This is a genomic window from Cellulosimicrobium sp. AB352, assembly GCF_049538415.1.
Lineage (GTDB): Bacteria > Actinomycetota > Actinomycetes > Actinomycetales > Cellulomonadaceae > Cellulosimicrobium > Cellulosimicrobium funkei.
Genome location: NZ_JBMVFX010000013.1, coordinates 1 through 114574 on the forward strand (window position 1 = coordinate 1; position 114574 = coordinate 114574).

Consider the following 114574-nt stretch of genomic DNA (forward strand, 5'->3'; position numbering starts at 1 on the left):
CCACCCCACACGGGGTGGGCCTTCGGCATTTCCGCACCCAGCACGCCGACTCGCTGGTGCCGCAGCACGCCGTGCAGAGCGCGTGCGAGAGCCGCCGACCGGACCGGACGCCACCGCGCATCCACTGCCCTGAGGGACGCCGGGTTGCCGCATCGTGAGCGGGTCGCCGGTGGCACGGCAGGAGCCTCGTCGTCCCGTCGTGGGAGGATGGCCTGCGCAAACTTCAGAACGAGAGGGAACCCCGGTGAACGACACCCCCCGTGAGCCCGAGCCGGATCGTCCGTCCGCGGGCGACGACCGCGGCGGTCGCCGCGACCGTGACGGCCGGCAGGATCCTCCCCGTGAGGGACGTGGCCGGCAGGGCGGCGCGCCGTCGGGCGACCGCCGTGGCGGGCCCGCCCGGGGAGCGGGCCGAGGCGCCGGGGACCAGCGGGGCCGCCGCGAGGGCGGATACCGTGGTCGGCGCGACGACGATCGGGGCCGCCCGGGCGGTGACCGGCCCGCACGGGACGGCGCGAGCCGCGGTACCGGCGGACGCCCGGACCGCGACCGGCGCGACGGGGCTCGCGGCACCGGTGACGCCCGGAGCGGCGACCGCTCCGAGCGTCGGGGTGCGTGGGGCGAGCGTGGCGACGCGTCGCGTGGTCCGCGGCGGGAGTACGGCGCAGCCCGTGACGACCGGTCGCGTCCTCGGGACGGTGACAGCGGGTCGCGTCCGTGGCGTGACGGTGCGGACCGGCCGGCACGGGGCGGCGACGCGGGTCGGGGTCGCTTTGACCGCGACTCCGCGGGCGGGCGCCGGGGACCGGGCGGACCGCGCGACGATCGCCGCGGTGGTGACCGTCCCGGTGGCGAGCGCCGGGGTCACGCCCCGCGCGCCGGGGCGGGGCGCGACCGCGAGGGCTTCGACCGCCGTCCCGAGCCCCGGCACCCTGCCGGCCCGGACCTGCCCGAGGACGTGCAGATCTCCCAGCTCGACCGCGCGGCGCGCGGCAGGCTGCGGACGCTGAGCAAGGACACCGCCGAGGTCGTCGGGCGCCACCTCGTCATGGCCGGCCGTCTCATCGACACCGACCCGGAGCTCGCGTACGAGCACGCCCAGGCGGCGGTGCGTCGGGCGGGTCGCGTCGACGTGGCGCGCGAGGCCGCGGGCCTGACGGCCTACCGGACCGGACGGTACGCCGAGGCCCTGCGCGAGCTGCGCACGGTGCGCCGTCTCAACGGGTCGTCGGAGCACCTGCCGATCATGGCCGACTGCGAGCGCGGCCTGGGGCGGCCGGAGCGCGCGCTCGCCCTCGCGTCGTCGGACGAGGCCGCGACCTTGGACGACGTCGGCCGGACCGAGCTGGCGATCGTCGTGAGCGGCGCGCGCGTCGATCTCGGCGAGCTCGACGCCGCGCTCGCGGCGCTCGACAACGTGCCGCCGGTCGGCCGCGGCGGCGAGCTCGGCGCCCGCGTGCTCCAGGCGCGCGCGTCCGTCCTGGAGCTCGCCGGCCGCACGGAGGAGGCCGCCGAGATCCTCGCCGGCATCGACGCGCGCCTGCTGGCGGCCGCGCTCGGAGAGGAGGACGAGGACGTCGTCGTCTACGACCTGAGCGAGGAGCTCGAGGGGGCGGACGAGGATGCGGACGGCTCGGAAGAGCCCGACGCCACGACCGACGAGCCCGGTGGTGCTCCTGACGCGGACGAGGCCGGGCCGGCGTCGTCCGGCTCGGACGAGGGCGAGACGGACGAGGGCGAGACGGACGAGGGCGAGACGGACGGGGGCGACCGGTGAGCGCGGGCCTGCTCGCGAGCGACGTCGCCCTCGCGGACCGCTACGACCTCGCGCTGGTCGACCTCGACGGGGTCGCGTACCGCGGGCACGAGCCGATCGAGCACGCGTCCGAGGGCCTCACGGCCGCGCGGGGGCGCGGGATGCGGCTCGTCTTCGTGACGAACAACGCGTCCCGCGAGCCCGAGTCGGTCGCGGAGCAGCTCACCGGTCTCGACATCCCGACCACGCCGGACGAGGTGATGACCGCGGCGCAGGCCGCAGCGGCCCTCCTGCGGACCCGGCTCGAGCCGGGTGCGCGCGTCCTCGTCGTCGGTGGCGCGGGTCTGCTGACGGCGGTGCGCGAGGCGGGCTTCGTCGTCGTGGCGAGCGCGGACGACGAGCCGGACGCCGTCGCGCAGGGGTTCGCGCCCGAGCTCGGCTGGACCCAGCTCGCCGAGGCCGCCTACGCCGTCCAGCGCGGTGCCTGGCACGTGGCGAGCAACCTCGACCTGTCCCTCCCGACGGCCCGCGGGTTCGCACCGGGCAACGGGTCGCTCGTCGGGGCGGTGCGGGCCGCCACGGGCGTGACGCCCGACAGCGCCGGCAAGCCGTCGCCCACGATGTACGGCCTCGCGATCGACCGGGCGGGCGCGCGGGCGCCGCTGGTCGTCGGCGACCGCCTGGACACCGACCTCGCCGGAGCGCGTGCCGGGGGCTACCCCGGTCTGCACGTGCTCACGGGCGTGAGCACCGCGCGGGACGCGATCCTCGCGGAGCCCGGGCTGCGGCCGCACTACCTGGGCGCGGACCTGCGCAGCCTCCTGGAGCCGCACCCCGCGCCCGAGCGCGGCGCCGAGGGCTGGTGGACGTGCGGTGACACCGCGGCGCGCGTCGACGACGGCGTGCTCCGGCTGGACGTGCGTGGCGCGGCGACGATCGACACGGTGCGGGCCGCGGCGTCGGCCGCCTGGGCGGCGGTCGACGAGGGCCTGCCCGTCGACCCGGCGAGCGTCCCCGACCTCCCGGTGGGGACGCACTGACGGCACGCGGGGCGGACCACGGCGGCGACGCGCGGCGCGCGGCGCGCTTCCGGCACCGCGCACGGTCGTCCGTGGGACGCTACCGGTAGCGTGGTCCGCGGTCCCGGGGCGACCCCGGGCGACGAGCGACCAGACAGGAGGCAGGACATGACGGACGGTCCGCAGCGACCCGTGCCCGGTCCGCCTCCGGGCCGTGCGACCGACCCGGGCGCCGGCGACGCGGAGGGCGCCCTCGAGCCAGTGCTCGCTCGCCTCGCCGATCTGGACGGCCTCGCGACCACCGACCACGTGGGGGTGCTGGAGGCCGTGCACGACGCGCTGGTCGCCGAGCTGGCCCGCGCGGAGGACTGAGCGTGGGGGAGCGGGACGACGCCCGGCTGGACGGCGAGCTCGTCCGGCGCGGGCTCGCACGGTCGCGTCGGCACGCGGCGGAGCTCGTCGCGGCGGGCCGCGTGACGCGTGCCGGGACGGTGCTCACCAAGCCGTCGACCGGTGTCCGCCCGGAGGACGTCGTCGAGGTGGCCCCCGACCCGGACGACCCGGGCTACGCGTCCCGGGCCGCGTTCAAGCTCGCGGGCGTCCTCGACGCGCTCGACGCGATCGCGGGCGAGAGCTCGGCGGAGTCGGGGGCGTTGCCCCGCGGCCCGGTGGTCGACGGCGCGCGGTGCCTCGACCTCGGTGCGTCGACCGGGGGTTTCACCGACGTGCTGCTGCGGCGCGGCGCGCGCGAGGTCGTCGCGGTCGACGTGGGTCACGACCAGCTCGTGCCTGCGCTGCGCGCCGACCCGCGCGTCGTCGTGCACGAAGGGCTCAACGTGCGCGACCTGTCGCCCGCGCACGTGGGGGTCGTGCCCGACGTCGTGGTCGGCGACCTCTCGTTCATCTCGCTGGCGATGGTCCTGCCCGCGGTGGCCGGCGTCGTCGGGCCCGGGACGGACCTCCTGCTGCTCGTGAAGCCCCAGTTCGAGGTCGGCCGCGAGCGGCTCGGCAGCGGCGGGGTCGTGCGCGACCCGGCGCTGCACGTCGAGGTCATCGCCGCGGTCGCGCGGCACGCCGCGCTGGTCGGCCTGCGGCCGCTCGCCGTCGTGCCGAGCCCGCTCCCCGGTCCGAGCGGCAACCGCGAGTACTTCTGGTGGCTGCGCGCGGGCGACCCGGGCCGGGCCGACGGCGCGGCGTTCGAGGACGAGGCGCTCGAGGCCGCCGCGGCGCAGGCCGTCGCGTGGCAGCCGGGGCCCGACGGCGGCCCGCCCCCGGTCGTCGCGGCCGCCCGCGCCGCGGCTGCGTCCGCCGAGCTGTCCGTCGAACCGCCCGCCGAACCGCCCGCCGAGACGTCCGCCCGACCTTCCGCCGGGGCCGTCCCGCCATCGGCACCGCACGCCGCACCGGGTGCGACCGAGACCACCGACCGACCCCTGACCGGAGGAGCAGCGTGACGCGACGCGTCCTGATCGTCACCCACGGCGGCCGCCCCGAGGCGGTCGTCGCGCTGCACGAGGCGGTGAGCGAGCTCGAGCGCGCCGGGTTCGAGGTGACGCTGCACGACGACGACCTCGCGGAGTCGTTCGGCGACCACATGGCGCGCACGCGGGCGCGCGAGGGCGTCGCGGAGTCCGAGGTCGTCATCGTGCTCGGCGGTGACGGCACGATCCTGCGGGCCGCGGAGCTCACCCACGGCACGGGCGTGCCGCTGCTGGGCGTGAACCTGGGCCACGTCGGGTTCCTGGCGGAGAGCGAGCGCGAGGACCTGCGCGCGGCGGTCGGCCGCCTCGCGGCGTTCGACTACACGGTCGAGGAGCGCACGATCGTCGAGGTCCGTGCCTACCTGCCGGGAGAGCCGGAGCCGCTCGTCGGCTGGGCCCTCAACGAGGCGACGGTGGAGAAGGCGCAGCGCGAGCGCATGATCGAGGTCGTGCTCGGCGTCGACGGCCGCCCGCTCTCGTCGTTCGGGTGCGACGGCGTCATCACGGCGACCGCGACGGGGTCGACGGCGCACGCGTTCTCGGCCGGCGGGCCCGTGATGTGGCCCGAGGTCGACGCGGTGCTCGTCGTGCCGCTCGCGGCGCACGCGCTGTTCGCGCGCCCGCTCGTCGTCGGTCCCCGCTCGACGATCACGGTCGACGTGCTGCCGGACTCGGCGTCGTCGGGCGTCCTCACGTGCGACGGCCGCCGCCGCATCGACCTGCCGAACGGCTCGCGCGTCGAGGTGCGGCGCTCGGACACGCCGCTGCGTCTCGCGCGCCTGAGCACGGCGCCGTTCACGGACCGGCTGGTGTCGAAGTTCTCGCTGCCGGTGGTCGGGTGGCGCGAGCGCGCGGCAAGCGTCGCCGCGACGGCGGGCACCACCGCGGAGCGCGCCGCCGCCGCTCCGGGCGGCGCGGGCGAGACGGCCAGGCTCCCGGGCGACGGGGGCACCACGGACGAGGAGGAGTGAGCGTGCTCGAGGAGATCGCGATCGAGAACCTCGGGGTCATCCGGTCGGCGCGCGTCCCGGTCGGCGCCGGGCTGACGGTGATCACGGGCGAGACGGGTGCCGGCAAGACGATGGTCCTCACCGGCCTCGGCCTGCTCATGGGCGGCAAGGCGGACCCGGCGACGGTGCGACCGGGCGCGGCGAGCGCCGTCGTGGAGGGCCGGGTGCGCGTCGCGGACCGCCCGGCGGTCGCGCAGCGCGTCGACGACGCGGGCGGGCAGGTCGACGACGACGGCTCGGTCGTCATCCTGCGCACGGTCGCCGCGGAGGGCCGCTCGCGCGCGCACCTCGGCGGGCGCAGCGTCCCGCAGGGCGTCCTCGCCGAGATCGCCGACGACCTCGTCACGGTGCACGGCCAGTCGGACCAGCTCCGGCTGCGCACCGCGAGCCGACAGCGCACAGCGCTCGACGCGTTCGCCGGGCCGCAGCACGCCGAGCTCCTCGGGCAGTACCGCGAGGCGTGGGCCGAGCGGGCGGCGCTGCAGGCGCAGATCGACGACATCGAGACGCGCGCCGGCGAGCGCGCCCGTGAGGCGGAGCTGCTGCGCCTCGGGCTCGCCGAGGTCGAGCGGGTCGCGCCCCAGCCGGGCGAGGACGTCGAGCTCACCGCGCTCGTCGCGCGGCTCGGGAACGTCGAGGAGCTCCGGGTCGCCGCGCAGCTCGCGCACGACGCCGTCGCGGGAGACGAGGCCGCGGAGCCGCAGGAGAACGCCGTCGTGTCGGTCGACCGCGCGCGCCGCGCGCTCGAGTCGGTGGCCGGGACGGACCCCGCGCTCGCCCGCCTCGCCGAGCGGCTCGCCGAGGTGGGGTACGTGCTGGCCGACGTGGCCACGGAGATCTCGGGCTACGTCGAGGACCTAGCCGCGGACCCGGCGGGTCTCGAGTCCGCGCACGCGCGCCTCGCCGAGCTGGGGACGCTCACGCGCAGCTACGGGGAGACGGTCGACGACGTCCTCGCCTGGGCGAGCGATGCGGGGCTGCGGCTCCTGGACCTGGACGACGGCGGCGAGCGGCTCCAGGCCGCGACGGCGCGCCGCGACGAGCTCGACGCGGAGCTGGACCGGCTCGGCACGGCGATCACGGCCTCGCGCGAGCGGGCCGCCGCCGAGCTCGCCGCGGCCGTGACCGACGAGCTGCGCGGGCTCGCGATGGGCGGGGCGAGCCTCGTCGTGGACGTCGAGCGGGCAGAGGAGCCCGGCCCGTGGGGCGTCGACGCGGTGACGTTCTCGCTCGTCGCGCACGCGGGCGCTCCCGCCCGCCCGCTGGGCAAGGGGGCGTCGGGCGGCGAGCTGTCGCGCGTCATGCTCGCGATCGAGGTCGCGCTCGCGACGGCCGCCGTCGACGGCACCGGCCAGGTGCTGCCCACGTTCGTGTTCGACGAGGTCGACGCCGGGGTCGGGGGCAAGGCGGCCGTGGAGGTGGGGCGCCGGCTCGCGTCGCTCGCGCGGCGCACCCAGGTCGTCGTCGTCACCCACCTCGCGCAGGTCGCGGCGTTCGCGGACGTGCAGCTCGTCGTCACGAAGGCGTCGGGCGAGGGCGACCCGTCGACCGCGGTCACGGTCACCGGTGTGCGCGAGGTCACGGGGGAGGAGCGCGTCCGCGAGCTCGCGCGGATGCTCTCGGGCCAGGAGGACTCCGACGCGGCCCGCCGCCACGCGGTGGAGCTTCTGGAGTCGTCGGTCGTGGGACGATAGGGCACGATGAGACTCACTCTGCGCAAAGCCTCCCTGCCGGAGGCCGGGTCCGGCACGCTCGGCCCGGCCAAGGTCGACGCGCGCACGAAGGCGCTCACGAAGCGGCTCAACCCGGGCGACGTCGCGGTGATCGACCACGTCGACATCGACCGGGTCGCCGCCGACGCGCTCGTCGCCGCGAAGCCGTCCGCCGTGCTCAACGCGGCCAAGTCGGTCTCGGGCCGTTACCCGAACCTCGGCCCCGACGTCCTCGTCGAGGCCGGCATCGTGCTCGTCGACGACCTCGGCCCCGCGATCATGGCGATCCCCGAGGGCCGCGTGGTGCGGCTCGACGGCGGCAAGGTCTACCTGGGCGACGACCTCGTCGCCGAGGGCGTGCTGCAGAGCGAGGAGACGGTCGCGCGCAGCCTCGAGGAGGCGCGCGCCAACCTCTCGGTCGAGATCGAGTCGTTCGCCGAGAACACGATGAACTACCTGCGCCGCGAGCGGGACCTCCTGCTCGACGGCGTCGGCGTCCCGGACATCCGTACGTCCATCGAGGGGCGTCAGGTCCTCATCGTCGTGCGCGGCTACCACTACCGCGAGGACCTCGCGACGCTGCGCCCCTACATCACCGAGTACCGCCCGGTGCTCATCGGCGTGGACGGCGGCGCGGACGCGATCCTCGACGCGGGGTGGAAGCCCGACATGATCGTCGGCGACATGGACTCGGTCTCCGACCGCGCGCTGAGCAGCGGCGCGGAGATCGTCGTGCACGCCTACCGCGACGGCAAGGCGCCCGGCCTCGAGCGCGTGCAGGAGCTCGGCGTCGAGCCCGTCGTCTTCCCGGCGACCGGCACGAGCGAGGACATCGCGATGCTCCTCGCCGACGACAAGGGCGCCGAGGTGATCGTGGCCGTCGGCACGCACGCGACGCTCGTCGAGTTCCTCGACAAGGGTCGTGCGGGCATGGCGAGCACGTTCCTCACCCGGCTCCGGGTCGGCGGCAAGCTCGTCGACGCCAAGGGCGTGTCGCGCCTGTACCGGCACCGGATCTCCAACCTCCAGCTCTGGCTCCTGTCGATCGCCGGGCTCCTCGCCGTCGTCGCGGCGCTGTGGTCGACGGCGGCGGGCCAGACGTTCTTCGGGATCGTGGGCGCCCGGTTCGACGACCTCTGGTCGTGGATCGGGACGCTCTTCTCGGGCGGCGGCTGATCCCGCCGGGCCGTCGTGGTCGACGGCCCGCGCACGTGCCTGCGGCCCGTGCCCTCCGGCGGCCAGCGCCGACCCTGACCCTTGCCAGCACGCAGCAGCTCGAACCGAAGGACACCACCGCACAGTGATCGACTTCAGGTACCACATCGTCTCGTTGATCTCGGTCTTCCTGGCGCTCGCCGTGGGGATCATCCTCGGCGCGGGCCCGCTCCAGGGCGCGATCGGCGACCAGCTCACCGGGCAGGTGGAGCAGCTGCGCACCGAGCGCAACGAGCTGCGCGACCAGCTCGACCAGGCGAACGTGACGCTCGGCGACGACGCACGGTACATCGAGGCCGCGGGCCCGCAGCTCGTCGCGGGCTCCCTCCAGGACCGTCGCGTGGCCGTCGTCGACCTGGACGGGGCGGACGACGAGCGCGACGACGCGGTGACCGCGCAGCTCGAGACGGCGGGTGCGTCCGTCGTCGGGCACGTGCGCCTCACGGACTCGTGGACGAGCCAGGACGAGGAGAGCGCGCGGCAGACGGTGGCCGAGGGTCTCGGCGACAAGCTGGGCGACGTCCCGCAGGACGCGACCCCCGAGCAGCGGCTGTCGCGCGCGCTCGCGCTGTCGCTCACGGGGGCGGCGCCGTCGAGCACGGAGGAGCGCAGCCCCGAGGCGCTCGAGCTCGAGGCGCTGCTCGAGCGCTTCGCGCTCGTCGACGTGGTCTCCGAGCAGACGCTGCCCGCGGACGTGGTCCTGCTGCTCGGGGGCTCCGCGCCCTCGCCGGCCACCCCCGCCGCGGAGGGTGAGGAGCCGCCCGCACCCGACACCTACGCGGTCGACATCGAGGTCCAGGTGGCCGTCGCCGCGCAGGAGGTCGCCGGAGCCGCGCTGGTCGCCGGCCCGACGGCGGTCTCGGGCGACGTCGTCTCGACGATCCGCGCGAACGAGGACCTTTCCTCGACCGTCTCGACCGTCAGCGGCATCGAGGCCGAGCCGGGCCGGATCAACGTCCCGCTCGCGCTCGCCGCGCGGCTCGCGGACCAGGTGGGGCAGTTCGGGTTCGAGGAGAGCGCGACGGCCGTCCTCCCGCCCGCGGTCGAGCTCCCGCCGGTGACGCGCACGACGGCGTCCCCCGCCGGCGCGCAGGACGCCGCGGCGGGCGACACCACGGGCGAACCGGCCGGTGACGGGGCCGACGTCGAGCAGGCCGGCGACGGCGCGGGGGAGGGCTGACGTGGGGCGCGCGCTGCGCACGCTCGCGGCCGCCGGCGTCGCCGCGACGGTGACGGCCGCGGCACGCCGCACGGCCGGGTCGCGTGCGCCCGGGGGCGCGGAGCGATGGACCCGGACCAACCACCGGGGCGAGCCGATCAGCCTGCTCGAGGGTCCGGCCGTGGCCGCCGGCCTCGTCGCCGGCACGCTCGCGGCGGGAGGCGACGCCCGCACGCGCGCGGCGGTCGCCCTCGCGACGGCGAGCGCGGGCACGTTCGGCCTCGTCGACGACCTCGCGGAGGACACGACGAGCCGCACCAAGGGTCTGCGCGGCCACCTCGGCGCGCTCGCGCAGGGTCGGGTCACGACGGGTGCGCTGAAGATCCTCGGGATCAGCGGCGTCTCGCTCGTCGCGGCGGCGATCGGCACGCGACGCACGGGCGGTGCCTTCGGGCACCTCGTGGACGTGGGCGTGAACGGCGCGCTCATGGCCGGCACCGCGAACCTGCTCAACCTCCTCGACCTGCGGCCGGGGCGCGCCCTCAAGGCCGCCGGCGCGGCGTCGCTCCCGTACCTCGGCACCGCCGCCGCGCCGACGACGGGGGCCGTCCTGGGTGCCGCCGTCGCCGCGGCCCCGGGGGACCTCGGCGAGCGCGACATGCTCGGCGACTGCGGCGCGAACGCGCTCGGTGCCGCGCTGGGCTCCCAGGTCGCGTTCACCGCGCCTCGCCCGGTGCGCTGGCTCGCTCTGGCGGGCGTCGTGGGGCTCACCCTCGCGAGCGAGAAGGTGAGCTTCTCGAAGGTCATCGAGGGCAACGACGCGCTGCGGCGCGTGGACGCGTGGGGCCGGCGCCCGGCGTGAGCGCGGGGGCGGGGCGGCTGCGCGCCGCCACGGGCACCCTGGCGGGCGCCGCCGCGATGATCACGCTCGTGACGATCGCGAGCCGCCTCGTCGGGTTCGCACGGTCGCTCGTGCAGTCCTTCGCCGTCGGCACCGAGGGCGTCGGGTCGGCGTTCACGGCGGCGAACCTCCTGCCGAACGTGCTGTTCGAGGTCGCCGCGGGCGGTGCGCTCGCCGGTTCGGTGGTCCCGCTCCTCGCCGGGCCCATCGCCCGGCGCGCGGGCACCGAGGTCTCGCGCATCGCCTCGGCGCTGCTCGGGTGGACGCTCGTCGTGCTCGTCCCGCTCGGGGCGCTGCTCGCGCTCCTCGCGGAGCCGATCGCGTCCCTCCTCATGCTGCCGAAGCATCCCGAGCTCGTCGACGTCACGGCGACCTTCGTGCGTGTGTTCGCCCTCCAGGTGCCGCTCTACGGGCTCGCGGTCGTGCTCGGGAGCATCCTCCAGGCGCACAAGCGGTTCTTCTGGCAGGCGTTCTCGCCGCTCCTGTCGAGCCTCGCGGTCATCGTCGTCTTCCTCGTGTTCGCGGGTCTGGCGGGGGGCGACCAGAAGGACGTCGCCGCGTTGTCGGGCCAGGCCATCGCGTGGCTCGGCTGGGGCACGACGGCGGGCGTCGCCGTCCTCGCGCTGCCCCTCGTGCTCCCCGTGCACCGGCTGGGCGTCCGCCTGCGGCCCACGCTGCGCTTCCCGGGCGGCGAGGCGGTCCGGGCGCGCAACCTCGCGTTCGCGGGCGTGGGGGCGCTCGTCGCGCAGCAGCTCTCGGTGCTCGCGATCATGGGCGCCGCCTACCGGTTCGGACCGGAGCAGACCTTCCCAACGTACTGGTACGCCCAGCAGGTCTACCTGCTCCCGTACGCGGTGCTGGCGTTCCCGCTCGCGACGAGCACGTTCCCGCGCCTCGCGGAGCACGTCGCGCACGCCCGGCACGACGCCTACCGGCGCCTGCTCGCGACCACGACGCGCACGCTGCTCGTCGTGGCGGGGCTCGGCGTCGCGGCCCTGATCGCCGCGTCGGCGGCCGTCGAGGCGGTCTTCGCCCGCATCGCGACGGGCTCGGTCGACGGGCTCGGTGGAGCGGTCGCCGCGATGGCGGTGGGCATCGTCGGGTTCTCGCTGATCCTGCACCTGTCGCGCGCGCTGTACACGATCGACCGCCAGCGGATCGCGGTCGTCGTGACCGCCGCGGGCTGGCTCGTCGTCGCGGCGGCCGCCTACGTGCTCCCCGCCCTCACGGGCGCCCGCGACCAGGCCGGGGTGCTCCTGCAGCTCGGCCTCGCGACCGCGGTCGGGATGTCGGTCGCGGGCGCGGGGCTGCTCCTCGCGACGCGGCGCCACGCCGGCCCGGACGCGACGCGCGGCGTCCCGCGCACGCTCGTCGTCGTCGCGGTCGGCGTGGCGCTGGGCGCGCTCGCGGGCTCGGCGCTGTCGAGCGTCCTGCTGCCCGACGACGCGGGCTGGCTGCCCGCCGTCGGCGTCGGCGCCCTCGCGGCCCTGGTCGCGGGCGTGGTCGTGGTCGGCGTCTCGCTCGTCGGCGACCGCGCGGCCCTCCTGGGCGTCCTGCGGCGCGGGACGCCGAGCACCGGCGACCCGGCCGCTCCCGGGGCGGGCGACGCCGTCGGGCCCACGACGGACGCGCCTGCGGGGGACGAACCCACGACGGAGGTACCCGGCGACACGTCGCCGAGGTGACGCGCCCGTGACGCGCGCCCGGACGCGCGCCGGGTCGCGCGTCGAGGCGAGGGAGACCTCGCCGTGCCGCCCGGTGTGAGCGGGCCGACCCTCGGGTCCGCGTGCCGTCGTCGGGCACGCTGTTAGGATGGAGTTCCGTGGCAGATCACCTGAACCGGCCCTCCTCCCGCCTCAACGCCTCGGGCGCTCGTACCGAGCACCGCACCGCGCACGTCTTCGTCACCGGCGGCGTCGCCTCCTCGCTCGGCAAGGGCCTCACGGCGTCCAGCCTCGGTCGTCTGCTCCGCTCGCGCGGCCTGCGCGTCACCATGCAGAAGCTCGACCCGTACCTCAACGTCGATCCCGGGACGATGAACCCGTTCCAGCACGGCGAGGTGTTCGTCACCGAGGACGGCGCCGAGACGGACCTCGACATCGGCCACTACGAGCGCTTCCTCGACGTCGACCTCGAGGCGTCCGCGAACGTCACGACCGGTCAGGTCTACTCCCAGGTCATCGCGCGCGAGCGGCGCGGCGAGTACCTGGGCGACACGGTCCAGGTCATCCCGCACATCACCGACGAGATCAAGACGCGCATGCGTGCCCAGGCCGGTGAGGACGTCGACGTCATCATCACCGAGATCGGCGGCACCGTCGGCGACATCGAGTCGCAGCCCTTCCTCGAGGCGGCCCGCCAGGTGCGCCACGAGCTGGGCCGGGACGACGTCTTCTTCCTCCACGTGTCGCTCGTGCCGTACATCGGTCCGTCGGGCGAGCTCAAGACGAAGCCCACGCAGCACTCGGTCGCGGCGCTGCGGTCCATCGGCATCCAGCCCGACGCGATCGTGCTGCGCGCGGACCGCGTGGTGCCCGAGCCGGTGAAGCGCAAGATCGCCCTCATGTGCGACGTCGACAACGAGGCGGTCGTCAACGCGATCGACGCGCCGAGCATCTACGACATCCCGCGCGTGCTGCACGCGGAGGGCCTCGACGCCTACGTCGTGCGCCGCCTCGGCCTGCCGTTCCACGACGTCGACTGGGACGGCTGGAGCCAGCTCCTCGAGCGCGTGCACCAGCCCGCCCACCGCGTCGAGGTCGCGCTCGTCGGCAAGTACATCGACCTCCCGGACGCCTACCTCTCCGTCACGGAGGCGCTGCGCGCCGGCGGGTTCGCGAACGACGCCAAGGTCACGATCCGCTGGGTCGCGTCCGACGAGTGCCAGACGCCCGAGGGCGCGGACGACGCGCTGCACGGCGTGGACGCCGTCCTCGTGCCCGGCGGGTTCGGCGTGCGGGGCATCGAGGGCAAGCTCGGCGCCCTGCGCTGGGCGCGTGAGAACAGGGTGCCGACCCTCGGCATCTGCCTCGGCCTGCAGTCGATGGTCATCGAGTACGCGCGCAACGTGCTCGGCATCGACGACGCGTCCTCGACCGAGTTCGACCCGGGCACGTCCCACCCCGTCATCGCGACCATGGAGGAGCAGCTCGCGATCGTCGGCGGCGACGGCGACCTCGGCGGCACGATGCGCCTCGGCTCCTACGAGGCCGCGCTCGCCCCGGGCTCGGTCGTCGCGAAGACCTACGGCGCGGAGCGCGTCACGGAGCGCCACCGTCACCGCTACGAGGTGAACAACACCTACCGCAAGCAGCTCGAGGAGGCGGGGCTCGTCATCAGCGGGACGTCGCCCGACTCGTCGCTCGTCGAGTTCGTCGAGCTCCCCGCGGACGTCCACCCGTACTACGTGAGCACGCAGGCGCACCCGGAGTTCAAGTCGCGCCCCACGCGTTCGCACCCGCTGTTCAGCGGCCTCGTCCGCGCCGCGCTCGAGAACCAGGCGGACTGAGTGGCCGGCGAGCACCCGGTCGTGGACGCGCTCGCGCCCCGACCGGTCGTCGAGACGACGGTCGTGCACGAGGGTCGCGTGTTCGACCTGCGGTCCGACGTCGTCGACCTCGGCGACGGCGGCCGCGTCACGCGCGAGTACCTCGACCACCCCGGTGCGGTCGCGATCGTCGCCCTCGACGCGGACGAGCGCGTCCTGCTGCTGCGCCAGTACCGCCACCCGGTGCGGCGCGAGCTGTGGGAGGTGCCCGCGGGGCTGCTCGACGTCGTGGGCGAGGACGGGCGCGTCGCCGCGGCCCGCGAGCTCGCCGAGGAGGCGGACCTGCGGGCGGCCCGGTGGGACGTGCTCGTGGACTACTTCACGACGCCCGGCGGGTCCAACGAGGCGCTGCGGGTGTTCCTGGCGCGCGACCTGTCGCCCGTGCCGGACGACGAGCGGTTCGCGCGCGAGGCGGAGGAGCTCGACATGGAGCTGCGCTGGGTCCCGCTCGACGAGGCGGTGCCCGCCGTCCTCGGGGGCGCGCTGCACAACCCGTCGGCGGTCGTCGGGATCCTCGCGGCCGCCACGTCGCGCGCGGGCGGCTGGGCCTCCCTGCGCCCTGCCGACGCGCCGTGGCCCGAGCGCCGCGGGGGCTGACGGCGACGGGGGCCGGTCCGCGGTCCGTGACGGTCCGACCGCGGGCGGCGTCGTGGGCCACGCCGCGGGCTTCTCGTCCCCGGCGTGGCCCGACGCCGGCGGCCGGCCACAGCCGCGGTCCCTTGCCGTCCCGCCCCGGGCCCGCCGAGGCGGGCGTGCTAGCGTCGAGTCGGTCGTGCACCGAGCCGAGGAGGTGAGCCCCGTGAACGCTGTGTCCGTACCGGGCGCTCCCTCGCTGCCCACGATCGCGCGACGGCCGTAGCCGTCCCGGGAGCGCTCGCCGCACCATCGCGAGAGGCGACTCCCATGAGCACCACCACACCTTCCTCTGCACCGGGCTCCTCAGCAGGCGCCGCGGTCCCCGGCCCGGCGGCAGCGTCCGTCCCGGTCCCGGTCCCGGTCCCGGTCCCGGTTCAGACCCCGACCCCGACGACGGGCGAGCGCGCCCTCGTGCTCGGGGGCGGCGGGTCCACCGGCAACGCGTGGCTGATCGGCGTCGTCGCCGGTCTCGCCGACGCCGGGGTCGACGTCACGACGGCCGACCTCACCGTGGGGACGTCGGCCGGCGCCACCACCGCCGCCCAGCTCGCCGGCGCGACGCCCGCCGAGCTCTACGCCGCCGTCGTCGCCGGAGCCCCGCCGCGGCGCGCACCGGATCCCGGGCGGGACGACCGCCGCGAGCGCACGCGCCAGGCGGCGGACCAGATGGCCCGCACGGCCGCGCTCATCGCCGCGTCGCGCGACGCTGCGGACATGCGGCGCCGGCTCGGCGCCGCGGCGCTCGACCTCCCGGCGGCCTCGGACACGTCCGCGCAGGCGCGCTGGCGGGCGACGGTCGCGGCACGCCTGCCGAGCACGTCGTGGCCGCGCCGCGCGCTGCTCCTCACCGCGGTCGACGTGCGGACCGGCGCGCCGGTCGTCCTCGGCGCGCACAGCGGGGTCGGCCTGGTGGACGCGGTCGCGGCGAGCTGCGCGGGCGGGTTCGCGTACGGCGTCGGGCCGGACCGGTTCATCGACGGCGGGTACCGCCGCAACGAGAACGCCGATCTCGCGGCGGGCTGCCGCCGCGTGCTCGTGCTGTCGCCGCTGGGCGGCAGGACGCGCACGCCGCGGGAGTGGGGCATGCAGCTCGACGTGCAGGTCGCGGAGCTGCGCGCGCAGGGCAGCGCGGTCGAGACGCTCGTCCCCGACGGGTCCGCCGAGGGGCTCGTGGGACCGCGGGCGATGGACCTGACGCTGCGCCCGTCCGCCGCCCGCGCGGGCCACGCCCAGGGCGTGGAGACCGCCGACCGCGTCGCGCGCCTCTGGCGCTGAGCGCGGGCCCGGTCCGGCGCGTCGTCCGTCGACGCGCCGGACCCCGGTGTCAGGCGCGCGTGCGGGTCGTGAGGACGACGCGCGTGGACCCGGCGACGAGCAGCGCCGAGCCGAGCATGTGCAGGCCCACGAGCAGCGCGGGCAGGCCCGTGAAGTACTGGACGTAGCCGATCGCGCCCTGGGCGAGCGTGATGGCGAGCAGGATCCACCCGGCGCGACGCACCTCCTGCGGCCCGCGGCGGACGCTCACGAGGTAGGCGACGAGGACGGCGACGAAGACCCACACGGCCCACGCGTGGACCTTGCTCATGAGCGCCGGGTCGACGGCGAACCGGTACCCGACCTCCTCGTCACCGCTGTGGGGGCCCGCGCCCGTGACGATCACGCCGAGGACCACGACGACCGCGGTGAGCCCGTACAGCGCCCACGCGAGCGCGCGCGAGCGCGGCGCGACCGTCGGGACGGGCGGGCCGTCGCCCTCCCCGGAGCGGTGCAGCAGCAGCAGCGAGACGGACACGAGCGCCGCCGAGACCACGAAGTGGAGCGACACCCAGCCCGGGTGCAGGTGCAGCAGCACGATGACGCCGCCGATGATCGCCTGCGCGGCGACGCCGAGGAGCGGCACGGCGCCCAGGAGCCGGTAGGACAGGACGCGCGAGCGGTCGGTCCACACGAGCACGAGGGCCGCGATCGCGATGACGCTCAGCACCCCGGTGAGCGTGCGGTTCCCGTACTCGACGAACTGGTGGTACGTCGTCTCCGGGTGGAAGCGCGCCGCGAACTGCCCGGGCTCGCACTGCGGCCACGTGGAGCACCCGAGGCCCGAGCCGGTCAGCCGGACGGCGCCGCCGGTGACGATGATGCCGATCTGCGCCACGAGGTTCGCGACGAGCACCGGCCGGGTCCAGCGGCGCAGCGGCGCGAGCCGGTCCGGACGGGCGACGCCGTCGCCGGCGGGGCGGGCGGTCGTGCCGGGGTCGAGCGCGGGGGGCGGGGTGCTCACGGTCCCACGGTATCGGGACGCGCGGGCAGCCCCGGAATCCTGCGGGTGTGAGATGTGCCCGGGGCGGGTCAGGTCCAGCGGAAGAGCTTGCCCGCGCCCCAACCGAGCGCGGCGGTCCAGCCCAGCAGCACGACGACCGAGAACGGCGGGACCGAGCCGTCGAGCAGGGCGCCGCGCATCGCCTCGCCGAGCGCGCCCGACGGCAGCAGCAGGGCGACGGGCGCGAGCGGTCCGGGCAGCTGGTCCGCCGGGACGAGCACGCCGCCGCCGACCGTGAGGAGCACGAGCACGAGGTTCGCGACCGCGAGCACGCCCTCGGCGCGCAGCGTGCCGGCGAGCAGCATCGCGAGCGACGTGAACGCCGCCGTGCCGAGCAGGACCGCGAGGAGCGCGGCCGGGATCCCCGCGACGTCGGGCTGCCAGCCGAGCGCGAGCGCGACGGCGGTGATGACGGCGACCTGCACGACCTCGACCGCGAGCACGCCCAGCACCTTGCCCGCGAGCAGGCCGCCCCGGCCGAGGGGGGTCGTCGACATGAGGCGCAGCACGCCGTTGCGGCGGTCGAACGCGGTCGCGATGGCCTGCGAGGTGAACGCCGTCGACATCACGGCGAGCGCGAGCACGCCCGGCGTCACGAAGTCGACGCGCGACGCACCGCCCGTGTCGAGGTCGACGAAGGACGTGAGCACGAGGCCGAGCAGGAGCATGACGGGCAGGATGATCGTCACGAGCAGCTGCTCGCCGTTGCGCAGGATCATCCGGGTCTCGAACGCCGTCTGGGCGGCGACGCGGCGCCACGCGGGCGCGGCGAGCTCGGTCCCGGCCGGCCCTCGGGCCGCGGGGGTGGCCGACGGCGTCTCGTTCGCGGTCATCGCAGGTGCCGTCCCGTGAGGTCGAGGAACACGTCCTCGAGCGTGCGGCGGCCCACCGTGACGCGCGACGCGAGGACGCCGCGTGCGGCGAGCCACGTCGTCAGCGCGACGAGCGTCGCCGGGTCGGCGGGGCCGGTGAGGGTGTACGAGCCGGGCTGCGGCTCGGCGACGGTCCACGACCCGGGGCCGGGGGCGCCGTCGGGCGCGGCGAGCGCGTCGCGCAGGCCGCCGAGGTCCAGGCCGGCCGTCGCCTCGACGCGGACCGTGCGGTCGGTCTCCCCGTCGTCCCCGGACTCGAGAAGCTCGCGCGTCGCGCCCGCCGCGATGACCTTCCCGTGGTCGACGACGCACACCTGGTCCGCGAGGTCCTCCGCCTCGTCCATGAGGTGCGTCGTGAGGACGATCCCCACGCCCTCGGCGCGCAGCTCGCGCACGAGCTCCCACACCGCGTGGCGGCTCTGCGGGTCCATGCCCGCGCTCGGCTCGTCGAGGAAGACGACCTCGGGCCGCCCGACGATCGCCGCGGCGAGCGCGAGGCGCTGCCGCTGGCCGCCGGACAGGCGCCGGACGGTGGTGCGGGCGAAGCTCTCCAGCCCGAGGCGCTCGGTGAGCTCGCCGACGTCGCGCGGCCGGGCGTACATCGACGCGACGTGCCGCAGCATCTCCAGCGCGCGCACGCCCGTCGGCAGCCCGCCGTCCTGGAGCATGACGCCCACGCGGGGACGCAGCTCGCGCGCGTCGGTCAGCGGGTGCAGCCCGAGCACCTCGACGCGCCCGGCGTCGGGGGAGCGCAGGCCCTCGCAGCACTCGACGGTCGTCGTCTTGCCGGCGCCGTTGGGGCCGAGCACCGCGGTGATCGCGCCGCGCTCGGCGGTGAGGGACACGCCGTCGACGACGGCACGACCGTCGTAGCGCTTGACGAGGTCGTGCACGAGCACGGCGGGGGCGGGCACCCGGCCGATTCTAGGCGGAGCGCGCGCGCCCGCCGACCCGCGCCCGCCCAGGTCGCGCGGGGTGTCGCGTACGCCACATCCGCCGCGTCAGGGCCCCGTCTGAGGGTCGCCTTGCTTGCGCCGGAACAATTAGGGAACAACCATGTTGTCTATATCGAGGGCGCTGCGCGCGCAGGCGTGCCCCCGACCGACCACGGAGGTGAGCATGGGAGCAGGAGCGGTCCGACCGGACGCGCTGCGTACCGTCGCCCCCTCCGGCGCGCCCGCTGCCGACGTCGACCGGCGCACGCGCGAGCGCGTGCTCGAGCTCGTCGCGAGCGCGGGCCCCGTCAGCGCGGCCGACCTCGCCGCGACGCTGGGCCTCACGCCCGCCGCGGTGCGCCGCCACCTCGCCCTCCTCGAGGAGGACGACCTCGTCGCCGTGCACGACGCCGGGCACCCCACCGGGATGCGCGGCCGCCCCGCGCGGCGGTACGTGACGACGTCGGCCGGCCAGGGCGAGCTCAGCGGCACCTACGCCGACCTCGCCGCGCAGGCGCTGCGCTACCTGCGCGACGTCGCGGGACCGGGCGCCGTCGAGCGCTTCGCCCAGGACCGGCTGTCCGAGCTCGCAGACCGCTACGCGGACCGGCTCGACGCGCCGGACGTCGAGGGCCGCGCGGCCCAGCTCGCCGCCGCGCTGGCGGACGACGGCTACGCCGCGAGCGTGCGCCCCGTGCCGGGCACCTCCGCCGTCCAGCTGTGCCAGGGGCACTGCCCGGTGCAGCACGTCGCCGAGGAGTTCCCGCAGCTGTGCGAGGCGGAGGCCCAGGTCTTCGCCAAGCTCCTCGGCTCGCACGTGCAGCGCCTCGCGACCCTCGCCACGGGCGCGCACGCGTGCACCACGAACGTGCCGGTCGGGATCTCCGTCCCGGCCCCCGCACCGCGGGTGGCGCGAGCCGCCCTGGCCCACGACGTCCGGGCGCGGGGGCGCCCGTCGTCGGGCGAGACCTGACCCCGAGGGGCGCCCCGCCCCGCCCGCACGACCTCCCCCGAAGAACCTGTACCGACTGCCCCCGCCCGCAACGACGGACAGTGGAAGGACGACCATGAGCGCTCCCACCCAGGACGCCGCCGGCACGGCCCTGCCGACCGGTGAGAAGCAGACCGACGACGAGATCATCGCCTCGATCGGCGCCTACGAGTACGGCTGGCACGACTCCGACGAGGCGGGCCAGATCGCGCAGCGTGGCCTCAACGAGGACGTCGTGCGCAACATCTCCCGGCTCAAGAACGAGCCCGAGTGGATGCTGAACCAGCGCCTCAAGGCGCTGCGCCTGTTCGGCAAGAAGCCCATGCCGAGCTGGGGCTCCGACCTCACCGGCATCGACTTCGACAACATCAAGTACTTCGTGCGGTCCACGGAGAAGCAGGCCGCCACGTGGGACGACCTCCCCGAGGACATCAAGGAGACGTACGACAAGCTCGGCATCCCCGAGGCGGAGAAGCAGCGCCTCGTCGCGGGCGTCGCCGCGCAGTACGAGTCCGAGGTGGTCTACCACCAGATCAACGAGGAGCTCGAGCGCCAGGGCGTCATCTTCCTCGACACGGACACCGCGCTGCGCGAGCACCCGGAGATCTTCCAGGAGTACTTCGGCACCGTCATCCCGTCGGGCGACAACAAGTTCGCCGCGCTCAACTCCGCCGTGTGGTCGGGCGGGTCGTTCGTCTACGTGCCGCCGGGCGTGCACGTCGAGATCCCGCTGCAGGCCTACTTCCGCATCAACACGGAGAACATGGGTCAGTTCGAGCGGACGCTGATCATCGCGGACGAGGGCTCGTACGTGCACTACGTCGAGGGCTGCACCGCGCCGATCTACTCGTCGGACTCGCTGCACTCCGCGGTCGTCGAGATCGTCGTGAAGAAGAACGCCCGCGTGCGCTACACGACGATCCAGAACTGGTCGAACAACGTCTACAACCTCGTGACCAAGCGGGCGACCGCGGCCGAGGGCGCGACGATGGAGTGGGTCGACGGCAACATCGGCTCCAAGGTCACCATGAAGTACCCGGCGATCTACCTGCTCGGCGAGCACGCGCGCGGCGAGACGCTGTCGATCGCGTTCGCGGGCGAGGGCCAGCACCAGGACGCCGGGGCCAAGATGGTCCACGCGGCGCCCCACACGTCGTCGTCGATCGTCTCGAAGTCGGTCGCGCGCGGCGGTGGCCGCACGTCCTACCGCGGTCTGGTCCAGGTGCTCGAGGGCGCCTCGCACTCGGCCTCGACCGTGCTGTGCGACGCGCTGCTCGTCGACCAGATCTCCCGGTCCGACACCTACCCGTACGTCGACGTCCGCGAGGACGACGTGTCCATGGGGCACGAGGCGACGGTCTCGCGGGTGAGCGAGGACCAGCTGTTCTACCTCATGTCCCGAGGCATGGAGGAGACCGAGGCGATGGCCATGATCGTGCGCGGGTTCGTCGAGCCCATCGCGCGCGAGCTGCCCATGGAGTACGCGCTCGAGCTCAACCGCCTCATCGAGCTGCAGATGGAAGGGTCCGTCGGCTGATATGACCACCACCACCGTTCCCGAAGAGGCCGGTCTGACCACCGACCACTCGCGCGCGCAGGCCGACGGGGCGCACTCCCACGGCGTCGTCGTGCCCCAGGGCTCGCGCGCCGAGCGGCTCACGTCGTTCGACCTCGCCGACATCCCCGTGCCCTCCGGGCGCGAGGAGGAGTGGCGCTTCTCGCCCGTGGCGCGCCTCGCGCCCCTGTTCGACGACACGATCGTCGGGCAGAGCGGCGGCGGCGACGTGCGCGTCACGGTCGTCGAGGCGCCCGAGGTCGAGGTCACGATCGTCGGCCGCGACGACGAGCGTCTCGGCACCGCCGGCAAGCCCGGCGACCGCACGGCCGTGACGGCGTGGAACGCCTTCGAGCAGGCCACCGTCGTCACGGTGCCGAAGGAGGCCGTCGCCTCCGACGTCACCTCGGTCCGCATCGAGGGCCACGGCTCCACGCCGACGGCGAGCCACGTCCTCGTGCGCGCCGAGCGGCACTCCGAGGCCGTCGTCGTGCTCGACCACGTGGGCGCCGCGACGCTCAACGAGACGGTCGAGATCGTCGTCGAGGACGGCGCGCACCTCACCGTCGTGTCCGTCCAGGACTGGGCCGACGGCGCCGTGCACGCGTCGTCGCACCGCGCGCGGATCGGGCGCGACGCGCGCCTCAAGCACGTGGTCGTCACGCTCGGCGGCGACGTCGTGCGCGTCACCCCGGACGCGGAGTTCACCGCCGAGGGCGGCGAGGTCGAGATGGTGGGCCTCTACTTCGCGGACGCGGACCAGCACCAGGAGCACCGCCTGTTCGTCGACCACGCCGTCCCGCGCTGCAAGTCCCGTGTGACGTACAAGGGCGCGCTGCAGGGCGAGGGCGCGCACGCCGTGTGGGTCGGGGACGTGCTCATCCGGGCCGAGGCCGAGGGCACGGACACGTACGAGCTCAACCGCAACCTCGTCCTCACGGACGGCGCGCGCGCGGACTCGGTGCCGAACCTCGAGATCGAGACGGGCGAGATCGAGGGCGCGGGGCACGCGTCCGCGACCGGCCGCTTCGACGACGAGCAGCTCTTCTACCTGCAGGCTCGCGGCATCCCGGAGGTCGAGGCGCGCCGCCTCGTCGTCCGCGGCTTCTTCGCCGAGCTCATCCAGGAGATCGGCGTCGCGTCGGTCGAGGAGCGCCTGCTCGAGGCGATCGAGCGCGAGCTGAGCAAGTCCATGTCGATCATCGACGGGAGCGCCGAGCCCGCCGAGGCGACGGCGTGACCGCACAGCCCGCCTGCACGACGTCCGACCTCGGCCCGGAGGAGGCGCTGCGCGTCGAGCTCCCGGCCGAGGACGGGCGCGTCGTCGAGGTCGCGGTCGTGCGCGACGGCGACGGCGGGTGGCACGCGATCTCCGACATCTGCTCGCACGGGGCCGTGTCCCTGTCCGACGGGGAGGTCGAGGGCTGCTTCGTCGAGTGCTGGCTGCACGGCTCGCAGTTCGACCTGCGGACCGGCATGCCGACCGCGCTGCCCGCGATGCGGCCCGTGCCGGTCTACCCGGTGACGGTCGACGGCGAGCAGGTGCTCGTCGACGTCGACCGCGTCGTCGCTCCCACCTGACCCGACCTTCTCTGACCCGGCGCGCCGCGCGCGCCCCCAGCTCAAGAACCTCTTGGAGAACCACTGATGTCCACTCTCGAGATCCGCGACCTGCACGTCAGCGTCGAGACCAAGGAAGGGCCGAAGCCGATCCTGCGCGGCGTCGACCTGACGATCGCCAGCGGCGAGGTCCACGCCATCATGGGCCCGAACGGCTCGGGCAAGTCCACGCTCGCCTACTCGATCGCCGGCCACCCCAAGTACCAGGTCACCGGCGGCACCGTGACGCTCGACGGCGAGGACGTCCTCGCCATGAGCGTCGACGAGCGCGCCCGCGCGGGCCTGTTCCTCGCCATGCAGTACCCGGTCGAGGTCCCCGGCGTCTCCGTGTCCAACTTCCTGCGCACCGCGAAGACCGCGATCGACGGCGAGGCCCCCGCGCTGCGCCACTGGGTCAAGGACGTCAAGGGCGCCATGGAGCGCCTGCGCATGGACGACTCCTTCGCCGAGCGCTCGGTCAACGAGGGCTTCTCCGGCGGTGAGAAGAAGCGCCACGAGATCCTCCAGATGGAGCTCCTGCAGCCGAAGTTCGCCGTCCTCGACGAGACCGACTCGGGCCTCGACGTCGACGCGCTGCGCATCGTCTCCGAGGGCGTGAACCGCGTCCACGAGGCGACCCAGGCGGGCGTCCTGCTCATCACGCACTACACGCGCATCCTGCGCTACATCAAGCCGGACTTCGTCCACGTCTTCGTCGACGGCAAGGTCGCGGAGGAGGGCGGCCCGGAGCTCGCCGAGCGTCTGGAGGAGGAGGGCTACGACCGCTACCTCGGTGGCGCCGTCGAGTCCGCCTCGGCCGCCTCGGCCTGAGCGCTCGCACCACCTGAGGAGACGACCATGACGACCACCGCGCACCCCGCAGGGCAGCACGCCGGTCCGGCGCGCCTGACCGACGTGGAGCTCGCCGCCGTGCGGGCGGACTTCCCGCTGCTCGAGCGCACCGTGCGCGGTGGTCGTCCGCTCGTCTACCTCGACTCCGCGGCCACCGCGCAGAAGCCGCAGGTCGTCCTCGACACCGAGGTCGACTTCTACGAGGAGCGCAACGCGGCGGTGCACCGCGGCGCGCACCAGCTCGCCGAGGAGGCGACCGAGGCGTTCGAGGACGCCCGGGCCGACGTCGCGGCGTTCGTCGGCGCGCGCCCGGGCGAGATCGTCTGGACGTCGGGCGCGACGGCCGCGATCAACCTTGTCGCGTACGGGATCTCGAACGCGACGCTCGGTCGCGGGGGAGAGGCGGCCCGCCGCTTCGCGCTCGCGCCGGGCGACGAGATCGTCATCACGGAGGCGGAGCACCACGCGAACATCGTGCCGTGGCAGGAGCTCGCGGCCCGCACCGGGGCCGTCCTGCGCTGGTTCGAGGCGGACGACGACGGTCGCGTGCGCGTCGAGGACGCGGCGACCGTCATCACCGAGCGCACGCGCGTCGTAGCCTTCACGCACGTGTCGAACGTGACGGGTGCGGTCACGCCGGTCGAGCCGATCGTGGCCCGGGCGCGCGAGGTCGGGGCGCTCACGGTGCTCGACGCGTGCCAGTCCGTGCCGCACCTGCCGGTGGACCTGCCCGCGCTCGGCGTCGACTTCGCCGCGTTCTCGGCGCACAAGATGCTCGGGCCCACGGGCGTGGGCGTGCTGTACGGGCGGCGCGAGCTGCTCGAGGCGCTGCCGCCCGTGACGACCGGCGGGTCGATGATCGAGGTCGTCACGATGACCGAGTCGTCGTACATGGCGCCGCCGCAGCGGTTCGAGGCGGGCACCCAGCCCGTCGCGCAGGTCGTCGGGTTCGGCGCCGCCGCGAAGTACCTGCACGAGCTCGGGATGGACGGCGTCGCCGCGCACGAGCTCGAGCTCGCCGCGGAGCTGCTGCGCATCGGGGAGATCCCCGGCGTGCGCATCATCGGCCCGCGCGAGCCCGAGGACCGGCTCGCCGTCGTGTCGTTCGTCGTGGACGGCGTGCACGCGCACGACGTCGGCCAGGTGCTCGACGACGCGGGCATCGCCGTGCGCGTCGGTCACCACTGCGCCCAGCCCCTGCACCGCCGCTTCGGGGTCGCCGCGACCGCGCGCGCGTCCGCGTCGGTGTACACCACGCGCGAGGACGTCGACGCGTTCCGGGAAGCATTGGCCGGTGTGCGCGCGTTCTTCTCGGTGGACTGAGAGAGGACCCGATGAGTTCGATCGAGCAGATGTACCAGCAGGTCATCCTGGACCACGCGAAGACCCCGCACGGCCGGGGCCTGGTCGAGGTGGCCGACGGCGCGGCCAGCGGCCAGTCGCACCAGGTGAACCCCACGTGCGGCGACGAGGTGACGCTGCGCGTCGAGCTCGCCGGCGACACGATCGACCGCGTGAGCTGGGAGGGGCAGGGGTGCAGCATCTCGCAGGCGTCCCTGTCCGTCCTCACCGACCTCGTGACGGGGCGGCCGGCCGCCGAGGCCGAGCACCTCGGCGACGTGTTCCGCGAGCTCATGGGCTCGCGCGGCAAGGGCCTCGACGAGGCCGCGCAGGACGAGCTCGGTGACGCCACGGTATTCACGGGCGTCTCGCGCTACCCGGCACGGATCAAGTGCGCCCTGCTCGGCTGGGCCGCGCTGCGCGACTCGCTCGTCACCTCGGGCGCCCTGAGCACGCTGGGCGACGCATCAACCGCAATGGCTTCCGACGCGGCGCTCGCCGCGCGGGGAACGACGGAGGAGAACCGATGACCACCGAGACCGGCGCGCCCGCCGAGGGCGCCACGCCGAGCCCGCCGAACGTCGCGGACGTCGAGGAGGCGATGCGCGACGTCATCGACCCGGAGCTCGGCATCAACGTCGTCGACCTCGGCCTCGTCTACGGCATCCAGATCGACCAGAACAACCACGCCGTCATCGACATGACGCTCACGTCCGCGGCGTGCCCGCTGACCGACGTCATCGAGGACCAGTCCGCGCAGGCGCTCGAGGGCCTCGTCGACGGCTTCCGCGTGAACTGGGTCTGGATGCCGCCGTGGGGTCCGGAGAAGATCACCGACGACGGCAAGGAGCAGCTCCGCGCGCTCGGCTTCAACGTCTGAGGTCACCGCTCCGACCGACGCCGCGTCCCTGTCCGGGGGCGCGGCGTCGTGCCGTTCCGGGCAGGTCGTGCGGTGTCGTCCGGGCCCGGTCGCGGTTCGCCCCTTCCGGTACGTTGACGCGGATCGTCCTGAGTGTTGGGATATGTGCGCCCACACCACTTTTCGGAGGACGACGTGACACAGCAGGACCAGACCGACGCGGGCGGTTCCCCGCGGCAGGTGCGCTATCGCGGCCGGCACCTCCCGATGGTGGCGGTGGTCATCGCGGCGACGATCGCCACCGCCCTGGCGTACAGCGGCATGGTCCTGTTCGGTCTCGAGGTGGCGCACATGTCGCCGCTCGAGGCGTACGGGCTCGCGGGCTTCCTCGAGATCAGCCTCGTCGCCGTGGCGCTCATGGCGCGCAACGCGGCGCTGGAGGGGCGGCCCTACGGCGTGCTCCTCGCGCTCACGTGGGTGCTCTCGGGCACGTCGGGCCTGTTCGCCGCTCTCCACGAGATCGCCGTCCCGACGGCGAGCACCCCGTACATGGTGGTGTTCCGGTTCGTGCCGCCGCTGGTCGCCGCGCTCATGTGGCACCTCGCCCTCGTGGGGGAGCGGCACATGGTCACGGGGCACACGCTCGAGGAGCGTCGTCGTGAGCTGCGCGTCCACGGGTACGTCTCCGCGCTGGAGCAGTGGCGCGACGCGCGCGCCGACAGCGCTGGCTCGCCCGCGGACCTGCGCAAGGTCCGCGCCGCGCACGAGCGGCAGCGCGCCGCCCGCGACGCCGCGCTCAAGCTGCTGACGGTCGAGGACTTCGAGCGCCGCATGCAGGTCTGGGTCGACCGCCTCGAGGCCGCCGAGCGGCACGGCAACCGGCTCGACCTCATCGGGGCGAGCTCCGCGAAGCGCGGCACCGCGCGCGGCAAGGCGGGGGCTGCGGTGTCCGAGGCTCCCGCGCCCGCCGAGGCGCCCGTGGCCGTGGCGGCCGTGTCCGCCGGGGCGAGCGGCCCGGCGCTGCTCGCGGCGGAGCCCGCGCGCCACGACGACACCGACGCGGTCGAGACTTCCCCGACTCCCGAACCGGTCGACGTCGTGACGACCGACGTCGTGACGACCGACGTCGTGACGACCGACGTCGTGACGACCGACGTCGTGACGACCGACGCCGCGCTGCTCGACGAGGTCCCGACGGACGGTGCGCCGTCGGCCGACCTCCCGGTGCGCGAGGTGACCCGCGACCTGCCCGCCGCCGAGGCGACGGCCGAGGCGACCGACGCGGAGACCGCGGAGGGCGCGCCCGCTGCCGAGCCCGCGTTCGAGGCCCTGCCGGACCTCGAGGCACGGGTGAAGGAGATCTTCGGTCGCACCCGGCCGCTCCCGTGGGAGCAGCCCGTCCCCGAGGAGGCGGAGACGCCGTCGGCCCCCGAGCCGCCGGCCGTGACGGGGCACACGCGCCGCGTCGAGGTCTTCGACCTCCCGCGTCCCCAGGACGTGGAGGCGACGCCGGCGGACGACGCCGGAACGACGCTCGGCGAGGACCCGATGGTCGAGCGCGACCGCCGCATCGTCGAGCTCGCACGCGAGGGCCTCAACCAGCGCGAGATCGCCCAGCGGGTCTCGGCGTCGCGGTCGACCGTGAGCCGCGTCGTGCGTCGCTACGAGGACCAGCTGGCCGACGAGGCCCGCGAGCTCGCGAACGCCTGACGCGCCGCCGAGCGCTCGGCACGACGCCGCGCCCCGGAGGGGACGCGGCGTCGTGCCGTCGCCACCGCACGCATGGCCGGGCGGGTGGCTTTCGCCGTGGGTACCGAGGACCTTGGTCCCGGGGGCGGCTGTGGTCGGACCGCGTCGCCTAGGGTCGGGGCAGGCACCGGTCGCACCCGGGTCGGGGCCTCGACACAGCCTCCGCCTCTCGAAAGTGCTCCCTGTGCCCTCCCCCTCTCAGCCCCCGTCCCCCGACGGCCCCCTGGACGGCGACCGGATCGTCGTCGTCGGCGCCGGCATGACGGCCCACCGCCTCGTCGCGGGCCTGCGCACGCGCGACCCCGAGGGCACCTGGTCCGTCACCGTGATCGGCGACGAGCCGCACGAGCCGTACGACCGCGTGCACCTGTCCGAGTGGTTCGACGCCCGCGACGTGGACGCCCTCACCCTGGACCGCGCGGTGTGGGACGACCCGCGCGTCACGCTCGTCACCGGGGACGCGGTCGCGTCGCTCGACCGCACGGCGAGCGTCGTGACGACACGGTCGGGGCGACAGGTCCACTACGACCGCGCGGTGCTCGCGACCGGCTCGTGGGCGTGGACGCCGCGCGCGGAGGGCACGGACCTGCCGGGACTGTTCACCTACCGCACGCTGGACGACGTCGAGCGGCTCGCCGAGTGGGTGCGCCTGCGCGAGCGGGCGCTGGGGCGGGCGGTGCGCGGCGTCGTCGTGGGCGGTGGCGTGCTGGGCCTCGAGGCGGCGGCGGCGCTCCAGCGGCTGGGCGCGGAGGCCACGGTCGTGGAGTTCGCCGACCGGCTCATGAGCGTCCAGCTCGACCAGGGTGGCGGCGAGATGCTGCGCCTGCTCATCGAGGACCTCGGCGTCACGGTCCGCACGGGTGCGGGCGCGCACCGGTTCCTGCCTGCGGGCGACGGGTCCGTGGGCTCGGTCGAGCTCACGGACGGCTCTGAGCTGGCGACGGACGTCGTCGTCTTCTCCGTGGGCATCCGTCCGCGCGACAGGGTGGCGCGCGAGGCGGGCCTGGCGATCGGCGAACGCGGCGGCGTCGTCGTCGGCGAGGCGTGCCAGACCTCCGACCCGGGCGTGTGGGCGATCGGCGAGTGCGCGTCGGTCGACGGCGCGTGCGCGGGCCTGGTCGCGCCCGGGAACGACATGGCCGACGTCGTCGTCGACCGCTTCCTCGGCGGCGAGCGCGTGCACCGGCGCACCGACGACGGCACCAAGCTCAAGGGCGTGGGCGTCGAGGCGGCGTCGTTCGGCGACGTCAACGCGGTGAGCGCGGGCGCGCTCGAGGTCTCGTTCGTCGACCCGATCCACCGCCGGTACCGCAAGCTCGTGCTCTCGGACGACGCGACGACGCTGCTGGGCGGCGTGTTCGTCGGCGACATCGAGCTCTACTCGGCGCTGCGTCCGCTCCTGGGCCGCCCGCTCGGCGCCGACCCCGCGGCCGTGATCGCGCCCGACGGCGAGGGCCTGGCCGAGACCGAGCTGCCCGACGAGGCCGTCGTGTGCTCGTGCAACAACGTCGACGCGGGGACGGTCCGGGCCGCGGTGACCGAGCACGGCTGCCGGACGATCGGGCAGGTCAAGGACTGCACGACGGCGGGCACGGTGTGCGGGTCGTGCGTCCCGGCGCTCACCAAGCTGCTGAACGGCGAGCTGTCCCGGGCAGGGGTCACCGTCTCGGACGCGCTGTGCGAGCACTTCGCGATGTCCCGGGCGACCCTGTACCGGATCGTGCGGGAGGAAGGGCTGCGCACGTTCTCCGAGATCGTCGCGGCGCACGGGACGGGCCGCGGCTGCGCGGTCTGCCGCCCGACCGTCGCGTCGATCCTCTCGACGCTGCGCCGCGGGCACGTCCTCGAGGGCGAGCAGGCCGCGCTCCAGGACACCAACGACCACGTCATGGCGAACCTGCAGAAGAACGGCACCTACTCGGTGATCCCGCGGATGCCCGGGGGCGAGGTGCGTGCGGACCAGCTCCTGGAGTTCGCGAAGGTCGCCGACGACTTCGGGCTCTACGTGCGTGTCACCGGCGGCCAGCGGCTCGCGATGTTCGGCGCGCGCCTCGACCAGCTCCCGGAGATCTGGCGGCGCCTGACGGCCGTGGGTTTCGAGTCCGGGCACGCGTACGGGAAGTCGCTGCGCACCGTGAAGACGTGCGTCGGGCGTACGTGGTGCCGGTTCGGCGTGCAGGACTCGTCGGCCATGGCGGTGCGGCTCGAGCTGCGCTACCGCGGCCTGCGCTCGCCGCACAAGATCAAGTTCGGCGTCTCCGGGTGCGCGCGCGAGTGCGCCGAGGCTCGTGGCAAGGACGTCGGCATCATCGCGACCCACAAGGGGTGGAACCTCTACGTCGGCGGGAACGGCGGAGCCCAGCCGGCCCACGCCCAGCTCCTCGCCGAGGACCTCGACGACGAGACCCTGGTCCGCTACGTCGACCGGTTCCTCATGCTCTACGTCCAGGAGGCCGACCGTCTCCAGCGCACGGCGCCCTGGGTCGCGGAGCGCGCGGGCGGGCTCGAGGAGCTGCGCCGCGTCGTCGTCGAGGACTCGCTGGGGATCGCCGACGAGCTCGAGGCCGCGATGGCCGAGCACGTGCGCGACTACGAGGACGAGTGGAGCGCGACGCTCGCGGACCCGGCCAAGCTGCGCAAGTTCACGCCGTTCGTCAACGCGCCGGAGGCCGTCGACGGCGACCTCGCGTTCGTCCCCGAGCGCGGGCAGGTCCGTCCCGCCGACGAGACCGACGCCGTCGCCTACCCGGACCCCCGCGCGGCGCGCGACGTCGCGCTCGTTGCTGCCCGCGCCGAGCTGGAGGACATCCGATGAGCACGTTCGTCGACATCTGCGCGCTCGACGACCTCGAGCCCGAGCGCGGGGTCGGGGCCCTCCTGGGCGGGATCCAGATCGCCGTCTTCCGGCTCGCCGACGGCACCGTGCGCGCTGTCCAGCAGCGGGACCCCTACTCCGGCGCCAACGTCATGTCGCGCGGCCTCGTCGGCACGCACCGCGTCACGCTCGACGACGGCACGGAGCGCGACGTCGACACCGTGACCACCCCGATGCTCAAGCAGGTCTGGGACGTCGACACCGGCGACGTGCTCGACGCCGGGGGCAAGGACCGCAGACCCCTGGCGGTCTTCGCGGCCGAGGTGCGCGACGGGCGCGTCCTCGTCGCGGACGCCGCGACCTCGACACCGGGGACGGCGGGACGCGCGACGACGTGAGCGGCAGGGCCGTCGTCGGCTGAGGCCCTACTGACCGGTCCTGCCGTCGATCCGCTCGCGCAGGAGGTCGGCGTGCCCGCAGTGCCGGGCGTACTCCTCGATCCGGTGGACCAGGACCTCGCGGACCGCGACCCGGTCCGCGCCGAGCCGCTCCCCGAGGTCCGGGTGCCGGGCCAGCACCGCGTCGGTCGCGGCCTGCTCGCGCGCCAGGTTCGCGTACGCCTCGTCGACCACGCGCTGGTCGGCGACCGCGCCGTCGAAGTCCGCGTCGTGCCCCCCGTACAGCGCCGGCTCGCCGTCGTCGTCGGAGACCCACCCGCGCCACTCCCGCTCGACCTCCGCGAGATGGCGGACAAGGCCGAGCAACGACATCGTCGACGGCGGCACGGAGCGCCGTGCGAGCTGCTCGGGGTCGAGTCCCTCGCACTTCATGAGCAGCGTCGTCCGGTAGCTCGCCGTGTAGTCGAGCAGCGTCGCGAGCTCGCCGTCCGGGCTCACGCCGTCGGTGTTGCGCGGGTCCTCGTCCGGGTCCACCCACATGTCCGGGTAGACGGCTGCGCGGGTCCACCGCACGGGCTCGGTCATCACCCCATGCTCGCGCGCACCGGGGTGCCCCACAAGGTCATTCGCCCCGGTCCCAGGCGCTAGGATCGGCCACCGCCGGCAAGGAAGCCGGTGCACGACCGAAGGAGTCTCCTCGCCCATGATCGTCGCGTGGGGCGTGCTCGCCCTGCTCACCCTCGTCCACCTCGCCGCCCACCTCCTCGGTGCCGAGACCCTCGCCGACACGTCGCAGTGGTTCCTCATGCCGGTCCTGGCGGGCTGCCTCTGGCTCGCCACGCGGCGCCACGCCGCCCACGGCCCGGGCCGGCGCTCGCGGCTCGTCCGGCTCACGCTCGTCGCGCTGGGCTTCTCGTGGCTCGGCGACACCGCGCCCGACCTCGCCGACGGCGACACCGCCTTCCTGGTCATGGTCGGGTTCTTCCTCTGTGCCCAGATCACGTACACGATCGCGTTCTGGCCCTACCGCGCGGGCTCCGTCCTGCGCCGCCCGCTCGCGCTCGTGCCGTACGGCCTCGCGTTGCTCGCCCTCGTCGTCGCGTGCGCGCCGGACGCCGGGTCGCTGCTCGTCCCCGTCGTCGTCTACGGCGTGTGCCTCGTGACGATGGCCGTGGTCGCGACGGGCGTCGACCGGCTCGCCGCGGTCGGTGGTGCGGTCTTCCTCCTGTCCGACGCGCTCATCGCGCTGAACGCCTTCGCCCCGTGGTACGACCTGCCCGGGCACGGCTTCTGGGTCATGCTCACCTACGTCGTCGGCCAGGTGCTGCTCGTGCTCGGTGTGCTCCGTCGAGAGCGTGCGGCGGTGTTCCCCGTCGCGGAGAAGGGAGGAGCCGCATGGGCGTCGACGTGACGCTCGCGAGGGTCGTTCAGCAGGGGACGAGTCCCCGGCGTCGTTCCACGACGTCTGTCGACGTGGTGCCCGACGACGGTGACGTGCTGGCCCGGCTGCTCCCGGCGAGCGGCTTGCCGATGCTCGCGCGGGTCGATCCGTACGGTGACGTCGTGCTCAGCGGCTCCGAGATGGAACAGCTCCTCGACGAGCTGCACATCCTCATGGACCGCTCGTCCCCTCCTGACGCCGTCGTCCTGGGCGCGGTCGTCGTGCTCGCCGAACGGTGTCGTCGGGAGCTCGGGTCAGAGCTGCGGTTCGAGGGCGACTGAGGCCTCAGGCGTCGAGCGAGCGGACGACGCGAGCGGGTGAGCCGACGACGACCGTGCGCGGCGGCACGTCCCGGGTGACGACGGAACCGGCCCCCACGACGGCGTCGTCCCCGATCGTCACGCCCGGGAGGACGGTCACGTTCGTCCCGAGCCAGACGTTGCGGCCGAGGACGACGCGCGCCGGGTGCATGTCGGCGCGGCGGGCCGGGTCGAGGTCGTGGTTGAGGGTCGTGAGGACGGCGTTGTGCCCGATGAGGCACCCGTCCCCGACGACGATGCCGCCCTGGTCCTGGAGCCGGCAGCCGGAGTTGACGAACACGTCACGCCCCAGGGTGATGTTCTTGCCGAAGTCGGCGGTGAAGGGCGGGAAGAGGTTCACGGACTCGTGCACGGGCTTGCCCGTCAGCTCCGCGAGGAGCTCGCGGACCCGTTCGGGCGAGCGGTATGCGCCGTTGAGCTCACCGGCGATGCGCAGCGCCTCCTGGCTCGTGCGGTGCATGACGGCGTGCAGCGGCGAGCCGCCAGGGATCGTCCGCCCGGCGTCGAGCTCGGCCAGCAGGTCGTCCAGGTCCATGGGTTCCTCTCAGTCGGTGAAGGTCGCGGTGGTCGAGGCCGCGGTGGCCGCCCATGACGCGAGCAGGCGCAGCGACTCCTCCGTCGGGGAGCCCGGCGTCGCGGTGTACACGGTCATGCCGAGCCCGGGGTCGCCGTGGAGCTCGAGCGTCTGGTAGTGCAGCTCGAGGTCCCCCACGACGGGGTGCCGGAACGTCTTCTGCCCGGCGTAGTGCCGCCGCACGTCGTGGGACGCCCACAACTCGCGGAACCGCTCGCTGCGCGTCGACAGCTCGCCGACGAGGGCCTGGAGCCGCTTGTCGTGCGGGCTGCGGCCCGCCTCGCGGCGCAGGATCGTGACGTTCGTCCAGGCCGCCCGGTCCCAGTCGGGGTAGAAGTCGTGGGACGCGGGGTCGAGGAAGATGTGGCGCGAGAAGTTCGCCGGTCCCGCGGAGCCCGCGATCATGGGCGCGTACATCGCGGACCCGAGCGCGTTGGCGGCGACGAGGTCCATGCGGTTGTTCTGGATGAACGCCGGCGCGGTGGTGATCGCGTCGAGCAGGTACTGCAGCTCCGGGCGCACCGGCGTGTCGCCGTGGCCGCGCGGCGGGCGCGCGCCGACGGGGTTGGCGGTGCGCGCGAGGTCGAGCAGGTGCTCCCGCTCGGCCGCGTCGAGGAGGAGCGCCCGCGCGACGGACTCGAGCACGGCGTCGGACACGCCCCGCAGGTTCCCGCGCTCGAGTCGCGTGTGGTAGTCGACGCTCACCCCGGCGAGACGGGCGACCTCGTCGCGGCGCAGCCCGTCGACGCGTCGACGGCCGCCGTACGTCTCGATGCCCGCCTGCTCGGGCGTCACCCGCGCTCGACGGCTCATGAGGAACTCCCGCACCTCGGAACGGTTGTCCATGGCCTCCACGTCCTTCACGGGAGTGCGGGACGACGGCGCGCGGCGCGGGCGGGCGGCACCCCCACGCCGCGCCCGCCCGGTCCGAGCGTCCCGCCGGTCAGAACGTGACGATCGTCTTGAGGGACTCGCGGCGGTCCATCGCGGCGTAGCCGTCGGCGATGTCGTCGAGCGCGACGGCCTTGTCGAAAACGCGGCCGGGGTCGATCGCGCCGCTCAGCACCTGCGGGATCGCGTCCTCAAGGTAGGCGCGGACGGGGGCAGGCCCGCCGGTGAGCGTGATGTTGCGGCCGAACAGCGAGGCGAAGCCGACAGGGGCGTCGTCGTACTGCGGGACGCCCACGCGGCTGATCACGCCTCCGGCGCGCACGACGCCGTAGGACTGCTCGTAGGCGGGCAGGTGCCCGACGGCCTCCACGACGACGTGGCTGCCCAGGCCGTCCGTGAGGTCGAGGACCCGCTGCACGTCCTCGGCGCCGCGCTCGGCGACGACGTCGGTCGCGCCCCACTCGCGCCCCAGGTCGGTCCGGGCCTCGTGACGGCCCATGAGGATGATGCGCTCGGCGCCCATCTGGCGTGCGGCGAGCACGGCGGACAGCCCGACCGCGCCGTCGCCGACGACCGCCACGGTCTGGCCCGGGGACACGCGCGCCATGTGCGCGGTGTGGTACCCCGTGAGGTACAGGTCCGAGAGCGTGAGCAGTGAGGGCAGGAGCGGGCTCGCCTCGTCGACGTCGGGCACGGCGACGAGGCTGCCGTCCGCGAGCGGGATGCGCGCGAGCTCGGCCTGCTGGCCGCCGACGTCGCCGGGGTTGCCGTAGAAGCCCCCGTGGGGGCACGCGGTCTGGAACCCGTCGCGGCACACGTCGCACGTGTTGTCCGACCAGGCGAACGGCGCGATCACGAGGTCGCCGGGGCGGACCGTCGTGACGGCAGACCCGGCCTCCTCGACGACGCCGAGGAGCTCGTGGCCGATCGGGACGCCCTCGTCGGTGCGACCCATCGACCGGTACGGGTGCAGGTCCGAGCTGCAGACGCACGCGCGCACCGCGCGGACGATCGCGTCGGTCGGCTCGAGGATCGTCGGGTCGGGACGGGTCTCGACGCAGACGTCGCCCGCGCCGTAGATGACGGTGGCCTTCATGGAGCTCTCCTCGCTGTGGGGTACGCGCACCATTCGACACCTGCCCCGGGGCCGCGTGGGAGTCCCGCTCCAGCAGGGTTCTGGCAGTACCTGGCTAGGCGCCCGCGGCCGTGCCCTCGCCGTCGACGTGCACCATGACGAGAGCGACGTCGTCCTGGGAGCCGAGCGGCACGAGCTCCGCGAGGAGCGCGTCGAGCAGCTGGTCCGGCGCGACGTCGCCGAGCGCCTCGACGCGGCCCGGCAGCTCGTCGAGCACGTCCCGCAGGGACCGGTCCCGGCGCTCGACGAGCCCGTCGGTGTAGAGCAGGAGCGTGTCACCCGGGCCGAGTGACATCGCGTGCTCGGCGCGCGGGCCCCCGAGCCCGACGCCGAGCATCGGTGACGGGCGTGCCGTGAGCAGGTGGGCGGTCCCGTCCGCGCGACGCACGACGGGCGGCACGTGCCCGGCGCTCGCCCAGCACACCGCGCGCCTCCCTGCCGGGCCGGGGATGCCGACGCGCGCGACGGCGACGGTCGACAGCGCCTGCAGCCCGAGACCCTCCGCGGTGCGCTCGGCGGCGTCGAGCGCCTCGGCAGGACCGGCGTCCGTCGCGAACGCGACCGAGCGCAGCACCCCGCGCAGGTGCCCCATGTGAGCCGCGGCGGCGACGTCGTGCCCGGTGACGTCGCCGACCACGACCGTCGTCTCGCCGTCGGGGTGCACGAACGCGTCGTACCAGTCCCCGCCGACGTGGACCTCCGGCACCGCCGGGCGGTACCGCACGTCGATCGTCAGACCGGGGATGCGCGGGGGAGGCGTGAGCACGGAGTCCTGGAGAGCGAGCGACGCGCTGCGCTCGCGCGTGATGACGTCCGCGTACCGGTCGACGGACGACCCGAGCAGCAGAGCCTGGTCGACGACCGAGAGCGCGGTGGCGTCGGCGGGGCCGGTGGTGCGCCCCACGTCCGGGATAGCGACCCCGCCGGCCAGCACGACCGACGTCACGTCCTCCGCGCGGTGCACGACGGCCGTGACCCGGCCCGCGGCGTCGAGCACCGGGAGGTTCGTCGTGAGCCACCAGCGTTCGACCCACCCGCCGGCAGTCCCGCGCAGGTCGTACCGGTGGGGGCCGATCATCTCGATCTGCCCCGTGCGCGCGACCCGCTCGAGCGACAGCACGACCCGGTCGACGGCGCCCTGGTCCGGTCCCTGGGCCGGGAAGACGTCGAGGTAGTGGCGCCCGACGACGGCGCTCGCGGGCACGTCGATCGTCCGCAGGAGCGACTCGTTCGCGTCGAGGATCGTGAGGTCCGGCGCGAGGACCGCCTTGGGGGCCGTGAGGACCGAGAAGACGGCGTGGTAGTCGACGGGGCCGGCGGTCCCGTCCGGCTCCGGCGGCGTGCGGACGGCACCCCCCTGGTTTCCTGCCACACTCCGAGAATGACCCAATCCCGGGGGCTCGCAGGTCGAGCGAAGGTCCCGAAGTCTCCCGACGGACGGCCGGAGGTGCCGGCGCGGCCGCGCTAGCCGACGGCGGTGACCGGCGACGCGAGCGGCGTGCCCGACCCGTCGCGGCGCTGGTCGACCGGGGGCAGGTCGACCGACTGCCCGCCCGACCCGGTCGCCCGCGCCGGACCCTGCCCGACCCACGCGAGGATGAGCGCGTCCTCGCCCTTGAGGAACCGGTGCGCGCGGACGCCGCCGGTCCCGCGGCCCTTGCCGGGGTAGAGCTCGTACGGGGTCACCTTGCCGGCGCCGGTCTGGGTCCCGGGGAGCGCGTCGGACGACCCGGCCACGGTGACGACGACGCCGAGGTCGCGCACGTCGGCCGGGACGACGCCGAAGAACGCGACCCGCTGGCCGTCGGCGAGCCGGATGCCGGCCATGCCGCCCGCCGGGCGGCCCTGGGGCCGCACCGCGGACGCGTCGAAGTGCAGCAGGGACGCGTCGCTGGAGACGAAGACGAGCTCGTCGGCGTCCGTCGCGGGCGCCGCGCCCACGACGGTGTCGCCGTCCTTGAGCCCGATGACCTCCCACTCGTCGCGGTTGCCCGGCACGTCGCCCGGCGTGACGCGCTTGACGACGCCCTGCGCGGTGCCGAGCGCGAGCGGGGGAGCGTCGGGGTCGAGCGACGCGATGGTCACTGCCTCCTCGCCCGGCTCGAGCGCGACGACCTCGCTGAGCGGGACGCCGCCGGACAGGCTCGGCGCGTTGTCCGTCGGCGGGAGGGCGGGCAGGTCGAGCACGGAGACGCGCAGCATGCGGCCCCGGCTCGTGACGAGGCCGACCTCGCCGCGCGCGGTCGTGCGGACGGCGGCGCGCAGCACGTCGTGCGCGGCGCGCGGCCCCGAGCGCGCGGGCTCCGTCTCGTCGCTCGTGCGGGCGAGCAGCCCGGTCGCGGAGAACAGCGCCCAGCACGTGGTGTCGGCGACCTCGAGCGGGACGGCCGCGGTCGTCGTCGGTGCGGCGCCCGCGGACTCCAGCAGGATCGTGCGGCGCGGGGTGCCGTACGTCTTGGCGACGTCCGCCATCTCGCCCGACACCACGGCGCGCAGCCGTGCGTCGCTGCCGAGGATCTCCTGGAGCTCCTCGATCTCGCGGCGCAGCGTCTCCTGCTCCTTCTCGAGCTCGATGCGCGAGAACTTGGTGAGGCGGCGCAGCTGGAGCTCGAGGATGTACTCCGCCTGCGGCTCCGACAGGTCGAACACCGTCTGCAGGCGGCCGCGGGCGGTCGCCGTGTCGTCGGACGACCGGATCACCTGGATGACCTCGTCGATGTCGACGATCGCGACGAGCAGGCCGTCCACGAGGTGCAGCCGCTCGGAGCGCTTGCGCAGCCGGTACGCGGAACGACGGCGCACCACGTCGATGCGGTGGTCGACCCACACCGACAGCATCTCCCGCAGGCCGAGCGTGCGCGGCTGGCCGTCGACGAGCGCGACGTTGTTCATGCCGAACGAGTCCTCGAGCGGCGTGAACTTGTAGAGCTGCTCGAGCACCGCCTCGGGGTTGAAGCCCGTCTTCACCTCGACGACGATGCGCAGCCCGTGCTCGCGGTCCGTGAGGTCGGTCGCGGCCGTGATCCCCTGGATCTTCTTCGTCTTGACGCCCTCGGCGATCTTCTCGATCACCTTCTCCGGCCCGACGAGGTAGGGCAGCTCGGTGATGACGATGCCCTTGCGGCGCGGCGTGAGGCTCTCGACGCGTGCGGTCGCGCGCGTGCGGAACGTCCCGCGGCCCGTGCGGTAGGCGTCCCGGACGCCGTCGAGGCCGACGATCTTGCCGCCCGTCGGCAGGTCCGGGCCGGGCACGAACCGCATGAGCGCCTCGAGGTCGGCGTCCGGGTGCGCGACGAGGTGGCGTGCCGCGGCGACGACCTCGACGAGGTTGTGCGGCGCCATGTTGGTCGCCATGCCGACCGCGATGCCCGACGCGCCGTTGACCAGCAGGTTGGGGATCGCGGCGGGCAGGACCTCGGGCTGCTGGAGCTTGTTGTCGTAGTTCGGCACGAAGTCGACGACGTCCTCGTCGAGCCCCGCCGTCATCGCGAGCGACGGCGGCGCGAGACGGGCCTCGGTGTACCGGGAGGCCGCGGGGCCGTCGTCGAGCGTTCCGAAGTTGCCGTGCCCGTCGACCAGCGGCAGCCGGAGCGAGAAGTCCTGGGAGAGGCGCACCAGTGCGTCGTAGATCGCGGCGTCGCCGTGCGGGTGCAGCTTGCCCATGACCTCGCCGACGACGCGCGCCGACTTCACGTGGGCGCGGTCGGGGCGCAGCCCCATGTCGGCCATCATGTAGAGGATGCGGCGCTGGACGGGCTTGAGGCCGTCCCGCGCGTCGGGCAGGGCGCGCGAGTAGATGACGGAGTAGGCGTACTCGAGGAACGACGTCTCCATCTCCGCCTGGACGTCGACGTCGACGATCTTCTCGTTCACCTCGGCCGGGTCGATCGAGGGGGTCGAGGACTTGCGCGCCATGGGCCTGCGGGCTCCTGCCGTTCGGTGCGCCGCGGTGGCGCGGGGTCTGTGCCGTCGTGGCCGGTGCTGGGCCGGCCGGGGTGCTGCGGTTGCGTGCCGCACGCGAGGGTACGCCACGCGTCCGACACGCCGTGCCACGGCGCCTGCCGTGGCACGTGCCGGGACTGCCTGCCGGGACCATTGTCCTCCCGGCGCGGGCCGGGGTGGCGCAGGCGCACCGCGCGCGCGACCGCATAGCCTGGGGTCGTGGACGACGGCGCGCCGGGGCGGGACCCGGACCGGTACCCGGTGGAGTGGGAGGCCGACGTCGTGCTGCGCGACGGGACCACCACGCACGTGCGGCCCATCCGCCCCGAGGACGCCGACGCGCTCCAGCGCTTTCACGTCGGCCAGTCCGAGCGCTCCACCTACCTGCGGTTCTTCGCGCCCATGGAACGGCTGTCCGAGCGCGACCTCGAGCGCTTCACGCGCGTCGACCACGTGGACCGCGTCGCGCTCGTCGCGGTGCGCCCGCGCGACGGCGCCCCCGGGGACGGCGGCGAGGACATCATCGGCGTCGCACGGTTCGACCGCACCGGCCCCTCCGAGGCGGAGGTCGCCTTCAACATCGCGGACTCCGCGCAGGGCCGGGGCCTGGGCTCCGTGCTGCTGGAGCACGTCGCCGCGGCGGCGCGCGAGCGCGGTGTGCGCCGCTTCACGGCCGAGGTGCTGCCCCAGAACGGCAAGATGCTCGCGGTGTTCCGCGAGGCGGGGTACGACGTGCGCCAGCAGATGGACGACGGCTTCGTCCAGGTCAGCGTCGACCTCGACCCCACGGAGCGGTCGCGGGCCGTCATGGCCGACCGCGAGCACCGCGCGGAGGCCCGGAGCATGCAGGGGCTGCTGGGCGCCACGAGCGTCGTGCTCGTGGGCCCCGACGCCCCGGCCGACGCGCGCGCGGAGCACGACGGCGAGGCCCTCGACCGCCTGCTCGCGCAGCGCGCGCTCGCCGCGCTCGAGCGCAGCGACGTGACGGTCCACGTCGTGGGGGCCGCGCGCGGCCCGGGGGAGGAGCGGTGGTCCGCGACCCTCGCCGACGTACCCGGTCCCGTCGACCTCGCCGTCGTCGCGCTGCCCCCGCCCGCGGCGATCGACGCCGTCCGCCGGCTCGCGCGCCTCGAGGTGCGCGGCGTCGTCGTGCTGTCGGCCGGCTTCGCCGAGACGGGTCCGGACGGGCTCGCGCTGCAGCGCGAGCTCCTGCGCGTCGCGCACACGGCGGGGCTGCGCGTCGTCGGGCCCGCGAGCTACGGGCTGCTGCGCACGGGCGACGCGCCCGACCGCCCCGCCCTCGCCGCGACCCTCGCCCACGACCTGCCGGCCCCCGGCGTGGTGGGCCTGTTCAGCCAGTCCGCGCCCATGGCCGTGACGCTCCTCGCGACGACGGCGCGGCGCGGCCTGGGCGTGTCGTCGTTCCTGTCCGCCGGGCACCGCGCCGACGTCTCGGGCAACGACCTCATGCAGTACTGGCAGGACGACGCCGCGACGCAGGTCGTGTGCCTCTACCTCGAGTCCATCGGCAACCCGCGCAAGTTCTCGCGCATCGCGCGCCGCCTCGCGTCGGTCAAGCCCGTGGTCGTGGTGACGGCGGGGCGCTCGGGGCACGTCGTGCCGCCGGGGCACGCGGTCCGCTCGACGCGCGCGCCGCGGCGGACGCTCGAGGAGATGCTGCGGCAGTCCGGCGTCATCCGGGCCGAGAACACGCACCACATGATCGACATCGCCCAGCTGCTCGCGCACCAGCCGCTCCCGGCCGGGCGCCGCGTCGGCATCCTCGCGAGCTCCGCGTCGCTCGCCGCGCTCGTCGCCGAGGCGTCGTCCTCGGCGGGCCTCGTCGTCGCGCGCTCGGACTTCCTGCCCGAGGACGCGTCCGCCGACGAGCTCGCCGCCACGGTCGGCGCGCTCTACGCGCCCGACGCGTGCGACGTCGTCGTCGTGGTGCAGGTCCCGGTCGTCGGGCCCCGGCGCGCGGACGTCTCGCGCGCCGTCGCGGACGCGGCCGCCCGCACGGGCCGCACGACCGTGGCGAGCATGCTCGGCCTGCACGGCCTCACCGACGAGCTCTCGGCCCAAGCCCCGGGGGCGGAGAGCGGGGCGGCCCCCGTGCGCGTCCCCGCCTACTCGACGCCGGAGGACGCCGTCGCCGCGCTCGGTGCGGTCGTGCGCTACGCGCGCTGGCGCGAGGCCGACCACGGCACGCCCGTGCGCCCGGCCGGCGTCGACCCGGTGCGGGCGCGCGCGCTCGTCGAGGAGGCGCTCGCCGGTCAGGACGCCGTCGACCTCGACCCGACGACGACGGCGGAGCTGCTCGCGTGCTACGGCGTGCGGGTCTGGCCCGCGCGCCGGGTGCGGACCGCCGACGAGGCGGTCGAGGCGGCGCGCGAGGTCGGCTGGCCCGTGGTGCTCAAGAGCACCGCGGCAGGCCTGCGGCACCGGGCCGACCTCGGGGGCGTGCGGCTGGACATCGCGGACGAGACCGAGCTGCGCACGGACTTCGCGCAGATGCGCGAGGCGCTCGCGGCCGTGCTGCCGGGCGCCGCGGACGAGCCGTTCGAGGTCCAGGCGATGGCCGACGCCGGGGTCGCGTGCGTGGTCCGCTCGACCGAGGACCAGCTCTTCGGCCCCGTCGTCTCGTTCGGGCTCGCGGGCGACGCCGTCGACCTCCTCGGCGACGTCGCGTACGGCGTGCCGCCCCTGACCGACGTCGACGTCGCGGCGATGGTCCGCTCGGTGCGGGCCGCGCCGCGCCTGTTCGGCTACATGGGCACGCACGTGGTGGCCACGGCCGCGCTCGAGGACGTCCTGGCGCGCGTGTCCGTGCTCGCGGACGACCTGCCCGAGGTCCGCAGCCTCGAGCTGTACCCCGTCGTCGTCTCGGAGCACGGGGCCGCGGTCCTCAGCGCGCGCGTCACGCTCGCCGACGCGCAGCGGGCCGACGCGCTCCGGCGGGCCCTGCCGGGCTGACGGGCCGACCGCGCCGGGGACCCCGACGGCGGGTGGCCCCGGCCCGGCGCCGGATGGGACAATGCGCGGGTGCCCTCTGCTACCTCCAACGCCTGGACCGACCTGACGACCCAGCTCCACCGCGCCGGCTACTACCCGGAGCTCGTCGCGGACGTCCTCGACCTCGCGGTCGCGGGGGAGGAGATCGTCTCGCACCTCGTGCTCCCGGAGACGACGTTCGACGCGACCGAGGTGCGCCGCCACCTCACGGTGCTCGTCCTCACGCCCACGCGTCTCGTCACGGCGCACGTCGACGACCACCCGGCGGACAGCGAGAACCCGTCGGCCTCCGCCGCCGCGACGACCGAGGCCGTGCCCCTGTCCGAGGTGCGGTCCGTCTCGCTCACGCACGTCGTGGCGGAGCCGCACGAGCACCGTGCGGGTGCCGCGCCGCTCGAGGTCACGCTCGCGCTCGGCTGGGGCGCGGTCTCGCGCGTCGACCTCGAGCCCGCCGGCTGCCCCGACCCCGCGTGCGACGCCGACCACGGGCTCACCGGCCAGATCACGCCCGACGACGTCGTCGTCCGCGTGAGCGCCGAGGCGGAGGGCCGCGACGCCGTCCGGGCCGCGGTGGATTTCGCGCGGGCGCTGTCGCGCTCGACCACCCGGCACAGCGCCCGGTGAGCGAGGCACCCGCGGACGCGCCGGCCCCGGTCGCCGACCCGGCGCTCCCTCCGGGCCTCGTCGCGCCGGAGCACGGGACGCGCGGCCTCGCGGCCGTCCTGCCCGCCGCCGCGGGCGCGCTCGGCGTCGGCCTGACGACCGCCACGAGGCTCGTGAGCGAGACGGCGCGCGGCGCGCTCGACCTGCCGCGCGCCGAGCGCGTGTGCGTCGTGCTGGTCGACGGCCTCGGCCACCTCAACCTCGCCGAGCGCGCGGGGCACGCCCCGTTCCTGCGCTCGCTCCTGCCCGACGCGCGGCCCCTCACCTCGACGTTCCCCAGCACGACCGCCGCCGCGATCGGCGCCTTCGGCACGGGCACCGCGCCGGGCCGCACGGGCATGCTCGGGTACACGCAGCGCAACCCGGTGACGCGCGGCCTCGCCAACATGGTGTCGTGGGAGGGCGCGCCCGCGCCCGCCGAGCTCCAGCGCGAGGAGCCGGTGCTCGCGCGCCTGGCCGGGGCGGGCGTCGCGGTGACCTCCACCGGCCCCGCCCGGTTCGCCGGGTCGGGCATGACGGTCGCCGCGCTGCGGGGCGGCACGTACGCGTCCGCCGAGCCGCTGGCGGGGCGCGTCGACGCGGCCGTCCGCGCGCTGTCCCGGCCCGGTCTCGTCTACCTCTACTGGGGCGAGGTGGACAAGGCGGGCCACCACCACGGCAGCGCGTCGTGGCAGTGGGGCGACGAGCTCGAGGCGCTCGACCGCGAGCTCGCGCGCCTCGTGCGGTCGGTGCCGCGCGGCACGCTCGTGCTCGTCACCGCGGACCACGGCATGGTCGACGTCGACCCGGCGCTGCGCCGCGACGTCGCGACCGACCCCGCGCTCGCCCGCGGCGTCGAGCTCGTCGGCGGCGAGCCGCGCGCCGTCCACGTGTATACCGAGCCCGGCCAGACGGCGGCCGTCGCCGCGCGCTGGCGCGACGTCCTCGGCGACGACGCGCTCGTGCTGGAGCGGGACGAGGTGCTGGCCCGCGGCTTCCTCGGGCCCGACCCCCGGCCCGAGGCCGTCGCCTCCGCCGGCGATGTGATGGTCGCGCTGCGGGGGCGGGCGACCGTCGTCGACTCGCGCACCCAGACGCCCGCGTCGCTCACGCTCGTGGGCGTGCACGGCTCGCTCACCGAGCGCGAGATGCGCGTGCCGCTGCTCGTCGCGGCCACCTGACCCGACCGCGCCCCGTCGCGCCGGAGCCACCCGGCGCGGACGCACCGACCGACCTCGCGGAGGACCGCCGATGGCAGAGCTCGTCTTCTTCTCCGGGACCATGGACTGCGGAAAGTCCACCCTGGCGCTCCAGCTCGACCACAACCACGCCGCACGCGGCCGCCGCGGGCTGATCTTCTCGCGCGACGACCGCGCCGGGTCCGACCGCCTCTCCTCGCGCCTCGGGCTCGAGGTCGTCGCGCGCGAGGTCCACGACGACACCGACTTCTGGACGCTCGTCACCGCCGAGCCGGTGCCCGTGGACTACCTGGTGTGCGACGAGGCGCAGTTCTACTCCCCGACGCAGGTCGAGCAGCTCGCACGCCTCGTCGACGAGACGGAGATCGACGTCTTCGCGTTCGGCATCACCGCCGACTTCCGCACGCGCCTGTTCCCGGGCTCCGCACGCCTCATCGAGCTCGCGGACCGGGTCGAGGTCCTCCAGGTCGAGTCGCTGTGCTGGTGCGGACGCCGCGCCACGCACAACGCGCGCACGGTGGACGGGCGCATGGTCGTCGAGGGCGACCAGGTCGTCGTCGGGGACGTCCGGGCCGGCTCGGGGGAGATCGGCTACGAGGTGCTGTGCCGGCGCCACCACATGCGGCGCATGACGACGGCGGTCGCGCGCCGGCACGCGACGGAGGACGGGCTGCCGCTCGACCTGCCGCGCTGACGCGCCGCGGCCGTCACTCGGGGCGGGCCCCGAACACGATCTCGTCCCAGCTCGGGACCTTCGCGCGCGACCGGTTCTTGCCCTTGCGGACCTCGCGCGCGGCCGGGGGCCGCACCGTGCTCGAGGCGCCGTCGACGTCGGAGGCCGACGGGGCGTCGCCCTCCGTGCCAGCCTCCCCGGACGGATCGGTCTCCGGGCGCCCGGGCTCGTCGGGGCCGTCCTCGGACGCGTCGGCGGCGACCGGGCCCTGCGGGGGCCGGATCGTCGGCAGGTGCACCACGGTCGCGCCCGCGGGCAGGCCGCCGGAGAACCCGCCCTCGTCCTCGTTCTGCTCACGGTTCCCCGGGGCGAGCGGGCCGAAGCCCTCGAACGGCTCCTGCCCGACGGTGTCGCCCGCGGGCGCCGGGTCCTTGCGCGGGCGCACGCCGCGCCGCTGGCTCAGGTCGTCGAGCAGCTCGGCCGTCCCGTCGTCGGCGGGCGGTGCGGCCCGCAGGCCGCGGGCGCCGCGCGCGGTCGCGTCCACGTCGAACACCGCCACGGCCCCCGGTGCCGGGTCGCGCGGGGCGTCCGTCCCGGAGAGCCAGCGGGCCTCGTCGTCCAGCGCCTGCAGCGCGCGCGTCGCCGGGTCGTAGGTCCAGCGGGCCGTCCGCTCGCCGGTCCCGGCCTCGAACGTCGCCGTCACGACCCACGGGGAGCCGTGCGCGCGCGCCGCGCTCCACGCGACCGCTGCGGCGTCGACGTCGCGCGCGGCGAGCCGCTGCGCGACGAGCTCGCCCACCGTCGGGGAGTCCTCGTCGTGCCCCGGGCGCAGCCCGCGCACGCGCTCGACGACGTACTCCTGCTCGGCGACGACCGGGCCGGCGAACCGGCGCACGTGCTCGACCCCGAGCCCCGCGGCCTCGGCGACCGCCTCCACGGAGTCCCCGGCCCGCAGCCGGGCCTGGATCTCGCGCGGGGCGAGGTTGCGCTCGCCCTCCGCGCGCAGGTGCTCCAGGTGCGGGCGGTCGCGCCGTACGGCCGCGCGCAGCGCCTCGGTGATGGGCAGCACGAACTGCGCGCCACCCGTCGCGCGCAGGACGAGGTGCTCCCCGTCCTCGTGCAGTCTCACCAGCTCCAGCTCGTCCATGGACCCTCCCGTGTCGCCGCGCCCGGTGGCGCTCGCGGTGCCGCTCGTGTGCCGCTCGTGGTGCCGCCCCGGTCGCCCGGCGCCCGGCCGCGTGCCGGACCGCCGTGCGCCGTGGACCGCGACGCCCGCGCCACCGCTCCCTCGAGGGTGCCATCGTCCCATCCCCGAGCGGCGCAGCACGCGCGGTGTGCCGCCCATTCGCGCCGGCCCGGCCCGGCCCCCGCAGGCGGCGGCTGGGATGATGCGGGGGTGATCCTCGACCTCGTGCCCGGCGACGCCCTCGAGCTCGGCGGCGTGTTCTTCGCGGCGCTGTCCGGCGGGCTCGCCGCGGTGCGCAAGCGGTTCGACCTCGTCGGCGTCCTCGTGCTCGCGTGGGCCGCGGGACTGGGCGGCGGGCTCCTGCGCGACGTCCTCATCGGGGCGATCCCGCCCGTCGGCATCTCCGACTGGCGGCTCGTGGCCGTCGCCGCCCTCGCGGGCGTCGTCACGTTCTTCTGGCACCCGCGGCTCGAGCGGCTGCGGCGCAGCATCATCGTGCTCGACGCCGGCGCCCTCGCGCTCTTCGTGCTGTCCGGGACCATGAAGGCCCTGGAGTACGGCGTCGGCCCGCTCGCCGCGGTCTTCGCGGGCGTGCTCACGGGCGTGGGGGGCGGCATCCTGCGCGACCTGCTGACCAACGAGGTGCCGCTGCTGTTCCAGGACAAGCAGCTCTACGCCATCCCGGCGCTCGCGGGGGCCGCGCTCACCGCGGCGCTCGCCGAGGCGGGCCTGCTCGGCCCGTTCTCGCAGGCGGCGGTCCTCGCGCTGGTGTTCGGCTTCCGTCTCGTCTCGCTGCGTCTCGGCTGGTCGGCGCCCGGCCCGTGGGAGGGTCGCCGGGCAGGCCGCGGGTCGGGCAGGATGTGAGGCGTGCGCCTCTTCATCGACGACCCCCGGCAGCCCGACGACGTCACCGTGGCCGACCTGCGCGACCTGGCCGAGCGCCTCGCGCGCGAGGCCGGCGAGCTGGTCCGCTCCGGCCGTCCCGACCGGGTCGAGGTGGCCGCGACGAAGTCGACCGCGACCGACGTCGTGACGCGGATGGACGCCGACTCCGAGGCGCTGCTGCGCCGCGGCATCGCCGCCGCCCGCCCCGACGACGCGATCCTCGGCGAGGAGGAGGGCGCCTCGGCCGGGACGTCGGGCGTCACCTGGGTCATCGACCCGGTCGACGGCACGGTGAACTACCTCTACGGCGTCGCGTCGTACGCGGTGTCGGTCGCCGCGGTGGTCGGCCCGCCCGACCCGCTGGAGTGGACGGTGCTCGCCGGGGCGGTGCACTCCGTCGTCGACGACCGTACGTGGACGGCGGGGCTGGGAGCGGGGGCGACCCTCGACGGCCGGCCCGTGCACGTCAACGCCGAGACCGACCTCGGCCAGTGCCTCGTGGGCACGGGCTTCGGGTACGACTCCGACCGTCGCCGCGCGCAGGCCCGCGTGCTGCTCGACGTGCTGCCGCAGGTGCGCGACATCCGCCGCCTCGGCTCGGCCGCGATCGACCTGTGCCTCGTCGCCACGGGCGAGCTCGACCTCTACTACGAGCGCGGTCTCAACCCGTGGGACATGGCCGCGGGAGCGCTCGTCGCGCACGAGGCCGGGGCGCTCGTGACGGGCCTGCGGGGTCGCGCCGCGGACCGCGAGATGACGGTCGCGGGACCGCCCGAGGCGGTCGCCCGGCTCGTCCGGATCCTCGAGGGCGCGGAAGCGGACTCCGACTCCTGACGGGGTGCCGTGCACCCGTGACCAACGACACCCGGGCGGGTGCCCGGCCACAGGGTGCATCACTCAGGGAAATGGTGCAGAATCCGGGGGCCCACCGGGAACAATTCCGGTGCGCCGCGCATTGATGAGCGTGCAGTGCCACGAACCCCCTCGGGGCACGACACGTCACGGGGTGCCCCCGCACCCCGCACCCGTGCCGCCCGGCACGACCGGCCGTCGCCGGTGGTCCGGACGTGCACAGTCGCGATCGACGATATTCCGGAGAGTGACCCCACAGATGGCAACAGACTACGACGCCCCCCGCAAGAGTGAAGAGGAGCTCAGCGAGGACTCGCTCCAGGAGCTCCAGGCTCGTCGCTCCGACAAGAGCTCGGGCGTCGTTGACGAGGACGAGACCGAGGCGGCCGAAGGCTTCGAGCTGCCCGGTGCCGACCTGTCCGGCGAGGAGCTCTCCGTCCGGGTCCTTCCCCGTCAGGCGGACGAGTTCACGTGCGCGAGCTGTTTCCTCGTGCACCACCGCAGCCAGCTCGCCTACGAGAAGAACGGCCAGCAGATCTGCTCGGAGTGCGCTGCCTGACCCGCCGCGCGCCACGGCCGACGGCCGCCGCCCCCTCCCCGGGGCGGCGGCCGTCGTCGTCCGCGGGGCTCGTAGGCCGAGCGGGGCGCGGGCGCGCGGTGAGCGGACGACCCGCCGCCGCGTGCGAGCGCCCTCGCTCAGGCGGCGTGCGCGGCGCGGACCGCGTCCGCCAGGCGCTGCGGGTGCCGGGTCGAGACGAGCCAGTACGGCGTCGGGTCCTGCGGGTCCTCGAGCACGACGTGCACCCCGGTGCGCGCCCACGCGCGCAGGCACACGTAGGCGCGCGCGTCGAGGCGGGGGCCGAGCTGGACGCGCATCGCGTCGGCGTCGAGCGTCGTCACCTGGCCGAGCAGCGACGCCGGGACGTGGGCCCGCCCCGCGCGCAGCTCGCCGTCGGCGACCTCGACGACGGGCGACGTCCCCCACAGCGCGACGACGCCCGCGACGGCGGCCAGGCCGCCGACCCCGAGGGCGACGGCGTGGCTCGCCGGCCACAGGGCGATCCCGAGGACGAGCGCGAAGCCGAGCGCCGCGGCCCAGCCGCCGACGCCCGGGACGAGGCGCTCGCGGTAGGAGGCCGTGCCCGCGGTGCCGGGCGTCCCGGCGGCTCCGCGGGTCGAGGACGGGGTGCTGCGGTCGGCGGCGTCGGTCATGGGTCCATCATCCCAGCCCCGCGCACCGCGGCCGACGTGCTCGCAGCGCGCCGCGCGCACTAGGCTCTGCGGGTGCCGAACCACCAGCAGCCCTCGACCGGCGACGTCGACGTCCTCATCACGCTCCTCGACGACGTCCCCCTGCCCGCCTACGCCCACCCGGGCGACGCGGGTGCGGACCTCGTGACGACCGTCGACGTCGAGCTGGCGCCGGGGGAGCGCGCCGTGGTCCCGACGGGCGTGTCGATCGCGCTGCCCGACGGCTACGCGGCGTTCGTGCACCCGCGCTCGGGTCTCGCGGCGAAGCACGGCCTCACGGTCGTCAACGCGCCGGGGACCGTGGACGCCGGGTACCGCGGCGAGATCAAGGTGACGCTGCTCAACACCGACGCGCGCGAGCCCGTCGTCCTGCGGCGCGGCGACCGGGTCGCGCAGCTCGTCGTCCAGAAGGTCGAGCGGGCGCGGTTCGTGCAGGCCGAGCGCCTCCCCGGCTCGCACCGCGGCGAGGGCGGGTTCGGGTCGAGCGGCGGCTGGACGCCCGCACCCTGACCGGCGCACCCGGCCCGCCGCTGCGCGGGCTAGTGTGGAATCAGTGCGGGGCGAGCGCCCCGTGAGGAGTCCCGGCCGAGTGCCGGGCAGGTGAAGGAGTTCGTCCGTGGGTCTGTTCCGTCGCTCCAGGTCGTCCGAGCCGACCGAGTCGCCCGAGCCGTCGGGCACGACGTCCGAGCAGGTCGGCGACGGCGCGTCCGCCCCGGAGGCGGCCGCCGAGGCCCCCGCACGCGGCCCGTACGACTCCGCCCAGGTGCCCGAGCGCGGCCCGCGCCTCGACCTCGGCGCGGTGTGGCTCCCCGGCGTGCCGGGCATGGAGCTGCGCATGGAGGTCGACAAGAAGACGCAGCGCATCACGGGCGTGGCGTGCGCGGTCGGCGGCTCCGGGCTCCAGGTGCAGGCGTTCGCCGCGCCGCGCACGGAGGGCATCTGGGACGAGATCCGCGGCGAGATCGCGGCGTCCGTCACCAAGCAGGGCGGTACGGTCGACGACCTGCCGGGCCCGTTCGGGCGCGAGCTGCTCGCGCGCATCCCCGCGCAGACGCCGGACGGCCGCCCGGGCGTGCGGCCCGCGCGCTTCGTGGGCGTCGACGGCCCCCGCTGGTTCCTGCGCGGCGTGCTCACCGGCAAGGCCGCGGTCGACCCGGCCGAGGCGCGGCTGCTCGAGACCGTGTTCGCGAACATCGTCGTCGTGCGCGACCAGAACCCGCGCCCGCCGCGCGACCTGCTCACCCTGCACCTGCCGGGCAAGGGCCCGGAGGCCGCCCCGGCCCCGACCCCGGCCGGTGCCCCCGAGACGCCGTCGTTCGACCCGCTGACCCGTGGGCCGGAGATCACGGAGATCCGCTGACATGGTCCCCACCCTGCGTGACGCCTGGCGCACCGCGCTCGCCTCCCAGGAGGAGCTCGCGGCCGACGAGGAGCGCACCGAGGCGGCCCGGCAGAAGGGCTGCCGTGCCGTCGCCGAGCTGCCCAACCGCCGCCGCGCGAAGATCTCCGGCGTCCTGCGGTCCGTCGTGCTCCGCCCGCGCGAGGGCGTACCGACGGTCGAGGTCGAGCTCTTCGACGGGTCCGGCGTCGTCGACCTCGTCTGGCTCGGGCGCCGCCGGATCGCGGGCATCGAGCCCGGGCGCCGCGCGCTCGTCGAGGGCCTCGTGTGCGACGTCGACGGCCGCCGCACCATCTTCAACCCGCGCTACGAGCTCCTGGCCAAGCCGGGGGAGTGAGCCCGGCGGCCGTCGTGGACGGCCGTGCCGTACGATCCTGCGCACCCGACCCGGCCGCACCGGCCCTCCCGCCGGCGCCGCCCACCCGAGCCCCCGAGGACGCCACGACATGACGAGCAGCAGCGACGCGACCGGCGGCCCCGTGGGCGGGCGCCCCGACCCGGGCCGCGCGCCCGAGCCCGTCGCGCACGACGCCGAGGTGGTCGAGACGGTCGTCGACGACGTCGCGGCGCCCGAGGACGGCCGCGCCCGCGGCGTGCGCGCGCTCGCGGGCGAGGACTTCTCGGTGGCCGACGCGATCGGCGGCGTGCGCGGGCTCGTGGAGTCCGTCGCGCCCGGGCTCGTGTTCGTCGTCGTCTACGTCGCCACGACCAACCTGCGCTGGGCGCTCGTCACGTCCGTCGCGGCGGCCCTCGTGGCCGTCGCCGCGCGCCTCGTCCAGCGCACGCCCGTGACGCAGGCGTTCGGTGGCCTGCTGGGCGTCGGCATCGGCGTCCTGTGGGCGTGGCGCTCGGGGGAGGCGCAGGACTACTTCGCGTGGGGCCTGTGGACCAACGCCGCGTACCTCGTCGCGCTCCTGGTGTCCGTGGTGGTCCGCTGGCCGCTCGTCGGGCTCGTCGTGGAGGGCTTCCGCAGCGGCTTCGGCGTGGGGACGGCGTCCGGCGGCACGACGGCGGACGCGACCGACGGCGAGCCCCGCGAGGGCGCGGACGTTCCCGCGCCGCAGCCCGCCGAGCCGGCCGCCGGGAGCGCAGGAGAGCCCGGCGCGTTCGCCCGCTGGGCGCGGGCGTGGCGGTCGGACCGCGCGCTCGTGCGCCGCTACACCGCCGCGACGTGGCTGTGGATCGGGCTCTTCGGGGCGCGCCTCGCCGTCCAGGTGCCGCTGTACCTCGACGGCGACGTCGGCTGGCTCGGCACCGCGCGCCTCGTCATGGGGATCCCGCTGTGGGCCCTCGTGCTGTGGCTCACGTGGATCCTGGTGCGCCGCCCCGCGACCGCCGGACCGCGGCGCACGGCGTAGCCGCCCGTCGCGCGGGCCGCGCCGTCGCGCGGGCCGCGCCGTCAGAGCAGGTCGCCGCCGAGCTCGGGAGCCTCGACGGGCGCGTCCGGCGCCGTCGGGCCGTCCTCGCCCTCGCCGGCGAGCAGCCGCGCGAGCGCGCCCTCGTCCGCCTCGTTTCCCGTGACGAGCAAGAGCTCGTCCCCGACCTCGAGCGTGTCGTCCGCGCTCGGCGCGATGGGGCGCGTGCCGCGCACGATCGCCGCGAGCACGGTGTCCGCCGGCCAGCGCACCTCGCCCACGCGGCGACCGAGGAGCGGCGACGACGGCGGCAGCGTCACCTCGAGGATGTCCGCGCCGGACTGGTGGAACGTGAAGATGCGCACGAGGTCGCCCACGGCGACGGCCTCCTCGACCATCGCCGTCATGATGCGCGGCGTGGACACGGCGACGTCGACGCCCCACGACTCGTCGAACATCCACTCGTTCTTCGGGTTGTTGACGCGCGCGACCGTGCGCGGCACGCCGAACTCGGTCTTGGCGAGGAGCGACACGACGAGGTTCACCTTGTCGTCGCCCGTCGCGGCGACGATGACGTCGCACTCGTCGACCTTCGCCTCGGCGAGCGACGACAGCTCGCACGCGTCGGCGAGCAGCCAGTCGGCGTCCGCGACCTGCGCGACGCGCATCGCCGCGGGCTGCTTGTCGACGAGCATGACCTCGTGGTCGTGGCTGAGGAGCTCGCGGGCGATCGAGCGGCCGACGGAGCCCGCCCCGGCGATGACGACGCGCATCACTCGGCCTCGACCTTCGGTGCGTGGGTGAGCTTGCGTTCGACGACGGCGGCCCGCTCGTCGTCCATGAGCACGTGCAGCACGTCGTTCTCCTGCAGGACGGTGCGGTCGGTGACGAGGACGCCGTCGCCGAAGCGGCTGACGAACGCGACGCGCGCCTCGGTCGCGTCCTCGATGGCGCGCACGGTGCGGCCGATCCAGCCGGGGTGGAAGTCGACCTGGGCGAGCCGCACGCGCCCGGACGGGTCGCGGTACTCGTCGGTCGCGCCGAACGGGAGCATGCGGCGCAGCACCTGGTCGGAGGTCCAGCGCACGGTCGCCACGGTCGGGATGCCGAGCCGCTGGTAGATCTCGGCGCGCTGCGGGTCGTAGATGCGCGCGACGACTTTCTCGACGCCGAACGTCTCGCGGACCACGCGTGCGGACAGGATGTTCGAGTTGTCGCCGTCGGAGACGGCGGCGAACGCGTACGCGTCCTCGATCCCGGCCTGCACGAGCGTGTCGCGGTCGAAGCCGACGCCGGTCACCTTCTTGCCCGTGAACTCCGCGGGCAGGCGCCGGAACGCGTCGGGGTTCTGGTCGACGACGGCGACCGAGTGGCCGCTCGACTCGAGGGACTGGGCGAGCGTCGCACCGACGCGCCCGCAGCCCATGATCACGAAGTGCACGCACCGAACGCTACCGCCCGCCGGGCCCGCGGGCGCGCACCAGCGCGACCGGGCGCCGTCGGGCATAGCATGTGGCCTCGTGTCGGAGATCGCTGATGCCGCGAAGCGGCTGCTGCTCGGACGGCCTGTCCGTTCCGAGCACCTGGGGCACACGCTGCTCCCCAAGCGCGTCGCGCTGCCCGTGTTCGCGTCCGACGCGCTCTCGTCCGTCGCGTACGCCCCGGACGAGATCCTCCTGACGCTCGCGCTCGCGGGCCTCAGCGCGACGATGATCTCGCCGTGGGTCGGCCTCGCGGTCGTGGTCGTGCTGCTCACGGTCGTCGCGTCGTACCGCCAGAACGTGCGGGCGTACCCGTCGGGCGGTGGCGACTACGAGGTCGCGACGGTCAACCTCGGCCCGACGGCGGGCGTCGGCGTCGCCTCGGCCCTCATGGTCGACTACGTGCTCACGGTCGCGGTGTCGATCTCCTCGGGCGCCCAGTATGCCGCGAGCGCGATCCCCGCGCTGCGGGACCACGAGGCGCCGTTCGCGATCGGGCTCGTCGTGCTGCTCACGCTCGTCAACCTGCGCGGGGTCAAGGAGTCGGGCACCTTCTTCGCGATCCCCGTCTACCTCTTCATGCTCGCGATCGGCACGACGGCGGTCGTCGGCTTCTTCCAGTACGTCACCGGCAACCTCGGCCCGGCGGAGAGCGCGGAGTTCGAGCTCACGGCGGAGAGCGGGTTCGACCAGGGGCTCATGGGCATCGCGGGCGCGTTCCTCGTGGCGCGCGCGTTCGCGTCCGGGTGCGCCGCCCTCACGGGCGTCGAGGCCATCAGCAACGGCGTGCCCGCGTTCCGCAAGCCCAAGTCGCGCAACGCGGCCACGACGCTCGCCCTGCTGGGCGGCATCTCGGCGGCGATGATGCTCTCCATCCTCTTCCTCGCCCGGGCGACGGGCGTGCACTACGCCGAGGACCCGCACGCGCAGCTCTCGCTCAACGGCGAGCCGCTCCCGGTCGACTACGTGCAGCACCCCGTGATCGGGCAGCTCGCGGAGACGGTGTTCAGCGGCGCCCCGATCCTGTTCTACGTCGTGTCGGCCGTGACGGGGCTCATCCTCGTGCTCGCGGCGAACACCGCGTTCAACGGGTTCCCGGTGCTCGGCTCGATCCTCGCCAAGGACGGCTACCTCCCGCGCCAGCTCCACACGCGCGGCGACCGCCTCGCGTTCTCCAACGGGATCATCACGCTCGCGGTCGCGGCGATCGTGCTCATCTGGGCCTTCGACGCCGAGGTGACGCGCCTGATCCAGCTCTACATCGTGGGCGTGTTCGTGTCCTTCACGCTGTCCCAGCTGGGCATGGTGCGGCACTGGACCCGCGCGCTGCGCACCGAGCACCAGCCGCGCGAGCGGTCCCGCATGCGCCGCTCGCGCGTCGTGAACACCGTGGGCCTCGGCATGACGGGCACGGTGCTCGTCATCGTGCTCCTCACGAAGTTCACGCACGGCGCGTGGATCGCGATCCTCGCGATGGCGATCGTCTTCGTGCTCATGAAGTCGATCCGCAAGCACTACGACACGGTGCGCGACGAGCTCGCGCTCGGCGACGACGCCGCGGCCGCCCGCGCGCTGCCGAGCCGCGTGCACGCGATCGTGCTCGTCTCGAAGATCCACCGCCCGACGATGCGGGCGCTCGCGTACGCGCGGGCGTCGCGGCCGTCGGTGCTCGAGGCCGTCACCGTCGGCGTCGACGCCGAGGACGTCGAGGACCTCATGCGGCAGTGGGAGGCTCTCGACCTCCCGGTGCCGCTGCGCGTGCTGGACTCGCCGTTCCGCGAGATCACGCGCCCCGTGCTGTCGTACGTGCGGTCGGTCCGCCGCGAGTCCCCGCGCGACCTGGTGGTCGTCTACATCCCCGAGTACGTCGTCGGGCACTGGTGGGAGCAGCTCCTGCACAACCAGAGCGCGCTGCGCCTCAAGGGCCGGCTCCTCTTCACGCCGGGCGTCGTCGTGGCGTCCGTGCCGTGGCAGCTCTCCTCGACGGAGGGGCAGACCGGGCTCGAGGGCGAGGGCTTCCGCCAGCGCTTCACCGGGTACTGATCGCGCCGGCGCGACCCCCGGAGGAGGCCCGGTCCCGACGTCGGGGCCGGGCCTTCGTGCGTCCGCGGCGGGGGCCGGCGGGAAGCCGGGGGAGAGTGCGGGGGGAGCGCGCGGGAGAGTCCGGGATACTGGGGGCATGCCGTCCTCCTCGCGTGGTCCTGCCGTGCCCTCCGACCGACCGTCCGACCCCGGCGCGGGTCGTCCCGAGCGCGCGCCGCGCCGGTCCGGCCGACGACCCGGCCGGCAGACCCGGCAGTCGCCGCGCGTGCTCCCTCGACCTGAGGTCGAGGTCGAGCTCGAGGTCGGCCCGGTGGCGCACGGCGGTCACTGCGTGGCACGGCACGAGGGCCGGGTCGTCTTCGTGCGGCACGCCCTGCCGGGCGAGCGCGTGCGTGCCCGCGTCACCGAGGGCGGCGACGCCGCGAAGTTCTGGCGCGCCGACGCGGTCGAGGTCCTCGAGGCGTCGCCCGACCGCGTGCCGTCCGCGTGGCCCGAGGCCGGTCCGGGCGGCGTGGGCGGCGGGGAGCTCGCGCACGTCGCGATCGGCGCGCAGCGGCGGTGGAAGCGCGACGTCCTGGCCGAGCAGCTGCGCCGCCTCGCGCACGTGGACCTGGACGATCTTCACCCTCAGGTAGAGGTCGAGGGTCTGCCGGGGGACGACGAGCGCGGCGGCCTCGCCTACCGCACGCGCGTGGACCTCGTGGCCGACGGCGGCGGCCGCGCCGGGATGCACCGCTTCCGCTCGCACACCGTCGTCCCGCTCGACGCGATGCCGCTCGCGAGCGAGGACGTCGCCGACCTCGCGGCCCACGAGAAGGTCTTCACCCGCTCGTGGCGCCCGGGCACCCGGATCGAGCTCGTCGCGCCCGTCGGGTCCGCGCCGGTCCTGCTCGTCGACGGCGAGCCCTGGCGCGGGGGGTCGCCCGACCACCGGCCCAACGCGCGGCGCAGCGTCACCGAGCGCGTGGTGCTCGGCGACCGCGAGCACACGTACCGGGTCGCCGCGGACGGGTTCTGGCAGGTCCACCGCGAGGCGCCCGCCGCCCTGACGCGCGCGGTGCTCGACGGCGTCGGTGACGTCGACGGCGCGCGCGTGCTCGACCTCTACTCGGGGGCCGGGCTGTTCACGTCGCCGCTCGCGGCCGCCGTCGGGGACGCGGGCACCGTGCTCGCGGTCGAGGGCGACGAGCGGGCCGTGCGCGACGCTCGGCGCAACGCGCACGGGCTCGACCGGGTCGAGCTGCGGCACGGGCCGGTCGAGCAGGTGCTCGCCCAGGACGGGAGCGGTGCGGACGTCGTCGTGCTCGACCCGCCCCGCGTCGGTGCCGGGCGCGCCGTCGTCGAGGCCGTCGTGGGCCGTGTGCCGTCGCGCGTCGTCTACGTCGCGTGCGACCCGGCCGCGCTCGCGCGCGACGTGTCGTACCTCGCGGAGCACGGCTACGGGCTGTCGTCGCTGCGCGCGTTCGACCTCTTCCCCATGACCCACCACCTGGAGGCGGTGGCGGTCCTCACGCGCTGACCGCGCGGCGGCGCGTGCGCGCCGCCCCGGGCGCATGATGAGGGGAGACCCCACGAGCACGGACGGTGAGGCGCGCATGACGAGCACGGCGGCGACGGGGACCCGGACGGTCGTCCGGGCGGCGAGCCAGGACGGGCCCGGCGACGGTCCGGACGACGTCCGGGACGTCGTCGGCGTGGGCGTCCTGATGCCGAACGGGCGGCTCGTGGGCCGGAGCTTCGCGTCGCGCGCCGAGGCGGAGGCGTGGGCGCGGCCCGAGGAGGGGGAGCAGGTCGTCGAGCTCAACGTCCTGTGCGACTGCGACCTCTGAGCCGTCGCCGACCCCATATATCTTGACGTCAAGATATATGGGGTATGCTGGTCGCGGTGCAGGTCGCAGCGGGTCGTGGACGAGCCGCCGGCCACCGCCCCGCCCGTCCTCCGGGACGCGGCCGGAGCGGCGCACCGGCCCGGCGTAGTCTGGGCGAAGCCCCCTGAACCATGGCATCCGTGCCACCGTCTCGCCACGAAGGAGCTACGAGTGAGCAGCGTCGACACGTTCGGGTCGAAGGGAACGCTGGAGGTCGGTGAGAACTCGTACGAGATCTTCCGCCTCTCCGCCGTCGAGGGTGTCGAGCGCCTCCCGTACAGCCTGAAGATCCTCGCCGAGAACCTCCTGCGCACGGAGGACGGCGCCAACATCACCGCGGACCACGTCCGCGCGCTCGCGTCCTGGGACCCGGACGCGCAGCCGGACACCGAGATCCAGTTCACGCCGGCGCGCGTGATCATGCAGGACTTCACCGGTGTGCCGTGCGTCGTGGACCTCGCGACGATGCGCGAGGCCGTCGCGGAGCTCGGCGGTGACCCGTCGCGCATCAACCCGCTGGCGCCGGCCGAGATGGTCATCGACCACTCGGTCCAGATCGACGTCGCGGGCCGCTCGGACGCGTTCGAGCGCAACGTCGAGTTCGAGTACCAGCGCAACCACGAGCGCTACCAGTTCCTGCGCTGGGGCCAGACGGCCTTCGACGACTTCAAGGTCGTCCCCCCGGGCACCGGCATCGTGCACCAGGTCAACATCGAGTACCTCGCGCGCACCGTCATGACCCGTGAGGTCGGCGGCGTGCTCCGCGCCTACCCGGACACGTGCGTCGGCACCGACTCGCACACGACGATGGTTAACGGCCTCGGCGTGCTCGGCTGGGGCGTCGGCGGCATCGAGGCCGAGGCGGCCATGCTCGGCCAGCCCGTCTCGATGCTCATCCCGCGCGTCGTGGGCTTCAAGCTCAACGGCTCCATCCCGGCGGGCGTGACCGCGACGGACGTCGTGCTCACCATCACGCAGATGCTGCGCCAGCACGGCGTCGTCGGGAAGTTCGTCGAGTTCTACGGCGCGGGCGTGGCCCAGGTGCCGCTCGCGAACCGCGCGACCATCGGCAACATGAGCCCCGAGTTCGGCTCGACCGCCGCGATCTTCCCGATCGACGGCGTGACGATCGACTACCTGCGCCTCACGGGCCGCAGCGACGAGCAGCTCGCGCTCGTCGAGGCGTACGCCAAGGAGCAGGGCCTGTGGCTCGACCCCGAGGCCGACGGCTACGTCGAGCCCGTCTTCTCGGAGTACCTCGAGCTGGACCTCTCGACGGTCGTCCCGTCGATCGCCGGCCCGAAGCGCCCGCAGGACCGCATCGAGCTGGGCGAGGCGAAGGAGTCGTTCGCGTCCGCGATCCTCGACTACGTCGACGCCCAGGAGGCGGCGCCGTTCACGGGTCTCGACGAGTCCGTCGAGGAGACGTTCCCGGCGTCCGACCCCATCGCCGCCGCCGCGCACGACGACCCGTCCGACCAGCCGGTCGCGCCGGGCCACGCCGACAGCGCGAAGCGCCCGCACAAGGTCGTCCCGGTCACGCTCGAGGACGGCACGACGACCGAGCTCGACCACGGGCACGTCGTCATCGCGTCGATCACGTCGTGCACCAACACGTCGAACCCGTCGGTCATGCTCGCGGCGGCCCTGCTCGCGAAGAAGGCGGTCGACCGCGGTCTCGCGTCGAAGCCGTGGGTCAAGACCTCCATGGCGCCCGGCTCGCAGGTCGTGACGAACTACTACGAGAAGTCCGGCCTGTGGCCGTACCTCGAGAAGCTCGGCTTCCACCTGGTCGGCTACGGCTGCGCCACGTGCATCGGCAACTCGGGCCCGCTCGCCGACGAGATCTCGGCGACGGTCAACGAGCACGACCTCTCGGTCGTCTCGGTCCTCTCGGGCAACCGCAACTTCGAGGGCCGCATCAACCCCGACGTGAAGATGAACTACCTCGCGTCGCCGCCTCTCGTCATCGCCTACGCGCTGGCCGGCACGATGGACTTCGACTTCGACGGCGAGCCCCTGGGCACCGACCCGCACGGCGAGCCGGTCTTCCTCAAGGACATCTGGCCCTCCCCGGAGGAGGTCCAGGCGACGATCGACGCGTCGATCGACCGTGACATGTTCACGAAGGACTACGCGGACGTCTTCACGGGTGACGACCGCTGGCGCGCGCTGGAGACGCCCGAGGGCGACACGTTCGCGTGGGACACCGAGTCGACCTACGTGCGCAAGCCCCCGTACTTCGACGGCATGGGCATGGAGCCGTCGCCCGTCACGGACATCTCCGGCGCGCGCGTGCTAGCGAAGCTCGGCGACTCGGTGACGACCGACCACATCAGCCCCGCCGGTGCCATCAAGGTGGACTCGCCGGCCGGCAAGTACCTCGCGGAGCACGGCGTCGCGCGCCGCGACTTCAACTCCTACGGCTCGCGCCGCGGGAACCACGAGGTCATGATCCGCGGCACGTTCGCGAACATCCGCCTGCGCAACCAGCTCCTCGACAACGTCGAGGGCGGCTACACCTTCAACTTCGTGAAGGACGCGCAGGACACGATCTACGACGCCGCGCAGGACTACGCCGCGCAGGGCACCCCGCTCGTCATCCTCGGCGGCAAGGAGTACGGCTCCGGCTCGTCGCGCGACTGGGCGGCCAAGGGCACGGCGCTCCTGGGCGTCAAGGCCGTCATCACGGAGAGCTTCGAGCGCATCCACCGCTCGAACCTGATCGGCATGGGCGTCCTGCCGCTGCAGTTCCCGGCGGGGGAGAGCGCCGAGTCGCTCGGCCTCGCGGGCACGGAGACCTTCGACATCGAGGGCATCACCGCGCTCAACGACGGCACCACGCCGTCGACCGTCAAGGTCACGGCCACCAAGCCCGACGGCACGAGCGTCGAGTTCGACGCCGTCGTGCGCATCGACACCCCGGGCGAGGCGGACTACTACCGCAACGGCGGCATCCTGCAGTACGTGCTGCGCTCCCTCGTCGCCTGACACGCACGCGCGTCCCGACGGCGCGTCCACCCCGGCCGGGGCGGGCGCGCCGTCGCCGTTCTCCACCAGCCCCTGCGCGGGTGTCGGGAGTCCGGCGTAGCGTCGGTCGCATGACACAGCGGTCGTGGTCGGTCCTGGGCGTCCCGTCGAGCGCGGCCGCCCACGGCCCCGGTCTCGAGAAGGCGCCCGCGGCGCTGCGTGCGGCCGGGCTCGTGGACGCGCTCCGGGCGCGCGGGCTCGTGGTCACCGACCAGGGCGACGTCGAGCCGGCCCGCTGGCGCGCGCACCACGTGCCCGGGCGCCTGAACGATGTCGAGCGTGTCGCCGTGGGCGTCGGTCGCGTCCGCGAGGCGGTGGGGCGCGAGCTCCGAGCGGGTCGTGTGCCGCTCGTGCTCGGCGGCGAGTGCACCGTGACGCTCGGGGTCGTCGCCGCGGCCGTGGACGTGCACGACGACTGCGGCCTGGTCTACGTCGACGGCGGGCAGGACCTCTTCACGGTCGCGTCGCACCCCGAGGAGCCCATCGCCGACGCGACGGGCGTCGCCCACCTCCTCGACCTCCCGGGCGCGAGCCCGGAGCTGAGCGCCGTCGGGGCGCGACGACCGCTCCTGGACGCCCGACGGCTCGCGTTCCTCGGCTTCTCCGACGCCGAGGAGGACGAGGACGGCCGCGTCGCCGCGACCCGGGTCCCCGCCGCCGAGGTCTCCGCAGGTCCCGAGGCGGCGGCCCGTCGTGCCGTGGACGGCGTGGGCAGCGGGCCGTTCGTGCTCCACGTGGACGTGGACGTCCTCGACTTCTTCGCGCTGCCCGCCGCCGACGTGCCCGTCTTCGGGCGCGGGCTCGTCCCCGCCGAGCTGGAGCGCGTCGTGCGCGAGATCGTCTCCGACCCGGACCTCGTCGCGGTCACGCTGGTCGAGTTCAACCCGGACCACGGCGGGTCGGCGACGGCCCGCGCGCTGGTCGACCTGCTCGCCCGCGCGCTCGCGCCCGGCTGACGCGGGGTACGGGCACCGAGGGCCGGGCGGGCCGTCAGAGCGGGGCGTCGAGCGTGCGCGTCCGGTCCCACGGCTCGGTCCAGCCGAGCCGGTCGAACAGCGCGTCGAGGATGCCGCCGGTGAAGCCCCAGACGAGGTGCTCGCGCCCGTCGGCCTCCACGAGGAAGCCGGGGCTCTTGTGCACCCGGCGGTCGCGGCGGACCGTCACCGTGCGGCGCCGGCCGGGGTCGAGCAGGTCGGCCACGGGGACCCGGAACACGTGGGCCGACTCGGCGGCGTCGACGGCGCGGACCGGGGTGGGCCGGGCCCACCACCCGAGCACGGGCGTGACGACGTGGTTGCTCACCGGCACGGGCAGCCGACCGAGCGTGCCGAGCACCTCGACGCCGTCCGGGTCGAGGCCCGTCTCCTCCTCGGCCTCGCGCAGCGCGCCGCCCACGGGGCCGTCGTCGTCGGGCTCGAGCCGGCCGCCCGGGAACGCGACCTGGCCCGGGTGGTGGCCGAGCGTCGTCGCGCGCGCGAGCAGGAGCACGTCGAGGTCGGCGGGGACGGCCGCGGCCGGGTGCTCCGCGGGCACCCCGTCGAGGACGCCGAAGAGCAGCAGCACGGCGGCGTCGCGCGCGTCCGGGCGCAGCGTCCCGACGGCGTGGCGCCACGGCTCGGGCCAGGCACCGCCGTCCCGGGCGAGGGTCGCGAGCTGCGCGCGCGCCGACGCGCGCGCAGCCTCGTGCGGGGTCGTCACCAGCTCACCGGGAGCGGGCGGCCCTCCTCGTAGCCCGCGGCCGACTGCACGCCCACGACGGCGCGGTCCGCGAACTCGGCGAGGCTCGACGCCCCGGCGTAGGTCGCGGAGCTGCGCAGCCCGGACGTGATCTGGTCGAGCAGGTCCTCGACGCCGGGCCGCTGCGGGTCGAGGAACATGCGGCTCGAGCTGATGCCCTCCTCGTACAGCGCCTTGCGCGCGCGGTCGAACGGCGAGCCCCCCGCGGTGCGGGCGGCGACGGCGCGCGCCGACGCCATGCCGAAGCTTTCCTTGTAGAGGCGGCCCGTGCCGTCGTCGTGCAGGTCGCCCGGGGACTCGTAGGTGCCCGCGAACCACGAGCCGATCATCACCTGCGAGGCGCCCGCGGCGAGCGCGAGGGCGACGTCGCGCGGGTGGCGCACGCCGCCGTCGGCCCAGACGTGCTTGCCGAGCTCGCGCGCCGCGGCGGCGCACTCCAGCACCGCGGAGAACTGCGGGCGCCCGACGGCCGTCATCATGCGCGTGGTGCACATGGCCCCCGGCCCCACGCCCACCTTGACGATGTCCGCGCCCGCGGCGACGAGGTCGCGCACGCCGTCGGCGGTGACGACGTTGCCCGCCACGACGGGGACGTCCGGGCCCACCGAGCGCACGGCGTCGAGCGCCTGGAGCATCTTGGCCTGGTGGCCGTGCGCCGTGTCCACGACGAGCACGTCCACCCCGGCCGCGAGGAGCTCCTTCGCCTTCGCCGCGACGTCGCCGTTGATCCCGACGGCGGCGCCGACGCGCAGGCGGCCGGCGTCGTCGAGCGCGGGCGCGTAGACCGACGAGCGCAGCGCGCCCTTGCGCGTGAGGACGCCGACGAGCGCGCCGTCGCGCGTCACGGGCGCGACCTTGAGACGCGCGGTGTGGAGCTGCTCGTAGGCCGCCTCGAGCCCGGCCCGACCGCCGTCGAGCACGGAGGCGTCGAGGACGAGGGGGTGGTCGGTCATCACCTGGTGGACCTGGGTGAAGCGGTCGACGTCGGCGCAGTCGGCCTCCGTGACCACGCCGACCGGGCGCCCGCCGTCCACGACGACCGCGGCGCCGTGCGCGCGCTTGCCGATGAGCGTGAGGGCGGTGTGGACGGTGTCGTGCGGGCCGACGACGACGGGCGTCTCGATGACGGGGTCCTTGGACTTCACGTCCGCGACGACGTCCGCCACGACGTCGGTCGGGACGTCCTGCGGGATGATCGCGATGCCGCCGCGCCGCGACACGGTCTCCGCCATGCGGCGCCCCGCGACGGCCGTCATGTTGGCGACGACGACGGGGATCGTCGTGCCCGTGCCGTCGGCGGAGGAGAGGTCGACGTCGAAGCGCGACGCGACCTCGGAGCGCGACGGGACGAGGAACACGTCGCCGTAGGTGAGGTCGGTCGCGGGGGACTGTCCGGGCAGGAAGCGCATGGTTCCATCCTACGAGGTCGCACCCCGCCGTTGTCCGCAGTGCGGAAGGAGAATTCCACGAACGTCGCGTCCGTGCGTCCGCGGCGCGAGTGTGCGTCAATGACGTGAAGGTCCCGTCGCCCGGCGCACCGCGGCGCAGGTCATCGGCCCGGACGGCCTAGAGTTGTCGGGCTGGTCGCACGGGAACGGAACGGAGCATCTGCATGAGCCTGCTTGGCACGATCACCTCGCCCGAGGACGTGCAACGGCTGACCCCGGGGCAGGCGCGCGAGCTCGCCGCGGAGATCCGGGCGTTCCTCGTCGACTCCGTCTCCCGCACGGGCGGCCACCTCGGCCCGAACCTCGGGGTCGTGGAGCTGACCATCGCGATGCACCGCGTGTTCTCCTCGCCCACGGACACCTTCGTGTTCGACACGGGCCACCAGTCCTACGTGCACAAGCTCCTCACGGGGCGCCAGGACTTCTCCGCGCTGCGCAAGCAGGGCGGGCTGTCCGGGTACCCGTCGCGCGCCGAGTCCGAGCACGACGTCGTCGAGAACTCGCACGCGTCCACCGCGCTCTCGTGGGGCGACGGCATCGCCAAGGCGAACGTCGTGCGCGGTCTCACCGACCGGCACGTCGTGGCGGTCATCGGCGACGGCGCGCTCACCGGCGGCATGGCCTGGGAGGCGCTCAACAACATCGCGGAGAGCCAGGACCGGCGGCTCGTGGTCGTCGTCAACGACAACGGGCGCTCGTACTCGCCCACGATCGGCGGCCTCGCGCACCACCTGTCGACGCTGCGCACCACGCACGGCTACGAGAGCTTCCTGCAGTGGGGCAAGCGCACCCTCAACCGGTCCGGCGCGCCCGGGCGGTTCGCCTACGAGTGGCTGCACGGCCTGAAGAAGGGCCTCAAGGACGTCGTCGCGCCGCAGGGCATGTTCGAGGACCTCGGCATCAAGTACGTCGGGCCGGTCGACGGCCACGACGTCGAGGCCATGGAGCACGCGCTGCGCCGTGCGAAGGCGTACGGCGCGCCCGTGATCGTGCACGCGCTCACCGAGAAGGGCCGCGGCTACACGCCCGCCGAGCAGGACGTCGCCGACCGCTTCCACGCCGTGGGCAAGATCCACCCGGAGACCGGGCTCCCGGTCGCACCCTCGCGCTTCGGCTGGACGAGCGTCTTCGCCGACGAGATCGTCCAGATCGGGCGGCGGCGGTCCGACGTCGTCGCGATCACCGCGGCGATGCTCGAGCCGGTCGGTCTCAAGCCGTTCTCGCAGGCGTTCCCCGAGCGCACGTTCGACGTCGGGATCGCGGAGCAGCACGCCGCGACGTCCGCGGCCGGCATGGCGTTCGCCGGGCTGCACCCGGTGGTCGCGGTGTACGCGACGTTCCTCAACCGCGCGTTCGACCAGGTGCTCATGGACGTCGCGCTGCACAAGGCCGGCGTGACGTTCGTGCTCGACCGCGCGGGCATCACGGGCGACGACGGCGCGAGCCACAACGGCATGTGGGACATGGCGATGCTGCGCATCGTGCCGGGCCTGCGCCTGGCCGCGCCGCGCGACGAGGAGACCCTGCGGACCGCGCTGCGCGAGGCCGTGGACGTCGACGACGCCCCGACGGTCGTGCGGTACCCGAAGGGCGCGCTCTCGGACGCCCTGCCCGCCGTCGAGTCCGTCGACGGCGTGGACCTGCTCGCGGTGCCTGCGGGCGCGGGCGACGAGGCCGCTCCCGCCGCGGCGGCGCCGGGTGGTCCGCGCCGCGTCCTGCTCGTCGGCCTGGGCTCGATGGCCCGCGTCGCGCTCGACGCCGGGGAGTCGCTCACCGCGCACGGCGTCGACGTCACGGTCGCGTCGCCCACGTGGGTGCTCCCGATGCCGAGCGCGCTCGTCAAGCTCGCCGGGGAGCACGACCTCGTCGTGACGGTGGAGGACGGCGTCGCGGACGGCGGGGTCGGCGCGCTGCTGGCCCAGCGGGCGCTGGAGTCGGGCGTGCGCACGCCCGTGCACCCGATCGGCCTCCCGGCGCAGTTCCTCGACCACGCCACGCGCGATCAGGTCGTGTCCGCGTACCGCCTCACCGGGGCAGACGTCGCGCGCGACGTGCTGGACGCGCTCGCGGCGCTCGCACGCGGCTGACGACCCCTGCCGCGCACCCGGCTCCCGGGTGCGCGGCTCCGGACACGCGGACGGCCCGCGGCGCAGGTGCGCCGCGGGCCGTCGCGTCGGTCAGGAGTGGGTGACCTCGACCGCCTGCTCGACGACGGCGCGCAGGTCGCCGCCGGACGCCGCGTGCCACGCGCGCTGCCGGGCGGCGCCGTTGCCCCCGGACCACAGGCGCCCGAGCAGCTCGGTCACCGCGTCCAGGTCCCCGGCGTCGACGAGCGCGTCGCGCACGTGCGCGACGAGCTGGCCCACGACGTCGTGCGCGGGGGCCGGGCGCCAGGTGAGGGGCGAGACGAGGTCCTCCTCGAGGCCCGAGCGGCCGGCGCGCCAGGACGCGGTGCGCAGGATCTCGGGCCGCAGCTCGGGCGCGGGCGCGCCGTCGGCGGACTCCCGGGCCGCCGTCTCGACGAGACCGCGGGCGAGCGCCGCGAGCAGCGTCGCGGTGTCCGGGTCGAGGCACACGTCCGCGACGCGGATCTCGACCGTGGGGTAGCGCGACGACAGGCGGGCATCGAAGTAGACCATGTTCTCGTCGAGGATCGTCCCGGTCGCGACGAGGCCGTCGACCGCCGCGCGGTACGCCTCGGGCGAGCCGAACGCGCGCGTCGGGCCGGAGGTGGGCCAGCGCGACCAGACCTGCGACCGGAAGCTCGCGTACCCGCTGTCCTGGCCCTGCCAGAAGGGCGAGTTCGTGCTCAGCGCGAGGAGCGTCGCGAGCCACGGCCCGATCCGGTCGAGCACAGCGACGCCCTCGGTGTCGTCCGCGACGGCGACGTGCACGTGACAGCCGCTCGTCAGCTGCTCGCGCGCCGTGAGGCCGAACGCGGCGCGCGCCTCGAGGTAGCGCAGGCGCGACACGGTCGTGCCCTCGAACGGCAGGGGAGACGTCGAGAGCGCGGCGACGCGGGCCCCGACGCGGTCCGCGGCCTCCTGGGCGCGACGCCGGCCCTCGCGGATCTCGGTCGCGAGCTCGTCGATCTCGCGGCGCGGGTGCGTCGCCGTCTCGAGCTGCTCCTCCATGAACTCCGACTCCAGCGAGCCGGTGCCCCCGCCCTTGTCGTCGGTGCCGGAGGCCTCGAGGGCCTCGGCCGCGCGGGCGACGGGCTGCCCGTCGTCGCCGACGAGCAGGAACTCTTCCTCGACCCCTACGGTGCGTTTCACCCGGGCAGTCTCACACGGATGCGCGCGGCACGTCCGGCGAGCGTGTGACGCGCGCCCGTGTCGTGCGTCACGACGGCGGCGCGGGGTCCCCAGGGGGAGGGCCGGAGGGCTTGTGAAGGTCATCACAAGACCCCCTCGGAAAGGGTGCCGCGGGGGCGAGGAACCGCGGAATCCGGCCGTTCCTGCCGGGTCCCGCCCGCCTCGGGACCTAGGTCCCCGGGCGGTCCCGAACGCCTCCGCGGCGGGCTCCGGGAACCTAGCCTGGAGGTGGCGAAGGAGCCCGTCGGAACCTCGGCCGAGGGCCCCACCCGGGACCTCGCGAGGCCGGCGGGTCCGGCCGGCGCGCGGACCCGCGCGTCAGGCACGAGGGAGGTCCAGATGACCAGCGTTTCCGAGGCAACCGGCACGACGAGCGGCGGCCGCGCGACGGGGGCGGGCGCCGTCGACCCGCAGCGCGACACCGCGCACGTCCCTGCGTGGGAGGGCTTCACCGACGGCCCGTGGCGCGACACGGTCGACGTGCGCGACTTCATCCAGCGCAACTACCGCCCGTACACGGGCGACGCGTCGTTCCTCGTCGGCCCCACGGAGCGCACGACGGGCATCTGGAGCACGCTGTCCGCCATGTTCCCGGAGGAGCGGGAGATGGGGATCTACGACGTGGACACCCACACGCCCGCCGGCATCACGGCGCACGCGCCGGGCTACATCGACAAGGCGCACGAGGTGATCGTCGGTCTGCAGACCGACGCCCCGCTCAAGCGCGCGATCATGCCGAACGGCGGCTGGCGCATGGTCGAGGGCGCGCTGGAGACGTACGGCTACGAGGTCGACGAGACCCTGCGGAAGGTCTTCACCGAGTACCGCAAGACGCACAACCAGGGCGTGTTCGACGTCTACCCGCCGAACGTGCGCGCGGCCCGCAGCTCGCACATCATCACGGGCCTGCCCGACGCCTACGGCCGCGGCCGGATCATCGGCGACTACCGCCGCGTCGCGCTCTACGGCGTCGACGCGCTGATCGCCGCGAAGAAGCTCGACAAGCTCGGGCTCGACACGCAGCCCTTCAGCGAGAAGGTCGTGCGCGAGCGCGAGGAGCACGCGGAGCAGATCCGCGCGCTGGGCGAGCTCAAGGAGATGGCGGCCTCGTACGGCTACGACATCTCCGGCCCGGCGACGACGGCCCGCGAGGCCGTGCAGTGGCTCTACTTCGCCTACCTCGCCGCGGTGAAGGAGCAGAACGGCGCCGCGATGTCCCTCGGCCGCACGTCGACGTTCCTCGACGTGTTCATCGACCGCGACCTCGAGGCCGGCCGCATCACGGAGTCCGAGGCGCAGGAGATCATCGACGACTTCGTCATCAAGCTCCGCATCGTGCGGTTCCTGCGCACACCCGAGTACGACGCCCTGTTCTCCGGCGACCCGACGTGGGTCACCGAGACGATCGGCGGCATGGGCGAGGACGGGCGCCCGCTCGTCACGAAGAACTCGTTCCGGTTCCTCCAGACGCTCTACAACCTCGGGCCGGCCCCCGAGCCGAACATGACGGTCTTCTGGAGCCCGGACCTGCCGCAGGGCTTCAAGGACTACTGCGCGCAGGTCTCGATCGACACCTCGGCCGTGCAGTACGAGTCGGACGAGCTCATCCGCCAGCACTGGGGCGACGACGCGGCGATCGCGTGCTGCGTGTCCCCGATGCGGGTCGGCAAGCAGATGCAGTTCTTCGGCGCTCGCGTGAACCTCGCCAAGACGCTGCTCTACGCGATCAACGGCGGCCGCGACGAGATCTCCGGCAAGCAGGTCTCGCCCGTGGCGGCGCCCGTCGAGGGCGACGTGCTCGACTTCGACGACGTCATGGCGAAGTTCGACGCGACGATGGACTGGCTGGCCGCGACGTACGTCGAGGCGCTCAACTGCATCCACTGGTCGCACGACAAGTACGCGTACGAGCGCATCGAGATGGCGCTGCACGACAAGGACGTGCTGCGGACCATGGCGTGCGGCATCGCGGGCCTGTCCGTCGCGGCGGACTCGCTGTCGGCGATCAAGCACGCGAAGGTCTCCGTCGTCCGCGACGAGCGCGGCCTCGTCGTCGACTACGTCACCGAGGGCGAGTACCCGACGTTCGGCAACGACGACGACCGGGCCGACGCGATCGCCGTCGACCTCGTCGAGCGGTTCATGGCGAAGGTCCGCACGCACCCGACGTACCGTGACGCGGTGCCCACGCAGTCGGTCCTGACGATCACGTCGAACGTCGTGTACGGGAAGGCGACGGGCAACACGCCTGACGGCCGCCGCGCCGGCGAGCCGTTCGCCCCGGGTGCCAACCCGATGAACGGGCGCGACACGCACGGCATGCTCGCCTCGGCGCTGTCGGTGGCCAAGCTGCCGTACGACGAGGCGCAGGACGGCATCTCGCTGACCAACACGGTCGTGCCGAGCGGCCTCGGGCGCACCAAGGAGGAGCAGGTCACCAACCTCGCCGGCCTCCTGGACGCCTACATCGGGTCCGAGGGGTACCACATGAACGTCAACGTGCTGAACCGCGAGACGCTCCTGGACGCCATGGACCACCCGGAGAACTACCCGCAGCTGACGATCCGCGTGTCCGGGTACGCGGTGAACTTCGTCCGCCTCACGCGCGAGCAGCAGCTGGACGTGCTGTCGCGCACCTTCCACGGCGCGCTCTGACGAGCGCTGAGGAGCCAGCCATGACCGTCACCCTTCCCGGCCCCGCCGTCCGCCCGTCGCGCGGGTGCGGCGTCGCCGGGGGCACCCTGCCCGACGACGCCACGCGCCTCGACGTCCCGGGCGTCCCGACCTCCGCGGCCGAGCCCGCGGCGTCGGGCACGCCCGTGGGCCACGCGCGCCGGGCCGGCGCGGGCCTGGACGGGCTGACGGTCGCGGACGTGGACCGGGCCGACAAGCTCGCGGCGATGCGCGCGGGCGAGCTCGGCTCGGTCCACTCCTGGGAGCTCGTCACCGCCGTGGACGGGCCGGGGACCCGGCTCACCGTGTTCCTCAACGGGTGCCCGCTGCGGTGCCTGTACTGCCACAACCCCGACACGTTCGCGATGAAGGACGGCAGGCCCGTCACGGCGGACGAGCTCCTCGGGCGCGTCCGGCGCTACCTGCCCGTCTTCCGGGCCACCCACGGGGGGCTCACGCTCTCGGGCGGCGAGGTGCTCATGCAGCCCGCGTTCGCGGCGCGCGTCCTGCGCGGTGCGAAGGCGATGGGCGTGCACACCGCGCTCGACACGTCCGGCTTCCTCGGCGCGAACGCGACCGACGCGATGCTCGACGACACCGACCTCGTGCTGCTCGACGTGAAGTCCGGCGACCCGGAGACCTACACGAAGGTCACGAGCCGCGACCTCGAGCCGACCCTGCGGTTCGGGCGACGGATCGCCGAGCGCGGGCTCACCGGCCACGCGCCCGAGGTCTGGGTGCGCTTCGTGCTCGTCCCGGGCCTCACCGACGACCCGGACAACGTCGAGAAGGTCGCCGCGTACGCGGCGTCGCTCAACGCGATCCGCCCCGGCACGGTGACGCGCGTCGAGGTGCTGCCCTTCCACCAGATGGGCCGCGACAAGTGGGACGCGCTCGGGCGCACCTACGAGCTCGACGACACGCCCGCGCCGTCGGCCGAGCTCACCGAGCGCGTGCGCGACCAGTTCCGCGCCCACGGCCTGACGACGTACTGACCCGACCCGCCGACGAGCGCCCGCTCGCCGAGACGGGAGAAGTGGCCCCGGACCGCCGTGCTCCAGGGGCCACTTCTCCCGTCTCGGCGGGTGCGCGCTCCCCGGGTCGGGGTCGGGCCGTAGGGTGCGCGGGTGCCTGCAGCGACCGTCGACGCCCACGACCCCCGATGGACCGAATGCGGGAGGCGGTGGACCGAGCGCGCCGCCGGCGCGCTCGCCGACCTCGCGAGCCCCGACGGCACGAGCCCGGTCGTGGTCGAGCACATCGGGTCGACGGCGGTCCCCGGGCTCGCGGCGAAGCCGATCATCGACCTCCAGGTGCGCGTCGCGCCGCTGCCCTCCGAGGCGGAGCTCGACGCCGCGCTCGGGCCGCTCGGGTTCTCGATCGAGCGCGGCGCGCGTCCGGACTCGCCCGGCGTGTACCGGGACGTCCCGCCTCCGGGCGCCGACCCCGCCCCCGAGCTCTACGCCAAGCGACTGCTCACCCGCCCCGGCGACGGGGACGAGCCGCCCGTGATCCTGCACGTCCGGCGCCTCGACTCGCCGTTCGCGGCGTACGTCGTCGCGTTCCGCGACTGGCTGCGTGCCGTCCCCGCCGAGGCCGCGGCGTACGAGGCGACGAAGCGCGACCTCGCCGCGCGCCACGCGGACGCCGACGACTACGACGACTACACGCGCGACAAGACGGCGTTCCTCGACGCGGCGCAGTCCCGGATGGAGCGCTGGCTCGCCGAGCGCGCGAACGCTCCTGCCTGATCCCTGCACGGTGCCGCCCGAGCACTGATACCGTGGTGGTACCAAACGAGAGGAGCTCACGTGGCTATGACCTTGCGGCTCGACGACGACGCGCAGGCGGCGCTGGAGCGTATCGCCCGCCGCGAGGGCGTCTCCGCGAACACCGCCGTCGCACGCGCCGTCGTGGAGTACGACGCGAAGCGGCGCGAGATGCGTGACCGGCTGCTCGCCGACATCGTGGCGGAGGACCAGGAGCTGCTCGACCGGCTCGCGCAGTAGCCGTGGTCGTCTACCTCGACGAGGACGACCTCGTCGCCGCCGCCACGGCGTTCCTCGGGCACCCGCCCGCCGTCCGCGACTACGGGCTTCTGTCGTCCGCACTGGCGCGTCCGGCCGCGTCGATGTACGGCGTCGAGGCCTACCCCGCCCTCGACGAGAAGGCAGCGGCGCTGCTTCTCTCCGTCACGAAGAACCACGCGCTGATCGACGGGAACAAGCGACTGGGCTGGGTCGCGGTGAGGCTCTTCTACGCGCTCAACGGGGTGCGGCTCGCCATGCCGCAGGATACTGCGTACGCGCTCGTCGTCGGTGTCGCAGCCGGCGAGATCGACGACGTCGAGACCGTGGCGGGGAAGCTCGCGGAGCACGTCGTGCGCCGCGAGTCGTGACCGCCGCGAGCGGCGCGCTGCCCGACGTCGCCACCGCTCGGGCGGTCGTCGCGGACGCGGACGCCCTCGCCGCGCTGCTCGCGACCCTCTCCGCCGCGCCCGGGACGGCGCGCGACCAGGTGCGCGCCGCGTTCGGCGACAGCCGCGAGGAGAAGGTCCTGGCGCGCCTCGACACCGTCGACGTCGCGTCGCTGCGCGACGTCACGCGCGAGCGCCTGCGGCTCGGGGCGCTCGCGGACGCCGGTGTGCGGACGGTCGGCGAGGTCACGCGGCTCGGGCGCGACGGGCTGGAGAAGCTCCCCGAGATCGGCCCGCAGACGGCGACGCACCTGCTCGCCGCTGCCGAGCAGGTGGCGCGCGCCGTGCGCGAGAGCCTGCGCTTCCGGATCGACCTCACGCCGACGGACCCGGTCGCGACCGCGCTCGTCCAGGCGCTGCACACGCTCGACCAGGCCGACGCCGCCGTCGCGCGGTACGGCGACCAGGTGCGGGCCGCGCTCGCGGAGCACGAGCGCGTGCGCGCCGACGCGCTGGTGGCCGCGAGCGGGGCGCGCCGCCTGCTCGCGTGGGGCGAGCGGCGGCGTCGGGCGTCCGCGGCGGTCACGGTGCTCGCCGCGGTCGTCGAGCGGGCCCGGGTCACCGGGCTCGCCGAGGAGGCGCGGCGCGTCGTCGGGCTGCTCGCCGAGCCCGCGCGCCCGTACGACGTCTGGGAGGACTTCCGGCGCCGGTCCGCGGGGTACTACGCGCTGCTCGACGGCGTCGCCCCCACGGGCCGCGACGTCGCCGCCGCGGCCGGGCACCTGCCTGCCGAGCTGGTCGACCGCGTGCAGACGCAGGCGCTCGACGAGTCGCTGCTGACCGTCTCGCTTCGCGGGTACCAGGCGTTCGGGGCCCGCTTCGCGCTCGCCCAGCGCCGCGTCGTCCTGGGCGACGAGATGGGCCTGGGCAAGACGGTGCAGGCCGTCGCCGTCGTCGCGCACCTGGTCGCCCGCGGCGCGACCCACGCGCTCGTCGTGTGCCCGGCGAGCGTGCTGGAGAACTGGGTGCGCGAGCTGCGCGCGCACGCGAGCCTCCCGGTGCACGCCGTCCATGGCGAGGACCGGGAGGAGGCGGCCGCCGCGTGGCGCGCTGCGGGCGGCGTCGCCGTCGTGACCTTCGCGGGCCTGCGGCGCGCGGGGACCGAGGCGTTCGCGGCGGCGGCGCCGGCCGTGCTCGTCGTGGACGAGGCGCACTACGTGAAGAACCCGCTCGCGAAGCGGTCCGTGGCCGTCGCGGCCCTCGCGCGGACGACCGAGCACGTGCTGCTGCTCACGGGCACGCCCATGGAGAACCGGGTCGAGGAGTTCCGCACCCTGCTGGGCTACCTCCAGCCCGAGCTCGCGGCACGCCTCGACGCCGCGCACGGCGCCGCGGGCCCCGACGCGTTCCGGCACGCCGTCGCGCCCGCGTACCTGCGCCGCAACGCCGAAGACGTGCTCGAGGAGCTGCCCGAGCTCGTGCAGGTCGACGAGTGGGAGCGGCTCGGCCCGGTCGACGGCGCCGCGTACCGGGAGGCGGTCGCGGCGGGGTCGTTCATGGCCATGCGGCGGGCGGCGTTCGCCGTCGAGCACCCCGAGGACTCGGCGAAGCTGCGCCGGCTCGTCGAGATCGCGCGCGAGGCGGCCGAGAACGGGCGCAAGGTCGTGGTGTTCTCGTACTTCCGGGACGTCGTGGACGTGGTCGTGCGCGCCCTCGGCGACCTCGCGCTCCCGCCCCTCACCGGCTCCGTGCCCGCCCGCACGCGACAGACGATCATCGACGACTTCACCGCGGCCGAGGACCCGCGCGTGCTCGTCAGCCAGATCGACGTCGGGGGAGTGGGTCTCAACCTCCAGGCGGCGTCCGTCGTGGTCCTGTGCGAGCCGCAGACCAAGCCCACGACCGAGGCGCAGGCCGTCGCGCGCGCCCACCGCATGGGGCAGGTCGAGACCGTCCAGGTGCACCGCCTGCTCACCGTCGACAGCGTCGACGAGCACCTCGTGCGCCTTCTCGGCACCAAGGCCCGGCTGTTCGACGCCTATGCGCGCCGCAGCGCGCTCGCCGAGGAGGTCGCGGGCGCGGTCGACGTGTCCGAGGCGTCGCTCGCGCGCGCGGTGGTCGACGCCGAGCGCGCCCGGCTGTTCGTCGACCCGGCCGTGACGTCGGTCGAGGACGCGCCAGTCGCGGGAGCGCCCACCGACGAGGTCCCTCCCGCCGGCGCGCTCGGTCACGCGACCGAGGACGCGCCCGCCGAGCACTGACGCGGCCCGGGCCTGCACCGTCGTCGCGCTCGGCACCGGGACGGGGCATAGCGTGGCGTCATGACCGAGATCGACACCTTGCCCGCGCTCACCCCGCTGCGAGAGGACTGGTCGACGGCGCTCGCGGTCGTCGCGCACCCGGACGACATGGAGTTCGGCGCGGCCGCCGCCGTCGCGCGGTGGACCGCGCAGGGCAAGCGGGTCGTGTACTGCATGGTCACGAGCGGCGAGGCGGGGATCGACGGCATGGACCCGGACGAGGCGCGCCGCGTGCGGGAGGCGGAGGAGGTCGAGTCCGCACGCATCGTCGGCGTCGACGAGGTCGAGTTCCTCGGGCTTCCCGACGGCGTCCTCGAGTACGGCCTGCCGCTGCGGCGCGCGATCGCGGGGGCGATCCGGCGCCACCGGCCCGACGTCGTGATCACCGGGAACTACCGCGAGACGTTCCCGGGCGGGATGCTCAACCAGGCGGACCACGTCGCGACGGGGCGGGCCGTCGTCGACGCCGTGCGCGACGCGGGGAACCGGTGGGTGTTCCGCGAGCAGGTCGAGTCGGACGGGATCGAGCCGTGGGGCGCGGTGCGCCAGGTGTGGGTCGCCGCGTCGCCCGACGCCCGGCACGGCGTGGACGTCAGCGCGACCTTCGACGCGGGCGTGGCGTCCCTGCGCGCGCACGCCGCCTACCTCGACGGCCTCGGCTGGGAGGACTTCGACCCGGCGGCGTTCCTCGCGTCGATGAGCGCCCCGACGGGCGAGCGGATGGGCGTGGCGCACGCCGTGGCGTTCGAGCTCCTGCTCATGAACGGAGAGGACTGACTCACCCCCTCCGACGGCCGCCGAGCAGGCGGTCGTGGCTCGTCCTGTACTCGGGACGGGCCACGACCACCTGCTCGGCGGAGGAGGAGGGGTTTGGTCAGACGCGCGATGTCGCCGGGACGTTCGCGACGCCGTCGGGCAGGAAGCGGCGGCCCAGGACCTTCTCGCTGTAGCCCGTGCGGTCGAGGTACGGCGTGATGCCGCCCAGGTGGAAGCCCCACCCCGCGCCGAGGATCATGCACAGGTCGATCTGCGACGGGCTCGCGACCACGCCCTCGTCGAGCATGAGCCCGATCTCCTGCGTGAGCGCCGTGAGCACGGAGTCGAGGACGCCGGCCTCGTCCAGCGCCCCGTCGCCGCCCGCCTCGCCCGTGCCGAAGACCCGCTGGATCGCGGGGTCGACGGGCTTGGGCAGGCCCTTCGGCGCGTCGAGGACGACGGGGATCTGCTCGTCCACGATGCGCTGCAGGCCGGGGGACTCGGGGAACCGGTCGCCCAGGTCCTCGCGCAGCGACGTGAGGACGTGCAGGCCGACGGCCGGGCCGACGAGGTCGAACAGCGCGAACGGCGGCATCGGCAGGCCGAGCGGTGCGACGGCGCGGTCCGCGACCTCGACCGACGTGCCGTTCTCGACCGCCTCGACGATCTTGCCCATGAGCAGGATGAGCAGGCGGTTGACGACGAACCCGGGGCGGTCGGCGACGAGCACGGCCGTCTTGCGGAGCTTCTTCGTCATGGCGAACGCCGTCGCGAGGGCCGCGTCGTCGGTCTTCGCCGCCTGGATGATCTCGACGAGCGGCATCTGGGCGACGGGGTTGAAGAAGTGCATCCCGACGACGCGCTCGGGGTGCTGCAGGTCGGCCGCCATCTCGGTGATCGACAGCGCGGACGTGTTGGTCAGCAGCACGGCCTCGGGCGACAGGACGCCCTCGAGCTCGGCGAAGACCTTCTTCTTGAGCCCGAGGATCTCCGTGACCGCCTCGATGACGACGTCGCAGCCCGCGAAGTCGCCGAGCTCGGTCGTGCCGTGCACGGAGCCGACGATGCGCGCGCCGGTGTCGGCGGACATGCGGCCCGAGCGCACGAGCTTCTCCACGGTGGAGCGAACGTAGCCGAGGCCCTTGTCGACGCGCTCCTGGTCGAGGTCGCGCATGACGACCGGCACCTGGAGGCGCTGCGCGAACAGCAGCGCGATCTGCGCGGCCATGAGCCCCGCGCCCACGATCCCCACGCGGGTGACGGGGCGGGCGAGCTTCGCGTCCGGCGCGCCCTGGGGCCGCTTGCCCTTCGAGACGAGCTGGAACGCGTAGACGCTCGCGCGCATCTCGTCGCTCATGATGAGGTCCGCGAGGGCCTCGTCCTCGGCGGCGAACGCCTCCTCGCGCGACGCGGTGCGCGCGGCGGCGACGAGGTCGAGCGCGCGGTACGGGGCCGGGCGGGAGCCCGCGACCACGGCGTCGAGGCGCTGACGCGTCCCGGCGACGACGGCGTCCCACACGGGCTGCGGGTCGAGCTCGCGCCGCTCTACGACGATCTCGCCGCGCAGCACGGCCTCGGCCCAGCGCAGCGAGGACTCGAGGAAGTCGGGCGCCTCGAAGAGCGCGTCGACGAGCCCGATCTCGTACGCCTCCTTCGCCTTGAACGGCTTGTTCGCGGCCGGGCGGGCGAGGATGACGTCCATCGCCTTCTCGACGCCGAGCAGGCGCGGCACGAGGTAGGCGCCGCCCCAGCCGGGGACCAGGCCCAGGCCGACCTCGGGCAGTGCGAGCGCACCGGCGTCGGACGCGACGGTGCGGTACGTGCAGTTCAGCGCGACCTCGAGGCCGCCGCCGAGCGCGACGCCGTTGACGAACGCGAACGTCGGCACGCCCATGTCCTGGAGCAGCGTGTACGCGGCGTGGCCGGCGCGCCCGAGGGCGAGCGCGTCGTCGCGCACCTGGACGGCCGCGGCCTGCGTGAGGTCCGCGCCCGCGGCGAGGAAGTACGGCTTGCCCGTGATCGCGACGGCGACGATCTCGCCGTCCGCGGCCCGGCGCCGCAGCGTCTCGAGGGCCGCGTGCAGCTCCGCGAGGCCCTCGGGGCCGAGCGTCGTCGGCTTGGTGTGGTCGGGCCCGTTGTCGAGCGTGACGAGGGCGAGCGTGCCCGTCCCGCCGGGGAGCGCGACGTCGCGCACGAGCGAGTGCGTGACGCGCTCCCCGCGCGCGGCGTCCTTCGTCGCGTCCGCGGAGGTGGTGGTGGTGTCGGTCGGTGCGCTCATCGTCAGTTCTCCGCGGTCTCGAAGGTGTGGCCGGAGTAGTCGGCGTGGTGCGGGTTCTCCCAGATGACGGTGCCGCCCATGCCGAGGCCGACGCACATGGTCGTCAGGCCGTAGCGCACCTCGGGGTGCTGCTCGAACTGGCGCGCGAGCTGCGTCATGAGGCGCACGCCCGACGACGCGAGCGGGTGGCCCATGGCGATGGCGCCGCCGTACTGGTTGACGCGCTCGTCGTCGTCCGCGATGCCGAAGTGGTCGAGGAACGCGAGCACCTGGACCGCGAACGCCTCGTTGATCTCGAACAGGCCGATGTCGTCGATCGTCAGGCCCGCGGACGCGAGCGCGCGCTCGGTCGCGGGGACCGGCCCGATGCCCATGACCTCCGGGTCGACGCCCGCGTACGCGTACGCGACGAGGCGCATGCGCGCCGGGAGCCCGAGCTCGTCGGCGACGTCGCCCGCGGCGAGCAGGCACGCCGTGGCGCCGTCGGTCAGCGGCGAGGCGTTGCCCGCGGTGACCTTCCCGCCGGGGCGGAACGGGGTCTTGAGGTCGCGGATCGAGTCGACCGTGGTGCCGGGGCGGGGGAGCTCGTCGGCCGTGGCCAGGCCCCACCCGAGCTCGGTCGACCGGGTCGCGACCGGCACGAGGTCGGGGGAGATGTCGCCGTTCGCGAGGGCCTTGGCGTACTTCGCCTGGCTCGCGACGGCGTACGCGTCGGCACGCTCCTTGGTGAGGTGCGGGTACCGGTCGTGCAGGTTCTCGGCCGTCGCGCCCATGACGAGCGCGGAGGAGTCGACGAGGCGCTCGGCGACGAACCGCGGGTTCGGGTCCGACCCCTCGCCCATGGGGTGGTGGCCCATGTGCTCGACGCCGCCCGCGACGACGACGTCCTGCGCGCCCACGGCGACGTTCGCCGCGGTGGTCGTGACCGCGGTCATCGCACCCGCGCACATGCGGTCGATCGCGAAGCCGGGCACCGACTTGGGCAGCCCGGCCAGCACGGCGACGCTGCGGCCGAGGGTGAGGCCCTGGTCGCCGGTCTGCGTCGTCGCGGCGAGCGCGAGCTCGTCGATCCGCTCCACGGGCAGCTCGGGGCGGCGGCGCAGGAGCTCGCGGACCGTCTTCACGGCGAGGTCGTCCGCGCGGGTCTCGGCGTAGATCCCGTCGGGGCGTGCCTTGCCGAACGGGCTGCGGACGCCCTCGACGAAGACGACGTCGCGCACGGGGCGTCGGCGCGAGCGCTGGGTAGCCGCCTGGGTGGGTGCCGAGGTGGGAGAGGGGGCCTCGTTGGCCACGGTCATGGCATCTCCATCCGATGCAGATGGTCGGGACGGCGGTGTCCGGAGCGGCACCGCTCGGGGGTCGTACGTGCGATACACGCTACCGCGGGTATCGGGAAAGCACGAGACCGATGCTACGACATGAAGAGACCCGGTATCGCATCGCGCGATACCGGGTCTCTCCGAGGTTCGGGGTGGTCGGGAGCCCGCGTCAGCGGCTCCCGCGGAGCTTGCGCACGACCTTCTTCGCGGTCGGCAGGCCCTTGTTCCACGCGGAGTACCACATCGAGAACGGCACGTCGACGCTGTGCACGAGCTCGTCGTCGTGCTGGGCGAAGCTGCGCTTGAACTCGCTGATCCCGTCGTTGAGCAGACCGTTCATGTCGTACCGGACCAGACCGGCCTGCTGCGCGAGGGTGATCGCGTGCCACTTCACCGGCGCGTTCGCGCGCAGCTTGCGGCCCGCGTCGTTGATGCCGCCGTAGAGCTCGAACGACGTCGTCGCCGACGACACGCACCACACGAACGACACCGGAGCGTCCTCGGAGAACGCGGCGACGAGCACCGAGTGCTCGCCGAGCTCGCGGTGGATCGCGAGGTAGTACTCGTCGTCGTGCAGCGCGAAGCCCGCGCGCTCGGCGGTCTCGTGGTACACGTCGAGCACCTGGCGCACTTCGGCCTCGTCCGTCACGCGCCGCACCTCGAGCCCGGTGCGCGCCGCCTTGCGGATGTCGTACCGCGTCGACTTGCCCATGGCCTTCGTCAGCTCGTCCTCGGACTTCGTGAGGTCGAGGATCAGCGTCACCGGGTAGAGGATCGGGTTCGCCGCGGGGCGGGCGTCGGGCAGCGCGAGGTGCGTCCCGACCGGCCAGTCGGGCTCGATCGTGACGCCGACGCCGCCCACCGTCGTCTTGCACCACGCGACGACCGCACGGGTCACGGCGTCGCGCGTCGCGTCGTCGCCCACGCCCGGGCCGGCGCCCCAGCCGTCTCCCGCCGGCGCGATCACGGGCCCGCGGGGCACGTGGCACAGCGCCTTGAACTGCGCCGGGAGGGACCGCACGAGGACCTGCGCCAGGCCGCGGACGCGGCCGTCGCCGTCCACCGCCTCCACGCGGTGCGGGGTCCAGGCGCCCGTGGCCTTGACCTCGCCCCAGCCCCACAGCTGCAGGGGGTGGCCGCCGAGCTCGTTCACCCGGGCGTCCCAGGAGGCTCGGTCGGTGACTGTCCGGATCGTCAGGTTCGCGTCGTGCACGCGGACGACCCTACCCTCCCGCTACCGCTCGCCGGAGCGCTCGAACGCGTCCGCGAGCGGCTCCGCGACGAGCCCCACCTGCCACTCGCGCGCCCCGCGGCCGCGCAGGAACGCGGCGATCCCCGCCGCGTCGGCGGGCTCCGGCGGCGTCCAGCACAGGCGCCGCAGGGCGTCGGGCTGGAGCACGTTCTCGACGGGCAGCGCGTACCGCTCGGCGAGCTCCTGCACGACGCCGCGCGCCGCGTCGAGCCGTGCCGCGGCGCCCGGGTCGCGGTCCGCCCACGCGCGCGGCGGGGGCGGGGCGTCCGTGCGCGGCCCGCGCGTGGTCGGCAGCGCGCTCGCGGGCAGCGCGAGCGCGGCGTCGACGGCCCGCTGCCAGTACGCCGCCCGACGGCGCGTGCCCTTGCCCGCGAACGGCGGCAGCTCCACGAGCTGGCCGGCCGTGCGCGGCAGCGCCTCCGCCGCCGCGACGATCGCGCGGTCGGGCAGGACCCGCCCCGGGGCGATGTCGCGGGCGCGGGCCGTCGCGTCGCGGGCCTCCCACAGGCTGCGGACCACGGCCAGGCGCCGGGGGTCGCGCAGCGTGTGCGTGCCGGACGTCCGGCGCCACGGCTCGGGTCGAGGGGCCGGCGGTCCCGCGGTACGGACGGCCTCGAACTCCTGCGCCGCCCAGTCCGACTTGCCCGCCTCGTCGAGCCGCTCCCCGAGCGCGCGGCGCAGCGGGACGAGCACCTCGACGTCGAGCGCCGCGTACCGCAGCCAGTCCTCGGGCAGGGGCCGCGTCGACCAGTCCACCGCCGAGTGCTCCTTGGCGAGGCCGAGCCCGAGCACCTCGGCGACCACCGCCGCGAGGCCGACGCGCTCCATCCCCAGCAGGCGGGCGGCGAGCTCGGTGTCGAACACGCTCGCCGGGACCACGCCGTGCTCCGCGAGCCCCGGCAGGTCCTGGGACGCGGCGTGCAGGACCCACTCGGCGTCCCCGACCGCCTCGCGCAGCGGCGACAGGTCGGGCACGGCGACCGGGTCGACGAGCGCGGTGCCCGCGCCCTCGCGGCGCACCTGCACGAGGTAGGTGCGCTGGCCGTACCGGTAGCCGGACGCGCGCTCGGCGTCGGCGGCCACGGGGCCGCTCGCGGCGGCGAACGCCTCGACGACGCGCGCGAACGCGGCGGGCGTGTCGACGACGGGGCCGACGCCGTCGGACGGCTCCGTCAGCGGGGTGACGACGGTCGGGGCGCGCTCCGCCCCGGGTGCGGCGTCGAGCGGAGGGGGAGCGGGTGCTGCGGTCGAGCTCATGAGCCCACGGTATTGCGTCGCGCGGGGGGTCGAGCACCGAGGGGGGTCACGCCCTCGGGCAGCGGCGGCAGCCCGGCGGCCGTGCACAGGAGCTGCGCCCACGCCGCGAGGTGGTCCCCGAGGTCGGCCGTGCCCGGGCCCGGCGCGACGGGCGTCCACGACGCGCGCATCTCGAGCTCGACGTCGTTGTGCTTGCCGGCCAGCGCCCCGAAGCTCTGCGACAGCACGCGCGTGACCGTGCCGCCCTCCGCGCGCACGACGGCGCCCGTGTCGTGCAGGGCGTCCTCGAGCCACGTCCACGCGACCTCGGCGAGCACGTCCTCCGCCGCCATCTCCGGCTCCAGCGTCGCGCGCACGAGCGTCACGACGCGGAACCGGCCCTCCCACGCCTCTTGGCCCGCCGGGTCGTAGAGGACGATGAAGCGCCCCGACGCGAGCTCGGGGTCGTCGGAGCGCGCCGCCTCGACCTCGCCCGTGAGCGCGACCGACCACGGCGCGATCCGGCGCGGGGCGGGGACTTCGCGCAGCGTCACCTCGGGTCGCAGCCGTCGCGCGCCGAGGGCGTCGAGGACGGCACGGAACTCCGGGGGAGCGTCGGTCCCGTGAGGGGTGGTCACCCCGGCACAGTACGAGCGGGAGGGGCGGGTCGGACGCACGCCGCGCGGGTGTCATCGAATCGTGACCCCGACTTCGTCACGATCCCTGCGGGTGACCGGATCGTGGCACCGCCGGGGCGCGACGGCGCCCGAGGACTAGGCTGGCAGCGTATCCATCCCCGGTGCACCCGGCCGCGCGCCCGCGCCCGGCCCGGTTCCGCGCCCTCCCGCGCGCAGCCGTCGTGCGCCGGGACCGACCCTCGAGGAGCAGGGAAGCAGATGTCAGCACGCGCACAGATCGGTGTGACCGGACTCGCCGTCATGGGTCGCAACCTGGCCCGCAACTTCGCCCGGCACGGCTACACGGTCGCGGTGCACAACCGCTCGTACGCCAAGACCGAGTCCCTGATCGCCGAGGCGGGCACCGAGGGCGACTTCGTGCCGTCGGAGTCGATGGCGGACTTCGTGGCCTCGCTCGAGCGCCCGCGCAAGGTCGTCATCATGGTCAAGGCGGGCGCGGCGACCGACGCGGTCATCGACGAGCTCGTGCCGCTGCTGGAGGAGGGCGACATCGTCGTCGACGCCGGCAACGCGCACTTCCCCGACACGATCCGCCGGGAGAAGGCGCTCGCGGCGCTGGGCCTGCACTTCGTGGGCACCGGCGTCTCGGGCGGCGAGGAGGGCGCGCTCAACGGCCCGTCGATCATGCCGGGCGGCACGCGCGAGTCGTACCAGAGCCTCGGCCCGATCCTCGAGGACATCTCGGCGAAGGTCGACGGCGTGCCGTGCTGCACCTACGTCGGGCCCGACGGCGCCGGCCACTTCGTCAAGATGGTGCACAACGGCATCGAGTACGCCGACATGCAGCTCATCGCCGAGGCGTACGACCTGCTCAAGCAGGGGCTCGGCGCGTCCGCGCAGGAGATCGGCGAGATCTTCGCGCAGTGGAACACGGGCGACCTCGAGTCGTTCCTCATCGAGATCACCGCGGACGTGCTCCAGCACGTCGACGCGGAGACCGGCAAGGCGTTCGTCGACGTCGTGCTCGACCAGGCGGAGCAGAAGGGCACCGGCCGCTGGACGGTGCAGAACGGCCTCGACCTCGGCGTGCCGATCACGGGCATCGCCGAGGCGACGTTCGCGCGCGCGCTGTCCGGCTCGGTCCCGCAGCGCGAGGCCGGTCGCGCCGCGCTGCCCGCCGACGCCGCGGCGTGGGACGTGCAGGACCGCGACGCGTTCGTCGAGGACGTGCGCCTCGCGCTCTACGCGTCGAAGGTCGTCGCGTACTCCCAGGGCTTCGACCAGATCGCGGCCGCGTCGGCCGAGTACGGCTGGGACATCGACCGCGGCGCGATGGCCCGCATCTGGCGCGGCGGCTGCATCATCCGCGCGCGCTTCCTCAACCGCATCACCGAGGCGTACGAGCGCGACGCGCAGCTCCCGCTGCTCCTCGCCGACGAGTACTTCACCGGCGCGGTCGGCAACGGCCTCGCGGCGTGGCGTCGCGTGGTGGCGCAGGCCGCCCTCAACGGCGTGCCGACGCCCGCGTTCTCGTCGTCGCTCGCCTACTACGACGGCGTGCGGGCCGAGCGCCTGCCCGCCGCGCTGATCCAGGCGCAGCGCGACTTCTTCGGCGCGCACACCTACCGCCGCGTCGACAAGCCGGGTGTCTTCCACACCGAGTGGTCGGGCGACCGCACCGAGTCCGACGCCTGACGTTTTCCCCGACGTCCCGACGGCGGTCGTCGCGCTCCGGCGCGGCGGCCGCCGTCGCGCGTCCCGGCCCGCATGTCGTGTCGCCCGCACGTCCTGTCGCGCGGCCGGTCCCCCGTGCGTGACGAGCGGCTCGGCCCGGTCGGCCCGCCGACGTGGCAGGCTAGGCGCGCGGGCCGCTGCGTCGGCCCCGACCCCTGACGCCGGACGACACGGAGAACGATGAGCCGCCACCCGCAGGACGCGACCGCGACGAGGATGCTCGCCGACCGGACGGGCACCGACCCGGCCGACTGGTTCCTCGTCTTCAAGGCCCGCTACGGGATGGAGGTCGTGTTCCGCGCGCTCGCCGAGGCCCGGGGTCGGGGCGACGTGGTCACGCAGGTGTTCACGTGCTCGACGGCGGTCGACCCGGTGCTCGTGGCCGGCCTGCGGCCGGTCTACGCCGAGGTGTCCCCGGCGACGGTCGCGATCGACCCCGACCGGCTCGCCGTCGGCCCGGACACGCGGGCGGTCGTGCTGCAGAACACGTTCGGGATCGTCGACGAGCCGGCCGCGCGACGTCTGCGCGACGCCGCGCGCTCCGTCGGGGCGCTGCTCGTCGAGGACAGCGCGCACTGCGTGGGGCGCCTCGCGCGCGACGCCGACGGCACGCCCGTCGCCGACGTCTCGTTCCACTCGTTCGGCGTCGAGAAGCTGCTGCCCACGCGGTTCGGCGGAGCGGTGTGGGTGAGCCCCGCGCTCGACCCGGCGCTGCGCGCCGCGACGGTGGCGGCGCTCGACGCGCTGCCCGTCGTCGGGCCGCGGCTCGACCTCGCTGCGCGCAGCTTCCGCACCCAGGTGCGCGTGCTCAACCGCCTCCCCGGTGCGGCGGCGGGCAAGGTGCGCGGCGCGCTCACGGCCGTCGGGGCGTACGAGCCGGCGATCGCTCCCGTGGAGAACCGGGGCGGGCTCGCGCACCCGCCGCAGCGCCCGTCCGCGTGGGTCGTGGACCGCATGGTCGACGCGCTGCGGTCCAGCGGCGACACCGAGGCGCGGCGGGCCGACACGGTCGCGGAGTACGTGCGCGGGCTGTCGGGCGTCGTCGAGGTCCCGGCCGGGATCGGGGAGCGCGCGCCGCTCGTGCGGTTCCCGTTCTTCGCGCCCGACGCCGCGACCGCCGACCGCCTGGTCGCCGAGCTCACGGCCGCCGGGTTCTACGTCGGCAAGTGGTACCGACCGGCGCTGTTCCCCGGTCCGGACGACCCCGCGGTCTACGGGTACACCCCGGGCGATCCCGCGCTCGCGACGACGGAGGACCTCGTCGCGCGCGTCGTCAACCTGCCGACCACGGTCGGGGTCGCGACGGCGCGCCGCCTCGTCGAGGCCGTCCGGTCCGCCCTGGGCGCCTGAGCCCCACGACCAGGCGGTCCGTGCCGGCCGACCAGGTGATCCCGGCGCGTCCGCGACACCGGACGGGCCACGACCACCTGGTCGGCGCCGCGACTCCCGCGGTTACGCCGACGGGCGCGAGCGCGCGAACTTCACGTAGTCGAGCGTGTGGCGCAGGTCCACGCGCCACACGTCGAGGCGGCGGCGCAGGCTGCGGTCGGGCGCGTAGCGCAGGGTGTGCCACACGCCGTGCTTGCGGGCCTTCTTCACGCGGTGGCGCAGCGACACCGGGACGAGCGCCCGGACGACGGGGTAGGGCACGTTGACCCACAGGCGCGCGTCCGACGTGACCTGCTCGGGCAGCTCGCGCCCGTACACGAGGTCCTCGACGTAGCAGCGCGCGAGGTTGCCGCCCGCGGCCATCGTGTAGAAGCTCGCCGCGCCCTGGCGCAGGTTGACCTCGAGGATCTTGCTCGTGCCGGTGCGGCGGTCGTACATGACGTCCAGGTTCGCGGCGCCGACGTAGCCGAGGCTGTCGAGCAGGTGCCGGACGGACTCCGTGAGCCGGTCGTCCTTCATCGTCACGACGGCGTTGTAGTTCCCGACGAGCTTCGGGTCGTACTCGCCGAGCACGATCTGGGCCGCGGACAGGAACCGCAGGCGGCCGTGGCGGTCGGAGTACGTGTTGACCACGCGCATGACCGACTCGTCGCCCGCGAGGTACTCCTGGACGATGAGGTCGTCGGTGTAGCCGGCGGCGTAGATGCGGCGGCCGACGTCGCGCAGCTCGGCCGCGTCCCGGACGAGGTACACCTTCTTCTTGCCCTCGAACCGCAGGCGCGGGTAGGTGTCGGTGTCGGCCGGCTTGAGGATGAGCGGGTACGGGAAGGGCAGGTCCTCGCCGAAGCCGGGGGCGTCGACGTCGGCCGCCGTGGCGATCACCGTCTCCGGGTGCGGCACGCCGAGCTCCGCGCACGTGCGCGCGAAGTCCGTCTTGTTCATGAGGCGCGCGGCCAGGTCCTCGCCGACGAGCGGGATGACGTAGAGGTCCTCGAGCTCGGCCCGGTGGGCGATGACGACGTTCGTGTAGAACTCGATGTTCGCGATGAGCAGGCGCTTGCGGCCCGGGAACTCCTCGGCGAGCTCCCGCAGGACGGCGACGATGCGCTCGGGGTCGTCGAAGTCGCGGTAGGTGCGCACGTCGACGATGCGGGAGTCCGCCGTCTCGCGCAGGGGGAAGCGGCCCAGGGCCAGCGTGCGGACGCCGTACGCCTCGTGCAACGACCTCGCGATGTTGTAGGTGTTGAGGTTGGTCCCCAGGACGATGGGGAGGAACTCGGCGTTGCCGTACGTCATCGCGGAGGGTCGTCCGTTTCTCTGTCGGGTCGGCGGGCGTCCGCCATCCTACGGTCCGCGCCGCCCGCTCCCCGGGACGCGGGCGCCGTAGGATCCACGGGTGACGTCGCGACCGGACCAGGACCACGCCCAGCCCCTCGTCGGAGTGCTCGGAGGTGTCGGGCCGCTCGCCACGGCCTACTTCCTGCAGCTCCTCGTCGCGCTCACGGAGGCCGAGCGCGACCAGGACCACGTGGACGCCGTCGTGCTCAACCACGCGACGATCCCCGACCGCACGGACTTCATCCTCGGGCGTTCGGACGCGGACCCGGGCCCGGTGCTCGCGCGTGACGCGGAGCGGCTCGAGCGCTTCGGCGCGGACTTCCTCGTCATGCCGTGCAACACCGCGCACTACTTCACGCAGCAGGTGCTCGACGCGATCAGCGTCCCGTTCGTGTCCATCATCGACACGACGGTCGACGCGGCGCGGGCGCGGGTCGACGACCTGCGGGCGGTGGGCCTGCTCGCGACGGCGGGGACCGCGGCGTCGGGCGTGTACCAGGACGCGTTCGCGCGCCACGGGGTCGAGGCGCTCGTGCCCGACGACGCCGACCAGGCGCTCGTGTCGCAGATCATCTACGAGCAGGTGAAGGCGGGGCGGCCGGTCGACATCGAGACGTTCCGCGCCGTCGCGGGGCGGCTCGTCGAGCGCGGGGCCCAGGTGATCGTGCTGGGCTGCACGGAGCTGTCCGTGGTCGCCGTCGACCACGACCTGCTCGCCGACCCGCTCTACCTCGACTCGACCGACCAGCTCGCCCGCGCGACGATCCGCCGCGCCGGGCACCGCGTCCGCGGGACGTGACCCCGCGGGTCCGCCGACCGCCGGGCCGGCCGGCGCGCTCGTCGGCCGGACGCGCGGAGGATCAGCCCAGCTCGCTCGTGCCCGAGTAGAGGTGCAGCACGGGGACGTGCAGCTCCTCGCGCGCGCGGGAGGCCCAGTCGGTGTGGAACGTGTCCTCGACCGCGTGCGGGTAGGTCACGACGACGATCTCGCGCGCCCCGCCGGACGCGACGGCCGTGCGCAGCGCCGGCAGCGGGTCGTCGTCGACGACGACGCCGTCCGCCTCGCGACCCGCCGCGCGGAGCTCGGCCACGCTGCGCTCGAGCTGCTCGCTCGCCTCCGCCTTCGCCGCCGTGGGCGAGGGCTCGCGGCCCAGGACCTCGTCCCACGCTTCCTTGAGCTCGCCCACGCTGAGGTGGTCGATGATCCCCGAGATGAGGTTGCGCTCGGTGTCCGCCGGGACCAGCACCCGGTAGGCGAGCTGCTCGTCCTCGTGCAGCGACAGGATGTGCTGCACGTCGGCCGGGTTGAGCGTGTCTTCGGTCAGGACGAGGATCGTGTCGGTCACGCGGGTCAGCCTAGCGGGAGGAGCCAGCGCGCGGCGGTCGTACCGGCGGGCGACCCGGGCCGGTCCTCGGGGGCGTGCAGCAGGTGGGCGAGGCGTGCCCCGCGGGGGAGCGCCGTCGTCGTCCCGGGAGCCGGGGCGCCGCCGACGATCCGGCCCGGTCCGGGCCCCACGAGCGTCGGGGTGGTCGTCACGCACAGCTCGTCGACGAGGTCCGCGGCGAGGAGGTCCGCCAGCAGCGACGGGCCGCCCTCGGTGAGCACGCGCGTGAGGCCGCGACCGGCGAGCGCGGCGAGCCCCGCGGCGAGGTCGAGCGCGTCGTCCGCCGCGTCCTGCCCGACGACGAGCACCCGGTCCGCGGGCACGTCGCCCCGGGCGGTGGCGGCCCCGGCCGGGCCGGTCAGCACGAACGGCGGGCGGTCCGTCCCGGCGAGCGCCGGGGGCACGCGGCCGCTGCGGCTGACGACGGCGAGCTCGAGCGGGGCGTCGTGCAGGTGCCGCAGCCCGCGCGGCCGGCCGAGCGGGGTGTAGCCCTCGGCGCGCGCCGTGCCCGCCCCGACGAGCACCACGTCCGCCAGCGCCCGCAGGACGCGGAACACGCGCCAGTCCGCGTCGTCGTTGATCGACCCCGACCGCTCGTCGGGGCCCCACGCCGCCCCGTCGACGCTCGCGACCATGTTCGCGCGCACGACGCTCGCCCCGCGCACCGGCGTCCCGTAGGCGTAGAGCGCGGCGAGCCGGTCCTCGCGCGGGTCGGGCGGGAGGTGCTCCGCGGCGGGCAGGAGCACGTCGAGCGCGGGGAGGTCGGTGCGCCCGCCGGGCGTGGCCGGCCCGCCGGGCGGGGTGGTGGTCGAGGTCACAGCGGCCAGGCTAGCCGCAGGCGTAGGCTGGATCCTCGTGACTGCGCCCGCCTCCGGTGGTTCCTCGGCCCCGGCAGCCCTCCCCGGCACCGCCCGCGCGTCGGCCTCCTCGCCGACCCCCGGCGGGCCCGTCCGCGCCCTCGCCGACGTCTGGCCCTCCGTGCCTCCCGCCCGGCTCCTCGCCGACCTCGTGCCGCCGCGGCACTTCGCCGACGCGCGGTTCTCGACGTACCGCGCCAACGCCGCCTACCCCAGCCAGGCGCGCACCGTCGCGCGGCTCGAGGAGGTCGCGGCCGCCGTCGTGAAGCCCGCGCGCAAGGGGCTGTTCGGCGCCCGGAAGCAGACGGCGCCCGCGGTGTACATGGACGGCGGGTTCGGGGTCGGCAAGACGCACCTGCTCACGTCCCTCGCGCACGCGGTGGGCCTCGACGTCAGCGCGTACGGCACGTTCGTCGAGTACACGAACCTCGTCGGCGCGCTCGGGTTCCGGGCGACGGTGGACGCGCTCGCCACGAAGAAGCTCGTGTGCATCGACGAGTTCGAGCTCGACGACCCGGGCGACACCGTCCTCATGTCCCGGCTCCTGCGCGAGCTCGCGGACCGCGGCGTGGCGCTGGCCGCGACGTCGAACACGCTCCCCGAGGCGCTCGGCGAGGGCCGCTTCGCCGCCGAGGACTTCCTGCGCGAGATCCAGGCGCTCGCGGCCCGGTTCGAGGTGCTGCGCGTCGACGGCGAGGACTACCGGCACCGCGCGGTCGTCACGGACTCCGCGCCGCTTCCCGAGGCCGACGTGCGGGCGGCCGTCACCGGCCGGCCCGGCGCGACCCTCGACGTGTTCGACGACCTGCTCGCGCACCTGTCGCAGGTCCACCCCAGCCGGTACCGGGCGCTGCTCGACGGCGTCGAGGTCGTCGCGCTCACGGGCGTGCACCCCGTCACCGAGCAGTCCGCGGCGCTGCGCCTCGTCGTGCTCGTCGACCGCCTCTACGACCGCGACGTGCCCGTGCTCCTCGCCGGGACCGGCGCGTACACGGGGGAGCGGAGCCTGTTCACCGAGGAGATGCTGCGCGGCGGGTATCGCAAGAAGTACTACCGCGCGCTGTCGCGCCTCGGTGCGCTCGCGGAGGACGGCCGCACGGTCGCGCGCGGCGCGGCCTGAGCGTCACGTCGCGGCGAGGCGCGCCTTCTCGACCGCGACGTCGAAGTCGGCCGGGGGCCACCCGAGGTCGAGGCCGCGCAGCGCGTCGAGCAGGAGCTCGCTCACCGCGAGGCGCGCGAACCACTTCCGGTCGGCCGGGACCACGTGCCACGGCGCGACGTCGGTGCTCGTCCGGTCGAGGACGGCCTGGTACGCCTCCTGGTACGCAGGCCACTTCTGGCGCGAGTCGACGTCGTTCGGGTTGTACTTCCAGAACTTGTCCGGGCGCTCGAGCCGCTCCATGAGCCGCGCGCGCTGCTCCTCGTAGGAGACGAGCAGGGCGACCTTGACGATCGTGGTCCCCGCCGCGGCGACCTCGGCCTCGAAGCGGTTGATCTCGTCGTAGCGCGCCTCCCACACCGCGGGCGGCACGAGCGCGTCGACGCGCGCGACGAGCACGTCCTCGTAGTGCGACCGGTCGAAGACGCCGATGTACCCCGGCTCGGGCAGCGCGCGGCGGATCCGCCACAGGTAGTCGTGCCGCCGCTCCTCGGGCGTGGGCACTCCGAACGACCGGTGCGCGACGCCCTGCGGGTCGACGAGCCCGACGACGTGCCGCACGATCCCGCCCTTGCCCGCGGTGTCCATGCCCTGCAGCACGAGGAGCACCGACCGCGACCCGCCCGAGCGGCCCTCCGCGAAGAGGCGCTCCTGCAGCTCGGACAGCTCGTCCGCGTGCTGCGCGACGAGGGCCTTCCCGGCGGCCTTGTCGCCCGTGAACCCCGGGGTCGACGCGCGGTCGAACGCCGCGAGGTCGAAGCCCTCTGGCACCCGCAGCGCCCGCTCCGGCGGGACCTCCCAGGCGCCCTCCGCGCCGCCGCCGTGCGTGGCCTTCGTCTTCGTCGTCGTCGCCATGGGCGCGAGCGTAGTCACCCGCGCGCCAGGACGGCGACCGAACGCGCGGGCAGGTCGACGTGGTGCCGGCCCGCCCGGGTCGCCGGGTCCCAGGCGGCGAGCACGCGCGGCGTGCCGCCGAGCGCGAGCCGCAGGCGCCGCGGGGCGTCCCCGAGGTTCACCGCGACCGCGACGGTGCGCCGGTCCACGACGAACGCGGGCCCGCCGTGCGGGGCGGCGCCCGTCGTCAGCTCCTCGCCCGCCGCGTCGTCCTCCGGGCCGCCCGGGCCGTGGACGCGCACGAGCGAGAGGTCGCCAGAGCGCACGTCGGGCCGCGACCGCAGCGCCACGAGGTCCCGGTACCAGGCGAGCAGGCGCGCGTGCTCGCCGCGCTCCCGCTCGGACCAGTCGAGGACGCTCGCGTCCCGCGTCGAGCGGGCCTGCGGGTCGGGCACGGGGTCGCCGCCGCCCCACCCGTGGTCGGCGAACTCGGCCGCCCGGCCCGCGCGGACGGCCTCCGCGAGCTCCGGCTCGGCGTGGTCCGTGAAGAACTGCCACGGGGTGGACGCGCCCCACTCCTCGCCCATGAACAGCATCGGCGTGAACGGCGACACGAGCACGAGCGCCGCGGCCGTCGCGAGGCCGCCGCCGTCGAGCGTCGTCGACGGCCGGTCGCCGTGCGCGCGGTTGCCCACCTGGTCGTGGTTCTGCGCGCTCACGACGAACGCGTGGCCGTCGGTCCCGGCGGGGACCGGGTGACCCCACTCGCGCTCCCGGAACGTCGAGTACGTGCCGTCGTGCACGAACACGCCCGTGAGCGCCTTGCGCAGCACCGCGACCGAGCCGAAGTCGACGTAGTAGCCCTGGCGCTCCCCGGTGAGCAGCGCGTGCACGGCGTGGTGGACGTCGTCCGCCCACTGCGCGCGCATCCCGCGCCCGCCCTGCTCCACGCCCGTCACGGTCGCCGGGTCGTTCTCGTCCGACTCGGCGACGAGCGTCAGCGGCCGCCCGAGCTCCTGCTCCACGCGGTCCACGCGCCGCGCGAGCTCCGCGAGGAGGTGCGTCGGGGAGTCGTCGACGAGGGCGTGCACCGCGTCGAGCCGCAGCGCGTCCACGTGGAACTCGACGAACCACCGCTCGGCGTTGTCGATCACCCACTCGCGCACCTCCCGGCTGCCCGGGCGGTCGAGGTTCACGGCCGAGCCCCACGGGGTCGTGTGCGCGTCCGTGAAGTACGGGCCGAACTCCGGCAGGTAGTTCCCCGACGGGCCGAGGTGGTTGTAGACGACGTCGAGCACCACCGCGAGCCCCCGGGCGTGCGCGGCGTCCACGAACCGCTGGAGCGCGCGCGGGCCGCCGTACGGCTCGTGCACCGCGTACAGGTGCACGCCGTCGTAGCCCCAGCCCCGCTCGCCGCCGAACGCCGCGACCGGCAGGAGCTCGACCGCGCCGACGCCCAGCGCCACCAGGTGGTCGAGCCGGTCGATCGCCGCGTCGAGCGTGCCCTGCGGCGTGAACGTCCCGACGTGCAGCTCGTAGAGCACCTCGCCGCGCACGTCGCGGCCCGGCCACGCGGCGTCCGTCCAGGCGAACGCCGGGTCGAACGTGCGGCTCGGCCCGTGCACCCCGTACGGCTGCCACGGGCTGCGCGGGTCCGGCCGGCCCGGACCGCCGTCGACGGAGTACCCGTAGTCCGTGCCCCACGGCAGCTCGTGGTCGTACCCCCACCACCCCGGCACGTGGGCGCCCACGAGGCGCAGCGGGAGGCGCTCCGCGCCCTCGAACGTGCCCGAGCCCTGCTCCGGCAGCAGGAGCTCGACGCTGCGCGCCGTCGGCGCCCACACCACGGGCCGCGGCCCCGGCACGGCGAGCAGGGGCGTGGCCTGGGGTGCGGGGACGCGCGGGGGCGGGACCGGGGTGCCCGCCGTCACGGTGCGCCCTCGCCTGTCGCCGAGGCGCCCTCGCCCGTCGCCGCGGCGCGCGCGGCGGAGCCCGGCGCGACGAGCAGCGCGACCGGCAGGTCGGCGAGCAGGTCCGCGACGCGGACGGTCCCGGCCGGGTGCTCGCGCCCGGTGAGCACGTCGACCCACGTGCCCGTGCCTGCGGGGAGCGCGACGACGTGGTCGCGCCACCCGCCGAGGCGGTCGACCGTCCCGGCGAGGCGGGTCGCCACCGTGACGACGTGCGCGACGGCCGCGTCGTCCGGGCGGTCGCCACCGGACGCGTCGGCGGTCGCGGGGTCGCCCGTGGGGGTGCCGGCCGGGGCCGTGCGCGCGAACGCGAGCGCGCACGGCGTCGACGACGCGACGGGCGCGTACCCGGCCCCGTCGCCGACGAACGCGGCGGCGAGGGCGCGGCGCACGCGCAGGGCGCGCGCCGTGACGAGCAGCTTCTCGTCCGCGAGCGTGCGCGCGGGCGGCCCGCCGTCGAGCCGGGCGAGGCGCTCGGTGAGGTCGTCGACGTCCACGGGGCGGCGGTTGTCCGGGTCGACGAGCGTGGGCGCGTACGACTCGGCGCCCTGGTAGACGTCCGCGACGCCCGGGGCCGTGAGCCGCGTGAGCGTGATCCCGAGGCTCGCGGCGCGCAGCTCCTCGCGGTGCTCGCGCGCCCACCGGGCGAACGCCCCGGTCACGGCGGGGTCGGCGAGCGCGCGGCGGGCGAGCTCGGCCACGGCCTCCTCGTACGCCTCGTCCGGGCTCGTCCACGACGTCGCGACCTTCGCCTCGCGCAGCGCCTTGCGCAGGTAGTCGACGAGCCGGTCGGGAGCGATCGCGGCCTCGGACGTGCCGTCGGGCGCGTCGTCCGGCGTGGTCGCGTCGGGGAGCCAGGTCCCGGCCACGGTCTGCCACAGCAGGTTCTCGGCGAGACCGTCGACGAGGACCCCGCGGTAGGGGGCGGTCGCCGCGCGCACCTCGTCGACGAGCCGCGACCACGCGCCCGCGTCCTCGGACAGCACGCCGAGGGCCGCGCGCGTGTCCTCGCCGCGCTTGGTGTCGTGCGTCGACCCGGCGGTCAGGGCGTGCGGGGTGAGCGCGGCGAACCGCTGCGCGAACGCGTGCCAGTCGTGCACGCCGAGGCTGAACCGGTCCGGCTCGCCCCCGACCTCGCACAGGCTCACGAGCTCGGTCCAGCGGTAGAACGCCGTGTCCTCGACGCCCTTCGCCGTCACGGCGCCGCACACCTGCTGGAAGCGCACGACGAGCTCGTCGCGTCGCGCCTCGCGCCGTCGCCCCGCGCTGCCGACCTCGCGGCCGAGCACGAGGTCCATGACGACGGCGAGCGTCTCCGCGCGCTGCGGGTCGAGGTGCGCGCGGGCGCGCTCGGCCGCCTCCTCGACGGCCCGGACCGCCTCGTGCCGCGGCGGGGTGCCCGGCACCACGTACGCCCGGTAGCGGTCGAACGCGACGAGCAGCTCGCGCAGGCACTGGTGCAGGCCGCGCCACGTGTGGTCGCGCAGGCGCGGGTCGTCGTGGCAGACGGCGGCCGCCAGGTCCGTGAGCCGGTGCACCTCCGCGTAGAGGGGCCCGGCGACGACCTCGCGCTTCGCCTCCTCGACGAGCGCGCCGAGGCCGCCGGGCGGCGCGCCCGTGAGGCGCGTCATCACCGCGTCGAGGCCCGACCGGCCGCCCGGGTCGACGAAGAGCTGCTGCAGGCGCCACGCGACGTCGTAGCCGGTCGTCCCGACCGTCGCCCAGTCGGGCGGCACCTGCTCCTCGCCCGCGAGGATCTTCTCGACGACGACCCACGCGCCGTCGGTGCGGTCGGCGAGGCGCTGGAGGTACTGTGCCGGGTCCGCGAGGCCGTCGGGGTGGTCGATGCGCAGGCCGTCGACGACCCCGGACGTGACGAGGTCGAGCACGAGCGCGTGCGTCGCGTCGAAGACCTCCTCGTCCTCGACCCGGACCGCGACGAGGGATCCGACGTCGAAGAACCGGCGGTAGTTGAGCTCCTCGTCGCCCACGCGCCAGTAGGCCAGCCGGTAGTGCTGGCGCTCGACGAGCTCCGCGAGCGGCAGGTCCTCCGTCCCGGCGCGCACCGGGAACACGTGGTCGTAGTAGCGCAGCACGCGCCGGGGTCCGGGCGTGCCCGGCACCTCGACCTCGTCCAGCACGAGCTCGCCCGCCGCGAGCACGTCGCCGAGGCGCGCGCCGAGGACGGGCATGAGGACCGCGCCCTCGCCCGCCGACCAGTCGACGTCGAACCACCGGGCGTACGGGGAGTCGGAGCCCTCCTCCAGGACCGACCACAGCGCACGGTTGTGCCACGCGGGAGTGGGGACCGCCATGTGGTTCGGGACGACGTCGAGCACCATGCCCAGGCCCGCGTCGCGGGCCGCGGCGGCGAGCCGTCCGAGGCCCTCGCGCCCGCCGAGCTCGTCGCTGATCCGCGTGTGGTCGACGACGTCGTACCCGTGGGTCGACCCGGGCGCCGCCTGGAGCACCGGCGAGAGGTAGAGGTGCGTGACACCGAGGCTCGCGAGGTACGGCACCTGGCGCGCGGCGTCGTCGAACGTGAGGTCGGGGCCGAGCTGGAGCCGGTACGTCGACACCGGGACGCGGGGCGGCGCGCCCGGCGTGCCGGCGGGGGAGACGGCGGTCATCGCAGCGGCGGGCGGGTCAGGACGATGACGCTGCGGCCCGTCACGGACACGGTCTCCCCGGGCTGCAGCACCTCGCCGACGTCGACCGTGCCGTCGGTGTCCAGCACGACGTCCCAGCTCTCCCCGTAGGCCGCCGGCGGCACGGTGAAGTCCAGCTCCTCGGAGTGCGCGTTGAGCAGCAGCAGGAACGAGTCGTCGACGATCGGCTCGCCGCGCCGGTCCTGCTCGGGGATCGCGTCGCCGTTGAGGAACACCATGACGGTGCGCGCGTAGGCGTGGTCCCAGTCCTGCTGGTCCATGCGCGAGCCGGTGATGTCGAGCCACTCGATGTCCGGGAGGTCGTCGGGACCCTCGGGCATGCCCGGCTCCGCGCCGTCCTGCCGGCCCACGAAGAAGCGCCGCCGGTGCAGCACGGGGTGGTCGCGGCGCAGCCACACGACCCGGCGCGCGAAGTCGAGGAGCGCGGCCCGCTCGTCGTCGAGGCCCTCCTCGCCGCCCCAGTCCATCCAGGTGATCTCGTTGTCCTGGCAGTAGCCGTTGTTGTTGCCGCGCTGGGTGCGCGCGATCTCGTCGCCGTGCGCGAGCATGGGCACGCCCTGCGAGAGCAGCAGGGTGGCGAAGAAGTTCCGGCGCTGGCGCGCCCGCAGCGACCGCACGTCGGGGTCGTCCGTCGGGCCCTCGGCCCCGCAGTTCCAGGACCGGTTGTGGCTCTCGCCGTCGTTGTTGTCCTCGCCGTTCGCCTCGTTGTGCTTCTCGTTGTAGGACACGAGGTCGTTGAGCGTGAAGCCGTCGTGCGCGGTGACGAAGTTGATCGAGGCGATGGGCTTGCGCCCGCCGTGCTCGTAGAGGTCGGACGAGCCCGTGAGGCGGCTCGCGAGCTCGGGCAGCGTCGAGGGCTCGCCGCGCCAGAAGTCGCGCACCGTGTCGCGGTAGCGCCCGTTCCACTCGGTCCACAGGGGCGGGAAGCCGCCCACCTGGTAGCCGCCGTCGCCGAGGTCCCACGGCTCGGCGATGAGCTTGACCTGGGAGATGACCGGGTCCTGCTGCACGATGTCGAAGAACGCCGAGAGGCGGTCGACCTCGTGGAACTGGCGCGCGAGCGTGGCCGCGAGGTCGAAGCGGAACCCGTCCACGTGCATCTCGGTCACCCAGTACCGCAGCGAGTCCATGATGAGCTGGAGCACGTGCGGCGAGCGCATGAGCAGCGAGTTGCCCGTGCCGGTCGTGTCGAAGTAGTGCGCCTCGTCGCCGTCCACGAGCCGGTAGTAGGCCTTGTTGTCGATGCCGCGGAAGCTCAGCGTCGGGCCGAGGTGGTTGCCCTCCGCGGTGTGGTTGTAGACCACGTCGAGGATGACCTCGATGCCGGCCTCGTGCAGCGCCTTGACCATGGTCTTGAACTCCATGACCTGCTGCCCGCGCGTCCCGTGGGCCGCGTAGCCGTTGTGGGGCGCGAAGAACCCGATGGTGTTGTAGCCCCAGTAGTTCGACAGCCCCTTCTCGACGAGCGTGGGGTCGTTGACGAACTGGTGCACGGGCATGAGCTCGACCGCCGTGACGCCCAGCGTCACGAGGTGCTCGACGACGGCCGGGTGCGCCATCCCCGCGTAGGTGCCGCGCAGCTCCTCGGGCACGTCCGGGTGGAGCATCGTCATGCCCTTGACGTGCGCCTCGTAGATGACGCTGTCGTGGTAGTCCCGGTTCGGCGGGCGGTCGTGGCCCCAGTCGAAGAACGGGTTGATGACGACCGACATCATCGTGTGCCCGGCCGAGTCGTCGTCGTTGAGCGGGGGAGCGGGCGGGGGCGCGTCGTCCTCCTCGCCCTCGGCGGGCTCGCCGGCCTGCGCGACCTCGTCCGCGTCGGCGAAGCGGTAGGAGAACAGCGACTCGTCGCCGTCGATCTGCCCCTCGATCGCCTTCGCGTACGGGTCGAGCAGGAGCTTCGCCGGGTTGCAGCGGTGGCCGTTCGCGGGGTCGTAGGGGCCGTGCACGCGGTAGCCGTAGCGCGTGCCGGGGCCCTTGCCCGGGAGGTAGACGTGCCAGACGTGCGCGTCGATCTCCTCGACGTCGACGCGGGTCTCGTTCCCGTCGTCGTCGAAGAGGCAGAGCTCGACGCGCTCGGCGATCTCGGAGAAGAGCGCGAAGTTGGTCCCCGTGCCGTCGTACGTGGCGCCGAGGGGGTAGGGGTGGCCTGGCCAGGTCTGCATGTCCCTGAGGATGTCACGGGGTCCTGTTCGCTGTCGTCGCAGGAGGCCCCTCGGTGACGCGATCGATCTCGACCGGGGTCTCCCCCCGCGACCAGGACAGGAATAGTGTGCCAAGCGGCGATCGCCCTGATGGTCGCCCCGCCCGTGCGACGCACCGACCCGCCCGGAGGCGGACGGTCGTGCATCGCGGGGTCGGACCTGGTAGACCCGTGCCATGAGCACCCACGCACACCACCGCGACGACCTCAACCAGTCCGACATCGCGTCCGCCCGGCTGTCCCCGCGCCGCGAGGACGAGGGAGAGGGGTCCGGCGACGTGCTCACCGGGGGAGACGCGACGAAGGCCCCGCAGTCGCTCTCGGAGAACGAGCGCCGGCCCATCGACGGCGCGTCGTCGGGCACGTCCTGGGACGACCCGGACGAGCTGTAGGAACTTCGCGCCCGGCCCCTCAGTCGACGCGCGGCAGGCGGTCGGCGTCGACCGCGATGAGCCGCGGCATCCCCGCGGGGGCGACGGCGCTGAGGGCGAGGTAGCGCGCCTCGGCCCGGTGCAGGCGGATGTGCTCGTCGACGGTCCAGTCGGGACCGTTGGTGAGCGGCATGCCGCACGAGCAGTCGATGGTGACCCGCCCGGCGGCGTCCTCGCGGACCTGCCCGATCGTCACGTGCTCCGACCGCGCGTCCGCCTTGGCGCGGCGCATGGTCGCGCTCACGGGCTCGGGCCGGTCGGCCTGGGGCGGGGGCGAGGCGGGTGCGTCGTTCACGGGTTCCGAGCCTAGACGCCGACGGGACCCCGCCGCACCCGCCGTCGCGGCCCGTCTCAGTGGGTGTGCGCGATCCCGAGCGCGTGCGCCCGCTCGTGCTCGCGCTCGGCGGCCTCGCGGGCGGCGATGCGCGCCCGGACCTCCTCGCGCCGCAGGGGCGGGACCGTCGTCGGCGGGTTGCGGCGCTCGGGCAGCTCGTCGAGCAGGCGCGCGACGATCGCGGTCACCTCGTCGACCGCGCGCTCGAACGGCTCCTCGGTCGCGGCGCTCGTGCGCTGGATGCCCGTGACCTTCCGGACGAACTGGCGCGCGGCCGCCTCGATCTCCTCGTCGGTCGCGGGCGGTTCGAGGCCGCGCAGGGTCGTGATGTTCCGGCACATGCCTCGACGCTACGTGCGTGTGAGGAGCGCCACAAGAGACCGGGGTCAGGCGAGCCGGGCCGTCACCGCGAGGTGCTCGCCCGCCTCGACCCGCACGTCCGCCACCCGCACCCCCGGTGGCAGGTCGGCCGCGAGGTCGACGTGGCGCCCCTCGACCTTCGCCAGCTCGCCGCGGGCCACCACGAGCAGCGCCGCGACGACGGGGTTGCGGCTCGACAGCTCGAGGTCGCGGACGGTGAGCACCATGCGCGCGTCGACCTCGGCGGTGCCGGTCGCGCGCACGCTCGCCGAGAGCAGCCCCTTGCGCACGCGGGCGAACGCCTGGAGCGACACCGTGCGCGGCCCCGTCGCGACGAGGTCGACGTCGAGCGAGGCCAGCGTGAGACCGATGTTCTGCAGCTCGGTGGCGACGATCCTCCGGGCGGTGGCGAGGACCGCCTCGCGCGGGGCCGAGACGCGGACGTGCCCGCCGAGGGGCGCGGCGTCGTCGGGCTCGACGCCCTCGACGGCGAGCGACCCGTCGGCGCCCTCGACCCAGCGGAAGCGCAGTCCTTCGATCTCGGCCGTGACGTCCACGGGGACGTCGTCGACCAGGAGCGGGTGCGCGTCGACCCGGAGCCGGCGCACCACCGCGTCCTCGCGCGAGCGGACGTGCTCGACGTCGACCGTCGGGGAGGTGCTGCGCCCGGACGAGGAGGCGGGCCGGTCCGCCCCCACGCGGACCCGGACACCCGTGAGGTCGACGTCGAGGCGAGCGACGTCCGCGCCCTCGAGGTCGGCGTCGAGCCGGACGGCCGCCGTGCCTTCGACCTCGGGGCCCAGCGCGTCGAGGACGGCCGGCCGCAGGCGTGCGAGCAGCTCGGGGGCGGTCGTGGGACGCGGGGCCGCGCCGAGCGGCAGGACGTCGTGGGCGGGGCGCTGGTCGGGCATGCGCCGAGAGTAGACGACGAAGGCCGCCCCGGCGCCGGGACGGCCTTCGAGTGGTGGGCGATACTGGGATCGAACCAGTGACCTCTTCCGTGTCAGGGAAGCGCGCTACCGCTGCGCCAATCGCCCGGGTGCTGCATACGAGGTGGAGATGGGATTCGAACCCACGTATACGGCTTTGCAGGCCGCTGCCTCGCCTCTCGGCCACTCCACCTTGAGACGCGTCCTCTCATGCTCCCGGGGGAGCGGGCCAGAGAGTGGGCCTCCGAGCGGATGACGGGACTCGAACCCGCGACCCTCACCTTGGCAAGGTGATGCTCTACCAACTGAGCCACATCCGCGCGGCCGATCCGTCGAGGGCTCTCACGAGCCCCGTGGTGATCGGCGCGAAGCACATACTAGCCGACTTCCGCCCGGACCCGTGCATCCGGTCCAGGTGATGGTCGGCGCGAGAGAGGCCGCTCCGGACGGTGCCGGGGCGGCCTCTCTCGTCGTACTCGTGGGCGATACTGGGATCGAACCAGTGACCTCTTCCGTGTCAGGGAAGCGCGCTACCGCTGCGCCAATCGCCCCAGAGGGGTGGTGCTGTTGCGAGGTGGAGATGGGATTCGAACCCACGTATACGGCTTTGCAGGCCGCTGCCTCGCCTCTCGGCCACTCCACCGCGACCTGCCCTCCGCCACCACGTGGGCGGCGGGAGGGTGGGCCTCCGAGCGGATGACGGGACTCGAACCCGCGACCCTCACCTTGGCAAGGTGATGCTCTACCAACTGAGCCACATCCGCGCGGCCGGACCTTGGAGCTTCGGGGAGCGTTTCCCCCGGCCCTCCGGCGTTCCGGCGCGTCCCAGACATTAGTCCACGTTCGCGTCCGGCGTCCAACCGGCCCCGCCGAGCCCGCGGCCGGTGCTCGGGGGCGGGGGTCCGGGCGGAGGGTGCGTCCTGGGTAGCGTGGTCCCGTGCCAGGACCTGGGAGAACACCCGCGCCGGGGTTCGCTCGCTTCGCCGGGCGCGCCGCGAGCGGCGTGCTCGAGTGCCTCGACCTCCGGCGCGAGCCGGAGCGTCTGGCCGACGACGGGCCGTGGTTCGTGGTCGCCGACTTCGACGGCCCTGCCCGCGGCGGCCGGGCGCGCGCGTGGCGGTTCGCCGAGCGGCTCGCCCCGTCGGACCTGGACGGCGCCACGCCCGCGGGAGCAGAGGCCGACCCGTGGCGCGGGCCCGACCCGTCCGCGTGGCGCAGCTCCCTGGACCGGGCCGGCTACGAGGCCGCCGTCGCGCACGTGCGCGACGAGGTCCGGGAGGGCGAGGTCTACCAGGCGAACGTGTGCCGCGTGCTCGCGGCCCCGCTCGTCGGCCCGGGTGGCGGCGAGCCCGACGCCCGGGCCCTCGCGCGTCGTCTCGCACGGGGCAACCCCGCTCCCTACGGGGGCGTGCTCCACGTGCCGGCGGGGTCCGGCGTCGACCCGGTGTGGGTCGTCAGCGCGTCGCCCGAGCTGTACCTCCGCGTCGCGGGCGGCGCGGTGACGTCCGGACCCATCAAGGGCACCGCGCCCACCCCCGTGGGGCTCACGGCCAAGGACCGGGCCGAGAACGTCATGATCACCGACCTCGTGCGCAACGACCTCCAGCGCGTGTGCGACCCGGGGACCGTCGAGGTCACGGACCTGCTCGCGGTCGAGCAGCACCCGGGCCTCGTGCACCTCGTGAGCACGGTGACAGGACGCCTGCGTGCCGGGCTCGCGGGCTCGGCCGCGCTGTGGCCCACGCTGCTCGAGGCCACCTTCCCGCCGGCATCGGTGTCCGGGGCGCCCAAGTCGTCCGCGCTGCGGATCATCGACGCCCTGGAGCCCGTGCCGCGCGGCCCCTACTGCGGCGCCGTCGGCTGGGTCGACGGCGACGAGGCCGTCCTCGCCGTCGGGATCCGCACCTTCTGGTGGTCCGACGGCGTCCTGCGCTTCGGCACGGGCGCCGGGATCACCTGGGGGAGCGACCCCGCGCGCGAGTGGGAGGAGACCGAGCTCAAGGCGCGCCGCCTCGTCGGCCTCGCCTCGGGCACACTGGAGCCATGAGCACCCCTGCCGCCACGACACCGACGTCCGCGAGCACGACCGAGAACCTCGTGATCTGGGCCGACGGGCGCCTCGTGTCGCCTAGCGAGGTCGCGCTCAGCGCGGTCGACCACGGCCTGACCGTCGGGGACGGCGTGTTCGAGACGTGCGCCGTGTTCGACGGCCGCGCCTTCGCGCTCACGCGCCACCTGCGCCGGCTCGCGCGGTCCGCCGCCGGGCTCGGTCTCGACGCGCCGGACGAGCGCCGCGTGCTCGACGGCGTCGAGGCGGTGCTCGCCGAGGCGGACGCGCGCACGCGTGCCGGCGCCGGGCCGGTGGGCCGGCTGCGCATCACGGTGACGGCCGGCGTCGGGCCGCTCGGGTCCGGGCGCACCCCTGGCGAGCAGACCGTCGTCGTCGCGGTCGGCCCCGCGGTCATCCGTCCCGCCGGCCGCGCGGTGCGGTCGCCCTGGACCCGGAACGAGCGCTCCGCCGTCGCCGGGCTCAAGACGACGTCGTACGCGGAGAACGTCGTGGCGCTCGCCGACGCCGTGGGCAAGGGCGGCGACGAGGCGCTCCTCGCGAACACGACCGGCGACCTGTGCGAGGGCACCGGGGCGAACGTCTTCGTCGAGCGCGGGGGCGAGCTCGTCACCCCGCCCCTGTCCTCGGGCTGCCTCGCGGGCATCACGCGCGAGCTCCTGCTCGAGTGGGCGGCCGAGGACGGTCTGCCCGCGCGCGAGGCGCGTCCCGGCGAGCTCCCGTTCGGCGTGCTCGACGAGGTGACCGCGGGGGAGTCGGCGCTGCTGCTCACCGGCTCCGTGCGCAACGTCCAGCCGGTGACCTGGCTCGACGGCGCGGACGTGGCCGCGGGGGAGCTCTCCGTGGCGGCGCGGGACCTGTTCGAGCGGCGTCGTCGCGAGCGTCTCGACCCGTGACGGCGGCCGGTTTTTCGATCCGGTCCGTTTCAGGCTAGTATCGACCACGCACTCGGGCGATTGGCGCAGTGGTAGCGCGCTTCGTTCACACCGAAGAGGTCACTGGTTCGAACCCAGTATCGCCCACCGAGCAGAGGCCGTCCCCGCACCCGCGGAGGCGGCCTCTTTCGTGTCCCGGGTGCGCTGGCGGTCGTCCGGAGTCAGCCGGTCGTGGCGTCCGGCTCGCTCGGCGTCCCGACCTCCAGCCCGACGCCGGCTCCCGCGGTCTGGTCGGCCAGGTGCTGCCACGCGGCGGCGTCCGCGACGGCGCCGGGCGGCGGGGTGACGGTGATCGCGCGGTCCGTGACCTCGACGTCGTCCACGCCGAGCTCGAACGCGCCGCGGATCAACGGTGCCAGGACCTCCATGTCCGCGTCGGGCGAGAGCTCTGCCACCAGAGGTCTCGTCGCCGAGGTGCCCGGGTCGCGGTCCCACCACCCCACGTAACGGAGCGGCAGCGCCGTGCCCTCGTCGTGGAGCGCGCGGAGCGCGTCGAGCAGGCGGGCGCGCTCGGCGGACGTCGTCACGACGACGAGCGCGCGGTCGGGGTCGTCGGGGGAGGGCGCCGCTCCCGCGGTGAACCCCGGCGAGGAGAAGTCGCCGTCGTACCCCGGCAGCAGACGACCCATCGCGGTGCTCGCGGCGGCGAACCCGGCCACCGTCTCCTCGGCGAGGCACGCGCTGTCGTACGGCGCCGCGTTCTGGAGGGTCACCGACCCGGCCTCGTCGGTGTCCGGTGCCGCGGTGGTGAGCGTGAGGCGCGTGAGGGGCGCGTCGCGCGCACAGCTCGTCTCGACGAGGCGGCGCACCTGCTCGGCGCCGAGGTCGTCCTCGAGCCGGACGGTCGCCTCGTGGTCGTCGGGCCCGACGAGCTGGTTGTCGCGGAACTCGTACTCCACCGACGCGACGCCGTCGACCTGCTCCATCGTCTCCGCCCAGGTCTGCTGGGCGGATGCGCACCCGGCGAGGACCGCGAGCGCGAGCCCCCCGAGAACCTGGGTGAGCAGCGCCTTCCGCTCGGTGCGTTCCGCTCCCGTCATGGGAAGAACGGTAGTGAACCGTGGCGCACGTGACACCCGGGATCCGGCGCACGTCGAGCGGGTGAAATCTGACGCCGCTCCGCACCGGCGAGCACCCCGGTGCAGGGGGGATCGTCCATGACGAAACGGGGCAAAGTGCTCCCCCGGACGCCCTCGTCCCGGGGGGAGGGGGCGGCGCGCGACAGATCCTGGACGGGCGCCCAGCCTGCACGGTGCCCCTCTGCCGGGCACAGTGCTCGCAGGACCGGTGAAGGCGGTCCGCGCCACCGGGCACACCCGCCGCAGCGTTGCCGTGACGGTCCCGGTGGTCGTCCTGCCGGTCCTCGAGGGTCGTGCGGACGTCGCTCCTCCTCCGTGCGCAGGGGGCACGGAGGGGTTGCCGGTCGTCGTGGACGCCGCCCCGGGCGTCATCGCCTCGGCGGTGTCGTCGCGAGCGGTCGGCGTCCCGAGCCGTCCTCCACGGACACCCCAGGACCGTTGAGATTTCAACTGTGAGGCACGTTGCGCCCCCGTGCGTCTGTCTGTAGGTTGAGCCCGCCCGCCGAGGCCCGGCGCGGGGGCAAGCGCGCAGGGGGAGCTTGGCGTCGGGCCCGGCGGGCTCAGACGCCCGCGAGGACGCGGGCCGTCCCTTCCGTGCTCGTCCGGTCGCGCAGCGCGCGGCCCAGCCGACGCAGCGCGTCGTCGTCCGCGAGCAGGTCGGACCAGTCGTCCGGGTCGACGCTCGGGGCGTCACCCCGGGCCCGCCGCGTCGCCGCGAGCTGGAGCTGGTAGGCGAGGATCACCTCGCGCGGGCTGCCGGGGACGACGACGCGCACGTGGTCGACGTCGTCCCGACGCGAGTGCAGCGCGAGCGCGGCGAGGCCGTCGAAGATCTCGATGGTCCGGTGGTACTCGTCCACCGCCGCGCTGGACCCGGGGAGGCCCCCGCCGCCCACGGTCGCCGCGACGAAGGCGTGCAGGTGCCCGAGATCGCGACGGCGCTCGCGGGCGAACGCCGCCGACGACGCGAGCTGGCCCACGATCCCGACCGTCAGCAGGACGCTCGCCGCGAGCACGAGGTACCTGGTGCGCACGCCGAGGACGAGGTACGGCTCGGCGCTGCCGGGCTCGTGCAGCAGCGCGGCCACGAAGCTGAGGACGGCCCACACCATGGCGACGACCGCCCCGGCCGCCGCGACGTCCATGCCCCACCGCAGCCGCACGGGGCGGCGCGAGCGCGTGCGGACGCACGACACGGCGAACGTCGCGGTCGCCGCCACGAACGCGCCGTAGTACAGCGCGCGGTACACCCACATGAGCGGCCGGCCGGAGCTCTGGGCGTCGAGGTCGAGGGTCGTCCACGGCCCGCTCGCGACCGCGAGCGCGACCATCGCCCCGCCGACGAGACCGGCCGCGAGCGCCACGTGCCGCGTCCGTGGAGCGTGCCCGGTCGTCGTGCTGTACGCCCACACGCCGACGAAGAGGCACCCGGCGACGAGCGCGACGTGCTTGGCGACCTCGTGCGTGCCGCCGGGGGCGTGCGTCTTGAGGAGCTCGGCGACGGCCGGGACCCGCAGCGCTGACGCCACCGCGACGAACGCGAGGCCGAGCGGGAGAGCCGCGTCGGTGCCCGTGCGGGCGCGCAGCGCCGTCCAGGTGGCGGCGGTGACGAACAGGGCCGCGGCGAGGAGGTCGAGCACGTGGCTCACCGGTAGAGCTCGAGGGACGTGAGGCGTGCCGCCGAGCTCCCGTGCGACGCGATGGAGATCATCAGCTCGCTCGCGAGGCGCTCGACACGCTGCTCGGCGGGGTCGTCGTGCTCGTCGCGGCACCCGGTGGGGACCGGGCCCGGAGCGGGGCCGGGGCGGATCGCGTCGAGGACGTGCACGAGCTCGTGCGCGACGACGTGGTCGCGGTGGGGTCCGGGGAGCGTCTGGCGGGCGTCGACCAGGACGAGGTCGCGCTCGGGGAACGCGAGCCACAGGCCGGTGACGCCGGGGCCGAGGTCGCCCTCGACGACCTCGAGCGGCTTGCCGCGGGCCGCGGCGACGAGGCGGCACGCCTCCTCGATGCTGCGGGCGCGGTCGAGCCCTGCGGCGCGCAGGAGGTCATCCATGGTCGGCCTCCGGGGCAGGAGGGTGCCCGTGGGGCGTGCCGGGCGGTGCCACGGGTGGGAGGTGCTCGAGGCTCCGTACGCGGTCGACGATCTCGATGATGGCGCGGACGTTCTCGGGCGACAGCCCCTGGGCGCGCAGCGCGAACTGCTCCACGCCCTCGTCGGCGAGCGCGGCGCGCAGGCGGTCGTCGGGGCTCTCCTCGGGGTCGACGAGGCTGCCCGTGCTCACCTTGAAGAAGGCGGCGATGCCCTCGACGACGCGCAGGCTGGGCGACGAGCGGTGCCCGCCGCGCAGGGCGCTGAGGTACGCCTCGTTGATGGAGTATCCGCGCTCCGTCATCCAGTGGGCGGCCTCCCTGTTGGTCACGGGACGCCCGCCGCGGCCGCGCGCGAAGAGCTCGTTGAGCCGGTGCCGGAAGACGCGCGCGGTGCGCTCCCCGGGTGCCACGTCGTCGTCCATGGGCCGATTCTGGCAGGCCCGGACCGTGCGTGCGCCGGTCCGGGCCGGCGGGTCACGCGGGTCGTGGCCGCTGCCGGTGCCCCGTCGCGCGGCGTGGTGCCGCCGGGTAGCGTTTCGTGCGGGCGCGGGACGGCCGCCGCCCGGCGCGGGACGCGCGCACCACGACCCCCGAGGGAGCCGGTATGAGCGAGCAGACACCGAAGGACCGGGGCGGCCTCGGCGACCTCCTCGGCAAGGCCAAGGAGTTCATGACCGAAGAGCGCATCGACAAGGCCAAGGAGTTCATGACCGACGAGCGCATCGACGAGGTCGCGGGAAAGATCAAGTCGGTCGCCCCGGACTCCGTCGACCGGCACGTCGACACCCTCGCCGAGAAGGCGAAGAAGGCCAACGACTGACCTGCGGGTCGGTACGATCGAGGGGCGCCGTCCACGACGGCGCCCTTCGTGCTGTCGGGGACGACCCGGCGCCGGGGGACCTGACCGGGCGCCGCGCGCGCCTCCCGCCACAGAACGGAGCACGGACGTGTCTGACGTCGTCTCGTCACCACTCACCATCACCCTCGACGCGGAGGAGACCACGGTGACGACGGGCACGACGGGCACGGACCTGTTCGCGTCGCGTCGCGACGTCGTCGTGATCCGCGTGAACGGGGAGCTCAAGGACCTCGACACGCCCGTCGCGGACGGCGACGTGGTCGAGGGCGTGACGATCGACTCGCCCGACGGCCTCGCGGTGCTGCGGCACTCGGCCGCGCACGTGCTCGCGCAGGCCGTCCAGCAGGTCAACCCGGACGCGAAGCTGGGCATCGGCCCGCCGATCACGGACGGGTTCTACTACGACTTCGACGTCGAGACGCCGTTCACCCCCGAGGACCTCAAGGCGCTCGACAAGGCGATGTCGCGCATCATCAAGGAGGGCCAGACCTTCCGCCGCCGCGTGGTCACCGAGGACGAGGCGCGCGCCGAGCTCGCGCACGAGCCGTACAAGCTCGAGCTCATCGGGCTCAAGGGCTCCGGCACCGCGGACGACACCGAGGGCGCGAACGTCGAGGTCGGCGGCGGCGAGCTGACGATCTACGACAACGTGCGCGGCGCCGGGCGCGAGAGCGAGACGGTGGTCTGGAAGGACCTGTGCCGTGGCCCGCACCTGCCGAGCACGCGCCTGATCGGCAACGGCTACCAGCTCATGCGCTCGGCCGCGGCCTACTGGCGCGGCAGCGAGAAGAACCCGCAGCTCCAGCGCATCTACGGCACGGCGTGGCCGACCAAGGACGAGCTCAAGGCGTACCTCGAGCGGCTCGCGGAGGCGGAGCGGCGTGACCACCGCCGGCTCGGCAACGAGCTCGACCTGTTCTCCTTCCCGGAGGAGATCGGCTCGGGCCTGCCCGTGTTCCACCCCAACGGCGCGACGATCCGCATGGAGATGGAGGAGTACTCGCGCAAGCGGCACGTCGAGGCCGGCTACTCGTTCGTCAGCACGCCGCACATCACCAAGGCGAACCTGTTCCAGACGTCGCGCCACCTCGACTGGTACGCCGACGGCATGTACCCGCCGATGCACCTGGACGAGGAGCTCGACGACGACGGCAACGTCAAGCGGGCGGGCCAGGACTACTACCTCAAGCCGATGAACTGCCCGATGCACAACCTCGTGTACCGCTCGCGCGGGCGGTCGTACCGCGAGCTGCCGCTGCGGCTGTTCGAGTTCGGCACGGTGTACCGCTACGAGAAGTCGGGCGTCGTGCACGGGCTCACGCGGGCGCGCGGCTTCACGCAGGACGACGCGCACATCTACACCACGCGCGAGCAGATGCGCGACGAGCTGGGCTCGCTGCTCTCCTTCGTGCTGGACCTCCTGCGCGACTACGGGCTCGACGACTTCTACCTCGAGCTGTCGACGCGCGACCCCGAGAAGTCGGTGGGCGACGACGCCACGTGGGAGGAGGCGACCGAGGTCCTGCGCCAGGTCGCGACGGAGTCGGGCCTCGAGCTCGTCGCCGACCCGGGCGGCGCGGCGTTCTACGGCCCCAAGATCTCGGTCCAGGCGAAGGACGCGATCGGCCGCACGTGGCAGCTCTCGACGATCCAGCTCGACTTCTTCGAGCCGGAGCTGTTCGAGCTCGAGTACACGGCGTCCGACGGCACGCGCCAGCGTCCCGTGATGATCCACCGCGCGCTGTTCGGCTCGATCGAGCGGTTCTTCGGCATCCTCGTCGAGCACTACGCCGGCGCGTTCCCCGCGTGGCTCGCGCCCGTCCAGGTCGTGGCGGTCCCCGTCGCGGAGCCGTTCAACGACTACGTGGCCGACGTCGTCGCGCAGCTCAGGGCGCAGGGGATCCGCGCGGAGGTCGACTACTCGGACGACCGGTTCGGCAAGAAGATCCGCAACGCCAGCACGCGCAAGGTCCCGTTCGTCCTCATCGCGGGCGGCGAGGACGCCGAGGCGGGCGCCGTGTCGTTCCGCTACCGGGACGGCCGCCAGGACAACGGCGTGCCCGTCGCCGAGGCCGTCGAGCGGATCGTCTCCGCCGTGCGCGACCGCGTCCAGGTCTGACGGCGCGTGAGCGACGAGCGCACGGGGACGCCCGGCGCGGCCGACGAGGCCGCGCCGGGCGCCGCACCCGACCCCGCGACCGGTGCGACGGTCGAGACGCCGGACGCACACCCCCGGTTCGACGACGGCCTGGACCGGCTCTGGACGCCGCACCGCATGGTGTACATCGGCGGGCAGGACAAGCCCGCTGACGACTCGCGCGGCGAGTGCCCGTTCTGCCGCGTGCCGGACCGCACGGACGAGGACGGGCTGATCGTCGCGCGCGGCCGGACGGCGTACGTCGTGCTCAACCTCTACCCGTACAACCCGGGCCACCTCATGGTCGTGCCGTACCGGCACGTCTCCGACTACACGGACCTCACGGAGGCCGAGACGGTCGAGGTCGCGCACCTCACGCAGACGGCCATGCGGGTCGTGCGCGCGGTGTCCGCGCCCGACGGCTTCAACCTCGGCATGAACCAGGGCGCGGTCGCGGGCGCGGGCATCGCCGCGCACCTGCACCAGCACGTCGTGCCGCGCTGGGCGGGGGACGCGAACTTCCTGCCGATCGTCGCGCAGACGAAGGCCGTGCCGGAGCTGCTCTCCGACACGCGGGCGCGGCTCGCGGACGCGTGGCCGACCACCGGCGAGGGGGACGACGCCTGATGTTCGGTCGTCTGCGCGCGCTCACCACGCGCCTGTTCACGCCGCTCGCCGCGTTCCTCCTGCGCGTCGGGGTGAGCCCGGACGCGGTGACCGTCACCGGGACGCTCGGCGTCGTCGTCGGCGCGCTGTGGCTCTTCCCCACGGGCCACCTGTTCGCCGGGGTCATGGTCGTCATGGTCTGCGCCTTCGCCGACGTGCTCGACGGCGTCATGGCGCGCCGCGCCGGCCGGTCAGGCCCCTGGGGCGCGTTCCTCGACTCGACGCTCGACCGGCTCGCCGACGCCGCCGTGTTCGTCGGGCTCACGCTGTGGTTCGTCCGCGCCGACGACCCGCGCCTCACGCCCGACCTCGCCGCGGGGGGGACCGTCGTCGCGCTCGCGTGCCTCGCGCTCGGCGCCGTCGTGCCGTACGCGCGGGCCCGCGCCGAGAGCGTCGGCATGACCGCGCAGGTCGGGATCGCCGAGCGTGCCGACCGCCTCGTCGCGGCCCTCGTCGCCGCCGGGCTCGTCGGCCTCGGCCTGCCGCCCGTCGTGCTCGTCGCGGTGCTCGGCCTGCTCGCGCTCGCGAGCGCGGTGACGGTCGTGCAGCGCGTCGCGACGGTGCGCCGCCAGGCGCTCGCCCTCTCCGCGAGCGCCTCCCGGACCGACGACACGGAGGACGGTCGCTGATGGCCCTCGACGCCGGCAAGGCGTTCACGTTCGCCTGGCGCAACGCGCGCAAGGTGCCTGACCCGCTCCTGCGCGGGCTGTTCGACGCGATCGCCGACGTGACGTGGCTCCTGCACGGCGGGGGGGTGCGCCAGCTCGAGCGCAACCTCGCGCGCGTCCGGCCCGGGCTCTCGCCGCGCGCCCTGCGCCGGCTGTCGCGCGCGGGGATGCGGTCGTACATGCGGTACTACCGGGAGGCCTTCACGCTCCCCGCCTGGACGCCGGAGCAGGTGGAGGCGCGCGTGCGGCTCGTCGGGTACGAGCACCTGGCCGAGCACCTCGACGGCGACCGGAGCCCGGTGCTCGCGCTGTCCCACCAGGGCAACTGGGACCTCGCGGGCGCGTACGCGACCCCGCACATCGCGCCCGTCCTCACGGTCGCGGAGCGGCTGAAGCCCGACGAGCTGTTCGAGGAGTTCCTCGCGTTCCGCACCGGGCTCGGGCTCGAGATCCTCGCGCTCGGCGACGGCGACGTCTTCCGCGACCTCGTGCGCGGCGCGAGCCGGCCGGGGAAAATCATCCCGCTGCTCGCCGACCGCGACCTCACCCACCGCGGCATCGAGGTCGACCTCTTCGGCGAGCGGGCGCGGGTCGCGGCCGGGCCTGCGGCGCTCGCGGTGAGCACGGGCGCGCCGCTCGTGCCGGCCGGCATCTTCTACGAGCGCCTGCGCGGGGAGCGGCGCCGGGCCGCGGGCTCGCCCTGGGGCCTGGTCATCCGCTTCTTCCCGCGCGTCGAGATCGCCATGGACGTCCCGCGCGCCCAGCGGGTGGCCGCGGCGACCCAGTCCTGGGTCGACGCGCTGAGCGTCGCGATCCGCGAGCACCCGCAGGACTGGCACATGCTCCAGAAGGTGTTCGTCGACGACCTCGACCCCGAGCGCTACGCGCGCACGCGCGCCACGGCGGGCGAGCCGGCCCCGGACGCGGAGCGTGCCGCATGAGCCTGCGCGTGGGCATCGTGTGCCCCTACTCGTTCGACGCCCCCGGCGGCGTGCAGTTCCACGTGCGCGACCTCGCCGAGGCGCTCATGGCGCGGGGCCACGAGGTCTCCGTGCTGGCCCCGGCCGACGACGACACGCCCGTCCCGGACTACCTCACCTCCGCGGGCGGCGCGGTCCCGGTGCGCTACAACGGCTCGGTCGCGCGGCTCACGTTCGGGCCGCGCACGGCGGGCCGCGTGCGCCGGTGGCTCGACGCGGGACGGTTCGACGTGCTGCACCTGCACGAGCCCGTGACGCCCTCGCTGAGCATGCTCGCGCTCTGGATCGCGCAGGGCCCGATCGTCGCGACCTTCCACACGTCGCTGGTGCGCTCGCGCGCGCTGCAGGTCGCCTACCCGCTCGTACGGCAGAGCCTGGAGAAGATCGACGCGCGCATCGCGGTCTCGGAGGACGCGCGGCGCACGCTGGTGGACCACCTGGGCGGCGACGCCGTCGTCATCCCCAACGGCGTGTACGTCGACACGTTCGCCGACGCCGCGCCGAGCCCGGCCTGGCAGGGCACGCCCGAGGCGCCGACGATCGCGTTCCTCGGGCGCCTCGACGAGCCGCGCAAGGGCCTGCCCGTCCTGACGGCCGCGATCCCGCGGATCCTCGAGCAGCTCCCCGGCGCCCGGTTCCTCGTCGCCGGGCGCGGCGACGACGGTCGGGACGCCGCGATCGAGGCGCTCGGCGCGCACGCGTCGTCCGTCGAGTTCCTCGGGGGCGTGAGCGACGAGGACAAGGCGAGCCTGCTCGCGTCGGTGGACCTCTACATCGCCCCGCAGACCGGGGGCGAGAGCTTCGGGATCGTCCTCGTGGAGGCGATGAGCGCCGGGGCGTGCGTCGTCGCGAGCGACCTCGGCGCGTTCCGCCGGGTGCTCGACGACGGCGCCGCGGGCGTGCTGTTCCCCGTCGGCGACCCCGAGGCGCTGGCCCGCGCGGTGGTCGACGTCCTCGCGGACCCCGACGCCCGCGCGGCGCACCGGGCGCGTGCGGCCGAGTTCGTGCGGCGGTTCGACTGGTCCGCGGTGACCGACCAGGTCTCCGCGGTCTACGACATGGTGCTCGCGGCGTCCGAGGCGGTCATCCCCGTGCACGAGGACCCGCGCTCGCGCCGCGGCGGGCGGCTGCTGGGCCGCGTCCGCGAGGAGGAGGAGGGTCGCCCGTGACCTGGTCCGAGACCGCCGTCCTCGTCCTCGTCGTCGCGGCCCTCGCCGCATGGCTGCTGTGGGTCGCCGCGTCGCGGCTCGACCGCCTCCACCGCAAGGTCATGGCGTCGCGGCTGGCGCTGGACGCCCAGCTCGTGCGCCGCGCGTCGGCCGCCGTGGACCTCGCGGCGTCCGGCGAGCTCGACCCCGCGAGCTCCGTCCTCGTCGCCGAGGCCGCGCACGCCGTCCTCGACGACGACGCCGACGCGCGCCGGCTCCGCGAGCAGGTTCCCGGCCTCGTGCCGGCGGACGGGCCGCGCCCCCGGCGCCTCCTGGGCGGCATGGCGGAGTCGCGCGCGCTCGCGGAGAGCGACCTCACCGCGACGCTGCGCTCCGCGCTGGAGGACGCGGACGACCTCGCTGAGGTGCGGTCGGTCCCCGCGGGCGACGAGCTGCTCGCCACGCTGTCCGCCGCGTGGTACCGCGCCCAGCTCGCGCGCCGCTTCCACAACGAGGCCGTCGCCCAGGCGCTGCGCGTGCGCAGCAAGTGGTGGGTGCGCCTGTTCCACCTCGCGGGCCACGCGCCGATGCCCGTGACGGTCGAGCTCGACGACGCCGCGCCCGACGCGCTCGTGCGCCCTGTCGCCACCGCGGCCACGCCCGACTGAGGAGCGGCTCTCGCGGACCGTACCGGGCTCGGCGGCCCGCTCCCGGCCGGTCCGGGGACCGGAGCCGTGGACGGCCCGGCGATAGGATGGGGAGCGCGTGGGAGCATGTGCCGTCGAGCCTGTTCGACGGCGTCCGCGCGCGAGCGCGCGACGTTCCCCTGACCTGAAGGTGTGAGGTACCGGTGACCAACGTGGCCGACCAGAACGTCCCTGCCGAGAGCGCCCCGGGCGCCGCGACCACGGAGGGTGCCGGCGCGGTCGGCACCGCGAAGGTCAAGCGGGGGATGGCGGAGATGCTCAAGGGCGGCGTCATCATGGACGTCGTCACGCCCGAGCAGGCGAAGATCGCCGAGGACGCCGGGGCCGTGGCGGTCATGGCGCTGGAGCGCGTGCCCGCCGACATCCGCGCGCAGGGCGGCGTCTCGCGCATGTCCGACCCGGACATGATCGACGGGATCATCGAGGCCGTCTCGATCCCCGTGATGGCCAAGGCGCGCATCGGCCACTTCGTCGAGGCGCAGGTGCTGCAGTCGCTCGGCGTGGACTACGTCGACGAGTCCGAGGTCCTCACGCCCGCGGACTACGCCAACCACATCGACAAGTGGCAGTTCACCGTCCCGTTCGTGTGCGGGGCGACCAACCTCGGCGAGGCGCTGCGTCGCATCACCGAGGGCGCCGCGATGATCCGCTCCAAGGGCGAGGCCGGCACGGGCGACGTCTCCAACGCGACCACGCACATGCGCACCATCCGCGGGGAGATCCGCCGCCTCACGTCGCTCCCCGAGGACGAGCTGTTCGTCGCCGCGAAGGAGCTCCAGGCGCCGTACGAGCTCGTCAAGGAGGTGGCCGCGACCGGCAAGCTCCCGGTCGTCATGTTCACCGCCGGCGGGATCGCGACCCCGGCCGACGCCGCGATGATGATGCAGCTCGGCGCCGAGGGCGTGTTCGTGGGATCGGGCATCTTCAAGTCCGGCAACCCCGCCCAGCGCGCGGCCGCCATCGTCAAGGCGACGACGTTCTACGACGACCCCGACGTGATCGCCAAGGTCTCGCGCGGTCTCGGCGAGGCGATGGTCGGCATCAACGTCGACGACATCCCCGTCCCGCACCGTCTGGCCGAGCGCGGCTGGTGACCGACCTCCGCGCGTCGCAGCCGTCCGTCGTCGTGCCGACGACGGACGGCTGAGCCGTCGTGGCCGAGGCCGCCGGAGCGCCGTCGTCCCTGGGCCCCGACTGGGTGCTCGGGGACGACGGCCTGTACTTCCGCCGCGGCGCGCGCGTGCTGCTCCTCGACGACGCCGACCGGATCCTCCTCGCACGCGGGCACGACGTCGACCAGCCCGAGCGCTCGTGGTGGTTCACGATCGGCGGGGGAGTCGACCCGGGCGAGAGCGACGTCGACGCCGCGCTGCGCGAGGTCCGCGAGGAGACGGGCCTGCGTCTGGACCCGGGCGCGCTCGTCGGCCCGGTGTACACGCGCAGCGCGATCTTCGACTTCTACCGGCAGCACTGCCGCCAGGACGAGGTGCTGTTCCTCGCGCGGGTCACCGGGGCCGACCGCGACGGCGGGCTGAGCCGCGACGGGTGGACCGACGTCGAGCTCGACGTCGTCGACGAGATGCGCTGGTGGGCGCTCGACGACCTGCGCGGCGTCCAGATCGAGGTCTTCCCCGAGGGGCTGCCCGACCTCGTCGCACCGCTGCTGCGCGGGTGGGACGGCGTGACGCGGCACCTCGGCACGGCGCGCGCGGACTGACCGGCTACGCCCGGCGGGCGATCACCCGCCACACGATCCCGCCGACGAGCATTCCCGCGCCCAGCAGCCCGCCGCCGATCGCGACGAACCACAGCACGATCGTGCCGCCGAGCGTCGCGAAGAACGTGCCGAAGCGCCAGCCCTCGGTGACGACGAACGTCGTGCCCGCGGGCGCTGCGCCCTGCGCGACGGTCACCGTGCACGTCCCGGACGCCGGCGGCGTCGCCTCGGCCACCGTCGTCGCCTGGGAGGAGCCCAGGCCGGAGCTGCCGGACACCGACGGGGCGCTCACCGTGAGGTCGCCGTCGGCGCAGGTCACGGTCACGTCCTCGACGTCGAGGCCCGCGCCGTCCGAGGACCCCGCGCGGCCCACCGCCCAGATGCTGTACGGCTGGCCGCCCGTGACCTCGAGCTCCGCCTCGCCCGGCACGTCGCCCGACGCGAGCGCCGCCGACCCGGGCCGGCCCGCGCCGTCGATCACGCCGGTCGGCAGCGCCCGGACGAACGTCGTGACGCCGAGGACCCCCGCCACGAGCGCGAGCACGAGCACGACGGCGCCGACCACGATCATCGTCGTGGCGCCGCGCGTGCTGCGCGGGGGCCGCGGCGCCGCCCCGGGGTACGGCGCCGGACCGGGCGCGGGATAGGGCTGGCCAGGG

At 74.8% G+C, this 114574-nt stretch carries 102 protein-coding genes and 7 tRNA genes (1 of these 109 cut by a window edge); 67 read left to right on the forward strand and 42 right to left on the reverse strand.

Annotation, left to right across the window (positions count from 1 at the left end; translation table 11 throughout):
• Positions 1-958: 958 nt before the first annotated feature.
• The 13 genes from ACPCUX_RS10830 (at position 959) to ACPCUX_RS10890 (ending at position 15711) form a co-directional block, all read left to right on the forward strand.
• The gene (locus ACPCUX_RS10830) at positions 959-1777 is read left to right on the forward strand and encodes a hypothetical protein (protein ID WP_423388742.1); all 819 of its coding nucleotides are present in this window, start codon (positions 959-961) and stop codon (positions 1775-1777) included.
• Positions 1774-2796, forward strand: a complete 1023-nt coding sequence (locus ACPCUX_RS10835; RefSeq protein WP_423388743.1) for an HAD-IIA family hydrolase — start codon at positions 1774-1776, stop codon at positions 2794-2796. The genes ACPCUX_RS10830 and ACPCUX_RS10835 overlap by 4 nt, the downstream gene beginning before the upstream one ends.
• Positions 2797-2943: 147 nt before the next feature.
• A complete protein-coding gene (locus ACPCUX_RS10840; protein WP_076404980.1) occupies positions 2944-3147 on the forward strand; it encodes a hypothetical protein in 204 nt (67 codons plus the stop codon).
• Between the two features lie 2 nt (positions 3148-3149).
• Positions 3150-4229: a TlyA family RNA methyltransferase gene (locus ACPCUX_RS10845; protein WP_423388744.1), complete on the forward strand. Its 1080-nt coding sequence runs from the start codon at positions 3150-3152 to the stop codon at positions 4227-4229.
• On the forward strand, positions 4226-5227 hold the full coding sequence (locus tag ACPCUX_RS10850) for an NAD kinase (RefSeq protein WP_034650767.1): 1002 nt from the start codon (positions 4226-4228) through the stop codon (positions 5225-5227). The genes ACPCUX_RS10845 and ACPCUX_RS10850 overlap by 4 nt, the downstream gene beginning before the upstream one ends.
• Positions 5228-5229: 2 nt before the next feature.
• Positions 5230-6960 carry a DNA repair protein RecN gene (recN, locus tag ACPCUX_RS10855; RefSeq protein WP_085388785.1) on the forward strand — a complete coding sequence of 577 codons (1731 nt, stop codon included), beginning with the start codon at positions 5230-5232 and terminating at the stop codon, positions 6958-6960.
• A 6-nt stretch (positions 6961-6966) separates the two neighbouring features.
• A complete protein-coding gene (gene steA / locus ACPCUX_RS10860) occupies positions 6967-8154 on the forward strand; it encodes a putative cytokinetic ring protein SteA (RefSeq protein WP_021482582.1) in 1188 nt (395 codons plus the stop codon).
• Between the two features lie 124 nt (positions 8155-8278).
• A complete protein-coding gene (locus ACPCUX_RS10865; RefSeq protein ID WP_085388059.1) occupies positions 8279-9373 on the forward strand; it encodes a copper transporter in 1095 nt (364 codons plus the stop codon).
• A gap of 1 nt (position 9374) precedes the next feature.
• Positions 9375-10214: a hypothetical protein gene (locus ACPCUX_RS10870; RefSeq protein WP_085388058.1), complete on the forward strand. Its 840-nt coding sequence runs from the start codon at positions 9375-9377 to the stop codon at positions 10212-10214.
• Entirely contained in the window at positions 10193-11938 is a 1746-nt protein-coding gene (murJ, locus tag ACPCUX_RS10875) for a murein biosynthesis integral membrane protein MurJ (RefSeq protein ID WP_285678891.1), read from the forward strand. The genes ACPCUX_RS10870 and murJ overlap by 22 nt, the downstream gene beginning before the upstream one ends.
• Positions 11939-12075: 137 nt before the next feature.
• Positions 12076-13761, forward strand: a complete 1686-nt coding sequence (locus ACPCUX_RS10880; protein WP_061268232.1) for a CTP synthase — start codon at positions 12076-12078, stop codon at positions 13759-13761.
• Positions 13762-14397, forward strand: coding sequence for an NUDIX domain-containing protein (locus ACPCUX_RS10885; RefSeq protein ID WP_423388745.1), 636 nt, complete (start codon positions 13762-13764; stop codon positions 14395-14397).
• 306 nt (positions 14398-14703) lie between these two features.
• Complete coding sequence (locus ACPCUX_RS10890; protein ID WP_423388746.1) at positions 14704-15711, forward strand: patatin-like phospholipase family protein; 1008 nt, start codon at positions 14704-14706, stop codon at positions 15709-15711.
• A 49-nt stretch (positions 15712-15760) separates the two neighbouring features.
• Here the strand turns inward: ACPCUX_RS10890 and ACPCUX_RS10895 are convergent, their stop codons facing one another.
• From ACPCUX_RS10895 to ACPCUX_RS10905, 3 genes are all read right to left on the reverse strand, one after another.
• The gene (locus ACPCUX_RS10895; RefSeq protein WP_085388055.1) at positions 15761-16714 is read right to left on the reverse strand and encodes a COX15/CtaA family protein; all 954 of its coding nucleotides are present in this window, start codon (positions 16712-16714) and stop codon (positions 15761-15763) included.
• A gap of 68 nt (positions 16715-16782) precedes the next feature.
• Complete coding sequence (locus tag ACPCUX_RS10900) at positions 16783-17586, reverse strand: ABC transporter permease (protein WP_423388747.1); 804 nt, start codon at positions 17584-17586, stop codon at positions 16783-16785.
• Positions 17583-18539, reverse strand: a complete 957-nt coding sequence (locus ACPCUX_RS10905; protein ID WP_085388053.1) for an ABC transporter ATP-binding protein — start codon at positions 18537-18539, stop codon at positions 17583-17585. Before ACPCUX_RS10905 ends, ACPCUX_RS10900 begins: the two co-directional genes overlap by 4 nt.
• A gap of 205 nt (positions 18540-18744) precedes the next feature.
• Between ACPCUX_RS10905 and ACPCUX_RS10910 the strand changes: the two genes are divergently transcribed.
• From ACPCUX_RS10910 to ACPCUX_RS10960, 11 genes are all read left to right on the forward strand, one after another.
• Entirely contained in the window at positions 18745-19533 is a 789-nt protein-coding gene (locus tag ACPCUX_RS10910) for a helix-turn-helix transcriptional regulator (RefSeq protein WP_076404969.1), read from the forward strand.
• Positions 19534-19627: 94 nt separating this feature from the next.
• Entirely contained in the window at positions 19628-21088 is a 1461-nt protein-coding gene (sufB, locus tag ACPCUX_RS10915) for a Fe-S cluster assembly protein SufB (RefSeq protein ID WP_074805987.1), read from the forward strand.
• Between the two features lies 1 nt (position 21089).
• Complete coding sequence (sufD, locus tag ACPCUX_RS10920; protein WP_034656076.1) at positions 21090-22346, forward strand: Fe-S cluster assembly protein SufD; 1257 nt, start codon at positions 21090-21092, stop codon at positions 22344-22346.
• Positions 22343-22687, forward strand: a complete 345-nt coding sequence (locus ACPCUX_RS10925) for a non-heme iron oxygenase ferredoxin subunit (RefSeq protein ID WP_021480875.1) — start codon at positions 22343-22345, stop codon at positions 22685-22687. The genes sufD and ACPCUX_RS10925 overlap by 4 nt, the downstream gene beginning before the upstream one ends.
• 66 nt (positions 22688-22753) lie before the next feature.
• Positions 22754-23536, forward strand: a complete 783-nt coding sequence (sufC, locus tag ACPCUX_RS10930) for a Fe-S cluster assembly ATPase SufC (protein WP_021480874.1) — start codon at positions 22754-22756, stop codon at positions 23534-23536.
• Positions 23537-23563: 27 nt separating this feature from the next.
• Positions 23564-24880 (forward strand): cysteine desulfurase, encoded by a 1317-nt coding sequence (locus ACPCUX_RS10935; protein WP_423388748.1) that lies wholly within the window; start codon positions 23564-23566, stop codon positions 24878-24880.
• Between the two features lie 11 nt (positions 24881-24891).
• Complete coding sequence (gene sufU / locus ACPCUX_RS10940) at positions 24892-25428, forward strand: Fe-S cluster assembly sulfur transfer protein SufU (RefSeq protein WP_415298616.1); 537 nt, start codon at positions 24892-24894, stop codon at positions 25426-25428.
• Positions 25425-25778 carry a metal-sulfur cluster assembly factor gene (locus tag ACPCUX_RS10945; protein WP_021480871.1) on the forward strand — a complete coding sequence of 118 codons (354 nt, stop codon included), beginning with the start codon at positions 25425-25427 and terminating at the stop codon, positions 25776-25778. Before sufU ends, ACPCUX_RS10945 begins: the two co-directional genes overlap by 4 nt.
• Positions 25779-25952: 174 nt before the next feature.
• Positions 25953-27467, forward strand: coding sequence for a helix-turn-helix domain-containing protein (locus tag ACPCUX_RS10950; protein ID WP_423388749.1), 1515 nt, complete (start codon positions 25953-25955; stop codon positions 27465-27467).
• A gap of 298 nt (positions 27468-27765) precedes the next feature.
• Positions 27766-30321, forward strand: a complete 2556-nt coding sequence (gene nirB, locus ACPCUX_RS10955; protein WP_363374526.1) for a nitrite reductase large subunit NirB — start codon at positions 27766-27768, stop codon at positions 30319-30321.
• Positions 30318-30719: a nitrite reductase (NAD(P)H) small subunit gene (locus ACPCUX_RS10960; RefSeq protein ID WP_423388750.1), complete on the forward strand. Its 402-nt coding sequence runs from the start codon at positions 30318-30320 to the stop codon at positions 30717-30719. Before nirB ends, ACPCUX_RS10960 begins: the two co-directional genes overlap by 4 nt.
• Before the next feature lie 27 nt (positions 30720-30746).
• On the opposite strand, the gene ACPCUX_RS10965 is transcribed toward ACPCUX_RS10960, so the two are convergent.
• Positions 30747-31304, reverse strand: coding sequence for a DinB family protein (locus tag ACPCUX_RS10965; protein ID WP_034656065.1), 558 nt, complete (start codon positions 31302-31304; stop codon positions 30747-30749).
• Between the two features lie 118 nt (positions 31305-31422).
• Here ACPCUX_RS10965 and ACPCUX_RS10970 point away from each other — a divergent pair, with 118 nt between their 5' ends.
• Positions 31423-32130 (forward strand): lysoplasmalogenase, encoded by a 708-nt coding sequence (locus tag ACPCUX_RS10970; protein ID WP_423388751.1) that lies wholly within the window; start codon positions 31423-31425, stop codon positions 32128-32130.
• A 62-nt stretch (positions 32131-32192) separates the two neighbouring features.
• Positions 32193-32441, forward strand: coding sequence for a hypothetical protein (locus ACPCUX_RS10975; protein ID WP_144723176.1), 249 nt, complete (start codon positions 32193-32195; stop codon positions 32439-32441).
• Between the two features lie 4 nt (positions 32442-32445).
• Here the strand turns inward: ACPCUX_RS10975 and ACPCUX_RS10980 are convergent, their stop codons facing one another.
• From ACPCUX_RS10980 to ACPCUX_RS11000, 5 genes are all read right to left on the reverse strand, one after another.
• Complete coding sequence (locus ACPCUX_RS10980) at positions 32446-33015, reverse strand: DapH/DapD/GlmU-related protein (protein ID WP_423388752.1); 570 nt, start codon at positions 33013-33015, stop codon at positions 32446-32448.
• 9 nt (positions 33016-33024) lie between these two features.
• On the reverse strand, positions 33025-33900 hold the full coding sequence (locus ACPCUX_RS10985; RefSeq protein ID WP_085388044.1) for a helix-turn-helix transcriptional regulator: 876 nt from the start codon (positions 33898-33900) through the stop codon (positions 33025-33027).
• A gap of 97 nt (positions 33901-33997) precedes the next feature.
• Positions 33998-35041: a zinc-binding dehydrogenase gene (locus tag ACPCUX_RS10990; RefSeq protein WP_423388753.1), complete on the reverse strand. Its 1044-nt coding sequence runs from the start codon at positions 35039-35041 to the stop codon at positions 33998-34000.
• A gap of 94 nt (positions 35042-35135) precedes the next feature.
• Positions 35136-36452, reverse strand: a complete 1317-nt coding sequence (locus tag ACPCUX_RS10995) for a PP2C family protein-serine/threonine phosphatase (RefSeq protein ID WP_423388754.1) — start codon at positions 36450-36452, stop codon at positions 35136-35138.
• A 92-nt stretch (positions 36453-36544) separates the two neighbouring features.
• Complete coding sequence (locus tag ACPCUX_RS11000; protein WP_415298631.1) at positions 36545-38995, reverse strand: DNA gyrase/topoisomerase IV subunit A; 2451 nt, start codon at positions 38993-38995, stop codon at positions 36545-36547.
• A 246-nt stretch (positions 38996-39241) separates the two neighbouring features.
• Here ACPCUX_RS11000 and ACPCUX_RS11005 point away from each other — a divergent pair, with 246 nt between their 5' ends.
• The 4 genes from ACPCUX_RS11005 to ACPCUX_RS11020 all read left to right on the forward strand — a co-directional run bounded on the left by ACPCUX_RS11005 (position 39242) and on the right by ACPCUX_RS11020 (position 44569).
• Positions 39242-41995 (forward strand): GNAT family N-acetyltransferase, encoded by a 2754-nt coding sequence (locus ACPCUX_RS11005; RefSeq protein ID WP_423388755.1) that lies wholly within the window; start codon positions 39242-39244, stop codon positions 41993-41995.
• A gap of 69 nt (positions 41996-42064) precedes the next feature.
• A complete protein-coding gene (locus ACPCUX_RS11010; protein WP_043652060.1) occupies positions 42065-42658 on the forward strand; it encodes a DUF5998 family protein in 594 nt (197 codons plus the stop codon).
• On the forward strand, positions 42655-43857 hold the full coding sequence (locus tag ACPCUX_RS11015; RefSeq protein WP_423388756.1) for an alkaline phosphatase family protein: 1203 nt from the start codon (positions 42655-42657) through the stop codon (positions 43855-43857). The genes ACPCUX_RS11010 and ACPCUX_RS11015 overlap by 4 nt, the downstream gene beginning before the upstream one ends.
• Before the next feature lie 70 nt (positions 43858-43927).
• On the forward strand, positions 43928-44569 hold the full coding sequence (locus tag ACPCUX_RS11020; RefSeq protein WP_061268210.1) for a thymidine kinase: 642 nt from the start codon (positions 43928-43930) through the stop codon (positions 44567-44569).
• A gap of 13 nt (positions 44570-44582) precedes the next feature.
• Here ACPCUX_RS11020 and sepH read toward each other — a convergent pair whose 3' ends face one another.
• Positions 44583-45695 (reverse strand): septation protein SepH, encoded by a 1113-nt coding sequence (gene sepH / locus ACPCUX_RS11025; RefSeq protein WP_391515844.1) that lies wholly within the window; start codon positions 45693-45695, stop codon positions 44583-44585.
• A 249-nt stretch (positions 45696-45944) separates the two neighbouring features.
• On the opposite strand from sepH, the gene ACPCUX_RS11030 reads away from it, so the two are divergent.
• The 3 genes from ACPCUX_RS11030 (at position 45945) to ACPCUX_RS11040 (ending at position 48030) form a co-directional block, all read left to right on the forward strand.
• Positions 45945-46598 (forward strand): trimeric intracellular cation channel family protein, encoded by a 654-nt coding sequence (locus ACPCUX_RS11030; protein ID WP_137280421.1) that lies wholly within the window; start codon positions 45945-45947, stop codon positions 46596-46598.
• A 3-nt stretch (positions 46599-46601) separates the two neighbouring features.
• Positions 46602-47453: an inositol monophosphatase family protein gene (locus tag ACPCUX_RS11035; RefSeq protein WP_423388757.1), complete on the forward strand. Its 852-nt coding sequence runs from the start codon at positions 46602-46604 to the stop codon at positions 47451-47453.
• A gap of 277 nt (positions 47454-47730) precedes the next feature.
• Positions 47731-48030, forward strand: a complete 300-nt coding sequence (locus ACPCUX_RS11040; protein WP_021483601.1) for a DUF4193 domain-containing protein — start codon at positions 47731-47733, stop codon at positions 48028-48030.
• 137 nt (positions 48031-48167) lie between these two features.
• Here the strand turns inward: ACPCUX_RS11040 and ACPCUX_RS11045 are convergent, their stop codons facing one another.
• On the reverse strand, positions 48168-48683 hold the full coding sequence (locus tag ACPCUX_RS11045) for a DUF3093 domain-containing protein (protein ID WP_423388758.1): 516 nt from the start codon (positions 48681-48683) through the stop codon (positions 48168-48170).
• 72 nt (positions 48684-48755) lie between these two features.
• Between ACPCUX_RS11045 and dut the strand changes: the two genes are divergently transcribed.
• The 4 genes from dut (at position 48756) to ACPCUX_RS11065 (ending at position 51479) form a co-directional block, all read left to right on the forward strand.
• Complete coding sequence (gene dut, locus ACPCUX_RS11050; RefSeq protein WP_034652386.1) at positions 48756-49232, forward strand: dUTP diphosphatase; 477 nt, start codon at positions 48756-48758, stop codon at positions 49230-49232.
• Between the two features lie 106 nt (positions 49233-49338).
• Complete coding sequence (locus ACPCUX_RS11055) at positions 49339-50082, forward strand: DUF3710 domain-containing protein (RefSeq protein ID WP_043652079.1); 744 nt, start codon at positions 49339-49341, stop codon at positions 50080-50082.
• Between the two features lies 1 nt (position 50083).
• Complete coding sequence (locus ACPCUX_RS11060; protein WP_034652381.1) at positions 50084-50458, forward strand: OB-fold nucleic acid binding domain-containing protein; 375 nt, start codon at positions 50084-50086, stop codon at positions 50456-50458.
• 109 nt (positions 50459-50567) lie between these two features.
• Positions 50568-51479, forward strand: coding sequence for a DUF3159 domain-containing protein (locus ACPCUX_RS11065; RefSeq protein ID WP_081895825.1), 912 nt, complete (start codon positions 50568-50570; stop codon positions 51477-51479).
• A 41-nt stretch (positions 51480-51520) separates the two neighbouring features.
• Here ACPCUX_RS11065 and ACPCUX_RS11070 read toward each other — a convergent pair whose 3' ends face one another.
• Complete coding sequence (locus ACPCUX_RS11070; protein ID WP_051028145.1) at positions 51521-52249, reverse strand: potassium channel family protein; 729 nt, start codon at positions 52247-52249, stop codon at positions 51521-51523.
• Positions 52249-52902, reverse strand: coding sequence for a potassium channel family protein (locus ACPCUX_RS11075; protein WP_031316042.1), 654 nt, complete (start codon positions 52900-52902; stop codon positions 52249-52251). The genes ACPCUX_RS11070 and ACPCUX_RS11075 overlap by 1 nt, the downstream gene beginning before the upstream one ends.
• A gap of 94 nt (positions 52903-52996) precedes the next feature.
• Between ACPCUX_RS11075 and ACPCUX_RS11080 the strand changes: the two genes are divergently transcribed.
• From ACPCUX_RS11080 to ACPCUX_RS11100, 5 genes are all read left to right on the forward strand, one after another.
• A complete protein-coding gene (locus ACPCUX_RS11080; protein ID WP_043654622.1) occupies positions 52997-55000 on the forward strand; it encodes an APC family permease in 2004 nt (667 codons plus the stop codon).
• Between the two features lie 265 nt (positions 55001-55265).
• Positions 55266-56519: a class I SAM-dependent RNA methyltransferase gene (locus ACPCUX_RS11085; RefSeq protein ID WP_409141734.1), complete on the forward strand. Its 1254-nt coding sequence runs from the start codon at positions 55266-55268 to the stop codon at positions 56517-56519.
• A gap of 76 nt (positions 56520-56595) precedes the next feature.
• Complete coding sequence (locus tag ACPCUX_RS11090) at positions 56596-56829, forward strand: hypothetical protein (protein ID WP_409141735.1); 234 nt, start codon at positions 56596-56598, stop codon at positions 56827-56829.
• A 210-nt stretch (positions 56830-57039) separates the two neighbouring features.
• Positions 57040-59859, forward strand: a complete 2820-nt coding sequence (locus ACPCUX_RS11095) for an aconitate hydratase (protein ID WP_423388759.1) — start codon at positions 57040-57042, stop codon at positions 59857-59859.
• 110 nt (positions 59860-59969) lie between these two features.
• Positions 59970-60854, forward strand: a complete 885-nt coding sequence (locus ACPCUX_RS11100) for an arginase family protein (RefSeq protein ID WP_423388760.1) — start codon at positions 59970-59972, stop codon at positions 60852-60854.
• Between the two features lie 34 nt (positions 60855-60888).
• Here ACPCUX_RS11100 and ACPCUX_RS11105 read toward each other — a convergent pair whose 3' ends face one another.
• Both ACPCUX_RS11105 and ACPCUX_RS11110 read right to left on the reverse strand, forming a co-directional pair.
• Positions 60889-61596 carry an NUDIX hydrolase gene (locus ACPCUX_RS11105; protein WP_423388761.1) on the reverse strand — a complete coding sequence of 236 codons (708 nt, stop codon included), beginning with the start codon at positions 61594-61596 and terminating at the stop codon, positions 60889-60891.
• Positions 61593-63044, reverse strand: coding sequence for a GuaB1 family IMP dehydrogenase-related protein (locus tag ACPCUX_RS11110; RefSeq protein WP_043654636.1), 1452 nt, complete (start codon positions 63042-63044; stop codon positions 61593-61595). Before ACPCUX_RS11110 ends, ACPCUX_RS11105 begins: the two co-directional genes overlap by 4 nt.
• Positions 63045-63247: 203 nt before the next feature.
• On the opposite strand from ACPCUX_RS11110, the gene dxs reads away from it, so the two are divergent.
• Positions 63248-65170, forward strand: a complete 1923-nt coding sequence (dxs, locus tag ACPCUX_RS11115) for a 1-deoxy-D-xylulose-5-phosphate synthase (RefSeq protein ID WP_085388033.1) — start codon at positions 63248-63250, stop codon at positions 65168-65170.
• Between the two features lie 90 nt (positions 65171-65260).
• Here dxs and ACPCUX_RS11120 read toward each other — a convergent pair whose 3' ends face one another.
• Positions 65261-66358, reverse strand: coding sequence for a carboxylate-amine ligase (locus ACPCUX_RS11120; protein ID WP_232322574.1), 1098 nt, complete (start codon positions 66356-66358; stop codon positions 65261-65263).
• A 378-nt stretch (positions 66359-66736) separates the two neighbouring features.
• On the opposite strand from ACPCUX_RS11120, the gene pflB reads away from it, so the two are divergent.
• The 7 genes from pflB (at position 66737) to ACPCUX_RS11155 (ending at position 74563) form a co-directional block, all read left to right on the forward strand.
• Complete coding sequence (gene pflB / locus ACPCUX_RS11125) at positions 66737-69052, forward strand: formate C-acetyltransferase (RefSeq protein ID WP_137280430.1); 2316 nt, start codon at positions 66737-66739, stop codon at positions 69050-69052.
• A gap of 20 nt (positions 69053-69072) precedes the next feature.
• Positions 69073-70065: a pyruvate formate-lyase-activating protein gene (pflA, locus tag ACPCUX_RS11130; RefSeq protein WP_081895823.1), complete on the forward strand. Its 993-nt coding sequence runs from the start codon at positions 69073-69075 to the stop codon at positions 70063-70065.
• Between the two features lie 132 nt (positions 70066-70197).
• Positions 70198-70821: a GrpB family protein gene (locus tag ACPCUX_RS11135; RefSeq protein ID WP_423388762.1), complete on the forward strand. Its 624-nt coding sequence runs from the start codon at positions 70198-70200 to the stop codon at positions 70819-70821.
• A 60-nt stretch (positions 70822-70881) separates the two neighbouring features.
• A complete protein-coding gene (locus ACPCUX_RS11140) occupies positions 70882-71079 on the forward strand; it encodes a CopG family transcriptional regulator (protein ID WP_108047630.1) in 198 nt (65 codons plus the stop codon).
• 2 nt (positions 71080-71081) lie between these two features.
• On the forward strand, positions 71082-71468 hold the full coding sequence (locus tag ACPCUX_RS11145; RefSeq protein WP_034652365.1) for a type II toxin-antitoxin system death-on-curing family toxin: 387 nt from the start codon (positions 71082-71084) through the stop codon (positions 71466-71468).
• Positions 71465-73747, forward strand: coding sequence for a DEAD/DEAH box helicase (locus ACPCUX_RS11150; protein WP_423388763.1), 2283 nt, complete (start codon positions 71465-71467; stop codon positions 73745-73747). The genes ACPCUX_RS11145 and ACPCUX_RS11150 overlap by 4 nt, the downstream gene beginning before the upstream one ends.
• Positions 73748-73807: 60 nt before the next feature.
• Positions 73808-74563 carry a PIG-L deacetylase family protein gene (locus ACPCUX_RS11155; RefSeq protein WP_423388764.1) on the forward strand — a complete coding sequence of 252 codons (756 nt, stop codon included), beginning with the start codon at positions 73808-73810 and terminating at the stop codon, positions 74561-74563.
• 97 nt (positions 74564-74660) lie between these two features.
• On the opposite strand, the gene ACPCUX_RS11160 is transcribed toward ACPCUX_RS11155, so the two are convergent.
• From ACPCUX_RS11160 to ACPCUX_RS11180, 5 genes are all read right to left on the reverse strand, one after another.
• Positions 74661-76820, reverse strand: a complete 2160-nt coding sequence (locus tag ACPCUX_RS11160) for a 3-hydroxyacyl-CoA dehydrogenase NAD-binding domain-containing protein (protein WP_423388765.1) — start codon at positions 76818-76820, stop codon at positions 74661-74663.
• A 2-nt stretch (positions 76821-76822) separates the two neighbouring features.
• Positions 76823-78118: a thiolase family protein gene (locus tag ACPCUX_RS11165; RefSeq protein ID WP_051028501.1), complete on the reverse strand. Its 1296-nt coding sequence runs from the start codon at positions 78116-78118 to the stop codon at positions 76823-76825.
• A gap of 190 nt (positions 78119-78308) precedes the next feature.
• Positions 78309-79352: a lipid II:glycine glycyltransferase FemX gene (locus tag ACPCUX_RS11170; protein ID WP_423388766.1), complete on the reverse strand. Its 1044-nt coding sequence runs from the start codon at positions 79350-79352 to the stop codon at positions 78309-78311.
• A 21-nt stretch (positions 79353-79373) separates the two neighbouring features.
• Positions 79374-80648 (reverse strand): HRDC domain-containing protein, encoded by a 1275-nt coding sequence (locus tag ACPCUX_RS11175; RefSeq protein WP_137280436.1) that lies wholly within the window; start codon positions 80646-80648, stop codon positions 79374-79376.
• The gene (locus ACPCUX_RS11180) at positions 80645-81265 is read right to left on the reverse strand and encodes a DUF3000 domain-containing protein (protein ID WP_034655857.1); all 621 of its coding nucleotides are present in this window, start codon (positions 81263-81265) and stop codon (positions 80645-80647) included. Before ACPCUX_RS11180 ends, ACPCUX_RS11175 begins: the two co-directional genes overlap by 4 nt.
• Before the next feature lie 258 nt (positions 81266-81523).
• Between ACPCUX_RS11180 and gndA the strand changes: the two genes are divergently transcribed.
• Together gndA and ACPCUX_RS11190 are read left to right on the forward strand one after the other, a co-directional pair.
• Positions 81524-82960 (forward strand): NADP-dependent phosphogluconate dehydrogenase, encoded by a 1437-nt coding sequence (gene gndA, locus ACPCUX_RS11185; protein WP_061268192.1) that lies wholly within the window; start codon positions 81524-81526, stop codon positions 82958-82960.
• A gap of 219 nt (positions 82961-83179) precedes the next feature.
• Positions 83180-84349 (forward strand): DegT/DnrJ/EryC1/StrS family aminotransferase, encoded by a 1170-nt coding sequence (locus tag ACPCUX_RS11190; protein WP_415298655.1) that lies wholly within the window; start codon positions 83180-83182, stop codon positions 84347-84349.
• Positions 84350-84451: 102 nt separating this feature from the next.
• Here the strand turns inward: ACPCUX_RS11190 and ACPCUX_RS11195 are convergent, their stop codons facing one another.
• Complete coding sequence (locus ACPCUX_RS11195) at positions 84452-85684, reverse strand: hypothetical protein (RefSeq protein WP_423388767.1); 1233 nt, start codon at positions 85682-85684, stop codon at positions 84452-84454.
• A 100-nt stretch (positions 85685-85784) separates the two neighbouring features.
• Here ACPCUX_RS11195 and ACPCUX_RS11200 point away from each other — a divergent pair, with 100 nt between their 5' ends.
• The gene (locus ACPCUX_RS11200) at positions 85785-86525 is read left to right on the forward strand and encodes an aspartate/glutamate racemase family protein (protein WP_051028332.1); all 741 of its coding nucleotides are present in this window, start codon (positions 85785-85787) and stop codon (positions 86523-86525) included.
• Positions 86526-86586: 61 nt separating this feature from the next.
• Here ACPCUX_RS11200 and ACPCUX_RS11205 read toward each other — a convergent pair whose 3' ends face one another.
• Both ACPCUX_RS11205 and ACPCUX_RS11210 read right to left on the reverse strand, forming a co-directional pair.
• The gene (locus tag ACPCUX_RS11205; protein WP_043656966.1) at positions 86587-87072 is read right to left on the reverse strand and encodes a hypothetical protein; all 486 of its coding nucleotides are present in this window, start codon (positions 87070-87072) and stop codon (positions 86587-86589) included.
• Between the two features lie 5 nt (positions 87073-87077).
• The gene (locus ACPCUX_RS11210) at positions 87078-87929 is read right to left on the reverse strand and encodes a dihydrofolate reductase family protein (RefSeq protein WP_423388768.1); all 852 of its coding nucleotides are present in this window, start codon (positions 87927-87929) and stop codon (positions 87078-87080) included.
• A gap of 37 nt (positions 87930-87966) precedes the next feature.
• Here ACPCUX_RS11210 and zapE point away from each other — a divergent pair, with 37 nt between their 5' ends.
• Entirely contained in the window at positions 87967-89088 is a 1122-nt protein-coding gene (zapE, locus tag ACPCUX_RS11215; protein ID WP_423388769.1) for a cell division protein ZapE, read from the forward strand.
• A gap of 3 nt (positions 89089-89091) precedes the next feature.
• Here the strand turns inward: zapE and ACPCUX_RS11220 are convergent, their stop codons facing one another.
• The 4 genes from ACPCUX_RS11220 to glgX all read right to left on the reverse strand — a co-directional run bounded on the left by ACPCUX_RS11220 (position 89092) and on the right by glgX (position 96765).
• Positions 89092-89982: a polyphosphate kinase 2 family protein gene (locus ACPCUX_RS11220; protein ID WP_051876967.1), complete on the reverse strand. Its 891-nt coding sequence runs from the start codon at positions 89980-89982 to the stop codon at positions 89092-89094.
• A gap of 14 nt (positions 89983-89996) precedes the next feature.
• Complete coding sequence (gene treZ, locus ACPCUX_RS11225; protein WP_423388779.1) at positions 89997-91826, reverse strand: malto-oligosyltrehalose trehalohydrolase; 1830 nt, start codon at positions 91824-91826, stop codon at positions 89997-89999.
• 62 nt (positions 91827-91888) lie between these two features.
• Positions 91889-94561 carry a malto-oligosyltrehalose synthase gene (gene treY / locus ACPCUX_RS11230; RefSeq protein WP_423388770.1) on the reverse strand — a complete coding sequence of 891 codons (2673 nt, stop codon included), beginning with the start codon at positions 94559-94561 and terminating at the stop codon, positions 91889-91891.
• A complete protein-coding gene (glgX, locus tag ACPCUX_RS11235) occupies positions 94558-96765 on the reverse strand; it encodes a glycogen debranching protein GlgX (protein WP_423388771.1) in 2208 nt (735 codons plus the stop codon). Before glgX ends, treY begins: the two co-directional genes overlap by 4 nt.
• A gap of 214 nt (positions 96766-96979) precedes the next feature.
• On the opposite strand from glgX, the gene ACPCUX_RS11240 reads away from it, so the two are divergent.
• Positions 96980-97195 carry a hypothetical protein gene (locus ACPCUX_RS11240; RefSeq protein ID WP_021482368.1) on the forward strand — a complete coding sequence of 72 codons (216 nt, stop codon included), beginning with the start codon at positions 96980-96982 and terminating at the stop codon, positions 97193-97195.
• A 19-nt stretch (positions 97196-97214) separates the two neighbouring features.
• On the opposite strand, the gene ACPCUX_RS11245 is transcribed toward ACPCUX_RS11240, so the two are convergent.
• From ACPCUX_RS11245 to ACPCUX_RS11285, 9 genes are all read right to left on the reverse strand, one after another.
• Positions 97215-97529, reverse strand: a complete 315-nt coding sequence (locus tag ACPCUX_RS11245; RefSeq protein WP_332306497.1) for a hypothetical protein — start codon at positions 97527-97529, stop codon at positions 97215-97217.
• A gap of 56 nt (positions 97530-97585) precedes the next feature.
• Positions 97586-97909, reverse strand: a complete 324-nt coding sequence (locus tag ACPCUX_RS11250) for a DUF2277 domain-containing protein (protein WP_034653086.1) — start codon at positions 97907-97909, stop codon at positions 97586-97588.
• A 45-nt stretch (positions 97910-97954) separates the two neighbouring features.
• Positions 97955-98839 carry a hypothetical protein gene (locus ACPCUX_RS11255; protein WP_144723152.1) on the reverse strand — a complete coding sequence of 295 codons (885 nt, stop codon included), beginning with the start codon at positions 98837-98839 and terminating at the stop codon, positions 97955-97957.
• A gap of 51 nt (positions 98840-98890) precedes the next feature.
• Positions 98891-98965: transfer RNA gene (locus ACPCUX_RS11260), tRNA-Val, on the reverse strand.
• A gap of 14 nt (positions 98966-98979) precedes the next feature.
• Positions 98980-99050 (reverse strand) — tRNA-Cys (locus ACPCUX_RS11265).
• 54 nt (positions 99051-99104) lie between these two features.
• Positions 99105-99177: transfer RNA gene (locus tag ACPCUX_RS11270), tRNA-Gly, on the reverse strand.
• A 159-nt stretch (positions 99178-99336) separates the two neighbouring features.
• Positions 99337-99408, reverse strand: a tRNA-Val gene (locus tag ACPCUX_RS11275).
• Positions 99409-99429: 21 nt separating this feature from the next.
• Positions 99430-99500: transfer RNA gene (locus ACPCUX_RS11280), tRNA-Cys, on the reverse strand.
• 48 nt (positions 99501-99548) lie between these two features.
• Positions 99549-99621: transfer RNA gene (locus ACPCUX_RS11285), tRNA-Gly, on the reverse strand.
• Between the two features lie 173 nt (positions 99622-99794).
• Between ACPCUX_RS11285 and ACPCUX_RS11290 the strand changes: the two genes are divergently transcribed.
• The 3 genes from ACPCUX_RS11290 (at position 99795) to ACPCUX_RS11300 (ending at position 101947) form a co-directional block, all read left to right on the forward strand.
• Positions 99795-100904, forward strand: a complete 1110-nt coding sequence (locus tag ACPCUX_RS11290) for a chorismate-binding protein (RefSeq protein ID WP_423388772.1) — start codon at positions 99795-99797, stop codon at positions 100902-100904.
• The gene (locus tag ACPCUX_RS11295) at positions 100901-101821 is read left to right on the forward strand and encodes an aminotransferase class IV (protein WP_396051481.1); all 921 of its coding nucleotides are present in this window, start codon (positions 100901-100903) and stop codon (positions 101819-101821) included. The genes ACPCUX_RS11290 and ACPCUX_RS11295 overlap by 4 nt, the downstream gene beginning before the upstream one ends.
• 54 nt (positions 101822-101875) lie before the next feature.
• Positions 101876-101947 (forward strand) — tRNA-Val (locus tag ACPCUX_RS11300).
• A gap of 74 nt (positions 101948-102021) precedes the next feature.
• Here the strand turns inward: ACPCUX_RS11300 and ACPCUX_RS11305 are convergent.
• The 4 genes from ACPCUX_RS11305 to ACPCUX_RS11320 form a co-directional block, all read right to left on the reverse strand.
• Positions 102022-102900, reverse strand: a complete 879-nt coding sequence (locus tag ACPCUX_RS11305) for a hypothetical protein (RefSeq protein WP_423388773.1) — start codon at positions 102898-102900, stop codon at positions 102022-102024.
• Between the two features lie 599 nt (positions 102901-103499).
• On the reverse strand, positions 103500-104588 hold the full coding sequence (locus ACPCUX_RS11310; RefSeq protein ID WP_423388774.1) for a hypothetical protein: 1089 nt from the start codon (positions 104586-104588) through the stop codon (positions 103500-103502).
• A complete protein-coding gene (locus ACPCUX_RS11315) occupies positions 104585-104995 on the reverse strand; it encodes a hypothetical protein (RefSeq protein ID WP_423388775.1) in 411 nt (136 codons plus the stop codon). Before ACPCUX_RS11315 ends, ACPCUX_RS11310 begins: the two co-directional genes overlap by 4 nt.
• The gene (locus ACPCUX_RS11320) at positions 104988-105455 is read right to left on the reverse strand and encodes a hypothetical protein (protein WP_086150342.1); all 468 of its coding nucleotides are present in this window, start codon (positions 105453-105455) and stop codon (positions 104988-104990) included. The genes ACPCUX_RS11315 and ACPCUX_RS11320 overlap by 8 nt, the downstream gene beginning before the upstream one ends.
• Positions 105456-105637: 182 nt before the next feature.
• Here ACPCUX_RS11320 and ACPCUX_RS11325 point away from each other — a divergent pair, with 182 nt between their 5' ends.
• The 9 genes from ACPCUX_RS11325 (at position 105638) to ACPCUX_RS11365 (ending at position 113915) form a co-directional block, all read left to right on the forward strand.
• On the forward strand, positions 105638-105853 hold the full coding sequence (locus tag ACPCUX_RS11325) for a hypothetical protein (protein WP_031316353.1): 216 nt from the start codon (positions 105638-105640) through the stop codon (positions 105851-105853).
• A gap of 127 nt (positions 105854-105980) precedes the next feature.
• Entirely contained in the window at positions 105981-108011 is a 2031-nt protein-coding gene (gene thrS / locus ACPCUX_RS11330; RefSeq protein WP_081599789.1) for a threonine--tRNA ligase, read from the forward strand.
• Positions 108012-108017: 6 nt separating this feature from the next.
• The gene (locus ACPCUX_RS11335; protein WP_409141742.1) at positions 108018-108656 is read left to right on the forward strand and encodes an HIT family protein; all 639 of its coding nucleotides are present in this window, start codon (positions 108018-108020) and stop codon (positions 108654-108656) included.
• Positions 108656-109324 carry a phosphatidylinositol phosphate synthase gene (gene pgsA / locus ACPCUX_RS11340; protein ID WP_423388776.1) on the forward strand — a complete coding sequence of 223 codons (669 nt, stop codon included), beginning with the start codon at positions 108656-108658 and terminating at the stop codon, positions 109322-109324. The genes ACPCUX_RS11335 and pgsA overlap by 1 nt, the downstream gene beginning before the upstream one ends.
• Positions 109324-110304: a phosphatidylinositol mannoside acyltransferase gene (locus ACPCUX_RS11345; RefSeq protein ID WP_396051492.1), complete on the forward strand. Its 981-nt coding sequence runs from the start codon at positions 109324-109326 to the stop codon at positions 110302-110304. Before pgsA ends, ACPCUX_RS11345 begins: the two co-directional genes overlap by 1 nt.
• A 2-nt stretch (positions 110305-110306) precedes the next feature.
• Complete coding sequence (locus ACPCUX_RS11350) at positions 110307-111512, forward strand: glycosyltransferase family 4 protein (RefSeq protein WP_423388780.1); 1206 nt, start codon at positions 110307-110309, stop codon at positions 111510-111512.
• Complete coding sequence (locus ACPCUX_RS11355) at positions 111509-112159, forward strand: hypothetical protein (RefSeq protein ID WP_061267249.1); 651 nt, start codon at positions 111509-111511, stop codon at positions 112157-112159. Before ACPCUX_RS11350 ends, ACPCUX_RS11355 begins: the two co-directional genes overlap by 4 nt.
• A 191-nt stretch (positions 112160-112350) precedes the next feature.
• A complete protein-coding gene (gene pdxS / locus ACPCUX_RS11360; protein WP_034652135.1) occupies positions 112351-113292 on the forward strand; it encodes a pyridoxal 5'-phosphate synthase lyase subunit PdxS in 942 nt (313 codons plus the stop codon).
• Positions 113293-113351: 59 nt separating this feature from the next.
• Positions 113352-113915: an NUDIX hydrolase gene (locus ACPCUX_RS11365; protein ID WP_144682658.1), complete on the forward strand. Its 564-nt coding sequence runs from the start codon at positions 113352-113354 to the stop codon at positions 113913-113915.
• Between the two features lie 4 nt (positions 113916-113919).
• Here the strand turns inward: ACPCUX_RS11365 and ACPCUX_RS11370 are convergent, their stop codons facing one another.
• Positions 113920-114574, reverse strand: partial view of a hypothetical protein gene (locus ACPCUX_RS11370; RefSeq protein ID WP_423388777.1) — the 3' portion only. Its footprint extends 17 nt past the window's final position; the window shows 655 of its 672 coding nt (coding positions 18-672); its start codon lies off the right edge, out of view; its stop codon occupies positions 113920-113922.

Excerpts from the sequence above, each read along its gene's own strand:
- glgX (WP_423388771.1), bottom strand. The coding sequence starts at position 96,765 with ATGCAGACCTGGCCAGGCCACCCCTACCCCCTCGGCGCCACGTACGAC.
- ACPCUX_RS11255 (WP_144723152.1), bottom strand. The coding sequence starts at position 98,839 with ATGCCCGACCAGCGCCCCGCCCACGACGTCCTGCCGCTCGGCGCGGCC.
- ACPCUX_RS11295 (WP_396051481.1), top strand. The coding sequence starts at position 100,901 with ATGAGCACCCCTGCCGCCACGACACCGACGTCCGCGAGCACGACCGAG.
- gndA (WP_061268192.1), top strand. The coding sequence starts at position 81,524 with ATGTCAGCACGCGCACAGATCGGTGTGACCGGACTCGCCGTCATGGGT.
- ACPCUX_RS11100 (WP_423388760.1), top strand. The coding sequence starts at position 59,970 with ATGACACAGCGGTCGTGGTCGGTCCTGGGCGTCCCGTCGAGCGCGGCC.
- ACPCUX_RS11220 (WP_051876967.1), bottom strand. The coding sequence starts at position 89,982 with ATGGCGACGACGACGAAGACGAAGGCCACGCACGGCGGCGGCGCGGAG.
- ACPCUX_RS11345 (WP_396051492.1), top strand. The coding sequence starts at position 109,324 with ATGGCCCTCGACGCCGGCAAGGCGTTCACGTTCGCCTGGCGCAACGCG.
- ACPCUX_RS11160 (WP_423388765.1), bottom strand. The coding sequence starts at position 76,820 with ATGAGCGCACCGACCGACACCACCACCACCTCCGCGGACGCGACGAAG.
- treY (WP_423388770.1), bottom strand. The coding sequence starts at position 94,561 with ATGACCGCCGTCTCCCCCGCCGGCACGCCGGGCGCGCCGCCCCGCGTC.
- ACPCUX_RS10945 (WP_021480871.1), top strand. The coding sequence starts at position 25,425 with ATGACCACCGAGACCGGCGCGCCCGCCGAGGGCGCCACGCCGAGCCCG.
- ACPCUX_RS11065 (WP_081895825.1), top strand. The coding sequence starts at position 50,568 with ATGACGAGCAGCAGCGACGCGACCGGCGGCCCCGTGGGCGGGCGCCCC.
- sepH (WP_391515844.1), bottom strand. The coding sequence starts at position 45,695 with ATGGACGAGCTGGAGCTGGTGAGACTGCACGAGGACGGGGAGCACCTC.
- ACPCUX_RS11240 (WP_021482368.1), top strand. The coding sequence starts at position 96,980 with ATGAGCACCCACGCACACCACCGCGACGACCTCAACCAGTCCGACATC.
- ACPCUX_RS11040 (WP_021483601.1), top strand. The coding sequence starts at position 47,731 with ATGGCAACAGACTACGACGCCCCCCGCAAGAGTGAAGAGGAGCTCAGC.
- sufB (WP_074805987.1), top strand. The coding sequence starts at position 19,628 with ATGAGCGCTCCCACCCAGGACGCCGCCGGCACGGCCCTGCCGACCGGT.
- dxs (WP_085388033.1), top strand. The coding sequence starts at position 63,248 with ATGAGCCTGCTTGGCACGATCACCTCGCCCGAGGACGTGCAACGGCTG.
- steA (WP_021482582.1), top strand. The coding sequence starts at position 6,967 with ATGAGACTCACTCTGCGCAAAGCCTCCCTGCCGGAGGCCGGGTCCGGC.
- ACPCUX_RS10965 (WP_034656065.1), bottom strand. The coding sequence starts at position 31,304 with ATGACCGAGCCCGTGCGGTGGACCCGCGCAGCCGTCTACCCGGACATG.
- nirB (WP_363374526.1), top strand. The coding sequence starts at position 27,766 with ATGACGGCCCACCGCCTCGTCGCGGGCCTGCGCACGCGCGACCCCGAG.
- ACPCUX_RS10935 (WP_423388748.1), top strand. The coding sequence starts at position 23,564 with ATGACGACCACCGCGCACCCCGCAGGGCAGCACGCCGGTCCGGCGCGC.
- ACPCUX_RS10960 (WP_423388750.1), top strand. The coding sequence starts at position 30,318 with ATGAGCACGTTCGTCGACATCTGCGCGCTCGACGACCTCGAGCCCGAG.
- sufU (WP_415298616.1), top strand. The coding sequence starts at position 24,892 with ATGAGTTCGATCGAGCAGATGTACCAGCAGGTCATCCTGGACCACGCG.
- ACPCUX_RS11175 (WP_137280436.1), bottom strand. The coding sequence starts at position 80,648 with ATGAGCTCGACCGCAGCACCCGCTCCCCCTCCGCTCGACGCCGCACCC.
- ACPCUX_RS10840 (WP_076404980.1), top strand. The coding sequence starts at position 2,944 with ATGACGGACGGTCCGCAGCGACCCGTGCCCGGTCCGCCTCCGGGCCGT.
- ACPCUX_RS11165 (WP_051028501.1), bottom strand. The coding sequence starts at position 78,118 with ATGACCGTGGCCAACGAGGCCCCCTCTCCCACCTCGGCACCCACCCAG.
- ACPCUX_RS10980 (WP_423388752.1), bottom strand. The coding sequence starts at position 33,015 with ATGGACCTGGACGACCTGCTGGCCGAGCTCGACGCCGGGCGGACGATC.
- ACPCUX_RS10900 (WP_423388747.1), bottom strand. The coding sequence starts at position 17,586 with ATGACCGCGAACGAGACGCCGTCGGCCACCCCCGCGGCCCGAGGGCCG.
- ACPCUX_RS11075 (WP_031316042.1), bottom strand. The coding sequence starts at position 52,902 with ATGGGCTGCGGGCGCGTCGGTGCGACGCTCGCCCAGTCCCTCGAGTCG.
- ACPCUX_RS10910 (WP_076404969.1), top strand. The coding sequence starts at position 18,745 with ATGGGAGCAGGAGCGGTCCGACCGGACGCGCTGCGTACCGTCGCCCCC.
- ACPCUX_RS10990 (WP_423388753.1), bottom strand. The coding sequence starts at position 35,041 with ATGAAGGCCACCGTCATCTACGGCGCGGGCGACGTCTGCGTCGAGACC.
- ACPCUX_RS11070 (WP_051028145.1), bottom strand. The coding sequence starts at position 52,249 with ATGCGCGTCGTCATCGCCGGGGCGGGCTCCGTCGGCCGCTCGATCGCC.
- ACPCUX_RS11250 (WP_034653086.1), bottom strand. The coding sequence starts at position 97,909 with ATGTGCCGGAACATCACGACCCTGCGCGGCCTCGAACCGCCCGCGACC.
- ACPCUX_RS10985 (WP_085388044.1), bottom strand. The coding sequence starts at position 33,900 with ATGGACAACCGTTCCGAGGTGCGGGAGTTCCTCATGAGCCGTCGAGCG.
- ACPCUX_RS11045 (WP_423388758.1), bottom strand. The coding sequence starts at position 48,683 with ATGACCGACGCCGCCGACCGCAGCACCCCGTCCTCGACCCGCGGAGCC.
- ACPCUX_RS11195 (WP_423388767.1), bottom strand. The coding sequence starts at position 85,684 with ATGACGTACGGCAACGCCGAGTTCCTCCCCATCGTCCTGGGGACCAAC.
- sufD (WP_034656076.1), top strand. The coding sequence starts at position 21,090 with ATGACCACCACCACCGTTCCCGAAGAGGCCGGTCTGACCACCGACCAC.
- ACPCUX_RS11155 (WP_423388764.1), top strand. The coding sequence starts at position 73,808 with ATGACCGAGATCGACACCTTGCCCGCGCTCACCCCGCTGCGAGAGGAC.
- pflA (WP_081895823.1), top strand. The coding sequence starts at position 69,073 with ATGACCGTCACCCTTCCCGGCCCCGCCGTCCGCCCGTCGCGCGGGTGC.
- ACPCUX_RS11060 (WP_034652381.1), top strand. The coding sequence starts at position 50,084 with ATGGTCCCCACCCTGCGTGACGCCTGGCGCACCGCGCTCGCCTCCCAG.
- sufC (WP_021480874.1), top strand. The coding sequence starts at position 22,754 with ATGTCCACTCTCGAGATCCGCGACCTGCACGTCAGCGTCGAGACCAAG.
- ACPCUX_RS11000 (WP_415298631.1), bottom strand. The coding sequence starts at position 38,995 with ATGGCGCGCAAGTCCTCGACCCCCTCGATCGACCCGGCCGAGGTGAAC.
- pflB (WP_137280430.1), top strand. The coding sequence starts at position 66,737 with ATGACCAGCGTTTCCGAGGCAACCGGCACGACGAGCGGCGGCCGCGCG.
- ACPCUX_RS11315 (WP_423388775.1), bottom strand. The coding sequence starts at position 104,995 with ATGGATGACCTCCTGCGCGCCGCAGGGCTCGACCGCGCCCGCAGCATC.
- ACPCUX_RS11020 (WP_061268210.1), top strand. The coding sequence starts at position 43,928 with ATGGCAGAGCTCGTCTTCTTCTCCGGGACCATGGACTGCGGAAAGTCC.
- ACPCUX_RS10890 (WP_423388746.1), top strand. The coding sequence starts at position 14,704 with ATGAGCACCACCACACCTTCCTCTGCACCGGGCTCCTCAGCAGGCGCC.
- ACPCUX_RS11320 (WP_086150342.1), bottom strand. The coding sequence starts at position 105,455 with ATGGACGACGACGTGGCACCCGGGGAGCGCACCGCGCGCGTCTTCCGG.
- ACPCUX_RS11325 (WP_031316353.1), top strand. The coding sequence starts at position 105,638 with ATGAGCGAGCAGACACCGAAGGACCGGGGCGGCCTCGGCGACCTCCTC.
- ACPCUX_RS10970 (WP_423388751.1), top strand. The coding sequence starts at position 31,423 with ATGATCGTCGCGTGGGGCGTGCTCGCCCTGCTCACCCTCGTCCACCTC.
- pgsA (WP_423388776.1), top strand. The coding sequence starts at position 108,656 with ATGTTCGGTCGTCTGCGCGCGCTCACCACGCGCCTGTTCACGCCGCTC.
- ACPCUX_RS11110 (WP_043654636.1), bottom strand. The coding sequence starts at position 63,044 with ATGCGCTTCCTGCCCGGACAGTCCCCCGCGACCGACCTCACCTACGGC.
- ACPCUX_RS11305 (WP_423388773.1), bottom strand. The coding sequence starts at position 102,900 with ATGACGGGAGCGGAACGCACCGAGCGGAAGGCGCTGCTCACCCAGGTT.
- ACPCUX_RS11190 (WP_415298655.1), top strand. The coding sequence starts at position 83,180 with ATGAGCCGCCACCCGCAGGACGCGACCGCGACGAGGATGCTCGCCGAC.
- ACPCUX_RS11090 (WP_409141735.1), top strand. The coding sequence starts at position 56,596 with ATGACGAGCACGGCGGCGACGGGGACCCGGACGGTCGTCCGGGCGGCG.